Annotated in this window: 104 protein-coding genes, 1 tRNA gene and 4 pseudogenes (2 of these 109 cut by a window edge); 54 read left to right on the plus strand and 55 right to left on the minus strand. The window is 61.3% G+C overall.

Going from position 1 to position 112,631, the window contains the following annotated elements; all coding sequences use genetic code 11:
- Positions 1 to 994 carry the 3' portion of an MFS transporter gene (locus AArcSl_RS12080; RefSeq protein ID WP_119819558.1) on the plus strand. It extends 293 nt beyond the left edge of the window, so the window shows 994 of its 1,287 coding nt (coding positions 294-1,287); the start codon falls outside the window, past its left edge; the stop codon is at positions 992 to 994.
- A gap of 50 nt (positions 995 to 1,044) precedes the next feature.
- Here AArcSl_RS12080 and AArcSl_RS12085 read toward each other — a convergent pair whose 3' ends face one another.
- Entirely contained in the window at positions 1,045 to 2,844 is a 1,800-nt protein-coding gene (locus tag AArcSl_RS12085) for an AMP-binding protein (protein ID WP_119819561.1), read from the minus strand.
- Between the two features lie 126 nt (positions 2,845 to 2,970).
- Entirely contained in the window at positions 2,971 to 3,402 is a 432-nt protein-coding gene (locus AArcSl_RS12090; RefSeq protein ID WP_119819564.1) for a universal stress protein, read from the minus strand.
- 107 nt (positions 3,403 to 3,509) lie between these two features.
- On the opposite strand from AArcSl_RS12090, the gene AArcSl_RS12095 reads away from it, so the two are divergent.
- Positions 3,510 to 5,144 carry a flippase activity-associated protein Agl23 gene (locus AArcSl_RS12095; RefSeq protein ID WP_161945956.1) on the plus strand — a complete coding sequence of 545 codons (1,635 nt, stop codon included), beginning with the start codon at positions 3,510 to 3,512 and terminating at the stop codon, positions 5,142 to 5,144.
- A gap of 18 nt (positions 5,145 to 5,162) precedes the next feature.
- Here AArcSl_RS12095 and AArcSl_RS12100 read toward each other — a convergent pair whose 3' ends face one another.
- Positions 5,163 to 6,116, minus strand: coding sequence for a transcription initiation factor IIB (locus AArcSl_RS12100; RefSeq protein ID WP_119819569.1), 954 nt, complete (start codon positions 6,114 to 6,116; stop codon positions 5,163 to 5,165).
- A 173-nt stretch (positions 6,117 to 6,289) separates the two neighbouring features.
- A complete protein-coding gene (locus AArcSl_RS12105; protein ID WP_119819571.1) occupies positions 6,290 to 6,739 on the minus strand; it encodes an NYN domain-containing protein in 450 nt (149 codons plus the stop codon).
- Between the two features lie 354 nt (positions 6,740 to 7,093).
- On the opposite strand from AArcSl_RS12105, the gene gcvT reads away from it, so the two are divergent.
- The 4 genes from gcvT (at position 7,094) to gcvPB (ending at position 11,512) form a co-directional block, all read left to right on the plus strand.
- On the plus strand, positions 7,094 to 8,218 hold the full coding sequence (gcvT, locus tag AArcSl_RS12110) for a glycine cleavage system aminomethyltransferase GcvT (protein WP_119819573.1): 1,125 nt from the start codon (positions 7,094 to 7,096) through the stop codon (positions 8,216 to 8,218).
- Between the two features lie 124 nt (positions 8,219 to 8,342).
- The gene (gene gcvH / locus AArcSl_RS12115) at positions 8,343 to 8,723 is read left to right on the plus strand and encodes a glycine cleavage system protein GcvH (RefSeq protein WP_119819575.1); all 381 of its coding nucleotides are present in this window, start codon (positions 8,343 to 8,345) and stop codon (positions 8,721 to 8,723) included.
- Positions 8,724 to 8,765: 42 nt separating this feature from the next.
- Positions 8,766 to 10,094, plus strand: coding sequence for an aminomethyl-transferring glycine dehydrogenase subunit GcvPA (gene gcvPA / locus AArcSl_RS12120; protein WP_119819577.1), 1,329 nt, complete (start codon positions 8,766 to 8,768; stop codon positions 10,092 to 10,094).
- Complete coding sequence (gcvPB, locus tag AArcSl_RS12125) at positions 10,091 to 11,512, plus strand: aminomethyl-transferring glycine dehydrogenase subunit GcvPB (RefSeq protein WP_119819579.1); 1,422 nt, start codon at positions 10,091 to 10,093, stop codon at positions 11,510 to 11,512. Before gcvPA ends, gcvPB begins: the two co-directional genes overlap by 4 nt.
- A gap of 3 nt (positions 11,513 to 11,515) precedes the next feature.
- Here gcvPB and gatB read toward each other — a convergent pair whose 3' ends face one another.
- Positions 11,516 to 13,003: an Asp-tRNA(Asn)/Glu-tRNA(Gln) amidotransferase subunit GatB gene (gene gatB, locus AArcSl_RS12130; protein WP_119819581.1), complete on the minus strand. Its 1,488-nt coding sequence runs from the start codon at positions 13,001 to 13,003 to the stop codon at positions 11,516 to 11,518.
- A gap of 162 nt (positions 13,004 to 13,165) precedes the next feature.
- Between gatB and AArcSl_RS12135 the strand changes: the two genes are divergently transcribed.
- The 5 genes and pseudogenes from AArcSl_RS12135 to AArcSl_RS12155 all read left to right on the plus strand — a co-directional run bounded on the left by AArcSl_RS12135 (position 13,166) and on the right by AArcSl_RS12155 (position 16,624).
- The gene (locus tag AArcSl_RS12135) at positions 13,166 to 13,984 is read left to right on the plus strand and encodes a DUF1028 domain-containing protein (protein WP_119819584.1); all 819 of its coding nucleotides are present in this window, start codon (positions 13,166 to 13,168) and stop codon (positions 13,982 to 13,984) included.
- A 47-nt stretch (positions 13,985 to 14,031) separates the two neighbouring features.
- Positions 14,032 to 14,478: pseudogene (locus AArcSl_RS12140) on the plus strand (Lrp/AsnC family transcriptional regulator); the annotation flags it as partial.
- Between the two features lie 110 nt (positions 14,479 to 14,588).
- Complete coding sequence (locus AArcSl_RS12145) at positions 14,589 to 15,746, plus strand: DUF63 family protein (protein ID WP_119819590.1); 1,158 nt, start codon at positions 14,589 to 14,591, stop codon at positions 15,744 to 15,746.
- Positions 15,747 to 15,749: 3 nt separating this feature from the next.
- Complete coding sequence (locus AArcSl_RS12150) at positions 15,750 to 16,052, plus strand: hypothetical protein (RefSeq protein WP_119819592.1); 303 nt, start codon at positions 15,750 to 15,752, stop codon at positions 16,050 to 16,052.
- Positions 16,053 to 16,111: 59 nt separating this feature from the next.
- Entirely contained in the window at positions 16,112 to 16,624 is a 513-nt protein-coding gene (locus AArcSl_RS12155; protein WP_119819595.1) for a hypothetical protein, read from the plus strand.
- Here AArcSl_RS12155 and AArcSl_RS12160 read toward each other — a convergent pair.
- The 5 genes from AArcSl_RS12160 to AArcSl_RS12180 form a co-directional block, all read right to left on the minus strand.
- Positions 16,608 to 17,009 (minus strand): universal stress protein, encoded by a 402-nt coding sequence (locus tag AArcSl_RS12160; protein WP_119819598.1) that lies wholly within the window; start codon positions 17,007 to 17,009, stop codon positions 16,608 to 16,610. The genes AArcSl_RS12155 and AArcSl_RS12160 overlap by 17 nt on opposite strands.
- 68 nt (positions 17,010 to 17,077) lie before the next feature.
- Entirely contained in the window at positions 17,078 to 18,454 is a 1,377-nt protein-coding gene (locus AArcSl_RS12165) for a bifunctional metallophosphatase/5'-nucleotidase (RefSeq protein ID WP_119819601.1), read from the minus strand.
- Positions 18,455 to 18,543: 89 nt separating this feature from the next.
- Positions 18,544 to 20,256 carry a hydantoinase B/oxoprolinase family protein gene (locus AArcSl_RS12170; RefSeq protein WP_245883234.1) on the minus strand — a complete coding sequence of 571 codons (1,713 nt, stop codon included), beginning with the start codon at positions 20,254 to 20,256 and terminating at the stop codon, positions 18,544 to 18,546.
- The gene (locus AArcSl_RS12175; protein WP_119819604.1) at positions 20,253 to 22,307 is read right to left on the minus strand and encodes a hydantoinase/oxoprolinase family protein; all 2,055 of its coding nucleotides are present in this window, start codon (positions 22,305 to 22,307) and stop codon (positions 20,253 to 20,255) included. Before AArcSl_RS12175 ends, AArcSl_RS12170 begins: the two co-directional genes overlap by 4 nt.
- A 90-nt stretch (positions 22,308 to 22,397) precedes the next feature.
- The gene (locus AArcSl_RS12180; RefSeq protein WP_119819607.1) at positions 22,398 to 22,808 is read right to left on the minus strand and encodes an ArsR/SmtB family transcription factor; all 411 of its coding nucleotides are present in this window, start codon (positions 22,806 to 22,808) and stop codon (positions 22,398 to 22,400) included.
- 98 nt (positions 22,809 to 22,906) lie between these two features.
- Here AArcSl_RS12180 and AArcSl_RS12185 point away from each other — a divergent pair, with 98 nt between their 5' ends.
- Positions 22,907 to 23,527 carry a DUF7509 family protein gene (locus AArcSl_RS12185; protein ID WP_119819611.1) on the plus strand — a complete coding sequence of 207 codons (621 nt, stop codon included), beginning with the start codon at positions 22,907 to 22,909 and terminating at the stop codon, positions 23,525 to 23,527.
- A gap of 358 nt (positions 23,528 to 23,885) precedes the next feature.
- Positions 23,886 to 25,043: a methionine adenosyltransferase gene (locus tag AArcSl_RS12190; RefSeq protein WP_119819614.1), complete on the plus strand. Its 1,158-nt coding sequence runs from the start codon at positions 23,886 to 23,888 to the stop codon at positions 25,041 to 25,043.
- 32 nt (positions 25,044 to 25,075) lie between these two features.
- Here the strand turns inward: AArcSl_RS12190 and AArcSl_RS12195 are convergent, their stop codons facing one another.
- Positions 25,076 to 25,324, minus strand: a complete 249-nt coding sequence (locus AArcSl_RS12195; RefSeq protein WP_119819619.1) for a bacteriophage holin — start codon at positions 25,322 to 25,324, stop codon at positions 25,076 to 25,078.
- A gap of 275 nt (positions 25,325 to 25,599) precedes the next feature.
- Between AArcSl_RS12195 and AArcSl_RS12200 the strand changes: the two genes are divergently transcribed.
- From AArcSl_RS12200 to AArcSl_RS12220, 5 genes are read left to right on the plus strand one after another with little or no spacing between them, the layout of a single operon-like run.
- Positions 25,600 to 26,649 carry a 4Fe-4S dicluster domain-containing protein gene (locus tag AArcSl_RS12200; RefSeq protein ID WP_119819622.1) on the plus strand — a complete coding sequence of 350 codons (1,050 nt, stop codon included), beginning with the start codon at positions 25,600 to 25,602 and terminating at the stop codon, positions 26,647 to 26,649.
- Positions 26,639 to 27,499, plus strand: a complete 861-nt coding sequence (locus AArcSl_RS12205; RefSeq protein WP_119819624.1) for an FAD/NAD(P)-binding protein — start codon at positions 26,639 to 26,641, stop codon at positions 27,497 to 27,499. Before AArcSl_RS12200 ends, AArcSl_RS12205 begins: the two co-directional genes overlap by 11 nt.
- The gene (locus AArcSl_RS12210; RefSeq protein WP_119819627.1) at positions 27,496 to 28,299 is read left to right on the plus strand and encodes an NADH-quinone oxidoreductase subunit B family protein; all 804 of its coding nucleotides are present in this window, start codon (positions 27,496 to 27,498) and stop codon (positions 28,297 to 28,299) included. The genes AArcSl_RS12205 and AArcSl_RS12210 overlap by 4 nt, the downstream gene beginning before the upstream one ends.
- Positions 28,296 to 29,624 carry a Ni/Fe hydrogenase subunit alpha gene (locus tag AArcSl_RS12215; RefSeq protein WP_119819630.1) on the plus strand — a complete coding sequence of 443 codons (1,329 nt, stop codon included), beginning with the start codon at positions 28,296 to 28,298 and terminating at the stop codon, positions 29,622 to 29,624. Before AArcSl_RS12210 ends, AArcSl_RS12215 begins: the two co-directional genes overlap by 4 nt.
- A complete protein-coding gene (locus tag AArcSl_RS12220) occupies positions 29,624 to 30,088 on the plus strand; it encodes a hydrogenase maturation protease (RefSeq protein ID WP_119819633.1) in 465 nt (154 codons plus the stop codon). The genes AArcSl_RS12215 and AArcSl_RS12220 overlap by 1 nt, the downstream gene beginning before the upstream one ends.
- Before the next feature lie 201 nt (positions 30,089 to 30,289).
- On the opposite strand, the gene AArcSl_RS12225 is transcribed toward AArcSl_RS12220, so the two are convergent.
- Positions 30,290 to 30,736, minus strand: a complete 447-nt coding sequence (locus AArcSl_RS12225) for a hypothetical protein (RefSeq protein ID WP_119819636.1) — start codon at positions 30,734 to 30,736, stop codon at positions 30,290 to 30,292.
- A gap of 350 nt (positions 30,737 to 31,086) precedes the next feature.
- Here AArcSl_RS12225 and AArcSl_RS12230 point away from each other — a divergent pair, with 350 nt between their 5' ends.
- Complete coding sequence (locus AArcSl_RS12230) at positions 31,087 to 32,028, plus strand: ketopantoate reductase family protein (RefSeq protein ID WP_119819639.1); 942 nt, start codon at positions 31,087 to 31,089, stop codon at positions 32,026 to 32,028.
- A gap of 109 nt (positions 32,029 to 32,137) precedes the next feature.
- On the opposite strand, the gene AArcSl_RS12235 is transcribed toward AArcSl_RS12230, so the two are convergent.
- Genes AArcSl_RS12235 through AArcSl_RS12245 form a run of 3 tightly spaced genes read right to left on the minus strand, consistent with a single transcriptional unit; the run spans position 32,138 to position 34,876 of the window.
- Positions 32,138 to 33,514, minus strand: coding sequence for a thiamine pyrophosphate-dependent enzyme (locus AArcSl_RS12235; RefSeq protein ID WP_217563449.1), 1,377 nt, complete (start codon positions 33,512 to 33,514; stop codon positions 32,138 to 32,140).
- Positions 33,511 to 34,659, minus strand: coding sequence for a 2-oxoacid:acceptor oxidoreductase subunit alpha (locus AArcSl_RS12240; RefSeq protein ID WP_119819645.1), 1,149 nt, complete (start codon positions 34,657 to 34,659; stop codon positions 33,511 to 33,513). The genes AArcSl_RS12235 and AArcSl_RS12240 overlap by 4 nt, the downstream gene beginning before the upstream one ends.
- Positions 34,649 to 34,876: a 4Fe-4S dicluster domain-containing protein gene (locus AArcSl_RS12245; RefSeq protein ID WP_119819648.1), complete on the minus strand. Its 228-nt coding sequence runs from the start codon at positions 34,874 to 34,876 to the stop codon at positions 34,649 to 34,651. The genes AArcSl_RS12240 and AArcSl_RS12245 overlap by 11 nt, the downstream gene beginning before the upstream one ends.
- A 113-nt stretch (positions 34,877 to 34,989) precedes the next feature.
- Here AArcSl_RS12245 and AArcSl_RS17430 point away from each other — a divergent pair.
- Positions 34,990 to 35,189 (plus strand): annotated as a pseudogene (locus AArcSl_RS17430) (IS1595 family transposase); the annotation flags it as partial.
- Between the two features lie 134 nt (positions 35,190 to 35,323).
- The gene (locus AArcSl_RS12250) at positions 35,324 to 36,631 is read left to right on the plus strand and encodes an MFS transporter (protein WP_119819651.1); all 1,308 of its coding nucleotides are present in this window, start codon (positions 35,324 to 35,326) and stop codon (positions 36,629 to 36,631) included.
- A 366-nt stretch (positions 36,632 to 36,997) separates the two neighbouring features.
- On the opposite strand, the gene AArcSl_RS12255 is transcribed toward AArcSl_RS12250, so the two are convergent.
- Positions 36,998 to 38,233, minus strand: a complete 1,236-nt coding sequence (locus AArcSl_RS12255) for a hypothetical protein (RefSeq protein ID WP_119819654.1) — start codon at positions 38,231 to 38,233, stop codon at positions 36,998 to 37,000.
- An 87-nt stretch (positions 38,234 to 38,320) separates the two neighbouring features.
- Between AArcSl_RS12255 and AArcSl_RS16925 the strand changes: the two genes are divergently transcribed.
- Positions 38,321 to 38,581 carry a hypothetical protein gene (locus AArcSl_RS16925; RefSeq protein WP_133412165.1) on the plus strand — a complete coding sequence of 87 codons (261 nt, stop codon included), beginning with the start codon at positions 38,321 to 38,323 and terminating at the stop codon, positions 38,579 to 38,581.
- A gap of 32 nt (positions 38,582 to 38,613) precedes the next feature.
- On the opposite strand, the gene AArcSl_RS12260 is transcribed toward AArcSl_RS16925, so the two are convergent.
- On the minus strand, positions 38,614 to 40,071 hold the full coding sequence (locus AArcSl_RS12260; protein ID WP_245883236.1) for an SLC13 family permease: 1,458 nt from the start codon (positions 40,069 to 40,071) through the stop codon (positions 38,614 to 38,616).
- A gap of 377 nt (positions 40,072 to 40,448) precedes the next feature.
- Between AArcSl_RS12260 and AArcSl_RS12265 the strand changes: the two genes are divergently transcribed.
- Positions 40,449 to 41,726: an MFS transporter gene (locus tag AArcSl_RS12265; protein WP_119819661.1), complete on the plus strand. Its 1,278-nt coding sequence runs from the start codon at positions 40,449 to 40,451 to the stop codon at positions 41,724 to 41,726.
- 38 nt (positions 41,727 to 41,764) lie between these two features.
- Here AArcSl_RS12265 and AArcSl_RS12270 read toward each other — a convergent pair whose 3' ends face one another.
- On the minus strand, positions 41,765 to 42,229 hold the full coding sequence (locus tag AArcSl_RS12270; protein WP_119819664.1) for an FKBP-type peptidyl-prolyl cis-trans isomerase: 465 nt from the start codon (positions 42,227 to 42,229) through the stop codon (positions 41,765 to 41,767).
- A gap of 239 nt (positions 42,230 to 42,468) precedes the next feature.
- Between AArcSl_RS12270 and AArcSl_RS12275 the strand changes: the two genes are divergently transcribed.
- Both AArcSl_RS12275 and cutA read left to right on the plus strand, forming a co-directional pair.
- The gene (locus tag AArcSl_RS12275) at positions 42,469 to 44,754 is read left to right on the plus strand and encodes an APC family permease (RefSeq protein WP_119819666.1); all 2,286 of its coding nucleotides are present in this window, start codon (positions 42,469 to 42,471) and stop codon (positions 44,752 to 44,754) included.
- Positions 44,755 to 44,792: 38 nt separating this feature from the next.
- Positions 44,793 to 45,098 carry a divalent-cation tolerance protein CutA gene (gene cutA, locus AArcSl_RS12280; protein WP_119819669.1) on the plus strand — a complete coding sequence of 102 codons (306 nt, stop codon included), beginning with the start codon at positions 44,793 to 44,795 and terminating at the stop codon, positions 45,096 to 45,098.
- Between the two features lie 65 nt (positions 45,099 to 45,163).
- On the opposite strand, the gene AArcSl_RS12285 is transcribed toward cutA, so the two are convergent.
- The 4 genes from AArcSl_RS12285 to AArcSl_RS12300 form a co-directional block, all read right to left on the minus strand.
- Positions 45,164 to 45,928, minus strand: a complete 765-nt coding sequence (locus AArcSl_RS12285; RefSeq protein ID WP_119819672.1) for an SDR family oxidoreductase — start codon at positions 45,926 to 45,928, stop codon at positions 45,164 to 45,166.
- Between the two features lie 137 nt (positions 45,929 to 46,065).
- Positions 46,066 to 46,854 carry a SagB/ThcOx family dehydrogenase gene (locus AArcSl_RS12290; RefSeq protein ID WP_119819675.1) on the minus strand — a complete coding sequence of 263 codons (789 nt, stop codon included), beginning with the start codon at positions 46,852 to 46,854 and terminating at the stop codon, positions 46,066 to 46,068.
- A 138-nt stretch (positions 46,855 to 46,992) separates the two neighbouring features.
- Complete coding sequence (gene fni / locus AArcSl_RS12295; RefSeq protein ID WP_119819678.1) at positions 46,993 to 48,048, minus strand: type 2 isopentenyl-diphosphate Delta-isomerase; 1,056 nt, start codon at positions 48,046 to 48,048, stop codon at positions 46,993 to 46,995.
- A gap of 72 nt (positions 48,049 to 48,120) precedes the next feature.
- Positions 48,121 to 49,053, minus strand: coding sequence for a DUF6159 family protein (locus AArcSl_RS12300; RefSeq protein ID WP_245883238.1), 933 nt, complete (start codon positions 49,051 to 49,053; stop codon positions 48,121 to 48,123).
- A 62-nt stretch (positions 49,054 to 49,115) separates the two neighbouring features.
- On the opposite strand from AArcSl_RS12300, the gene AArcSl_RS12305 reads away from it, so the two are divergent.
- On the plus strand, positions 49,116 to 50,399 hold the full coding sequence (locus AArcSl_RS12305; protein WP_119819681.1) for an AGE family epimerase/isomerase: 1,284 nt from the start codon (positions 49,116 to 49,118) through the stop codon (positions 50,397 to 50,399).
- 75 nt (positions 50,400 to 50,474) lie between these two features.
- Positions 50,475 to 50,858, plus strand: coding sequence for a DUF5811 family protein (locus AArcSl_RS12310; protein WP_119819684.1), 384 nt, complete (start codon positions 50,475 to 50,477; stop codon positions 50,856 to 50,858).
- A gap of 43 nt (positions 50,859 to 50,901) precedes the next feature.
- On the opposite strand, the gene AArcSl_RS12315 is transcribed toward AArcSl_RS12310, so the two are convergent.
- Both AArcSl_RS12315 and AArcSl_RS12320 read right to left on the minus strand, forming a co-directional pair.
- The gene (locus AArcSl_RS12315) at positions 50,902 to 51,363 is read right to left on the minus strand and encodes a hypothetical protein (protein WP_119819687.1); all 462 of its coding nucleotides are present in this window, start codon (positions 51,361 to 51,363) and stop codon (positions 50,902 to 50,904) included.
- A gap of 103 nt (positions 51,364 to 51,466) precedes the next feature.
- Complete coding sequence (locus AArcSl_RS12320) at positions 51,467 to 51,910, minus strand: hypothetical protein (protein ID WP_119819690.1); 444 nt, start codon at positions 51,908 to 51,910, stop codon at positions 51,467 to 51,469.
- 124 nt (positions 51,911 to 52,034) lie between these two features.
- On the opposite strand from AArcSl_RS12320, the gene AArcSl_RS12325 reads away from it, so the two are divergent.
- On the plus strand, positions 52,035 to 52,382 hold the full coding sequence (locus AArcSl_RS12325) for a hypothetical protein (protein WP_119819693.1): 348 nt from the start codon (positions 52,035 to 52,037) through the stop codon (positions 52,380 to 52,382).
- Between the two features lie 276 nt (positions 52,383 to 52,658).
- Here the strand turns inward: AArcSl_RS12325 and AArcSl_RS12330 are convergent, their stop codons facing one another.
- Complete coding sequence (locus tag AArcSl_RS12330; RefSeq protein WP_119819696.1) at positions 52,659 to 52,973, minus strand: ASCH domain-containing protein; 315 nt, start codon at positions 52,971 to 52,973, stop codon at positions 52,659 to 52,661.
- A gap of 177 nt (positions 52,974 to 53,150) precedes the next feature.
- Between AArcSl_RS12330 and AArcSl_RS12335 the strand changes: the two genes are divergently transcribed.
- A tRNA-Ala gene (locus tag AArcSl_RS12335) sits at positions 53,151 to 53,222 on the plus strand.
- A 283-nt stretch (positions 53,223 to 53,505) separates the two neighbouring features.
- Here AArcSl_RS12335 and AArcSl_RS12340 read toward each other — a convergent pair.
- Positions 53,506 to 54,474 carry a DUF2800 domain-containing protein gene (locus AArcSl_RS12340; RefSeq protein ID WP_119819699.1) on the minus strand — a complete coding sequence of 323 codons (969 nt, stop codon included), beginning with the start codon at positions 54,472 to 54,474 and terminating at the stop codon, positions 53,506 to 53,508.
- A 202-nt stretch (positions 54,475 to 54,676) separates the two neighbouring features.
- On the opposite strand from AArcSl_RS12340, the gene AArcSl_RS12345 reads away from it, so the two are divergent.
- The 4 genes and pseudogenes from AArcSl_RS12345 (at position 54,677) to AArcSl_RS16670 (ending at position 58,348) form a co-directional block, all read left to right on the plus strand.
- A complete protein-coding gene (locus tag AArcSl_RS12345) occupies positions 54,677 to 55,849 on the plus strand; it encodes an RNA-binding domain-containing protein (RefSeq protein WP_119819702.1) in 1,173 nt (390 codons plus the stop codon).
- Between the two features lie 58 nt (positions 55,850 to 55,907).
- Positions 55,908 to 56,333, plus strand: a complete 426-nt coding sequence (locus AArcSl_RS12350) for a DUF6884 domain-containing protein (protein WP_119819705.1) — start codon at positions 55,908 to 55,910, stop codon at positions 56,331 to 56,333.
- A gap of 42 nt (positions 56,334 to 56,375) precedes the next feature.
- Positions 56,376 to 57,086: pseudogene (locus AArcSl_RS17800) on the plus strand (hypothetical protein).
- Between the two features lie 398 nt (positions 57,087 to 57,484).
- Positions 57,485 to 58,348 (plus strand): hypothetical protein, encoded by an 864-nt coding sequence (locus AArcSl_RS16670; RefSeq protein ID WP_161945958.1) that lies wholly within the window; start codon positions 57,485 to 57,487, stop codon positions 58,346 to 58,348.
- Positions 58,349 to 58,483: 135 nt separating this feature from the next.
- Here the strand turns inward: AArcSl_RS16670 and AArcSl_RS12360 are convergent, their stop codons facing one another.
- The 6 genes from AArcSl_RS12360 to AArcSl_RS12385 all read right to left on the minus strand — a co-directional run bounded on the left by AArcSl_RS12360 (position 58,484) and on the right by AArcSl_RS12385 (position 67,187).
- Positions 58,484 to 59,227 carry a M48 family metallopeptidase gene (locus AArcSl_RS12360; protein ID WP_119819708.1) on the minus strand — a complete coding sequence of 248 codons (744 nt, stop codon included), beginning with the start codon at positions 59,225 to 59,227 and terminating at the stop codon, positions 58,484 to 58,486.
- Complete coding sequence (locus tag AArcSl_RS12365) at positions 59,224 to 62,184, minus strand: type I restriction endonuclease subunit R (RefSeq protein ID WP_119819711.1); 2,961 nt, start codon at positions 62,182 to 62,184, stop codon at positions 59,224 to 59,226. The genes AArcSl_RS12360 and AArcSl_RS12365 overlap by 4 nt, the downstream gene beginning before the upstream one ends.
- Complete coding sequence (locus AArcSl_RS12370) at positions 62,177 to 63,469, minus strand: restriction endonuclease subunit S (protein WP_119819714.1); 1,293 nt, start codon at positions 63,467 to 63,469, stop codon at positions 62,177 to 62,179. Before AArcSl_RS12370 ends, AArcSl_RS12365 begins: the two co-directional genes overlap by 8 nt.
- Positions 63,462 to 65,033, minus strand: a complete 1,572-nt coding sequence (locus tag AArcSl_RS12375) for a type I restriction-modification system subunit M (RefSeq protein WP_119819717.1) — start codon at positions 65,031 to 65,033, stop codon at positions 63,462 to 63,464. The genes AArcSl_RS12370 and AArcSl_RS12375 overlap by 8 nt, the downstream gene beginning before the upstream one ends.
- A gap of 93 nt (positions 65,034 to 65,126) precedes the next feature.
- On the minus strand, positions 65,127 to 65,675 hold the full coding sequence (locus tag AArcSl_RS12380) for a TATA-box-binding protein (RefSeq protein ID WP_119819720.1): 549 nt from the start codon (positions 65,673 to 65,675) through the stop codon (positions 65,127 to 65,129).
- A 408-nt stretch (positions 65,676 to 66,083) separates the two neighbouring features.
- Positions 66,084 to 67,187: an endonuclease NucS domain-containing protein gene (locus tag AArcSl_RS12385; protein ID WP_119819722.1), complete on the minus strand. Its 1,104-nt coding sequence runs from the start codon at positions 67,185 to 67,187 to the stop codon at positions 66,084 to 66,086.
- Positions 67,188 to 67,299: 112 nt separating this feature from the next.
- Between AArcSl_RS12385 and AArcSl_RS17805 the strand changes: the two genes are divergently transcribed.
- A complete protein-coding gene (locus AArcSl_RS17805; RefSeq protein WP_394337302.1) occupies positions 67,300 to 67,506 on the plus strand; it encodes a hypothetical protein in 207 nt (68 codons plus the stop codon).
- Here the strand turns inward: AArcSl_RS17805 and AArcSl_RS12390 are convergent.
- A complete protein-coding gene (locus AArcSl_RS12390) occupies positions 67,422 to 68,318 on the minus strand; it encodes a tyrosine-type recombinase/integrase (protein ID WP_161945960.1) in 897 nt (298 codons plus the stop codon). The genes AArcSl_RS17805 and AArcSl_RS12390 overlap by 85 nt on opposite strands.
- Positions 68,319 to 68,829: 511 nt before the next feature.
- Between AArcSl_RS12390 and AArcSl_RS12395 the strand changes: the two genes are divergently transcribed.
- Positions 68,830 to 69,402, plus strand: coding sequence for a diadenylate cyclase (locus AArcSl_RS12395; protein ID WP_119819728.1), 573 nt, complete (start codon positions 68,830 to 68,832; stop codon positions 69,400 to 69,402).
- 134 nt (positions 69,403 to 69,536) lie between these two features.
- Here AArcSl_RS12395 and AArcSl_RS12400 read toward each other — a convergent pair whose 3' ends face one another.
- Together AArcSl_RS12400 and AArcSl_RS12405 are read right to left on the minus strand one after the other, a co-directional pair.
- A complete protein-coding gene (locus tag AArcSl_RS12400) occupies positions 69,537 to 71,729 on the minus strand; it encodes a hypothetical protein (RefSeq protein ID WP_394337303.1) in 2,193 nt (730 codons plus the stop codon).
- Positions 71,730 to 71,832: 103 nt separating this feature from the next.
- Entirely contained in the window at positions 71,833 to 73,944 is a 2,112-nt protein-coding gene (locus AArcSl_RS12405) for an ABC transporter ATP-binding protein (protein WP_119819731.1), read from the minus strand.
- A 208-nt stretch (positions 73,945 to 74,152) separates the two neighbouring features.
- Between AArcSl_RS12405 and AArcSl_RS12410 the strand changes: the two genes are divergently transcribed.
- From AArcSl_RS12410 to AArcSl_RS12445, 7 genes and pseudogenes are all read left to right on the plus strand, one after another.
- Entirely contained in the window at positions 74,153 to 75,007 is an 855-nt protein-coding gene (locus AArcSl_RS12410; protein WP_119819734.1) for a coenzyme F420-0:L-glutamate ligase, read from the plus strand.
- 508 nt (positions 75,008 to 75,515) lie between these two features.
- Positions 75,516 to 76,478, plus strand: coding sequence for a DUF7351 domain-containing protein (locus AArcSl_RS12420; RefSeq protein ID WP_119819742.1), 963 nt, complete (start codon positions 75,516 to 75,518; stop codon positions 76,476 to 76,478).
- A 116-nt stretch (positions 76,479 to 76,594) separates the two neighbouring features.
- Positions 76,595 to 77,182 carry a DUF7344 domain-containing protein gene (locus tag AArcSl_RS12425; protein WP_119819745.1) on the plus strand — a complete coding sequence of 196 codons (588 nt, stop codon included), beginning with the start codon at positions 76,595 to 76,597 and terminating at the stop codon, positions 77,180 to 77,182.
- 63 nt (positions 77,183 to 77,245) lie between these two features.
- A complete protein-coding gene (locus tag AArcSl_RS12430; RefSeq protein ID WP_119819748.1) occupies positions 77,246 to 78,349 on the plus strand; it encodes a cis-3-hydroxy-L-proline dehydratase in 1,104 nt (367 codons plus the stop codon).
- 47 nt (positions 78,350 to 78,396) lie between these two features.
- Positions 78,397 to 78,555: pseudogene (locus AArcSl_RS12435) on the plus strand (VOC family protein); the annotation flags it as partial.
- Between the two features lie 154 nt (positions 78,556 to 78,709).
- On the plus strand, positions 78,710 to 79,381 hold the full coding sequence (locus AArcSl_RS12440; protein WP_119819754.1) for a cobalamin B12-binding domain-containing protein: 672 nt from the start codon (positions 78,710 to 78,712) through the stop codon (positions 79,379 to 79,381).
- A complete protein-coding gene (locus AArcSl_RS12445) occupies positions 79,378 to 80,670 on the plus strand; it encodes a uroporphyrinogen decarboxylase family protein (protein ID WP_119819757.1) in 1,293 nt (430 codons plus the stop codon). Before AArcSl_RS12440 ends, AArcSl_RS12445 begins: the two co-directional genes overlap by 4 nt.
- Positions 80,671 to 80,705: 35 nt before the next feature.
- Here the strand turns inward: AArcSl_RS12445 and AArcSl_RS12450 are convergent, their stop codons facing one another.
- Both AArcSl_RS12450 and AArcSl_RS12455 read right to left on the minus strand, forming a co-directional pair.
- Positions 80,706 to 81,623 carry a glycosyltransferase gene (locus AArcSl_RS12450; protein WP_119819760.1) on the minus strand — a complete coding sequence of 306 codons (918 nt, stop codon included), beginning with the start codon at positions 81,621 to 81,623 and terminating at the stop codon, positions 80,706 to 80,708.
- Between the two features lie 63 nt (positions 81,624 to 81,686).
- Complete coding sequence (locus AArcSl_RS12455) at positions 81,687 to 82,157, minus strand: archease (RefSeq protein ID WP_119819762.1); 471 nt, start codon at positions 82,155 to 82,157, stop codon at positions 81,687 to 81,689.
- Between the two features lie 78 nt (positions 82,158 to 82,235).
- Here AArcSl_RS12455 and AArcSl_RS12460 point away from each other — a divergent pair, with 78 nt between their 5' ends.
- The gene (locus tag AArcSl_RS12460) at positions 82,236 to 82,709 is read left to right on the plus strand and encodes a GNAT family N-acetyltransferase (protein WP_119819765.1); all 474 of its coding nucleotides are present in this window, start codon (positions 82,236 to 82,238) and stop codon (positions 82,707 to 82,709) included.
- 41 nt (positions 82,710 to 82,750) lie between these two features.
- Here AArcSl_RS12460 and AArcSl_RS12465 read toward each other — a convergent pair whose 3' ends face one another.
- A complete protein-coding gene (locus AArcSl_RS12465) occupies positions 82,751 to 83,701 on the minus strand; it encodes an NAD-dependent epimerase/dehydratase family protein (protein ID WP_119819768.1) in 951 nt (316 codons plus the stop codon).
- Between AArcSl_RS12465 and AArcSl_RS16855 the strand changes: the two genes are divergently transcribed.
- Genes AArcSl_RS16855 through AArcSl_RS12475 form a run of 3 tightly spaced genes read left to right on the plus strand, consistent with a single transcriptional unit; the run spans position 83,700 to position 85,370 of the window.
- Complete coding sequence (locus tag AArcSl_RS16855) at positions 83,700 to 83,843, plus strand: hypothetical protein (RefSeq protein ID WP_154670819.1); 144 nt, start codon at positions 83,700 to 83,702, stop codon at positions 83,841 to 83,843. The genes AArcSl_RS12465 and AArcSl_RS16855 overlap by 2 nt on opposite strands.
- A complete protein-coding gene (locus AArcSl_RS12470) occupies positions 83,831 to 84,988 on the plus strand; it encodes a thiolase family protein (RefSeq protein WP_119819773.1) in 1,158 nt (385 codons plus the stop codon). Before AArcSl_RS16855 ends, AArcSl_RS12470 begins: the two co-directional genes overlap by 13 nt.
- The gene (locus tag AArcSl_RS12475) at positions 84,981 to 85,370 is read left to right on the plus strand and encodes a Zn-ribbon domain-containing OB-fold protein (RefSeq protein WP_119819776.1); all 390 of its coding nucleotides are present in this window, start codon (positions 84,981 to 84,983) and stop codon (positions 85,368 to 85,370) included. Before AArcSl_RS12470 ends, AArcSl_RS12475 begins: the two co-directional genes overlap by 8 nt.
- Positions 85,371 to 85,382: 12 nt before the next feature.
- Here AArcSl_RS12475 and AArcSl_RS12480 read toward each other — a convergent pair whose 3' ends face one another.
- Both AArcSl_RS12480 and gatE read right to left on the minus strand, forming a co-directional pair.
- Positions 85,383 to 88,094: a PAS domain S-box protein gene (locus AArcSl_RS12480; RefSeq protein ID WP_119819779.1), complete on the minus strand. Its 2,712-nt coding sequence runs from the start codon at positions 88,092 to 88,094 to the stop codon at positions 85,383 to 85,385.
- Positions 88,095 to 88,252: 158 nt separating this feature from the next.
- Positions 88,253 to 90,133, minus strand: a complete 1,881-nt coding sequence (gene gatE / locus AArcSl_RS12485) for a Glu-tRNA(Gln) amidotransferase subunit GatE (RefSeq protein ID WP_119819782.1) — start codon at positions 90,131 to 90,133, stop codon at positions 88,253 to 88,255.
- Between the two features lie 177 nt (positions 90,134 to 90,310).
- Between gatE and AArcSl_RS12490 the strand changes: the two genes are divergently transcribed.
- On the plus strand, positions 90,311 to 90,754 hold the full coding sequence (locus AArcSl_RS12490) for a universal stress protein (RefSeq protein WP_119819785.1): 444 nt from the start codon (positions 90,311 to 90,313) through the stop codon (positions 90,752 to 90,754).
- A 52-nt stretch (positions 90,755 to 90,806) separates the two neighbouring features.
- On the plus strand, positions 90,807 to 92,258 hold the full coding sequence (locus AArcSl_RS12495) for a YhjD/YihY/BrkB family envelope integrity protein (RefSeq protein ID WP_394337304.1): 1,452 nt from the start codon (positions 90,807 to 90,809) through the stop codon (positions 92,256 to 92,258).
- A gap of 48 nt (positions 92,259 to 92,306) precedes the next feature.
- Here the strand turns inward: AArcSl_RS12495 and AArcSl_RS17120 are convergent, their stop codons facing one another.
- From AArcSl_RS17120 to glpK, 5 genes are all read right to left on the minus strand, one after another.
- On the minus strand, positions 92,307 to 92,453 hold the full coding sequence (locus tag AArcSl_RS17120; protein WP_193588467.1) for a DUF7557 family protein: 147 nt from the start codon (positions 92,451 to 92,453) through the stop codon (positions 92,307 to 92,309).
- A gap of 61 nt (positions 92,454 to 92,514) precedes the next feature.
- Positions 92,515 to 93,018: a DUF6691 family protein gene (locus AArcSl_RS12500; RefSeq protein ID WP_119819788.1), complete on the minus strand. Its 504-nt coding sequence runs from the start codon at positions 93,016 to 93,018 to the stop codon at positions 92,515 to 92,517.
- Positions 93,015 to 93,530 (minus strand): YeeE/YedE family protein, encoded by a 516-nt coding sequence (locus AArcSl_RS12505; RefSeq protein WP_119819791.1) that lies wholly within the window; start codon positions 93,528 to 93,530, stop codon positions 93,015 to 93,017. Before AArcSl_RS12505 ends, AArcSl_RS12500 begins: the two co-directional genes overlap by 4 nt.
- A gap of 78 nt (positions 93,531 to 93,608) precedes the next feature.
- Positions 93,609 to 94,781: a Cdc6/Cdc18 family protein gene (locus tag AArcSl_RS12510; RefSeq protein ID WP_119819794.1), complete on the minus strand. Its 1,173-nt coding sequence runs from the start codon at positions 94,779 to 94,781 to the stop codon at positions 93,609 to 93,611.
- A 37-nt stretch (positions 94,782 to 94,818) separates the two neighbouring features.
- Entirely contained in the window at positions 94,819 to 96,354 is a 1,536-nt protein-coding gene (glpK, locus tag AArcSl_RS12515) for a glycerol kinase GlpK (RefSeq protein WP_119819797.1), read from the minus strand.
- A 181-nt stretch (positions 96,355 to 96,535) separates the two neighbouring features.
- On the opposite strand from glpK, the gene glpA reads away from it, so the two are divergent.
- The 4 genes from glpA to AArcSl_RS12535 all read left to right on the plus strand — a co-directional run bounded on the left by glpA (position 96,536) and on the right by AArcSl_RS12535 (position 102,448).
- Complete coding sequence (gene glpA, locus AArcSl_RS12520) at positions 96,536 to 98,254, plus strand: anaerobic glycerol-3-phosphate dehydrogenase subunit GlpA (protein ID WP_119819800.1); 1,719 nt, start codon at positions 96,536 to 96,538, stop codon at positions 98,252 to 98,254.
- Complete coding sequence (glpB, locus tag AArcSl_RS12525) at positions 98,244 to 99,635, plus strand: glycerol-3-phosphate dehydrogenase subunit GlpB (protein ID WP_119821975.1); 1,392 nt, start codon at positions 98,244 to 98,246, stop codon at positions 99,633 to 99,635. The genes glpA and glpB overlap by 11 nt, the downstream gene beginning before the upstream one ends.
- Positions 99,632 to 100,921: an anaerobic glycerol-3-phosphate dehydrogenase subunit C gene (locus AArcSl_RS12530; RefSeq protein ID WP_119819803.1), complete on the plus strand. Its 1,290-nt coding sequence runs from the start codon at positions 99,632 to 99,634 to the stop codon at positions 100,919 to 100,921. Before glpB ends, AArcSl_RS12530 begins: the two co-directional genes overlap by 4 nt.
- A gap of 105 nt (positions 100,922 to 101,026) precedes the next feature.
- Positions 101,027 to 102,448, plus strand: coding sequence for a CRTAC1 family protein (locus AArcSl_RS12535; protein WP_119819806.1), 1,422 nt, complete (start codon positions 101,027 to 101,029; stop codon positions 102,446 to 102,448).
- Between the two features lie 594 nt (positions 102,449 to 103,042).
- Here the strand turns inward: AArcSl_RS12535 and AArcSl_RS12540 are convergent.
- The 5 genes from AArcSl_RS12540 to yqeC form a co-directional block, all read right to left on the minus strand.
- On the minus strand, positions 103,043 to 103,240 hold the full coding sequence (locus AArcSl_RS12540; protein ID WP_119819809.1) for a 30S ribosomal protein S17e: 198 nt from the start codon (positions 103,238 to 103,240) through the stop codon (positions 103,043 to 103,045).
- A 234-nt stretch (positions 103,241 to 103,474) separates the two neighbouring features.
- A complete protein-coding gene (locus AArcSl_RS12545) occupies positions 103,475 to 104,074 on the minus strand; it encodes a nucleotidyltransferase family protein (protein WP_119819812.1) in 600 nt (199 codons plus the stop codon).
- Positions 104,071 to 105,291, minus strand: a complete 1,221-nt coding sequence (locus AArcSl_RS12550) for a molybdopterin molybdotransferase MoeA (RefSeq protein ID WP_119819815.1) — start codon at positions 105,289 to 105,291, stop codon at positions 104,071 to 104,073. The genes AArcSl_RS12545 and AArcSl_RS12550 overlap by 4 nt, the downstream gene beginning before the upstream one ends.
- Before the next feature lie 96 nt (positions 105,292 to 105,387).
- Entirely contained in the window at positions 105,388 to 106,434 is a 1,047-nt protein-coding gene (locus tag AArcSl_RS12555) for a PLP-dependent cysteine synthase family protein (protein WP_119819818.1), read from the minus strand.
- Between the two features lie 36 nt (positions 106,435 to 106,470).
- Complete coding sequence (gene yqeC / locus AArcSl_RS12560) at positions 106,471 to 107,229, minus strand: selenium cofactor biosynthesis protein YqeC (protein WP_119819821.1); 759 nt, start codon at positions 107,227 to 107,229, stop codon at positions 106,471 to 106,473.
- Between the two features lie 101 nt (positions 107,230 to 107,330).
- Here yqeC and AArcSl_RS12565 point away from each other — a divergent pair, with 101 nt between their 5' ends.
- Together AArcSl_RS12565 and selD are read left to right on the plus strand one after the other, a co-directional pair.
- Positions 107,331 to 107,573: a sulfurtransferase TusA family protein gene (locus tag AArcSl_RS12565; protein ID WP_119819824.1), complete on the plus strand. Its 243-nt coding sequence runs from the start codon at positions 107,331 to 107,333 to the stop codon at positions 107,571 to 107,573.
- Between the two features lie 3 nt (positions 107,574 to 107,576).
- The gene (gene selD, locus AArcSl_RS12570) at positions 107,577 to 108,632 is read left to right on the plus strand and encodes a selenide, water dikinase SelD (protein ID WP_119819826.1); all 1,056 of its coding nucleotides are present in this window, start codon (positions 107,577 to 107,579) and stop codon (positions 108,630 to 108,632) included.
- Between the two features lie 35 nt (positions 108,633 to 108,667).
- Here selD and yqeB read toward each other — a convergent pair whose 3' ends face one another.
- The 5 genes in view from yqeB to AArcSl_RS12595 are tightly spaced (at most 53 nt apart) and all read right to left on the minus strand, a layout consistent with a single transcriptional unit that may run on beyond the window.
- Positions 108,668 to 110,248, minus strand: coding sequence for a selenium-dependent molybdenum cofactor biosynthesis protein YqeB (yqeB, locus tag AArcSl_RS12575; RefSeq protein WP_119819829.1), 1,581 nt, complete (start codon positions 110,246 to 110,248; stop codon positions 108,668 to 108,670).
- Complete coding sequence (locus AArcSl_RS12580) at positions 110,245 to 110,505, minus strand: DsrH/TusB family sulfur metabolism protein (protein WP_119819832.1); 261 nt, start codon at positions 110,503 to 110,505, stop codon at positions 110,245 to 110,247. Before AArcSl_RS12580 ends, yqeB begins: the two co-directional genes overlap by 4 nt.
- An 8-nt stretch (positions 110,506 to 110,513) precedes the next feature.
- On the minus strand, positions 110,514 to 110,867 hold the full coding sequence (locus AArcSl_RS12585) for a DsrE family protein (RefSeq protein ID WP_119819835.1): 354 nt from the start codon (positions 110,865 to 110,867) through the stop codon (positions 110,514 to 110,516).
- On the minus strand, positions 110,864 to 111,235 hold the full coding sequence (locus tag AArcSl_RS12590; protein WP_119819838.1) for a DsrE/DsrF/TusD sulfur relay family protein: 372 nt from the start codon (positions 111,233 to 111,235) through the stop codon (positions 110,864 to 110,866). The genes AArcSl_RS12585 and AArcSl_RS12590 overlap by 4 nt, the downstream gene beginning before the upstream one ends.
- Before the next feature lie 53 nt (positions 111,236 to 111,288).
- A protein-coding gene (locus tag AArcSl_RS12595) for a xanthine dehydrogenase family protein molybdopterin-binding subunit (RefSeq protein ID WP_119819840.1) crosses the window boundary here: on the minus strand, positions 111,289 to 112,631 show its 3' portion. It continues 1,087 nt past the right edge of the window; only the last 1,343 of its 2,430 coding nucleotides appear in the window; its start codon lies off the right edge, out of view; it ends in the stop codon at positions 111,289 to 111,291.

Genomic DNA, 112,631 nt, shown 5'->3' on the forward strand with positions numbered 1-112,631 from the left:
CGTCGGATTCCATCCGGACGGTCTCGGTCGACGGTCGTACCCGCTCGTATTCCTGTTCGGTGCCCTGGCCGGTTGCGGAGTCGGCGTGTTCCCGATCGGCAGCGCCCAGGCATCGTACTGGTATCCGATAGAGAAGCAGGGGACCGCCCTCGCCGTCTACGGCGGCCTCGGCAACAGCGCACCCGGCGTGTTCACCGTTCTCGTTCCGATTTCGCTGGCCGCAGTTGGCCTCACGACTACGTATCTCCTCTGGCTCGGTGTACTGACCGCGGGAACGTTCCTGTACGCTCTCCTCGCGGTCGATCCGTACTACTACCAGCTCCTGAAGCGAGGTGTCGCCCCCGAGCACGCGAGAGTTCGTGCCGAGGAACTCGGACAGGACCTGTTCCCCGGCGGCGACACTTTCGACTCGATCAGGGAGGCGGCGCGGCTTCCCCGCTCGTGGGCGCTTGTGGCGCTGTATTTCATCTCCTTCGGCGGGTTCCTCGCGCTTACTGTCTGGTTGCCGACCTACTGGACGGGGCTTCACGGGGTTGAGCCCCGGACGGCCGGGATCGTGACGGCTGTCGGCTTCGTCTTTCTCGCGACCGGTGTCAGGATCCTCGGCGGCGTGCTCAGCGACCGACTCGGCGGCGAGCGGACCTCGGTACTGGGGTTCGGAACCGTGGCTCTGGGCGCGCTCGTAATGACGGGGACACAGGAACTCGCTGTCGCTGCCGTCGGTATGGTCGTTCTGGCGGCCGGGATCGGGCTCGGAAACGCTGCCGTCTTCCAGTTGGTTCCCCATTATGTCCCCGAGGCCGTCGGCGGCGCCGCCGGCCTCGTCGGCGGGGTCGGTGCCTTCGGGGGGTTCGTTGTCCCCCCCGTGCTGGGGCTCTTCGTCGACGTACAGGGGCTCGCCGGCTACGCGAACGGCTTTGTCGTCTACGTCGTACTGGGCCTCACCGGTGTGGCTATCGCGCTGTCGCTCAAATCACTCGTCGACCGTGGGTGACCGCGACACGTCGAAACAGTCGCCACGACGGAACCCCCCAGAACGGCCGATCACTCCGAGCTGTCCCGGAACTCGACATCCGACGGTTCGGCGTACTCGAACACCTCATCGGAGTCGGGCGCGTCCGATTCATCTCCCCTGTCGTCGGCCGTCCGTTCTTCGAGACGTTCCCGGACGGCGTCCCGATCGACAGTCCCAGAGACGGTTCGCGGAAGCGACTCGGCGAACGCGATTACTCGCGGACGTTTGAAATCGGCGAGCCGTTCCTCGCAGAACTCGGTCACGTCTTCCCGCGTCGGTCGTCCCTCGTGATCGGAAGAAGGCGACTCCGTGCTGTCCTCACCATTGGTGGACGACTCCGCACCATCCTCATCGGTCGGCTCGGAGTCGGGGGCGTCCGTTTCGTCGTCTTCCGGTGGCTCGGTGGCTTCGACGGCCGGCTCCGGACGCTCCGTGGGGACCAGCAGCGCGCCCACGAGTTCTCCCCAGGTGTCGTCGGGAACACCGACCACCGCTGCGTCGGCGATATCCGGATGCTGTCGCAGGACCTCGACTACCTCGCCCGGGTCGACATTCTCGCCGCCGGTGACGATCCTGTCGTCCAGCCGATTCGTCACGTACAACAGTCCGTCTTCGTCAACGTAGCCGACGTCACCGGTGTGGAAGCCGCGGTCGCCGAACGTCGCGTCGGTCTCTTCGGCCATCCCGTAGTAGCCGGGAACGACGGTCGGCCCCGAAACGACGAACTCGCCTTGTTTGCCCTGTTCGACCGGCGTGCCCTCGTCGTCGACGACCTCCACGTCGGTCCACAGCAATGGCCGGCCGACGGTGCCACGGTTGTCGAACGTCTCGTCGGGGTAGGCAGTGGCGACTTGCGAGGCGGTTTCGGTCATGCCATAGGTCGGATATATCGGGATCGAAAAGCCCTGGCACCGGTCGATGAGTTCCGCCGTGGCCGGCGCGCCACCCAGAAGTACCACCCGAAGCGAGTCAGAAAGCGTCCCTCTGACGTCCAACATCTGCTCGAGCATCGTGGGAACCAGCGAGACGCCGGTGACGTCGTACCGATCGATGTCGTCGGCGGCCGGACCGGGGTCGAACCCCTCACGGAGAACTATCGTCGTACCGTACAGCGTCGCCCGGTACAGCGGCGCGATCCCGCCGGTGTGATGCAGTGAAAGCGTGACGAGCCACCGATCGTCCGGGTGGGTACCCAGCCTGAACGCCGAGGCGACAGCACTCGAGAGCACGTTCCCCATCCGGACGTCGACCGGTTTCGGCGTCCCGGTCGTTCCCGACGTGAAAAGCAACAGGAGCGGATCCACGCGCTCCCAGGATGCGGCGACTACTTCGCCGGGGTCGACGTTCGGAAGCACCGTGACCGTCTCTGATGTTCCCTCGCCGGAGGGGCGCTCGTCGGAATCATCACCGTCCTGTGTGTTCTCGTCCGAGGTATCCCCGAGGAGGGGATCGACGCTGACGACGGGAATCTCCGTCCCGTCGACGGCGGCGACCGCCCGCTCCAGCGTCTCCTCCCCACAGACGAGCGCGGTCAGGTCCGCGCGTCCCGCTCGATCGGCGAGTTCGGGTTCCGTCAGATCGTGTCCGAGCGGAACCAAAACGAGTCCCATTCGCATGGCTGCGTGGACGAGTTGCACGTACCTCACGCGGGGCGGCAAAACGACGCCGAGGTGATCTCCAGGTTTGAGCCCGAGCGTGGCGAGACGACCGGCGTGGTTGTCGACCTCGCGGTCGAGTTGGGCGTACGTCCACGTCTCCCCGTCGCGTGCGCGGACGAGCGCCCGGCGATCCGGCGTCGCCGCCACCCTATGTGACAGCCAATCGCGCATAGTAGGCGATCCAATCCCTCCCACTACTGTGTTGCGGTCGATTGCGATCGGTTGCGATCGGTTGTGATCGGTTGCGATCGGTTGCGATCGGTTGAAATCCACCGCCTCAACTCCCGATCGGCGCGCTCACTCGGCCGGCTTCCGGACGGTCAAGACGGGCACGTCGGATGTCCGAACGACCCGTTCGGTGACCGAACCGAGCAGATACCGATCGATTCCTTGGCGGCCGTGTGTCCCCATTACCACGAGATCCATGTCGTGATCCTCGATGTACTCCCGGATGCTCCGATAGGCTGTCCCCGACACGACACTTTTCTCGCAGTCGATTCCGGCGTCGGCTGCGATCTCGCCGATACGTTCGACTGCTCGTTCCCCCTCCGTCTCCAGTGCCTCCATCACGATCTCTGCGCCCGCCTCGAGTGTCGAGTAGGCGGCGCCGTCCACGACGAACAGCGCGTGAACCGTCGCGTCGTACTTGGTCGCGATGTCGATCGCGTGTTCGATTGCTGCCTCGGCCGCCGGGCTCCCGTCCGTCGGGATTAGGATTCGGTCGTACATCGATCGAAGCTACGACCCCTGTCGTTAAAAACCATGATAAAGACGGGGGGACAGAAACGTCGGCGGAAACCCGAAAACCTTCTTGGGACGGGATGAAACGGAGGGGTATGCGCCGGTTCGACCGCGTCGCCGCTGCCGTCGTCGTCGTGGCAGTTTTCGGGGTCCTCGCCCGGTTCGTCCGGTTGGGCGCCAGGCCGTTCCACTGGGAGGAGGCCCGCGTCGGCTACTGGACGCTCCGGTACGCGGAAACGGGGAGTTACGCCTACCGCCCGGTCGGCGGCGGTCCCCTCCTGTATCACCTCAACGAGGCGCTGTTTGCGGTGGCTCCGGCGACGGACGCGAGCGCTCGTGCCGTTGTCGCCCTCCTTGGAGGGGTGCTCGTGCTTTCCGCGTTGCTGTTCCGGAGTCGCCTCCGGGACGACGAGACCGTCGCGCTCGCGGTGGTTTTCGCGTTCGCGCCCCTTCTGCTCTACTACGGCCGCTTTCTCCGCGGCGATCTCCCGGTCGCCGCGTTCGCCCTGATCGCGGTCGGGTTGACAGTTCGCTCGGTCGACGCGGACGACGCCCGCTTCATGTACGCGGCCGGCGTCGCCGCCGGCCTCGCCGTCGCCGCCTCGATGCAGGCACTCGGGTATTTCGTCACGTTCGCGGTCGCGTTCCTCGTTGCGATCGATCACCGTCGCGTGCGCGACGCTGAACCGATCTCGGGGGCTCGGACTGCGGAGCTCCGGCGGTTCGCGGACCGCTGGCTCGGTCCCGCCGCAGGGGCCGTTCTGGCGTTCGCGGCGACGCTTTTCGTCGCGTACGTCCCGCGCGGCAGCGACATGGGTCTGTTCGCGCTGTTCGAGGCCGCGCTCGTGGAACCGTTCGACGCCGCAACCGGCGTGTACGTCGCCGGCCGGGAGGGAACGCAGTTCCTCGACGCGGTGACGTTCGCCGCCGAATCCCTGGCGGTCCTGAGTTTCCCCGTCCTCGTTGCCGCCGCGATCGGCTTTTTCGCCGAACGATACGGGATCCGGACGGTCGAAGACGACGGCAGGGCAGGGCTGTTGGTCCGATGGGCCGGGCTTGCTGCAGGGTTCGGATTTCTGGTCTTCCCGCTCGGAAACGAGGTGCTCGCCTCCTGGGTACTCGTCCACGTCACGGTCCTGCTTTCGATTCCGGCGGCGGTCGGGATCGCCCTCCTGTTCCGGTCGGCGAGAAACGCCCTCGCGGCGGACGACGCCGCCCGTCTGACCGCGGTTGTTCTCGTGTTGCTCGCACTCGGCGTTCCGACGGTCGCACTGGCGGCGGACGTGTACGCGTCGCCGGCGGATCCGACGGTCGACGGCGAAGACGAGTATCACGACCGGTTCGCTCACTTCGCCCAGCCCGTCGACGACCTCGAACCGCTCGTCGGGGAGATCAGCGCCGACGCCGTCTACGTCGGCGACCGGTTCGTCGTGGCCGACGAGCGGGCCTTCGACGCGCCGCCGCTGTCACAGGGAGAGGCAGCCGCCTTTGGTGAACGTCTGCCGCTGCCGTGGTATCTCGAACGCGCCGGAGCGCAGACGAGTAGCGTCGCTTCACCGGACGGGCTCGTTCAGTTCCTCGAGGGAGATGCCGCCGAGGAACCGCCCGCGGTCGTGTTGACGACGCCGGAGCACCGGGACGGCGTGGCCGAGCGCCTCGACGGCTACGAGGAGCGCAGCTATCGGACGGCACTTGAAGACAGGGAAGTCGTCGTCTTCCTCCGCGAGTGAGGAGGAACGCTCCGAGGACTATCGAAAGCCCATCGCTTCGATCTGTTCCTGGTAGCGGTTGCGGATGGTGACTTCGGTGACCTGGGCGACGTCGGCGACTTCGCGCTGAGTTTTCTTCTCGTTGCACAGAAGCGAGGCGGCGTAAATCGCGGCCGCGGCGAACCCGGTTGGGGATTTCCCGGAGAGAAGGCCCTGTTCGGCCGAGACGTCGATGATCTCGGTCGCCTTTGCTTGCACCTCCTCGGAGAGTTCCAGTGCCGACGCAAACCGGGGGACGAACTGCTTGGGATCGACCGGCTTCAACTCGAGGCCGAGTTCCTGGGAAATGTATCGATACGTCCGACCGATCTCTTTTTGAGGCACCCGCGAGACCTCTGCGACCTCGTCGAGCGACCGGGGAATCCCCTCCTGCCGGCAGGCGGCGTACAGTGCGGCGGTGGCGACGCCCTCGATCGAACGGCCGCGGATGAGGTCTTCATCGAGCGCGCGCCGGTAGATGACCGAGGCGACCTCCCGGACGGAGCGGGGGACGCCCAGCGCGGAGGCCATGCGGTCGATCTCCGAGAGGGCGAACTGGAGGTTGCGCTCGCCGGCGTCTTTGGTGCGGATGCGTTCCTGCCATTTTCGCAACCGGTGCATCTGTGAGCGCTTCTTCGAGGAAATGGACCGCCCGTACGCGTCCTTGTCCTTCCAGTCGATCGTGGTTGTCAGCCCCTTGTCATGCATCGTCTCCGTGATCGGGGCGCCGACGCGCGACTTGGACTGTCGCTCGGAGTGGTTGAACGCCCGCCATTCCGGTCCGCGGTCGATCTGGCGCTCGTCGATGACGAGTCCACAGTCGTCACAAACGAGTTCCCCCTGGTCTGCGTCGGCGACGACCTCCTCGGATCCACACTCCGGGCAGTTGACAGATTCGTCCGATTCCTGTTCGGCTTCTCGCTGCTGTTGGCGCTGCCTGTTCGGACGTTCCATTATAAGATTTGTGGTGGGGTTCATATATAAAGATTCTTGCTGAGGAATGAACGCCACGGTCTCGCTGCCCGGGTCACTGGGTTATCTGACCGAGCAGACAGGTCAATTTTGCCATGTTATGGGGGAGGGGTAGGTATGAAGAGTCGGTTTGGCGATCGAAAAGAGAGCAAGAACTACTCCCCGAGGGTGACACTGTCGGTCGCGGCGTTCCTGAGCGCGTCAGATCGACCGTGCGTGCCGGGCGCGATCGCGAACGTCCGACGGCCGTGGCGGTTGGCCGCCTCGAGGACCGGTTTGAAGTCGGTGTCCCTGGAGGCGATGGCGATGGTTTCCGCGCGCCCCTCGATGGCGAAAGCGGTCGCATCGACGGCGAGTTTCACGTCGACGTCGCCGCTCGTGACAATCACCTCGAACCCCCGAGTCTCCGCCGCCTGGATCAGTCCCGGCGTGGCGTGTTCGTCCAGGTACAACCGCGTGGTGACCAGTGGTCCCCGTCGTTCCGCTGCCTCCCGAACGTCGTCGAGGTCGACGTCGAACTCCTCCCGGAGGACGTTCGGACCGTCGACGAACAGCGCGACGCCCTCGGGTTGCGTCGACGAACGGAGCCTGTCCACGATGTCCATATCTTCCGTACCGGGGCGGCGGGGAAATACTCCGCGTTCGCGGTGTGGTGCTCCCGTAAGAAGCTCAGAGATTGACAATTGTGTCCAAAAATCGGCCGACAAACTGCATTCATCGTGATTGACTCATAGCGAAACTGTGAAACCGTTTGTTTGACACCGTCATGTCTTAAAAATCTATCAGTGAGATCAAGCATACGCCGAGCGAAGCGAGGCGTTTCACCGCTGGCGAGGACCGAAGGGACGAGCCAGCGGTTTTTTTGGTCCAGATTTTTTGGCGGGGGTCGAGCGAAGCGAGGCCCCCGTGAAAAAAGGTGGATGACAAGAACAATTACCGGTGACAGTCGTACATCCAGTATGGCATCACGCGAAACGCCGCTGCACGGAACACACGACGACCTGGGCGCGAAGTTCACCGACTTCGGCGGGTGGCAGATGCCCGTCGAGTTCGAATCGATCCGGGTCGAACACGAGGCCGTCCGGGAGGAGGCCGGCATCTTCGATGTCTCCCACATGGGACAGATCGAGGTGTCGGGCCCGGACGCGACGACGTTGATGCAGCGACTGACGACAAACGACGTGACCGCCCTCGATCCCGGCGAGTCGCAGTACTCCGCGATCACCCGGGAGGACGGCGTCATCATCGACGACACGATCGTCTATCGATATCCCGACGGGGAGGCCGCCGGCGCCACGGGTGAGGAGACGTCGTTCCTGTTCATCCCGAACGCAGGACACGACGAACAGATGTACGACCGGTGGGTCGACTATCGCGATGAGGCGGGACTGGAGGCGACGGTCGAAAACACCACCGAGACGTGGGGGATGATCGCAGTGCAGGGCCCCGACGCTCCCGGACTCGTCACGGATGCCGTCACGGAACTTGAGGGTTCAGCGCCCGCCGACACCGTGTCGGCGTTCTCCCGGAACGAGGCCGGATTCGGGACCATTGCGGGCGCGCGATGTTTCATCGCCAAGACCGGCTACACCGGCGAGCCCGGGTTCGAGGTGATGTGTCCGACCGACGACGCAGTCGACGTGTGGGAGGCGTTCGACTGTGAGCCCTGTGGGCTCGGGGCCCGCGACACTCTCCGGATCGAGAAGGGGTTCCTCCTGTCGGGCGAAGATTTCCATCCCGAAGAGGAGCCGCGCACGCCGTTCGAAGCCGGCATCGGCTTTGCGGTCAAACTCGACACCGAGTTCGTCGGGCGCGACGCCCTCGAGGCACAGAACGAGGAGGGAATCGACGAGCGATTTACGGGCGTCAAGTTGCTGGACCGCGGCGTCCCGCGTGGCGGCTACGAACTCCGCGCCGACGGTGAACCGGTCGGTCATCTCACGTCCGGGACGATGAGCCCGACGCTTTCCGAACCGATCGCACTGGGCTATCTTTCGACTGACTGCGAAGAGGGCGACCGGATCTCGGTCGTCGTCCGCGGCGACGAAAAGCGCGCGAAGGTCGTCACACCGCCGTTCGTCTGATCTCTGTTCGCCTCGATAACTGCAGCCCATACTGTTCGTAGTTCGGGGATTTGGGCCTGTCGATCCGGAACGGTCGGACGAAGTCCACGTCGTATAAATACCTGATTCCCCAAGTTCAAACAGGATGAGCTTCGAAATACCCGACGACCTGCGGTACAGGGAGACACACGAGTGGACGACGACCGGCGATACGGTTCGGTTCGGAATCAGCGACTTCGCCCAGGACGAACTGGGCGACATCGTCTTCGTGGAACTGCCGGACGTCGGCGACACCGTCGAGCAGACCGGGGAGTTCGGCGTGGTCGAATCGATCAAGGCAGTCTCGGACATCTATGCGCCCGTCTCGGGTGAGGTGACGGCCGTAAACGACGCCGTCTTCGATAAGCCCGAACTGGTCAACGAGGATCCGTACGGCGACGGCTGGCTCATCGAGATCGAAGTCAGCGACGAGGGAGAGTTCGACGATCTTCTCGACGCCGACGAGTACGAAGCACAGATAGAGTGATCGAGCCATGATTCAACCAGCATTCGGACGGAGAGGTGGACGATGACGACGGGTGGAACGCCGTTCGCTCCACACACGGACGCCGACGTGGAGGCGATGCTCGAGGAGATCGGTGCCGGCGACGAGTCGGAGCTGTTCGACATTCCCGAGGAGGTCGCATTCGAGGGGAAACTCGACATCGAGGCCCGCGATGAGCCCGCGGTCAAGTCGGATGTCAGTCGAATGTTCGCCCGGAACGACGACCTGACGGAGTTCCTGGGTCGGGGACACTACTCGCATTACGTCCCCTCGCTCGTGGACCACCTCTCGATGCGGGCGGAGTTTTTGACGAGCTACACCCAGTACCAGCCGGAGATCACGCAGGGGTTCCTGCAGGTGCTGTTCGAGTACCAGTCGATGATCGTCGAGTTGACCGGGCTCGAGGTCGCCAACTGCTCGATGTACGACGGGGCGAGTGCGCTGGGCGAGGCGGCGACGCTCGCCAGTCGGCTGCGGCGCGTCTCCGGGGACACGATGCTTGTACCGACACACCTCCGGGACGGAAAGCAGTCGGTGCTCGAAAACTACTGTGACGGGGCGGGTCTCGTCGTCGAAACGTACTCGATGGACGACGGCGCGGTGGACGTCGGTGCGCTCGAAGACCGGATGGACGACGACGTCGTCGCCGTGTACGTCGAAAACCCGACCGTCCGCGGCGTCATTCAGGAGGAACTCGGCGCAGTCGGCAATCTCGCGGACGAACACGACGCGCTGTTCGTCTACGGAACCGATCCGGTCGCGCTAGCGCTGCTCGAACAGCCGGCCGAACTCGGAGTCGACGTCGTCGTCGGCGAGGCGGACACCCTGGGGCTCCCGACGAGTTTCGGCATGGGTCTCGGCCTGTTTGCGACCAAAGAGGAGTACCTCCGGCAGGTTCCCGGCCGACTCGTCGGCGCGAGCGACGACGATGCCGGAAACCGGGCGTACACCCTGACACTCCAGACTCGCGAGCAGCACATCCGCAAGGAGCGGGCGACCTCGAACATCTGTACCAACCAGGCGTGGGTCGCGCTCCGGACTGCGATGCACGCCGCGCTGCTCGGACCGACCGGGCTGGTCGATCTCGCGACCGACGCCGTCGAGAACGCGAGTGAACTGTCCGGGCGAATCGACGAACTCTCCGGATTCCGGGCACCGGTCCACGACCGGCACCACTTCCGTGAGTTCCTCGTCCGATCCGATCAGCCGGCGGCTGCCATCGCAGGCGACCTCGAAACCGAGGGGTACGCCGTCCACGTCGTCGACGATCACCTGTTGCAGGTGTGCGTCACGGACACGAACGAAGCCGCCATGGACGACCTCGTGGCGGCGTTCGAGGAGGTGGCACGATGAGACACGATCAGGCCCGCTACTCGCGAGAAGACAAACACGAACCGCTGCTGTCCGAGAAGAACGAAACCACTCTCGAGATCGGAGACGACTCGCCGCTTCCCGACGAGTTGACCCGCGATTCGCTGACGCTCCCGGAGGTGTCCGAGCCGGAAGTGGCCCGCCACTACACCCGGCTTTCGCAGATGAACTGGAGCATCGACTCCGGGCCGTATCCCCTCGGGTCGTGTACGATGAAGTACAACCCACGGTTCACCGAGGACCTCGCGGCCGATCCGAACGCGGCGGTTCATCCGGACCGATCGTCCGAGTCCGTCCAGGGGACCCTGGAGCTGTATCACGACCTCCAGGAGTATCTGGCCGAGATCGGCGGGATGGACGCCGTCACGCTCCAGCCGCCCGCCGGTGCGGCCGGCGAGTTCACGGGGATCCTCATCGCGAAGGCGTACCACGAACACCACGGCAACGACAAAAGCGAGGTCATCATCCCCGCATCGGCACACGGGACGAACTTCGCGACCGCGGCGCTTGCGGGCTACGACGTGGTCGAGCTCCCCTCCAACGAGGAGGGTCGCGTCGACGTCGAGGCGCTCGAGGCCGCGGTGTCCGACGACACCGCCGCGCTGATGCTCACCAACCCGAACACGGTCGGACTGTTCGAGCGCGACATCGTCGAGATCGCCGAGATCGTCCACGACTCCGGCGGCGTGCTGTACTACGACGGCGCGAACCTGAATGCGCTGCTGGGTCGGGCCCGGCCGGGAGACATGGGCTTTGACATCATGCACTACAACGTGCACAAGACGTTCGCGACTCCCCACGGCGGCGGCGGTCCGGGCGCGGGCCCTGTCGGCGTCGTCGAGGAACTCGAGCAGTACCTCCCGAAACCCCAGGTCCGCGAGCGCGACGGCCAGTATGTACTCGAGGATCCGGAAGAGAGCATCGGTAAGGTCCACGGGTTCCTGGGCAACTGGCTGGTGTTGATCAAAGCCCACGCCTACATCAGCCGCCTCGGCCACGAGGGGCTCGTCGACACCAGCGCGAAGGCCGTGCTCAACGCGAATTACCTCGCGTCCCAGATCGACCTGGAGGTGCCGTACGGACCGTTCCACCACGAGTTCGCGGCCACCTCGGGCGACCGCGACGCCGCCGACGTCGCAAAGCGGATGCTGGATTACGGCGTCCACCCGCCGACGACGAAGTGGCCGGAGATGGTTCCGGAAGCAATGCTCACCGAGCCGACCGAAATCGAGAGCAAAGAGTCCGTCGAGGACCTCGCGGAGGCGTTCAACCGAGCGTACGCCGACTCCGACGAGACGCTGGAGTCCGCGCCGAACCGCACGACCGCCGCCAGGATCGATCAGGCGACGGCCGCCAGGAACCCGGTCCTCTCCTGGCACACGCTGGACGACGAAGCGTAACGCTCACCCGTCCAGTCGATCGCGCAACAGCTGATTGACGTCTCCTGGATCGGCGCTGCCGCCCGTTTTCTGCATCACCTGTCCGACGAGGAAATTGATCGCCCCGCCCTCGCCGGCGTGGTAATCCTCGACAGCCTCGGGGTGCTCTTCGATCGCCTCGGTCACGGCGGCGGCGACTGCCTCGCCCTCCGTTTTTCCGAGTTCCTCGCGATCGACGATTTCGTCGGGCGCGAGTCCCTCGTCGAGCATCGTCCGGAGGAGAACCTCCTCGGCGTTCTTGACTGTCACCTCCTCGGCGTCGACGAGTTCGATCAGGCGAGTGAACTCCTCGAGCCGATCGGTCACGTCCGTGATCTCCATATCGCGGTAGTGGAGTTCCCCCAGCAGGTTGTCGGCCACCCAGGTGGCCGCGAGGTCGGGGTCGAACTCCGCTGCGACGTCCTCGAAGAAGTCGGCGACCTCCTTGGTGGATGTGAGCTTCGAGGCGGATTCGGCGTCGAGACCGTACTCCTCGCGGAACCGTTCGCGGCGGGCGTCCGGCAGCTCCGGGATCGGGATCCGGTCGCGCCATCCGGAGACTGCAAGCGGCGGCAGGTCGGCCTCCCTGAAGTACCGGTAGTCCTTCTCTGCCTCCTTGGTCCGCATCGAGACGGTGATCCCCCGCGCCTCGTCCCAGTGGCGGGTCTCCTGTTCGATCTCCCGTCCGCGACGGATGGCGTTTCGCTGACGGGTCACCTCGTAGGCGAGCGCCTTCTCGGCACCCTTGTGACTGGAGATGTTCTTCACTTCGGTGCGGTTGGCAGCCGAGAGAGCGCGCTCGTCGATCCGGCCGTCCTCGGCGACTGCGTCGCCGGACACCATCGAGATGTTGGCGTCGACCCGGAGGCTCCCGTCCCGTTCGGGATCGAACACGCCGAGATATTCCAGCACCTCCTCGAGCTTCGCGAGGAACGCCCGGGTTTCGGCGGGCGACCGGAAGTCCGGCTCCGTGACGATCTCGACGAGGGGGGTTCCCGCGCGGTTGTAGTCGACGAGCGTGTAGTCGGCGGTGTCGATCCCGCCGCCCACGTGTTCGAGGCTGCCGGGGTCTTCCTCGAGGTGTGCCCGCGTGATCCCGATCGTCCGACGCATTCCCTCGACACTGATCTCCAGCTCCCCGTCGGCACAGATCGGCGCGTCGTACTGGGTGAGCTGGAAGTTCTTCGGCAGGTCGGGGTAGTAGTAGTTCTTGCGGTGGAACGTGGTCCGTTCGGGGATCTCGGCGTCGAGTGCTTTCGCGATCTTGACGGCGGCTTCGACTGCGGCCTCGTTGAGAACCGGCAGCGATCCCGGGAGCCCGAGACAGGTCGGGCACGTTCGACTGTTCGGTTCCTCGCCGTCGGCGGCGTCCGTAGAACAGCCACAGAAGATCTTCGTAGCCGTCTCCAACTGGACGTGGACCTCGAGACCGATGACGACCGCGAGGTCTTTCTCGGCGGCCTGCGCGCTCATTGGGCGGGGTTCGTGGCCGGGCGAGTAAAACGTGACGGGACGCGTTCGAACGTGACGGGACGCGTTCGAACGTGACGGGACGGCTCCGAGTTTGTCCCGGACAACGCCTCCGGCCACACCGCTTCACTAATCGCTATAGGGGTCCGCACGAAACAGCCGAGCATGACGTTTTCCATCGTCGCAGGCGATCAGGACGCCGACGCCGTCGGCGTCGCAGTCCAGTCGAAGTTCATAAGCGTCGGCTCGGTCGTCCCGTTCGCGAGCGTCGACGCCGGCGCGATAGCGACACAGAGCTTCGCGAACGTCGCCTACGGCCCCGACGGACTGTCGATGCTTCGGGACGGGGCCACCGCCGAGGAGTGTCTCGACGTCGCGGGCGATCGCCAGGGAGAGACGTACACCGTCCAGGGAAACATCCTCGAAAACGGGACGACGCTCGAAGCGATGGCGGACGCCTACGAAACCACCGACGGCGGGCTTCCCGAGCGTCTCATCGCCGCATTGCACGCAGGCGAGGCTGCCGGCGGCGACTCCCGTGGAAAGCAGTCGGCGGCGCTGTACGTCGTCAAGCCCGAGGGAGGATACGACGGCGGCAACGACCGCTGGATCGACGTGCGCGTCGACGATCACGAGACCCCGATCTCCGAACTGGAACGGGTGTTCAAACTGTACGACGTCACCCTGTTACCGCGGGAGGAGCCCGACGAGTTTCGGGAACTCGAGGGCGAGAGCGCAGCAGCGGTGACGGAAACGCTCGCGGAACTCGGCTTCTACGACGGCACACCGACGGAAACGTTCGGGGAGGACGAACGCGACGCGCTGGAGGCGTTTCGCGGCGTCAACAACTTCGAGAATCACTCGGTTGCCGCCCTGGAGGACGCACTCGTCCGGGGCTGGGGAGACGCCACCGATCAGGCCGGTAACGAAGCGAAACTGGTGGACGCAATCTGGCACGGACTCGACAGGCTCGACCGACAGTAAGTTGTCGCATTCGCAACCTCAAAGGCCGCGCAGACCCTGGGTAGACCATGGAACTCGATGACACGGACCGTGCCATACTGCGGCTTCTCCAGGAGGACGCACGGACGCCATTCAGCGAAATCGCTCGCCGGATCGACATGTCCAGCGCGACAGTCCACGACCGCGTCGGACGACTGGAGGAGGCCGGCGTCATCGAAGGCTACCACGCCCGGGTCGATCCCAAAGCGCTGGGATACGACGTGTCGGCGTTCGTCGGCCTCAGGGTCGAACAGGGGAGAGAAGAGGACGCTCTCGAGCGCCTGCGGGAGATCGACGGCATCACCGAAGTTCACCTCACAACCGGCGAGTACGACGTGGTGATGCGAGTACACGCCCCCGACATCGACGACCTCCGCGAGATCATGTTCGACAACGTCGCCCAGATGGGCGGGTTCGCACGCTCCCAGACGATGATCATTCTCGGCACGGATTACGACGCAGTCGGCGTTCCGATTCCCGAAGGAGATGATTCCATGAAGGAGTCCCCCGGTGAGTTCGGGGAAGGAACGCGTTCCGATAGCGGATCGGAACGCTGAAACGGGTTCTCGCCCGTGTGAATGGTGTGATGGATACGAGTACGCTTGGCGACCGCCTCTACCGAGATCCCGAACGGATCTGGGCAGCCACAGTCGCCGGAATCGTGGCGGTGCTCGGCGTCGGGTATCTGCTGTTTCCACGACTCGTGTACGACCGGTTCATCTGGCAGTACTTCTGGGGACCGGTCGCCGCCGACGGCCAGGGAGCCGCCTGTGCGGCACGATCGGACGGGACCATCGAGTACCTCCAGGGAACCCAGGCCTGCGCCGAGGCCGACGCGGCGAGTCAGATCGTCGCCTACCCCGGATACACGCCGGTGTCGTCGATCGGATACATCAGTATACTCCTGATAGCGCTCGCAGGCGTCTACTTGCTTCTCAAGCGGCTCGACATCGGGACCGACCGGCGGTTCTTTTACGCGCTGTTCCCGTTCGTGCTGTTCGGGGGGGCGCTTCGCACCGTCGAGGACGCTGGCGTCTCCGCCGTCCGGGCTGGCGCCGAACCGCTCGTGGCGTTTCCGTACAGCGCACTGATCATCAGCCCGTTCATCTACGTCCTGGTGTTCCTTCTCACGCTCGCGTGCGTGCTCGCCGCGTACGCTGCGGCGGAACGCGGCCTGGTCGAGCGGTACGACTACGCGCTGTTCGGACTCGGAAGTGTCATCGTGGTCCTCACGGTCGGGTATCTCGGGTTCCTCGCAGTGACGACGGAATTCACCGAGTTCCACGTCCAGGTGCTCGTCGTAACGCTGGGTATCGCAACGGCCGCAGCGGGGGGGACGTGGTGGCTGATCGAACGGTACGCGCCCGGAATCAACGCCGGTACTGGATGGATGGGGTTCGTGATCATCTGGGGGCACGCGGTCGACGGCGTCGCGAACGTGATCGGCCTCAACTGGATGCCGGCACTCGGCGCGGGCGCCAACCTCGTCCCGAAACACCCCATAAACGCCGCGATCGTCGAGTACACGGGGCGATACCTCCCGGAGGCGATCGTCGCGGTAACCGGCGACGCGTGGCCGTTCCTCTTCGTCAAGCTGGCGGCGGCGACGTTCGTCGTCTGGATCTTCGAGCCCGAGGTCATGGAGGAGTCACCGCGGTTCTCGATCCTGCTGCTCGTGACGGTGCTGGCGGTCGGGCTCGGGCCCGGTACGCGAGACATGCTGCGGGCGACGTTCGGGGTGTAACGCGTGGCTGATTTCGATCCGGACTCCCGGGACCGCCTGCTCGACCTCCACGAGCGGCTCCGGAGCGTTCTGGAGTTGCCAATCGAACGGGACGCGAGCAACTGGGTCGCCGAGGCGGACGCGCTCGTCGGTGATCTGGTCGACCGGGAGGCGTCGCCAACGGTTCGACGAAAGCGGCTGACACAGGTTCGGGAGTTACTCGAGGAAGTCGAAGGGACCGGCCACGAGCGTGCCGACGAGCACGTCGACGCCGCGAAGCGATTGACTGTGGAACTGCTCGGCGAACTCGAGGAGTCCGACCAGTAACGTTCTCGCACGGAGAGAACCGCGGGAACGGTTATCGGTTGTTGGTCCCTATACGGATCATGAACACTGCCTCCGCCCGGCTTCGGCACCTGAAACCGGGATCGTTTCGAGCGGCACTACAGCTGACCATCGCCGGGCTCGGTGGGTTGTCGATAGTGGGGAGTATCCTCTGGTTCGTCGTCGTGTTCGTGACGATGACTCCCGGCGAGAGCGGATTCGCGGAAGGACTGGCCATACTGGTGTTCGGTCTGTACGCGCTCGCAGGATTCGTCGTTCTCGCCGCCGGGCTGTGGATCCCCCAGCGCGAGGGGGAGGGGATACAGTTCTCGACGCGTCAGCGAAAACTCCTGGCAGTTGGAGTCGTGGCACCAATTGTGGGCGTTCTCGCCATCCCGATCGGGGCGACGATCGCACCACCGCTGTCCCAACCCGTGATTTCGGTGCTGGTGGCTGCACTCGCGGTGCTGATTTCGAGTGGACCGATCGCCACCCTCCTGGCCGTCGGATCGAAGCTCCGATCGTCACGAAATGGAAACAAACCCGGTGACGACGGCGCTAGAAGTCCACCGTGACCACGGTCGCATCGAGCTGTTCGCGGAGGTACTCGTCGATGTCGGGATCCGACAGAAGCGAGCGGAACATCCGTCGCCAGCGGCCCGCCTGTTTCGCGCCGATCACAACGATGTCGGCACCCTCGGCGGCGACCTCCTCGAGGATCGTCTCCTCGAGGAGGAACCCACCGCGGACGACGTATCTCGCGTTCGGCAGCCATCCGAACTCCCGTTCGACGGCGCGTTTGAGGTCGGTTCGGGTCACTTTGCGCGATTCCTGAAACAGGTTGACATGGAGGACGGTCAGCGTGGCGTCGTGCTCGTCTGCGACGTCGATCGCGTGTTCCAGCGTGACCCTCGAGTGTTCAGAAAGCGGATATCTGACAGGGACCACGACCAGCGTCATTGCACGAGATAGGTTCGCCTCAGGGCAAGAGAGTGTCGTTTTCGCTCGAAATCGATCCGGAAAAACGGCTATCGCTGTCGGATTCGGCCGTCGAGACCGACGTCGATGCCGCGATCCCGTGCGTACGCCGCCAGAACCTCGTGTTGGATGCCGTGTTCTCCCGCGCGGTGCCGCTGCCCGATCGCCGGAAACTCCTGGTCGGAGTGAAGCACGTACTCGGTCGTCGCGAGAGTGTAGGTCGCAGACTCCTCGAGCGGTTCCCCACCGACGCGCGCCTCGAGCAGCCGCTTTCGGCCGGCGTCGAAGACGACTGACGCCCCCGAGAGGTGGCCGTGCCACCAGTGGTCCTCGCCGAAGTTCACCTCCGTGGCGCTCAACTGCCGGAACGTCTCGCGCAGTTCCGCCCCGGTGAGCCGAACCGTGACGACCGGCTCCTCGAACGGAACGAGGCTTATCAGGTCCGCGATGGTGACAGCTCCCTCGATCGGCTCTCCCGGACGGATCCCGCCGCTGTTCTGGAGACCGACGTCGGCGCCGCTTGCCGCCCGGTAGGCGTCCGCGATGAAATTCCCGATCGCACACTCGCCGCCGTGAACCGTCTCGGCGTCGCGGGGGAGCTGTTCGTCGACACGCGTCACCACCTCGCCGAGGTCGGCGACGCTTCGGCGGCGTTCCAGCGCGTCCACGAGTCCCTCGTCCAGCGGCGCCGGGACCGGATTCCCGTTCTCGACGGCGTGTCGAGTCACCGCCGGGTCGGTGCCATCGCGGGAGAGTTCGACTTCCAGAACGACGTGACCGTTGACGCCGGGACGCGTCAGTACGGCCCCGTTCAGTCGGTCGATCCGTTCCGAGTGGACGTGCCCCCCGAGCACTGCGTCGACCTCGAGTTCGGCGAGCGCTCTGTCCCCCGAACCGAGATGTGACACCGCGAGGACGTGATCGACCCCTCGATCCCGGAGCGCGTCGATCGCCTGCCGCGCTTCGGGGATCGGATCCGTGAAATCCAGCGACGACGCCTCCGGGTTCAAGGACGCCGTCGCCGGATCGGTCACGCCGAAGACGCCGACCCGTCGGCCGTCGACCTCGAAGACGGCGTGGGGAACTGCCCCCTCCTCGCGGGCGAACCGTTCGCCATCGCCGTCATACACGTTGGCACCCACCCACGTCACCGACGAGTCGGCGACGATCTGTCGCGTCGCGTCCGGTCCGTAATCGAAATCGTGATTGCCAAACGTTTCCACGTCGACGCCGGCAGCGCGGAAGAAGTCCAACGCCTGGCGCCCCCGGGAAACCAGCGGCAACACTCCCGGGGAGGTGTTGTCGCCGGAGCCGACGACCAGCGCGTCCGGGCCGTCGAGTTCCGACAGAAGCCCCGCGAGCCTCCCGGCCCGTTCGGGCGTGTCGTAGACGTTTTCGATGTCCGAATAGTGAATCAGCCGCACCATTCCCGTCGGATGCGTCGGGACGTGTTCGCTTCAACGTATCGGCTCCGTTCGGAACCCCACGTGTACTGTCGATGTCTGTCGACGGGTGGCTACGGATCCCTCGTGGAGTTCGATTCGACTCCCTCGAGATCGACATCGTACAGTTCGCGTGCTCGCTTCGGGGAGAGCTTCCCCGATTTGACGTCCCGGCGAATTGCCTCGGGATCCCGTTCTGCTGGATCACCGTACCCGCCGGCCCCGGGTGTCCGGAGGCTCACGACGTCGCCCGGCTCGAGGTCTCGCGTACACTTCGCCGGGAGCGCTTCCGTCTCACCGTCCCGGATGAGTTTGTCGTCCCCGACGCCACCCGCCTTGCCGCCGTTGATTCCGTACGGCGGGTGGATTCGCCGCTCCGCGAGGAGGCTGAACGCCGCATCGTGGTCGCACACCCGGTAGTCGCGGCGCAGGCCCAGTCCGCCACGGAACTTCCCGGCCCCACCAGTGTCGGGACGATACTCGTACCGTTCGACTGCGAGCGGATAGGCTGTCTGGAGCACCTCCGCTGGCGTGTTCATCGTGTTCGACATGTGGACGTGAACGCCGTCCATCCCGTCGCCGCTGGCGCGACCGCCGAAGCCGCCGCCACCGGTTTCGTAGAAGGCGTACGGTTCCCCGGTCCGGGGATCGACCCCACCGAAGGTGACGTTGTTCATCGTCCCCTGACAGGCTCCGATCGCACGCTCCGGTGCCGCCTCGGCCAGCGTCCCGAGCACGACGTCGGTTATCCGCTGTGAGGTCTCCAGGTTTCCCCCGACCACTGCAGCCGGAGGGTCGGCGTTCACAACCGTCCCCGATGGGGCGTCGATATCGATTGGCCGATAACAGCCCTCGTTGGGTGGAATGTCCGGGTCGGTCACGCACCGCACAGCGTAGTACGTTGCCGAGGCGGTCACCGCGAACACCGCGTTGATCGGGCCTTCCGTTTGTGGATCCGTTCCGGTAAAGTCGACGGTGATCGAATCGCCGTCGATCGTCGTGGCGGCTTCGATTCGGATGTCTTCGGTTCCACGACCGTCGTCGTCGAGCACGTCCGCGAACTCGTAGGTTCCGTCGGGAAGTTCCGCGAGCGCAGCCTGCATCCGGCGTTCGGAGTAATCCTGAATCTCTGCGATCGCGTTCCGGAGCGTGTCGACCCCGTATTTTTTCGCAAGGTCCTGTAACCGTTCGCGAGCGGTTTCGTTTGCCGCTTGCTGGGCCCGGAGGTCCCCGCGTCGCTCGTCGGGCGTGCGGACGTTTGCGAGAATCAGCTCCATTGCGTCCACCACGAGGTCACCGCCATCATATAGCTTCACAGGCGGGATGCGGATTCCCTCCTGGTAGATCTCGGTCGCATCGGCGGAAACGCTTCCGGCCCGGGATCCACCGACGTCGGCATGATGGGCTCGGTTGGCCGCGAACGCGATCAGTTCGCCGTCGGCGTAGACGGGGCTTACGAGCGTGAGGTCCGGGAGGTGGGCGCCGCCGCGGAACGGGTCGTTCAAAAGCACTGCGTCGCCGGGCGAGAGCGACTCCGGCGGATACCGCTCGAGCGCGGCGGCAACCGAGAACGGCATCGCACCGAGGTGGACCGGCATGTTCTCCGCCTGACTGATCATCCCACCGTCCGCGTCGAAGACCGCACACGAGCAGTCGCGGCGCTCCTTGATGTTCGGCGAGTAGCCCGTCCGGATCAGGTTGGCGTTCATCTCCTCGCTTATTGCCGTCGCCGCGTTCCGGATCACCTCCAGTGTCACGGGATCGACGGCCATGTCGTCGGTGGTCATGACTCCACCTCCAGGATGATGGTTCCGTACTCATCGACTGTTGCTGTCTGCTCGGGCCGGACGACGACTGTGCTCTCTGACCCCTCAACGATCGCAGGTCCCTTGAACTCCGCTTCTGGGGGGAACCGCGAGCGGTCGTAAATCCGCGTCTCGTGGGGGTCACTGTCGAACGTGACCGACCGCTCCTCGCGAATCGCGTCGTCCACGCGACCGCCGGCCGTCGAGGGAGCGATCTCCGGGGGTTCGATCAGTCCTCGCGCGCGTGACCGAACAGTGACGAGTTCGACTGGTTCCTCCGGGGACGCGTGACCGTATCGGCGGCCGTGCGTCTCGTGGAACTGTTCTTCGACTGTCGCCAGCGTGTCCGCTGTGAGGTCGCCGTCGGGGAGTGGGACAGTTAGTTCGAAGGACTGGCCGACGTACCGGAGATCCAGCGACCGCTCGATGGCGATTTTATCGTCGGGGACTGCCCCGGAGAGCCGCTCGCGTCCCTCGCGTTCGAACTCCTGCAGCACGGCCTCAATGGCTGACGGGTCGGCTTCGGGGAGCCGCCGGACCATCGAGGTGCTGAAGTCCTGCAGCAGATCCGTCACCAGCAGCCCCAGCGCCGAGAGGACGCCCGCAGTACGTGGAACGATCACCCGGGGAACGTCCAGTTCCGCGGCAAGCGACGCCGCGTGCAGGGGGCCGGCGCCGCCGAACGCGACGAGTCCGAAGTCCCGCGGATCGTGGCCCCGCTCGACAGAGACCACCCTGAGCGCCCGCTCCATGTTCGCGTTCGCGACGTCGAGGATCCCCTGTGCGGCCTCCCGCGTCGAGAGCCCGAGCGGCTCCGCGACGTGCTCGTCGACTGCCCCCCGAACCCGATCGACGTCCGCCTCGAGTTCATCCGAGAGAAACCGGTCGGGGTCCAACCGCCCGAGCAGGAGGTGAGCGTCCGTCACCGTCGGCTCCTCGCCACCGCGACCGTAACAGATCGGTCCGGGATCGGCACCCGCGGACCGGGGACCCACGCGCAACGCGTCGCCGGCGTCGATCCAGGCGATCGAACCGCCGCCGGCGCCGATGGTGTGAATCTCGATCATGGGGACTCGGAGGGGGTAGTCGCCCACCTCGAGTTCAGTCGAAACCACCGGATCGCCACCACGGACCAGCGAAACGTCACAGGATGTGCCGCCCATGTCCATCGTGATGACGTCCTCCAGATTTCGGAGGCCAGCGACGTGGGCAGCGCCCTGGACGCCCGCCGCCGGCCCCGACAGCAGCGTGTCCACCGGCCGTGTGCGGGCGCGGTCGGCGTCGATCGTCCCGCCGTTCGACTGCATGATCCGCAGCGTCGACGGAATCTTTCGTTCGCGGATCGATTCCTCCAGGCGTCCGACGTACGCGTCCATCACCGGTTTGAGCGCGGCGTTGAGCGCCGTCGCGAGCGTCCGCTCGTACTCGCGGATTTCCGGCAACACGTCACTCGAACACGAGATGGTTGCTGCAGCCTCTTCCTCTCGGAGAATGTCGGCAACTCGACGCTCGTGTGTATCGTTCTCGAACGCGAACAGCAGCGAAACGGCGACACTTTCGACGTCTGACTCGTGGATCTCCGCGGCAACCTTTCGGACCTCCGCCTCTGTTAGTTCACGTTCGACCCGGCCGCGCTCATCCAATCGCTCGGGAACTTCGTACCGGCGATCCCGTTCGACAATGGGTTCCGGTTTCGTTACGTCGAAGTCGTAGATGTCCGGGCGGGCCTGTCGCCCGATTTCGATAGCGTCGCGGAATCCCTCGGTGGTCAAAAGCGCCGTCTCCGCCCAGTCGCGCTCGAGCACTGCGTTCGTCGTTACCGTCGTCCCGTGCGCGAAAAACCCGACTTCGCCATACGCGTAGCCGACATCCTCGCGGCTGCTGTCCAACCCATCGAGAACCCCTCGATCCGGAGCCGCCGGCGTCGATGGTGTCTTCGCGACATGGAGAGAACCGTCTCGAACTGTCACCACGTCCGTGAACGTCCCCCCGACATCGACACCAATACGGACATCCGTCGCTGTCTGCTCCATGGTAACACTTCCTTGGAATATGCCTTTAATCGAACGCACCAGGAGCGAGAGTTCGCCAGGACAAACCGTACAAGCGCATCGGCAACTGGCTCAATCCGTCGAACTGTCGTACATCTCTTCGAACGCCCGTTCGCCACGGATCAATTCGTCGACGCCGTCGGTGAGCGTCACCTCGCCGAAGACGGTCGCCCGATAATACGTGTACAGTCCGTCCTGTCCCCGCTCCGTGCGCTGGCGCTTCTCGACGAGGCCGACGTCGACGAGTTTATTGAGGTGGTAGTGGAGCGTGCTGTCGTCGATGTCGAGTGGCTCCTCGAGTTCTTTCGGACTCATCTCGCCGCTGTGGACGAGTCGATAGAGGATTTCATAGCGGGTGCGGTGGCCGACAGCCGCGTGCATATCGAGATACTCCTCGAGACTGAGGACACTCTCCTCGGGCAGCAGATCTGCCGGATCGTCCGGGGCGTCGCCGCTGACCGTCCGCGTTTGATCCGTGGCCATCGTACGTCGCGATACGAGCCGGAGACGCTTAGTCGTTGTCAAGCCAGGGTTTCTCAAAAAAACCTTTATTTAAATATCCTCGCCGAAAAGGAGCGGTAATGACTGTCGAGATTACGCGTGAGTTGATCGCCGAACGGCTCGGGAGTGTGACATACGACCGGTTTCTGTTCTACCTGATGGGGCCGTACAAGTCGTTCAACCTCAACTACGTCCTCAGCGAGGAGGAACGTCGTGAGATCGACATCGAGGATCTTCCCGGACCGTTACGCCGACTCTTTCGGAACAAAGACGACATCAACGAGGCACAGGCACTCTTGCGACGCGTCCAGGGGAAACTTCGAACCGATCCGGGAGTGAATGCGTTTCTCGCGCTCGACCTCGACATCGATACTGATTCGGTGGATGCGGTTACGCAGAGCATCGAATACGCCCGATGTAGCAACGCAACCGCGTTCGTGGTGCCGTTCCTCGGTCACAATTTTGGCGTCGGGGAAGAGGCGGGCAGTATCCTGGAAAACCTCGCGGACACTCGCGGTGAACGATTGATTTTCGTCCACGAGGATGACGTGACGAGTGCGATGATTCGGTCGGCGTCCGTCCGGTGGGATTTGGGCGTCGAAACCTACGAGACTGAGGACGAACTCGTGGCCAAACTACGTCGGTTCGCCGGCGGAATCATGCATCGCGAACGACGGGGAGAATTCGGTCGGTTGGACTGAAAACTAATGGATCCCATCTCGACTATCGTGGCACCGTCGGGTTATGATATCGGTCCGTACGATGCCGTGAGGTCGCAGACTAGATCCGCTGGATCGACCCCCCGGGACTGGTCTGGGAAAGGACGGAAGGTATGGCTTCCGTCCTGTTGACGTCCGCTTCTCGATTCAACGGATTCGAATACGCACGCCGTTGTGGGTTATCTTACCAAATAGTATGTCCAATTGAACAGTATTGGGTCCTAAGAATACGCCTCGACGGGAGGATGCGCTGCCAGTCATCATTGACGTTTCGACCACCGAACTGTGGAACGGCAACATGTATATGATCTCGTACCAGAAATCGATGGTGTGATTATCAATGAGTTCTCTCCCTATAACCGTCTCGTCGATCGATGGCGACCCAATTGAGGATCGTCAGGCGGAATTCGTCGAGCGAAAGGGCTTCGGCCATCCCGATACCATCTGTGACGGGATCGCCGAAGCTGTATCGCGGGCACTCTGTCGAGAATACCAGGCAGAATTTGGTCGCGTCCTTCACCACAACACGGATAGCGTCCTGTTGATTGCGGGTGACTCGACGCCTGAGTTCGGCGGCGGATCACTCAATTCGCCCATCAGGATCGTTCTCGGCGGGCAGGCGACGGCGGAGGTCGAAGACACGACAATTCCGATCAACGAGATCGCCGAACAGGCGGCCCATGGGTATCTGGAGACGCATTTCGAGCACTTACCAAGCGGCTACGTCGATATCTGGCCGCATCTGGGCCCAACCTCCGTGGATCTCCAGGATCTGTTCGATCGAGGTGACGTGCTGGCGAACGACACGAGTATCGCTATCGGATATGCGCCGCTCTCGGGGACCGAAGAAATTGTCAAAACGCTGGAGCCGAGAATCTGGCAGGAGGTCGACGCTGCAGGCAAAGATGTCAAAGTAATGGCAGCTCGGTCGAATGGCCATCTCCACCTCGTCATTGCGACCGCGATTATTTCCTCACAGGTTTCTTCGGTAGAGGAGTACTTGGACGTGAAAGGGAAGGTCCGGGACCTTGCACTTGCGCATGCGCGAGCCCGAACGGACCGAGAGGTCCGTGTCGACGTGAATACTGCCGATAATCCGGACAACGAAATCGTGTACATCACCGAAACGGGACTGTCCGCCGAAGACGGTGACGACGGTGGAGTCGGACGTGGAAATCGGGTTACTGGATTGATCACGCCCCATCGCCACATGAGTATGGAGGCGACAGCCGGAAAGAATCCGATTTCACACGTCGGGAAACTCTACAACGTCCTCGCAAAACGGACGGCAGAGCGAATCGCCACCGAAACTGATGCGACCTTCGCAAACGTGCACATGGTCTCCGAGATTGGGATGCCGATCGCAGAACCTGACGCTGTCGATGTCGAAGCGGCAACGACGAATCACAGCGAGATAGCGGACATCGTCCGGAGCGAAGCAAGGAAGTTAGACGAGATCACGACGGATATCATCGCGGGCGACGTTGAACTGTTTTGACGCGTCTTCGACGGTCTACTTCGCTCTTGGCATCACTCCGCCAGTCGGTTGTAGAGTCGCCCGAACAGGTATCCAAGGATGTATGCATCGGTAAATCCTAGAACCGTTCCCCAGACGAGATCCCCTGGCTTGGGACTGTACCCCGGATAAAGGTCTGCCAGCAAGCGTCGCCACCGCTCTCCATACTCCGTGCCAGCCATGAGTTCCAAGAAGGCGACCGCTGTACCCCATATGATACCGGCTGTGAGGCCGAGTGCACGTGCATCGACTTTCGCTGCCATAGCTGGGATTTCGCTCGGATCACGTAAAAATCAGTTCATGATTCCGGTAGTCTGAGATGTTTCCACAGGTTTAGTATAATTCCAAAAGATCAGCCAGTGTACTAAGGCTAACCAGAACACGTGAGAGTAAATTGTGGCCTGTGTTAACGGACCTGTATATTAATTTCTCATCAGTTGAGAAAATTACACTGGTTTTACGCAGGAGTACGTCTCTTGTCCAAATGGGATGAGTATAGTTATAAACACAGCAGTGAAGTGTAAGGAATGCTTTAGATATGAAAATTATAGACAAACCTGAGTTTACCACATTAATCGATGAGAAGATCTCGTCTGAGCCACGAGATGTGGTTGGTGTACAGGACGATGGTGAAAAGTACGTTTTCGATGAACTCGAGACAGCAGATGATCTCGCGCTGGATTACGACGTGACGATGCTCTCCCCGAAGAAATATATTATGCCCCAACGCGAGACATATCTGGAGTATCAAAAAAGTAATGGTGACTACGAGTGGCGGGCCAAGACAAATCCAGAGGGAAAGGTCATTGTCGGGATCCATCCCTACGACCTAGTTGCAATCGAACAACTCGATAAAATATTTATTGACACGTTTAAGGACGAACCTTACCGAGCAAAGCGCGAGAATTCGCTTCTCATCGGCGTGAACATGCAGAAGGCCAGTGAGACGGCATTCGCCGGCAGCATGGGCACGGCGACAACCGATTCGGGATACGATCTCTTATTGACCGAACTCGGGGATCGATATGCCATCGAAATCGGCACCCTCGAGGGAAAAGAGTTCCTCGCACCCGCCGAGACCAGAACGGCAAGATCCGAAGAGATTGAGGAAGTCAACCGGATCGAAGAAGAAGATATCCCAGATCTGTTTGAAAACGAACTTGAATTTTCACCCGATGAGTTACCAACAGTGCTTGAAGAAAACTACGACAATATGGAATTTTGGGAAGATTACTCCGAGAATTGTGTCTCCTGTGGGACGTGCAACCTGGTCTGTCCAACGTGTTGTTGTTTCAGCGTTGAGATGACCCGAGACCTCGATGGAAAGGGCGGCAAACAGACCCGCCGTTGGGACGGCTGTTTGCTCGAAGACTTTGCCGCAGTCGCGGGAGACGAGAACTTCCGTGAAGAAAAAGCCGAACGACATAGGCATCGGTTAATGCGGAAAGGAAGGTACATCTACGAACGATATGGCGATATCGCATGCATCGGGTGTGGCCGATGTACGTCAGAATGTGTTCCCAACGTTGCAGATCCCTGCGATATATACAACAAACTCAAAAAGGAGATGACTGCCAATGCGCAGTAGTACATCCGAAAAATTCGACATCAAAGAAAACGAGTACCAACCAGTTAACGGAACCATCACTCGAACTCATAATTTCACTGAGGACGATAAACTATTCGAGATTCAACTGCTAGAAGGTAAAGACCTCGGCCATCAGCCCGGGCAGTTCGTCATGTTGCTCGTTCCCAATGTGGGCGAGGTACCAATTTCGGTCACGTCCTCGCCGACAAAACCAGGCCCATTTGAGTTGACGATCCGCGCGGTCGGTAACGTCACAAACGCGATTCACAAAATGGGGCCGGGCGACTCCGTCGGGATTCGGGGACCATATGGCACTGGATTCAAACCAGAAATTTTCGAAGGCGAGGACATGCTCTATATCGCCGGGGGGATCGGTCTCGCCCCACTGCGGTCGATGATAAACTATTCGCTGGACAATCGAGAGAAATTCGGAGATTTGACGACAGTATATGGAGCTAAAGAGCCGGCAGAGCAACTGTATACTGATGAACTCCAGGATTGGAAGGAACGCGACGACATGGAATATCTGGAAACGGTTGATCAGTGTCCTACAGATCAGGAATGGGAAGGGCGGATAGGAGTTATCACGACATGTATTCCTGATGTCAATATCGACCCTGACACGACGAAGGTGCTTGTTTGTGGACCGCCAGTAATGTACCAATTTGTCCTCGAAGAATTGGACGATTTGGCTGTTCCTGATGAGAATATCTACCTCTCACTGGAACGGAACATGCACTGTGGTCGCGGACTCTGCGGCCACTGTCAAATGAATGAATTATACGTCTGTACGGACGGCCCGGTATTCAATTATCCTGAGGTGCGAGATAAAGAGGAGGCTGAAGTATGAGCGCGAAACCAAAAGTTGCATTTTTTGACTTTGCTGGATGTGAAGGCGATCAGCTCGAAATCATCAATCTCGAAGACCGCCTGCTTGACCTTGTGGAAGTCGTCGATATCGTCAGTTTTCGGGAAGCTATGTCCGAACATAGCGACGATTATGAGATTGCATTTGTTGAGGGGTCGATAACGACACAGCACGATCTCGAACGACTTGAAAAAGTACGGTCGAATGCTGACATCCTCATCGCGATTGGCGCTTGTGCGACTATCGCCGGTGTCAATGCCATCCGGAATGACCAAGATTTCGAGAAGGTCAAAGAAAGAGTCTACGGTGAAGATGCAGAACTTTTCGACGATCCTGATGCCGAATTATTTGAGGCGTTTGAAAAGGCATATCCGGCACAGGCATTTGTTGATGTCGAATACCAAGTTCCAGGATGTCCAATTGATGGAGACGAATTCATCCAAATGATCACTCTGCTTTTGGAGGGTGGTGACCCTTCCTTGCCAAATCATGCAGTCTGTGTGGACTGCAAAATCGAAGAAAACACATGCACATTTGAGCGAGGCGAAACGTGTCTCGGGCCAATAACACGCGGTGGTGGATGCGATGCGACCTGCGTCACTCAAGGAGCTCGATGCTGGGGATGTCGCGGTATGGTCGATAATCCAGATGACGACGTATATGAAGAAGTGCTCCAGGAATACGACGTGACGACCGAACAATTGGTAAATGAATTTACGCTATACTGGAGCTGGGAGCGTAATCCAGAATATCCAGCCGAACCCCCGGAGGTGCAACAATGAGCCAGGATATTAGTATCGAGGGTGACCTTGTCACTCGCGTCGAAGGACACGGAGAAGTTCTTGTCAACGCTACGAATGGTGAGCTCGAAGAATGCGAGTGGCAAGTTGTCGAATCTCCAAGGTTTTTCGAGTCGATGGTCGTCGGTCGAAGCTGGGATGAAACTCATCATATAGTCTCGAGAATTTGTGCCATCTGTTCAGCCACCCATACAATGACCGCATTAAAAGCCATCGAGGATGGCTTAAATATCGACGTCTCTCGGCAAGATCGGAAACTCCGGAAACTTGTTCTCGCCGGCGAAACGATCCAAAGTCACGTCCTGCACTTGGGCTATCTCGCACTGCCGGATCTCGCTGGAAAGAAATCTGTCATCCCGATGGCCGATACTCATGAGGAAGAGGTAAAAACGGTCATCCGACTCCACGAGTTGGGTAATGACATGCTCAGAACCTTCGAGGGTCGAGCCTCACATGGACAGCGAACAATTCCGGGAGGATTCACACAAATTCCTGACGAGTCCGAGCTCAAAGAGATTGAAACGGCTCTCGAAAACTCTTGGGACGATGTCGAAGCCGTTGTGGATCTGATCCTCTCACTCGCCGAGCAACTCCCTGATTTCACCAGAGAGACAGAGTTTATCTCGCTAACCCATCCCGACGAATACGCCCTCTATGATGGGGTACCATATTCGTCTGACACAGGGGAACTCGATCTCGATAACTACGAGGATATCGTCAATGAGCATGTGGTCGAGCAATCGACGGCGAAGTTCACCAAACACAACCGCAAATCCTACATGGTAGGTGCACTGGCTCGGGTCAATAACAACTACGACCAACTCTCGCCAAAAGCCAAAGAGGTTGCCGAGTCGTTTGGACTCGAGCCAGTCTGTCACCAACCGTTCATGAACAACGTCGCGCAACTCGTGGAAACCGCCCATCTTATCGAGAACTCGCTCGATTTGATCGATGAACTGCTCGAGGCTGGCCTAGAAGAACAATCGGACTACCACAAACCTGATGTGGACGTCACGGCCGGCCGAGGAATCGGTGCAACTGAAGCTCCTCGGGGCATTCTTTTCCACGATTACACCTTCGACGAGGATGGTATTGCCGAGCGTGGCAATTGCGTGATCCCCACTAACCAGAATCACGCGAATATCCAACATGACATGGAGAAAATGGTGCCGACGATGATCGATCAACCCCAAGATCAGATCCAACACACACTCGAGATGTTAGTCAGGGCGTACGATCCCTGTATTTCTTGCTCGACACACTACCTTGACATCGAATTCGTCGAGAACGAAAACGAGGGTGAATAATGATCGGGTTTGACGCCGTTATCGGCCTTGGTAACCCCTTCCGTAGGGACGACGGCGTTGGACCAGAACTTATCGAGCGGCTACAGAACCGAAACCTCCCAAATACTGATGTGATCGATATCGGTGACCACCCATTTCAACTGATACACGTGGTAAAAGACTATGAAGCAGTCCTCATCGTTGATGCCGTCGATTTTGGTGGAAAACCAGGTTCATTCAAAGTGTTCGATCCTGCAAAAACCGACACGAATCAGCAACTACGAAGTTCGCACAAAACCGATGTATTCGAATTGCTCGAGGTGTCGGACACTATTGGCGAACCGACCAAAGTCAGGATCTTCGGAATCCAACCTAAATCATTTGAACTGAGTGAAGAATTCAGTCCAGAAATCCAAGAGACAATCCCTGAATTAACGGAGGAACTTCTCGACACAGTTCGCTCGAGGGGTTGCGTGACGACGTAACTAGTCAACGAGGTGGTTGCACTCCGCTGGAGAGGGGGATAGTCGCTCCTAACGGTGGGAACATCCGAGGCTGTGTAGTTTGTCAACCATGAACTTGTACGTCCCAATTTTCAACTAAACTGTCTGATATTGAATTATTTCCTTTGTGGGTGCAAGATGGACGGCGCGTCTGTAGCACACTTTCTTGCAAATTATTTTCGGTTATGAGTCGGCAATCATCTTCTCCCAGCGTTTTGGCGATATCGTACCAAAGCCCGGGTATTCGTTTGTGTGAAAACGCACATAAAGGTGATTACACGTCACCCGCCACGAATACGTGAACGTCTCGCCATTGTAGTCGATTACCGCGGTCAACGAACGCAGGTTGGGAAGGATATCCTTTCGATAAACGACTTCCGGATGATACCTCGATCCGGGAGCATCCTCAGCTGCCGTAACGTGAAGCTCACTCGAGAACACATCTTGTTCAAACATCCGCGTCTTGATGGATATCTTCAGGGATTGTGGAGTGGTGAGGTGGTTCTCGATGAGCACCCCGAATCGAGAAGAGGGCGAATACTCTACCGCTTCGCTTGCTCGGGAGAGACAACCGCTACTCAGGGCGATCCCGCCCACAGAGAGTGTCCCAAGTAACTCCCGGCGTTTCATGCTCTATCGAATACGACGGTCTAATATATAGGTTCGTCATGAACAAACTGTTCCTTGAGCTTACGCCGGTGGCTCCCTCATTATCCTGGGGACTATATGTGATTCATTCCGGTTATATGCTCTCTGTCTTGCATGCCTTACTGTCAATTCACTTTTAAAACCGCTGGCGCAGGATGGACACCGTGGGATTCGCGAATAGGTTGGAAATATCGTGTCACACGAGGACTGTCCTTGCTATCGGTTGGAAGGCTTCCCACTAGAGACCGAATAGACCGATTACGTACGACCATTTGAAAACAGCTCTTTCGCCGGGGCGAATGGTTTTCGTACTGGCGCTTGAGTTGTAACCCATGCGCATTGCAGTTTACGGAGCGGGAGGCGTGGGTGGTTATTACGGAGGCCGTCTCGCCCAGCAAGGGCACGAAGTTTCACTCATCGCCCGGGGAGAACATCTCCAGGCTCTCACAGAGGATGGCCTCACTGTCGAATCCGTGCACGGGGATTTTTACGTCCATCCGTTTGCTACCGACGATCCCTCCGAGATCGATCCCGTCGACGTCGTCCTCTTTTGTGTGAAGTCGTTCGACACCGAGTCAGCCGCCGTGGGACTCGATGAACTCCTCGACGATGGAGGTGCTGTGTTGAGCCTCCAGAACGGGGTGGACAACGAGGAGATGCTCGCTGATATCGTCGGAACGGATCGGGTCTGGGGTGGCGTCACCTACATCTTTTCGACGATCAAGGAATCCGGGGTTATCGAACACACCGGTGGACCGGCGAAAATTCTCTTTGGCCACTATCACGATCTCGGGGATGAACCCCCCGAGCGGTCGACATTGGCTGAGACGTTCCTCGAAGCGTGTGAGGCTGCCGATGGAATGACCGCCGACTATACACCCGCCGTTCACGCGACCCTGTGGGACAAATTCGCCCTCATCTGTGCTCAAGCCGGGCTGACAGCGAGCACGCGTCAACCGCTCGGCCGTGTGCGGGAAACCGACGAGTCGTGGGGGTTGTACCGACAGGTGATGGAAGAGGTCGTCGCTGTCGCCCACGCCGAGGGTGTTCGCTTCGACTGGGATCCAGTCGGGAAGTGGATGGACGCAATGGGTGAGGGAAGTGGTGGTCAGTACTCCAGTCTCCACTACGATCTCACGCACGGCAAGCGTATGGAACTCGAGGCGCTACACGGCAGCGTGGTTCGACGGGCTCGGGAAGTGAACGTCCCCGTGCCGGCGAATCGGGCGATCTACGCGATGTTATTGCCACAGCAGGCAGATTCCTCTTTTTAGGGAGCGTTGCTTCGTCGATTCAGCAACTCGAAAATTTGTCGACAGCGATCCGATTCGCGTTCTGTGCGTTGCCATGGGTTACCCTGGGAGCCAATAGACACTCCTCTGATCAGGAAGTCACAGCTGCGTCAACGCCTCGTTTGTAGGCCGCGATGTTGATATCGAGGAGTCGGTCGACGTTACGTCGAATGGCGTTTTCGAGATAGTCGTGGGAGACGATCTCGTGTCGCTCGTTGAGATATCCGAGGAGAGCCATGTTCGTTGCCTGCTCGTTGCCTGCCTCTCGAGCAAATTCGCTAAAGGGGACGGGAGTCACGTCGTCGGGAATATCCGAGACGGCACTATCGACATACAGCGTGCCATCGGCGGAGAGGACGTTCCGGTGGCCAGCAACGGCATCCTCAGAGAGGGCGACGAGAATGTCCCCGGCACCATCCGGAATTTTCGCTTCGGAGATACCGTCGTCCTGAATAATCAGGTCTGCACTCGCCGGCCCGCCGCGGGCCCGGGAGGAGTACTCGTCCGTTTTGAATACGTTTCGGCCGGCCCACGCCGTCGCCTCCCCGAGAATCGTCCCGGCAACGACGACCCCCTGTCCACCCACGCCGGCAATGCGGAGCCGGAGTGACTGGGACTGTCCCTTTGACTTTCCCTCCGTGATTTCTGATGCGCCCTCGGGAACGTTCCGCGATCGGTGGCTTTGGACTGCAGTCTCGGAGATGTCGTCGAACGAGGCGACGAACTCGGACCGCTCCCCACGTCGATCCACGACCGTTCCGACCTCGAGTTCGCCGTTTTCGATCTGTTCGTCCATCCACTCGAGCATCTCGGGGGCGCTGGCCATCTCGTTTCGACGTCCGTAGACGGTCGGACACTGGGAGATCACCTCGACGAGTGAGAACCCGTCAGTTTCGATCGCTGTCTGTAGTTCCGAGACGAGTTGGTGCGGTCTCGAAGTCGGCTGACGGCCGACGTAGACTGCGCCAGCCTCGGCAGCGATCGCAGAGATGTCGATCGCATCTTCAGGATTGCCGTAGGGTGATGTCGTCGTTTTCGCACCGCGTTGTGTCGTCGGCGCAACTTGACCGCCGGTCATCCCGTACGTGAAGTTGTTGACGAGCACGACCGTAATGTCGACATTTCGGCGTGCAGCGTGCAATAGGTGGTTCCCGCCGATCCCTGCGAGGTCGCCGTCTCCAGATATCACGACCGTCTCCTGATCTGGGTTCGTTGCTTTGGCCCCCGTCGCGAAGGCGATGGCCCGGCCGTGAGTGGTATGGAGCGTGTCAGCGTCGAAATTGGGACTGGGAATCCACGCCGAACAACCGATACCCGAAACTAGGAGGAGATCTTCGCGGTTCAACGGCAGGTTATCGACTGCTGCGGCGAAGGTGTTGAGTACTGTCCCACCCCCACAACCGGGACACATCGTGTGAGGGAGTTGCTCCTCTCGGAGATACGACCGGAGCTCGTAAGTCGAGTTCACGTCGCAACACCTCCGATCTCCTGGACGAGGGCATCCACGCTGTAGGGCTCCCCGCCGATCCGGTCGAGCGTTTCGACGGGAGCGTTTGAGACCCATTCGACCTCTCTGGCAAGTTGACCGAGGCTCAACTCCGGCACAAACACACGGTCGACATCGCTGGTCAGGTCACCAATCGTCTCTTCGGGGAACGGCCACACGGTCTTGAGTCTGAGCGACCCCACCCGGTGTCCTTCCTCACGCATCCGGTCGACGGCGCCCTCCGCGGTCCGGCCGGTGATTCCGTAGGAGACGACCAAAGCGTCCATCTCGTCTGTATGAGCCGTTTCGTATTCGATAATCCGATCCCGATTCGACTCGATCTTTCGGTGGATACCGCGCACGAGCGAGTCGTGGACGGACTGGGTCTTCACGTCCCGCATCCCGTCGGGCTCGTGGGTCGATCCAGTCACGTGTGCGGAGAGGTCGTTTCCAAACAGTGGCATCGGTGCGACATCCGGGTCGCCAAAGTAGGTGTCATCTCCTTCCGTCGCCACCGTTCGGTCGACTGTCTCGACCTGTTGGGGGACCTGCAGTCGTTCGCTCGCGTGACCGATGATCCCGTCCGCGAGCACGAGTACGGGGGTTCGATATCGATCGGCCAGGTTGAACGCACGGACGGTCAACTCGAAGGCTTCCTGCACTGATGCAGGCGTCAGTGCGATTATCGGGTGATCGCCATGGGTTCCCCACCGGGCCTGCTGGAGGTCACCCTGTGCTGGCAACGTGGCCTGTCCGGTCGAGGGGCCGCTGCGCTGGATGTCGACGACGACGAGTGGTGTCTCGGTCATCACTGCGTATCCGAGGTTCTCCTGCATGAGCGAGAACCCGGGCCCGGACGTCGACGTCATCGCCTTCGATCCCTGCCAGGACGAACCGATCGCTGCGGCGATCGAGCCGAGTTCGTCCTCCATCTGGACGTACCGTCCGCCGAGTTTGGGGAGTTCCTCGGAAAGCGTCTCGGCGATTTCACTCGCTGGTGTGATCGGATACCCCGCGAAGAACCGACAGCCGGCATACAGCGCACCGTAGGCAATAGCTTCATCGCCCGTCACGAAGTGGTTCCCCGGTTCTACTACCTGCTGTGGGGTAAGTGTCTCAGGCGGCATTGGCCGACACCTCCAGTGCGAAATCCGGGCAGAGTAGCTCACAGATCTCGCAGTGAACACAGTCCTCGACGTTGGCCAGTGTCGGAACGTCCTCGAGAGACGCCGCCTCGAAGACGTCAGTCGGACACCGGGCGACACAGATGCCGCAGGCTTTACACTGGCGTGTATCGAGGGAGATGGAAACGGACTCTCCTGTCGCTGTAATCGTCTCTCCCATACGAAACGCAGAGCGGTAAAAGCAGAATAGTAGTGTCACTAATTCTCACGCTATGGGAATAGCCTCGAGAAACACACCGGTTGCAGAGCGTTCGAAACAGCCTTTGGTCGAGATTTCCGACTATCTGTGACCGCAGCTCCCAGACAGTCGGCGGCCCAGCACAAATCGATAATACCAGCAGGTGCCTTCGGGATTCAAAGGCCAAGAACCACTGAGGAAAGGGTTCGACCGCGGTAGCTCGCTGGAGAACGGATGCACACGCTGGACTGGACATGAGGGAAACGAACCGACGCTCGTCGAGGCGTGCCGCGACATGTTCGTGTAGTGTCAACACGGGGTGGAAGCGATTACAGCTTGTGGTCTGACTTTGGGGCTGTAGACGCACAACCCGCACCGGATTGCAGTCTTCGATGCCTCTTTTGTCTCGCCCCCTGTACCGGGGAAGCAGTGACCGGAATCGGAATCGAGCGCCTGTTCGGCCGGAACGCGGGGATGATCCGCGAAACTGACTTCCGGTTGCTCCTTGCGGCCAACGCCATCGGCGCGCTCGGAACTGCACTCGTCTCCCCCCTGCTCGACACGCTGACCGGTCCCTTCGGTGTCTCGGCGGCCCGGATCGGGCTCATAGTGACGGCGTTCGCGGCCCCGGCGGTCGTGATGGTTCCGCTTGGCGGCGTCCTCGTCGATCGCGTTGGCCGGAAGCCGATACTCGTCACCGGGCTTCTCTGTTTCGCCGTTGGTGGGACCGCAATCGCCTTCACCACGGACTTCCGGATCGTCTTGACGCTGCGCGTTCTGCAGGGGATCGGGTTTGCAGGTGTTATCCCGGTCATCATCACTTGCCTCGGTGACCTCTACGAGGATGACGCCGAGGCGACCGCCCAGGGACTCCGATTCGGTGTGTCCGGGCTCTCGCAGGCGGTCTTTCCCGCAACCGCCGGTGTACTCGTCGTCCTCGCCTGGCAATACCCGTTCTTCATCTACGGGCTCGGGATTCCCGTCGCGGCCGCAATCTGGCTTAGATTCGAGGAGCCGACGGACGTGGTTCGTGAGTCGGGGACCAGAGCCAAGAACAGCGGAGAGAAACGGGATGTCACTCCAGATTCGCCGCCGGATCGTCCGACCGGGTACGTCCGTCGGCTTCTCCACCTCGCATCCCGAAGGCGGGTCTACTCGTACCTGCTCGCTAGGGCGATCATCATGGTCCCGTTCATAGGCTTTCTCACCTACAACTCCCTGGTCGTGGTCCAACTTCTCGACGGTTCGCCTCGGGAGGCCGGGATCATCGTGGCGCTCTTCAGCCTCGTGTACGCCGCGACTGCGACGCAGGCGGGACGGATCACAGCGTTATTCGAGCGTCGGACCATACCTCTACTCGCGGCGAACGTCCTGCTCGGCGGTGGACTCGTCGGATTCGGGATCGCGCCGTCGATGTCGGTCGCGATCCTGGCCGCCTGTGTCCTTGGCGTGGGCGTCGGGATCACCTTCTCACTGTACAGAAGCATCATCACGGGGCTCGCCCCGGACGCGTTTCGCGGCGGGTTGGTAAGCCTCGGCGAGTCCGGCGGGCGTCTCGTTTCTACGCTCACACCAATCGGGATGGGGGGTGCGATCGCGCTCGGCGACCCCATGCTCGGCGCGGCAGCAGCGCTCCAGTGGACGGTCGTCGGGGCTGGCGTTCTGGCGGGCGCGATCGGCGTCGCGAGCGTCGTGTCCGCCCGAACCGCCCCGCCCGTCTCCGATGCGATCGAATGACCGCCGTTGGCAGCACGGCATTCTCCGCCGGCGGTCTCTGTCGGCGGCGGTGTTTAAATAGAAGTGGTAAAGTTCGAGCCGTCAGATACCCGTACTTGGACTCGAATTCAGCTCGTAGTTCGTAGATATCGAGATTGAACATTTTCAGAACGGAACGGAATCGGCGTTCGAGATCCGGCTCAATTGCCAGTTCCCGAGCGAGAAACCCACGACAGAGAACCCAGTAAGCAAGTTGTTGAAGAAGCGGACTCACGAGCAAAACGTGCCCAGGAGAAAGCCGAGAAGACCGGGTTAGCGGGTGGGACAGAAGAGGTATTGACGAAAGAAGCGATAATCGAGAGTGCCGGATTTGATGGGTGGGAACCCTTATACTGCGACGCCCTCCCGGTCGATTGTGCCATCGGCCCGAATTATGACTTCCAAACTCAAGTAGTCGTAGACGTCTATCTCGTGTGTCCGTCCGTCGGGAAAGACAAATCGGAGGTGGCATTTCTCACCATCAGTCTCTCGTTCGATGATGCGCGTTTCTCCCGGTTCGAGGCTGGTATCGATGTCACGGCAATCCGCAGTGAATCCGACCTCCCCGTCGAATCTGGAACTCAAATACACTTCGACGAGCAGCGATCCCTCCGGCATCACACTGCTGGGCGTTTCTTCAGGGGGCGTTCCAGTCGGCGTCTCCGTCCCTTCGTCGTAGGTTTCGAGCGCTTCGACGAGTTCGGTTGTTCGGAGCGTATCGAGTTCGGTCCAGTACAACTCGCTTTCGTACTCGACGAGCCATTCGCCAACTCGATCGGAAACGTATATCGGCTCGTGTTCGAGCAACCGCTCTCCGACGGCGATAAACGCATCGTCGCCAGTTCCGACGACTGTGCGACCGTCCGAAATCGCTTCCTCGACGAGGTCGCGTTCCCCATCGCTCAGCGACTCCAGGACGATCCGGTGCTGTACCCGCAGTTCAGCTCCGTACGCCGCTGGCGTCGGAGCGCGCTCAAAAAGGTCGTACTGAAAAGTGTAGACGGTTGTTTCGGATTTGTCACTCTCGATTGCGAGTACGTGATCGTCGATACTCACGAACTCGTACTCCGTGTCTGGGACCAGAACGGATGCCTCGATTTCGCTGTCGTCCGTGTACTCGAGCCGGGTTCCGATACGCTGCTCGTCATCATTCTGCGCGAGATTCTTCCGGACATCGGTGAGTTGCGCTCGATCGACATCGGGGAGGTCGTCATAGTCGATCTGTGATCCAGTTGGGTCTTCGTCGGTCTGTTCTGCCGTGACAATGTAGTCGGTCCGCGTTCGCTCGTCCCTCTTCTCCCAGTCCACCTCGTAGACGGTATTCCGCAAGCGAATTGGCCGATCCGGGTCAAATGGAGGGCGTTCCCTTTCGACCTCGACCTGACCGTCTTCCAGCGTCTCATCGAGCAGTGCAGCGGTCTCCGGATCACAGTCGGGATCGACCGATTCCGTGGCCAGTTTGCCGATTTCGGCGTCTGATTCGACCGCCGTCATTTGGAGTGCGCCACCGGGCGAGACACACCCGGCAAGCGCTCCGAGGGATCCCGTCGCTACGAGACCGAGCACCTGTCGCCTGGAGGGCATGTACGCAGTTTTGGGAGAGCCAGATAATGAGTTTTCGGTGCTGCCGATTCATTATCCGGCGGCTATTCAGCGGTGTTGTTCGGTGAAGTGGATGACGAAGACGTCGCTTGCTCACAACAGTTTATTTGCGGCCCTTCGAGGGAGATTTGCATCCCAGTTGTAATCCCGGATCCCGGCAGACGATCGGACCGAAAAGACCCACCAAAAAAAGAGCGCGAGGTAATCGTCGATCCGGACGGAGACGAAGTTGGCCGATTCGAGATAGCTGTCGAGTGGGCGCGTTCGTATGTGACCGGCGAAATCTCCAGAGGAGAGTATTTCGAGCGTGTGCTCGAAACGGTCGAATGACTATCCCCTCCCCTCACGCCATACACTTCGACTCACCCGAACGGCGTCACGGGCAACCAGAGATACGAGAGGAACGCGACCAGGGGAATACAGATCAGGTTGATCACGATCCCGACGCGCACCATCTGTCGCATGTCGAGTTGACCGCTTCCGTAGGCGATCGCGTTCGGGGGCGTCCCGACGGGCAACACGAACACGAACGACGCCGCCAGGGCTGCGGGCGCCATCAGGTACAGCGGCGGCGAGGACGCCAGCGGCGCGAACGCGACGAGGATCGGCAGAAACACCGTCGCAGTCGCGGTGTTCGACATGAGATTCGAGAGGGCCATGACGGCAGTCACGACCACTGCGATCAAAAGCAGAATTGACATCCACTCCAGACCGGAAAGCGACTGGGCAACCACCTCGTCCAGTCCGCCGGCCTGGAACGCGTGGGCGACTGCAAAACTCCCGCCGATCAAAAGGAGCACGTCCCAGGGAAGCTCTGCGGCGTCCTCCCACGACAGGAGGCGATCGTCACCGTCCGGACCGCCCGGGACGAGGAACAGCCCGATCCCGCCGATCACCGCGATAACGGGGTCGGTGAGCGCGGGAAGGATCGGTTCGATCACCGCAGGACGGAGGAGCCAGGCGAGGATAACGAGCCCGAAGACGAGGGTTACTCTCCGTTCGTCGCTCTCCATGGCGGACATCCCCGCGTAGTACTTTCTGGCGAACTCCTCGTCGATAGCCGACGACGGGTCGGTCAACCAGATGATACACCCCCAGGCGACCAGCAGCGTCACGACCACCAGCGGGACGGCGTAGATCATCCAGTCGACGAATCCGACGTCCACCCCGAGCTGTGATCCGGCAATCCCGGCGAAGATCGCACTCGGCGGGCTGCCGATGAGTGTGGCGGCCCCGCCGATGTTGGCGCCGAATGCGACTCCCAGAAGGAGTGCGAGACCGAACCCCTTCGACAATGTCTCGTCGGGGGCGTCGATGTCTTCGGCCGATTCCCCGGGGGAAATCGACGGCGCGTCGTCGATGTCGTCGGCCCCCGCTAGCGCGATTGCGACTGCGATCGGGAGCATCAACATCGCCGTGGCGGTGTTGGAGATCCACATCGACAGGAACGCCGTGACCGCCATTATCCCGAGGAGAAGACGCGCCGGCGCGCCACCGATGTTGGCCATGAAGACGATGGCCAGCCGTCGGTGGAGGTGAGACCGCTCGACAGCGAGGGCAAGCATGAACCCGCCGAGAAGGAGAAACACGATCGGATGGGCGTACTGGGCCGTGACCGCGTCGACCTCGACGACGCCAGTCTGTGAGAACACCGGGATCGGAACGAGACTCGTCACCGCGAGATGTACCGGTTCGGTGACCCACCAGATCACGACCCAGAGTGTGCCGGCAAGAACCGCGTTGGCAGCCGGCGGAATTCCGAACGGGTTCCCCAGGTAGACGAGTATGAACAAAAGCGGACCGAGAACTGCGCCGACCACTTCGACGCACAATACCCCCCGACAACGCTGAACGAGTGGATCTATCATCTGGCGTGTTTCAGGTCCGGGGCCGATCCGAATTCGTCGATGGTCGACTGGGGTTGCCCATATTCACCCCGCTTTTCGCCACGGAGGGTTCCCCCACGTGTTGCTGCGCTGCAACCGAACTTCGGTATGTCGCTATATTTTGTATCTATTTATGAATGACTGCATGCAGCGTTATGAAGGACTGCATGCAGCGGTATCGCGGATTCCCTGGAACTCCCGAGCATCTTTGGGGAGCGTTGCTTGCAGCAAGGGACGAACGGAACTCGTGTACTGAAGTGGAACGATTGCGAACGGGAGACTCATGAGGATCGAAAGGTGAGCAGCTACTAATGGGGAATCTCTTCGGCGTGAACCCACAGGTGCTGGCGCTCGCGCTCGCCCGGATGTCCGAATCCGTCGGCAACTCGTTTCTGATCGTCGTATTGCCGCTTTTCATCGCGAGCGATTTCGTCACTGGGGGCACGTTCGGGCTGACCGAAGTGGCGATCACGGGGATCGTCCTCTCGCTTTTCGGCTTCGTCAACAGCCCGTTGCAGCCGTTCACCGGCAGACTCTCCGACCGCACCGGCCGACGGAAAATCTACGTGCTGTTCGGTCTGGCCGTCCTCGCCGCCGCGAGCTTCTCGTACTCGTTCGTATCCGAGTACTGGCACCTGCTCGGCCTTCGGGTTCTCCAGGGTGTCGCCGGCGCGTTCATCATTCCGACGACGGTCGCACTCGTCAACGACCTCGCAGCCGAGACGAACCGCGGCGGGAACATGGGTACGTACAACACGTTCCGGCTGGTGGGGTTCGGAGTCGGGCCGGTAGCGGCCGGAGCTGTCGTCGCCGCCGGACCGTACACCCTCCAGTTCGGTTCGGTGAACGCACAGATCTCCGGGTTCGACGCCACGTTCTACTTCGCCGCCTTCACCGCGATCCTGGCGCTGTTTCTCGTGCTCGTTCTCATCGACGACCCCGACATCGAACCGGCCGATCCGGACGACGACGACGCGAGTCTGGCGATATTCGATCCAGCGGGGAAACACACGCTCGATCCGGTGTTCACGCTGAGCGTGATCTCCTTTTTCATGGCCATCGGCATCGCCGTCTTCGCGACTCTGGGGGACCTCATCAACACCAGGCTCGACCAGGGGCCGACGATGTTCGGGCTCCAGTTCGCGGCGTTCGTGCTGGCCCAGATCTTCCTGCAGATGCCCATCGGTCGCGCCACGGACTTCTACGGCCGCAAGCGGTTCATCGTCCTCGGGATGGCACTTTTGGTCCCGACGACGGCCGCCCAGGGGTTCGTCCTCGACTCATGGATCATGTTCGGGGCGCGGTTCGCCCAGGGGGTCGCCGGGGCGATGGTGTTCGCGCCTGCGCTGGCGCTGGCCGGCGATCTGGCGAGCGAGACCACATCGGGAACCACGCTGTCGGCGCTGACGATGGCGTTCGGGTTCGGCGTCGCCGCGGGACCGCTCCTTTCCGGGTTCCTCGTGGAATTCGGGTTCCACGTTCCGTTTACGCTGGCGGCGCTTCTGGCCGGAATCGGGATGGTGCTCGTCTACTCCCAGGTCGAGGAGGTTCGAACGCCAAACCGCCGTGCTGCCCCGGCTGACGCGTAGCTGCCGACATTCTGGAGAAATCGAGCGGGATGAGAATCTTAACTGACGTCGACGACTTCGAACTCGAACTCGATAGTCTCGCCCGCAAGCTCGTGGTTGAAGTCGATTTCGACGCGTTCCTCGTCGACGCTTGTTATCTCGCCGACTCCGCCGTTTTTACTCCGGATGTAGGCACCCTCTTCCGGCTCCTGCCCGATAGTCTGGACGAACTGCGCCCTCGGGAACCTTCGGATGTTGTCCTCGCTCCACTGGTAGGCCTTCTCCGGTGGGAGCTCGACGGTTGCTGTCTCGCCTTCGTCCATGCCGATGAGCGCTTCCTCGAGGCCTTCGATGATCTCCCCAGCGCCGATTTCGACGGTGAGTGGGCTGTACTCCCGGTCGGATCCGTCCTCGTCGAGTCCGGCGTCGACGGCGACGGATTCGTGGGTCGTGTCGAACACGGAGCCGTCGTCCATACGGCCGGTGTACTCGATGGTAACCGAGTCGCCAGTTTCGATAGTCACACGCGAAAGTGTCGCCACCGCAGTATAAGCCTTGAGATCCGTTCGGCCGGCCCGGAAACGACGACCCGCACGACCCGACATAGTTAGGAGTAGCTAGTTTTCCGGGATCCCTCGTAGATCGTTCCGGAACGGATGACTGTCTGCGAGAACACTCGATTCGGCCTCGGCTGCATACACGACGCGTTTCGAACGCGGCGAACTGGACCATCGAACAGAGCCACGCGAGCGGAGGACCTGCGGTGCCGACTGGACTGAAACGGGATCTCGGACTGGGAGAAACGTTTGCGATCGCGGTGGGTGCGATGATCGGTTCCGGGATCTTCATCCTTCCCGGGATCGCGTGGGTGTTCGCGGACGCAGCGGCGGTGCTCGCGTTCGTCCTCGCCGCGGTGCTCGTGATGCCTGCGGCGCTGGCTGTCGCGGAGATGTCGACGGCGATCCCCGAAGACGGGGGGCCGTATCTCTACGTGGAGCGCAGCATGGGGCCGCTCCTGGGAACGATCGCGGGCGCCGGAACCTGGCTCATGCTCTCGTTGAAGAGTGCGCTCGCGCTCGTCGGTGGCGTCCCGTATCTCGTCTACGCCTCCCCGACTCTCGGGGAGTTCGTGATCCATCTCGCGGTCGGTCTCGCGATCGTCTTCACCGTCGTCAACCTGGTGAGCGCAGAAGGATCCGGAAAATTGCAGTTCGTAATCGTCGTGGTATTGCTTGCGATCCTCGGCTGGCTGATCTTCGGAAGCCTCCCGGAGATAGATCCCGGCCGAACCGTCGGGGCGTTCGATCCGACGACCGCCGGAATCCTCCCGGCGACCGCGATCGTATTTATTTCGTATGCCGGACTGACGAAGATCGGAGCGGTCGCCGAGGAGGTCAAGGAGCCGGGACGGAACTTGCCGCTCGCGATCGTCGGTGCGCTCGTGTTCGTCACGATCGCCTACGCGACTATTGTGTACGTGACGATCGGGGTGCTCGACGTGTCGGCTGCGATCGCCGCGGAGGGGCCGGCGTCGCTGTCGGCCGACGGAGAAGGACCCATCATCGCGCTGGCCGCCGAGGCGGCGATCGGCGACGTCGCTGCACTCGCGATCGTCGTCGCCGCGATCATGGCCCTCGCGTCGACGGCAAACGCCGGCCTGCTCGCCGCCTCGCGGTTCCCCCTGGCGATGGCTCGGGACGGGATCGCGCCGCCGTCGCTCGAGACTGTGAGCGAACAGTTCGCCACCCCGATCAACGCTGTGGCGCTCACTGGGGGAGTGCTCCTCGTGATGGTGACGGTGTTCCCGATCCAGCGGGTCGCCGAGTTCGGGAGCGCCTTCCAGATCCTCGTGTTCGTGCTGTTGAACGTCGCGCTGGTCGGATTCAGGGAGGGCGCAGCCGGTCCCGGGTACGATCCGGCGTTCGAGACGCCGATGTATCCGTGGATGCCGATCTTCGGAATACTCGGCGGGGTACTGGTGCTTTCGTATATGTCTCCCGTGGCCATCCTCGGTGCAGTAGGGATCGCGGCACTCTCCGGTCTCTGGTACGTGGGCTACGTGCGGTATTATCGTGGGGGGCTCGACCGGGAAAGCGCCGCTCGGGCCGGCGTGCGCGAAGGTGTAAGCGAGCGAGCCGTCGCCCGGACCCGGGAGCTTTTCGAGGCGACCGAGCAGTACGACGTGCTCGTTGGAATCACCGAACAGACCTCGAACCGAGCCAAGCGTGACATGGTCGGGATCGCGTCGGATCTCGGCCGGATACGGTCGACGACAGTTTCAGTCGTGGAGTTCGTCGACGTACCACACCACGTTTTTCCGACCCACCACTCCGACGTGGTGAGCGGAGAGCGGCCTGACTGGCTCGACGACGTGGGAGGAACGGATCGAAAGTGGGCCCTGAACGGTTCCACGAACACCGGACTCGAATACCGGAAAGTCGACACCGAAGACCACAAAGAAGCAATCGTCGATTACGTCAAATTCACTGGAACTGATCTTCTGTTCATCGAACGGCGGGCCGAAGAGGGGTTCCGGTGGCTGTTCGGCGATCGCGAGACGGAGTGGATTCTCAAGAACACACCGTCCGCCGTGGCTGTCGTCGAGGACAGGGGATTCGACAGTATCGAGGAGATCTCGGTCGTTACGACACGGGGGACGTATGACCCGTTCAAGCTGTTGATTGCCGACGCGATCGCCGAGGAAACCGGCGCCGAAATAGATCTCCTTCGGGCGTTGCCAGCGGACGTGGCCGAATCGAGACGAGAGCGCGTCGAGCAGTATCACAGTGAACTGCTTCGGATCTGTACCGTTCCGGGCCGCTCGACAGTTCTCGAGACAGACGACACGATCGGAGATCTCGCACGGTTCATCGGGGACGCGGATCTGCTCGTCACCACTGCCGGCCGGACGGGGAGCGCTGCCCGACTGTTCGGACAGCCCGAGAGTCAACTGATCGAAGCCGTCGACTGCTCCGCGATCGGTGTCCAGGCCGACGAGGCGCGCCACAGGGGACTCGTCGAACGGATCGTCATGGAGCATCTTTTTTAGCTAAACCTTTTAAGTAAACGCCGGTTCCGATCTCGCATATGCCGACAGCGTACGTCACAGCCCCGCCGGAGTCTGCCGAGGAACTGGCTTCGTTTCTGGTGGAGGAACGCCTGGCCGCCTGCGTCAATGTGGTCGACTGTCGATCGACCTACAGGTGGGAGGGCGATCTGTACGATGGTGACGAAGAGGTGATCCTGTTTGTAAAAACCACTGCCGAACGGTACCCGGAACTGAAAGAGCGCCTCGTGGAGCGACACCCGAACGAGGTACCGTGCATCGAGCGATTCGACGAGACGGACGTGTTCGAGCCGTTCGCCGAGTGGATCGAAACCGAGGTAAAGTAGCTCGAAACCGATGTGGAGGAGGCCAGAGAACCGAGCCGGAGTAGCTCAGATCCTCTCCGGCGGCGTCAGGCTCCAGCAGTGAGCCCGCCGTCGACGACGAGGTTGTGTCCCGTGACGTAGGCGGCCTCGTCGCTCGCCAGGAACAGCGCGACGTCGGCGACGTCCTCCGGCGTTCCGTCCCGTTGGAGCGGGATCGTCTCCGTCATCGTTCCGGCGACCTCCTCGTCTTCGGTGGTCATCGCAGTCTCGATAATGCCGGGGTTGATCGCGTTGACTCTGATCCCGTCGGGGCCCAGTTCCATCGCGAGCTCCCGTGTCACGTTGGCGACGCCCCCCTTCGAGGCGCAGTACAGCGACGAATCGTCGAACCCGTTGAGTCCGGCGATCGACGACAGGTTGACGATCGCTCCGCCGTCGTCCTGTTCGCGCATCACTTCGGCGGCGAGTTTGCTCCCGAAGATGACGCCTTTGAGGTTGATATCCATCAACCAGTCGTAATCCTCCTCGTCGACCTCCGAGATCGACTGCATTCCCGGGAACACACCCGCGTTGTTCACCATCACGTCGAGCGATCCGAACGCCTCGACGGTCTCGTCGACCGCCCGTTGCAGGTCGTCGACGCTGCTCACGTCCGTCTCGACGAACTGTGCCTCACCGCCGCGTTCTTCGATGAGTTCGTGTGTGGGCGTTCCACCCTCCCGCGGTTCTTCGCGGATGTCTGCAACCGTGACGCTTGCACCCTCGTTTGCGAACGTGAGTGCGATCTCGCGGCCGTTCCCGGACGATGCTCCAGTTATCAATGTGGCTTGTCCTGAAAGTCGTTCTGTCATGGCACACCTCACTGAATAATGGTACCGTAACACAATCAGCAGTTTCCCTTCCTATTCGGGATATTGACTAGTCGAGAACTGAATCCCGGTTTCCGTTGAACTAGCTCCTCCGGGTCGGGATGTTGTCTGTGAACGCCTCACACACGCATTCCGATCGGGAACACGTACAGGGGACGTTCGTCCTCGGATGCACCGATCACCTCCCGGACGGCGCCGTCGCTGAAGGCGCCGATCGCGACGGTCGCCAGATCGAGCGTCTCGGTCTGGAGGTAGAGGTTCTGACCGACGTGACCGGCCTCCATTGGTACGTACCGTTGCTTTCCTCGTTGGCCGTACCGGTCGGTGGTTCGCTCGTCGACCGCACAGATGACGACGTCGATCGCTGCCGTTTCGACGGGCCGTTGATCTGCGGCAGCAGACCGAAGCTCCGCCTGGACACTGCCAGGTTTATGGAACTCCAGCCGATGCTCATCCGGGAGATATCGGTACACTCCTGGATCGAGTCCCTCGACGCCGGGCTGTCCGATGACCACGTACAGTTCCAGCGGGTACTGTGCACCTGCGCTGGGAGCTGTTCGGTACCCTCTAGCGTCGGTGATCCCCTGTGCCGCCCAGAGCAACTGGGACAGTTGTTCGGTCTCGAGCGGTTCGTCGCCGAACTCCCGACGGGATCTTCGGTTCTCCAGGGCCCGCTCGACGGAGACGTCACCGTCGGTCACGGTTCCGGGCAACGAAACCGTCTCCCCGGGAGCGAGTTCGGCAACGCCGACGGGATCGTCGGATCGGTCGTCGTCCGTATCGGTCGGAGCAGTCTGGTCCCTGTGGAGCACACCGAACCCACTGTGTGCCAGATCGGCGACCACCACCGCGCCGACGAGTCCGATCACACCGACGACTGCTCGACGCGGAAGGGATTTCGGCTCCATGGCTGACCCATGGGATGGGTTCGCAAAAAATCGTGACACGGATTTTCGCTGCGCTGGAAGCCCAACCGGATTCGTCGGCGCTGCGACGCTCTCTCCCAGAAACGATGCCGATGGGAGATTGTCGACAGGTACGGAGCCTTATCCCTTTAAAAACTGTCGCGTTCGACCGAGCAGGGCATACTCCGCTTCCTGGAGATCCGCAACCGACGACGATCCGGTGGCAAACATCGCCGTCTGCAGTTCCGCCTCGAGATCCTCGATCAGTTCGACGACCGCGTCGGTCCCGTCCCGGGCCGGTCCCAGGAACGGCTTCGCCAGCCCGCCGGCACGGGCACCCAGCGCGATCGCCTTGGCGATGTCGAGTCCCGACCTGACTCCGCCGCTGGCGACGACACACGAATGTTCGCGAGCCACCTCCAACGTGGATACCGCGGTCGGGATGCCCCACTCCCGAAATCGGGTACCCACGCGAGCCCGCCGGCGATCGCCGACGGCTGCCGCACGATAGGCCTCGACGCCGGACCACGTTGTTCCGCCCTTCCCGGCCACGTCAATCGCGTCGACCCCCGCGTCGGAGAGTTTCCGGGCCGTCCCGCGAGAAATCCCGCTTCCCGTCTCCTTGACGATCACGGGGACGCTCAATCCGTCCGCTACCGCCTCGATCGCCGACAGACAGCCCCGAGCGTCGACGTCTCCCTCCGGCTGGGCGGCCTCCTGCAGGAAGTTGAGATGGATCGCCATCGCGTCGGCGTCGATCATCTCGACGGCGCGTTCGACCCCCTCGACGCCGTATTCGGACAGCTGCGCCGCGCCGATGTTTCCATAGATAAACGCGTCCGGGGCGGCTTCCCTGACGACGGTAAACGACTCCAGGAGTTCCTCGTCGTCGGATTCGAGACCGGCGCGTTGGCTGCCGACACCCATCGCGATCCCCGTCCGTTCGGCCGCCGCCGATAGCGACCGGTTGATCTCGGTGGTGTTCGGGTGGCCGCCGGTCATGCTCTCGATCACGATCGGACTCGAGAGCTCCCTGCCGCAGAGCTCGACGCAGGTGTCGATCCCCTCCCGGTGTAGTTCCGGCAGCGCCTCGTGAATCAGCTGTACGTCATCGAAACCGCTACGGGCCGTCTCGACGTCCTCTTCGAGAATGATCTCGATGTGGTCGTCCTTGCGATCGGAAGTTTCGGGGGACATTCTCTACAGTGGTGATCAGGAGTCTCCGGCTTCAACTGATCGGTTCGCGCCGGCATCCGACCGTCCGGAGAGTCACGAGTGGAGGTGAGTGGGCGGATCCCGGACCCGACCCGGAGTGGCCCGACGCTCGGACCGGCCGTCGAGCGTCTCGAAGTCGAAGTCGGCGAACTGCTCGGGGACCCGCTCTTCGGCCGCGTAGACGTACAGTGCGGTTTTCGTGATCGCCCAGATCGTCTGGCCGAGCAGATACGTTCCGACGAGCACGCCCCCGACCAGGAAGATCCCGAGCAGTATCCCGGCGGCGGGGAACAGCACGCCGAGACCGATCGCGAGCAGGATCGCGACGACGAGACCGACGATCCCGATCACGACCTGGATGAGTGTCACACCCAGTCCGATGCCGATGCTTTCACCCCACGTGTCCCTGAACGTCTCCGCGCTCCGGGTGAACATTGACTTCACGGTGACTTCCTCGAACACGATCACCGGGACGATGAAGAATGTCGTGATCGTCCATCCGAACGCGAAGATCGACGAGAGAAGGCGGGCGAGTGCACTGTCCGACTCCTCGAGCTTTTTGAGGATGACGCTGACTATCGCGGCGATCGCCGACCACACCAGGATCGGCCCTTTCCGGCGCCAGGCTGCACGCATGCTCTCGCCCAGCTGCGGCTCCTCCCCGTGGAACGTCTGATTGACGGCAAACACCAGCGACGCCGTAAAAAACGTCGCGAAGAACGTCGTCAGGAAGTACAGAAGAAACAGCACCACGATCTCCGCGCCGGACCCGAACAGGTTTGCGATCCACAGCGGAAGGAGAAACGCGATCCAGAACGCGAGCGTAGACAGCGCCCCCAACAGCGGAAAAACCAGCAGTTTCGGGTGATCCCTGACGACGCCGAGGCTGTCGCGCGACAGCTTGAGCCCCGTTTTGAACTTGCCGACGATTCCGGCGTTCCCACCGCCTCCCTTGCCCCCCGGTACGATCGACTGGTTGCGTGCCATGTGCGGTGACTCTCCGGTAAAGAGTATAAGCCTTAAGTGTATTCGCGGATACTGCTCTGGCGATGACGCCCCCGACCTTCGCCGACCCCGAGAGCCTCCGACGGGAGTTCCTGGCGCTTCTGGAGGCCAGGTATCCGGACTGTCTCGCCGACCGCGGATTCGTCACGGGGTTCGATCCCGAAACCGGCGAGGTGACCGACCGGGACTCCCGTCACCTCGTGGCGACCTGTCGGTACGTCTCGAACTTCTCGCTGGCGGTGACACACGACGCTCGGGATCCGTGGCTCGAGACCGCGGTCCACGGACTCGAATTCCTGGAACGGGCCCACCGCGATTCGGACGTGGACGGGAATCCGACATATCGATGGCTGTTTTCGGCAGCCGGCATCGACGACCCCGATGGATCCGTTCAGGTCGTGGACGACCGCCTCTCTACGTACGGTCACGCGTTCGTCGTGCTGGCGCACGCTCGGGCGGCTGACGCGGGACTAAGTCCGGACGCAACCGCCCCGTCCGACGCAGTCGCCGATCTGGAGGTGGTCGCCGACCCGGCCGCAATCGCCGACGCGTTCCTCGATCGGTTTTACGAGCCCGAACACGGCCTCTGTCGGAGCGACCTCGACGCCGACGGGGAGCCGATCGAACCGTACCGCGGGCAGAACGCCAACATGCACGCCTGCGAGGCGCTGCTGGCTGCAGCCCGATTCACCGGCGATGCTGCGCTTCTCGAACGGGCCGAAACGATCGCGCGTCGGATAACCGTCGACCTGACTGCCGAAACCGACGGCCTGGTGTGGGAACACTACACGCCGGACTGGAACCACGACTTCGAGTACAACGAGGACACCCCCCGAGACCAGTTTCGACCGTGGGGCTACCAGCCGGGACATCACGCCGAGTGGGCGAAACTGCTCGGGGAGCTCGATCGCGAGGGGATCACCTGGGCCCTCGATCGGGGGATCGAACTGTTCGACGCTGCCGTCGACCTCGGCTGGGACGACGATCGTGGCGGCTTCTACTACGCGGTGGAGGCAGACGGCACGCCAGTCGCCGCAGAGAAGTACGGCTGGGCGGTTGCGGAGGCGATCGGCGCGGCGGCCGTGCTGTTCGAGCGCACCGGCGACGAGCGGTTCCGCCGGTGGCACGACCGTCTGTGGAACTACGCCGCAGGAACGCTTCGCGCGCCGACCGGGATGTGGCGGGAACGCGTCTCTGCAGACAACGAGCCGATCCCGCCGACCGACGCTCCGCCCGTCGAGCCCGATTATCATCCGATCGGGGCGTGTCACACCGGACTCGAAAGCTCGATGGCGATCCGGGAAAATCGCGACGGGAGCAACAAATAGCCGCGTCGGGATCCCAAAAAATTGTGAACGGCCGACGGTTTTATCAGTCGTCTTCGCCTATCTCGTTCGACTTCGATGAATGGAAACAACCCCTATGCAGGGGCTCCGGGCGTCGTCGAGGCGGGACAGCCGTCCGCGGACGTCAGCCTCTCGGACGAACAGGAACGCGCTCTCAGGCGGGCGGTCGCCGGGATCGTAACACGGACCGAGTCGTATCTCCCGGAAGGGTACGTCGTCGGCTCGGAACTCAACCGCGGACAGAACGGCGTCGAGGCGACTGTCGCCGTCAATCCGCCGGCGGGACACCCCGTCAGCGCGGGGTTCGCGCCGGATCCCGACGAGCTCGAGACCGGCCTCGACGACACCGAACGCGACGAGGTCGCCCGCGGACTCGCCGCCAGCGCGGCGGTACAGGTGATGAACGCCGTCGGCGACGACCTCACTCCGACCGGTCGCTAGATCGGCTTCTTCACGACCGTCGATCAGTCGACTGCTCGTTCGATCAGGGACCGTCCGTCCTCGTCTCGGTCGACTCCTCGTCTTCGACTGTCCACTCCACGATGCGTGCCTCGACAAGATCCCGAGGCTCGACCATGTCGTCGCCGGCCTCGTAGCGGGCCACCGTCTCGCGAGCCTCCTCGAGCATCCGTCTCTCGAGAGGTGCGTGATCGGGCTGGTCCCGGGTCGCGTTCAGGTACGCCTCGTAGTCCTCCCTGAGGGAAAACGACGCCCTGGCGGCGTTACACCGCGAGAGCGGATTCAGTCCCGTTTCCAACACGAGATCCCGGACCAGCCCCCAGTCGTTTTCACAGAAGAACAGCGACACCTCGCCTTCGACGTCCTGCCAGGCAATCGGGCCGGCGTTTTTCATCGACGTCAGCGCGCGCGGCGGGACGTCGATTCGGTGGGGGGTGTCGCTGCGATCGCACAGACAGCACGGCTTTTCGGGCCGCCCGGTGTACATGGGTGGAGATTGGCCGACGTCGGCCTTGTGTGTGTCGTCCGCGATTCACTCACCCCGTCGCCCGTCGATGTCGGTGAAAGACCGGCGACGTCGGTGAACATCGTCAGCGCCTGAAGTCGAACCGCGGACGGTCGTACTCGGGCTGGCGGTGTGAAACCTCCCTCCCGTTCTCGTATTTCACGTAGTTCAGGTAAAACGTCCGTCCGCAGCCGTCGCGGTCGACTGCGGGACCGTCGATGTCGCGGTCGGCTGTAGGGTCGTCGACGGCCGAGTGATCAACAGCGGACCGATCGGCTGCGGACCGATCGACGGCGGACCGATCGGCTGCAGGCCCCTCCTCGTCATGGTGGCCATCGTCACCTTCGGTACTGCCGGTTCCCAGACAGACGAACTCGATGCCGTCGGCGTCCTCGACGTTGCCGGTCGTGTCGGCGTACTCCCACCCTTCCAGGGGTTCCCGAGTCACACACTTGTCCTGCAGGTAGCCGTCGCGCTCGATACCGGTGACGGCCCCGCAGTACGGACAGTGGTACGTGACCTCGACCATGCGATGGATAGGGGTTCGAGGAACAAATCTTTCTCGCCCCCGTACTCTTCCGTTCAGGTTGCACTCCGGCGCGTTCAGTAGTGGCCGGGAGAAAACACTTACCGGACGACGAATACGTCCGTGTGTGCGTCGCCGGACGGTCCTCGCTGGGGCGTTCAGCATCGTTGCCGGTCTTACTCCCACCGGCTGTCTCGGGTCTCGACCCCTGGAGGAGTCCCTCTCCGCGCCGACGGAGCCGTTCGAGTTCTCGTATTATCCGTGTATCGACGGTGAGCCCCTCGAATATGCGGATCACGCTCCCGAATGGGACGGTCCGCCGCTGGACAGCAGCGACGAGCCGTCGCGTCCGCCCGCACGTGGCCCCGACGTCGGGCAAGGGGTGCCAGTTGCGATTCCGGTTCCGATCGGCGAGCACGACGACGTCGGCGTGGTCGTCGCCGACGCGGAGGATCCAGACGACAGCGCGTACTAGGAACTCCCCGACGTCACCGACGACATCGCCCTCGAACCGGACTATCGCGTCCACGAGGAAGACCTTCCCGAGGTGAAGTACCTCGGGGACAAACTCCGAGGCTTCACCGTCTTGGCCGCACGTCCCAACCGGGGCGTGCCGCCGCAGGTGAATTTACTTCCCCTCGGCCTCCCCGAGCTGGGTCGGCTGGAAGTCACACCCGAACACACTGCATGTCCGTGAGGGTCGGGGCCTCCACCAGCCCCCGATAACTCCCGTCTCACGCCCAATGGACGGTTATTCTCGGCGTTCGAACCGGTGACGGACGATTTCGGAGTCGTCGTCCCACTCGAACCCCTCGTGGGCGCGTTCGAGCGTCTGCCGGTAGTGCTCCAGATCGCGGTGCCCCTCGGCGCGGGCGTCCTCGTCGGTGAGGTCACCGAGCGTGCGCTCCTCGACGTCGACCACCTCGAATGTGACGTCCTCGATGCTGAAGGTGTCGCCCTCCTCGGCGTACTGCTGGCCGCGGTGGATCTGGGTGATCTCGCCGTCGAGAGTCTGCTGGACCATTCGATCGCTCGGCAACAGCGTGTCGGGCGCTATCTGGGCCATACCCTACAGTAGGGAGCGATGGTCAAAACAGTTGGCCGGATGTCTGGTAGCTTCCCCTCGGGTGGGAGACACCTCAGGTCGAGACGGGTCGTCGAAGCCGGCGTGACAGCGATTGACGCGACAGGGGCGGAGTCGAAGCCCTTATTATTCGAAGCCGGGAATTGGGTACTGCGTTGCGGGCTCGTAGATCAGTGGTAGATCACTCCCTTGGCATGGGAGAGGCCCCGGGTTCAAATCCCGGCGAGTCCATGACGGGAGCGCCTGAGGCACATTCCCCAGACGGCGCAGGTTCTTTATACCGTATCACCCACTCTGGAGAGGCGAGTTGGTGCGTTTTACCGGCAACCGCTTCCGGCCAGAGTTGGAGTGTTTTCATGGTACCGTCCGCTCCTGCTTGCGGTTACAACATGGGAGTCGAAGCCCCGAATCATAGTATTACCGGAACAGAGCACTGACGAGCCGCTTTTCCCATGTTCAGTACCCCCTCAGCATGAGCCCGACGGCGACCTAAAACAGCCGGCCGAGGGGCCATCTATTCGTGGACTTCAGCCCCCGTTCGGAAGCTGGTGAGTTCGTCGATACGGCCCTCCAGGTCCTCGATCTCCTGGCGTAGCTCCTCAGCTTCTTCACCTTCTGTCGCCGCGAGTTGCTCCTTGAGGCCTTGGAGACGCGTTTCCTTGACCTCCTCGTCGACGTCGGCCTTGCGGACGTACTCACTCTCCTCGATGTCGTAGACGTCGCTCTCGGCCAGCTCAGTGACCTCCAAGGCGTCGTCGACCTTGCTCCGGTCGATACCCGTCACTCGGTCTCGGTCGATTCCTTCGGCCTCCAACTTCGCCAGTACCTCATCCTCGTCTTTCAGCGAGCGATTCCGACGCGTCGTACGCTGGACAGACCCGAAGGGGCCGCTCACGGGCCGGTCGTGGTGAAGGCGGTTCAGTAGCACGTCAGCTACGTCCTGACGGAGGTCGTTGGCGTTGCGCTGGACATCCGAGAGCAGGGTGTAGAGGTTCACGAGCGCGTCCGTCTCCATCTCCGACAGTGTGGCCACGTCGTGGCGCTCAAGAGCGTCTACGAGCAACAGCGCGTCCGCATACACGTCCAAGTCCGGCTCTGACCGCTCGTCGGTTTCACTGGCGGGTTCGGCATTGAGAAGCTGGCTGGTGGTCGGCCCATCCTTCTCGATGATCACTCCCTCATCCTCGTCGATCTCGAACCGTGGGTGAAGGCTCAGAACCGCCGGGTACGGATCCGCGTCAGGTGGGAGTCGATCAAGCTCGAAGCCGCCAGGCTCGTCACTGATACGCCGGTACAACGTCTCGAACTGGTCGCGCTGAAGCGGTCGTTTCTCGTCCCTATCCTCGAAGTCGATGATGACACGTTGCTCCTGCACGTCGGTGACCCGAAATCGCTTGTGCGAGAGTGGGGTGATCAGCGTCGCTCCCTCGGGGAGATCGTCGAGTTCGTCGAGGAGCGTGTGCCACGAGACGCTGAACGTCATATCCGCGAAGAGGTGGCCGGAGGCTAAAACCGTGAGGGACGCTTCTCCGGCCGATCGGAGCCGTGGCCCTGGTGGCTGTTGGCACGATCTCATCAGAATTCTGTCATAGGTTTGCTATCGGGATCTCTCGGATACTGAGCCCTGTAACGGATTTCGGGGTGTGCGAACGTATATGTAGCAAGGTTGGAAAATAAACTGTAAAATGGCGATCTTCGACAAACCAGTCGATGAGATCGAACTTGATGATGTGGAACAACTGGTTTCCGAGGGTATTCAGGAGGGTAAGCAAATCGAGTACAAAGAGTACCTCAACCTTGATGACGACTCAGCAGACCACAAAACCACCTTGCTGGCGGAGGCAACATCTTTCGCTAACAGTAATGGTGGCCATCTAATCGTTGGTATCCCAGACGAAGAGGGTCGACCTGAACATGCTGCAGGTTTTCCCGTCGACGACGTTGATCATACTATCGAACAATGGGCTAATGTGCTCCGCCGGAGTACTGATCCACCTCTCCCGACCAGCAGTTTTGACATTAGTGCCATCCCAACGGAGCATGACCGCTCTCTCGTAATAGTTGGTGTTAACCGGAGTTGGCGCTCACCACACCGAGTCTCGACGAATGATCGATTTTACGCACGGAGTCCAAGTGGTCGGTTCCCCTTAGATGTCGATGAAATCAGACGGCGTATCCTACAAACGGAACAACAAGGCGCAGAGATTAACGAGTTCAGAAACGACCGTATTGCTACTATAACCGGAGATGCAGAACGGTTTGAAATCACGTCCACCCCGAAGTTTGTGCTCCACCTATTTTCTGGGGACTCATTCGCACCGGGGAAGCAAGTCGATCTTTCCACCGCTGAACTTCGAACTGATTCGCGACTTCCATTCCTTGAGTCGAGAGCTGGTGCAGGAGGGCTCGACGAACTCTACTCGGTTGATAGCGTTACTGTTCTCCGAGGTTCAACTGACCAAGAAGTGAGTAAGTACGTTCGTACGTTTCGTGGGGGTGTGATCGAAGCGTTGACCAAGTATGTATTCGCTACAAATCCGAAGCACAGCTCACCCTATCTGATGAGCGACAATCTAAGACAAGCATTAGAAAACTCCCTACCCGACTATATCCAGTACCTGCAAGAACAAGACCTCCGCCCTCCAATATATCTTCTCGCAAGCATTATCGATGCATCAGAGTTCCTGATCAAACGAAACTCACGCGGGGACGAGTTTGACCGCGTTCCATTCGGCAACCCCGTTGTCACTTTGCCGGAGGTTGTGATCGAATCATACTCTACTAACCCAGATTCTGCTATTGATGAACTCATGGATTTAGTTTGGAACGCTGGCGGAAAATCGGGAGAACCACGTTAGCTGACTTCCACCGACCTTTGACCAGAGACTTCATTCCGTCACCACGAGAAATCTCGTTATGGAGATCGGATTGGTAAGCTGTACGAAGAGCAAGCGCAAACAGGCGGCAAACCCCGCCGACCTCTACATGCCGTCGGCGTTCTTCAGCAAGGCGCGTGAGTACGTCGAAGCCAATCACGACCGCTGGTACATCCTTTCGGCGAAACTCCACCTGCTCGATCCCTCCGGCCCGCCTATCGAGCCCTATGACGACACCCTGTCCGGTGCGCCGATCGCGCGGAAGCGTGAGTGGGCTAAAACCGTGTACGGTCAGCTCGAAGACGAGGGTCTACTCGACGATGGCAATCGACTCGTGTTTCACGCAGGACGCGACTACTACTCCGAACTAATCCCGCTACTGGACGATACGCCGGTTGACGTCGAAACCCCGACTGATGGTCTCCAGTTCGGTGAGACCCTTGCGTGGTACAACGAACGGGTCTGAGAATCCCAGGCGATTTTGTGCCCCAGCTTCGAACCGGGTAGTATGTCGCGTCGTTCGGATCTCGACAGACTATACAATCTTCTCGACCGGCTCGAAGCGAACGTCGGTAGCAAGCAACGGTTCAAGGACTGTACGGGCTACATGGACTGGCCGGAGCGGGGCGTGTATTTCTTCTTTGCCGAGGATGAGACGCGGAACTCGACCGACCAGCTCCGGCTCACTCGGATCGGTCCACACGCTGTGTCGTCGGGCTCAGGTACATCGTTGTAGAACCGACTGCGGACACACCGTGGAGCATATAGCGGGACGTATGAAGGCGGCGGAAACCACCGTGGCTCGGTGTTCCGCAAGCGTGTCGGGGAGGCGATGATCGAACGAGACGGTCTTCACGACGAGTACCCGCACTGGGGCGATGGCTCCAGCGCGGGCCGAGAACGCCGACTCGCGGAGTTGGAACACGAACGTCGCGTAAGCGAGTACATCCGAGATCTTCCCTTCCTGTGGGTCGACGTCGACGACGAGCCAAGCCCGGAGAGTGACCGAGCCTACATCGAGCGGAACGCAATCGCTCTTGTCAGCAACTACCGGAAGGATTCACTCGATCCACGGGATGATGGTTGGCTGGGACGTGACAGTCCCCGTAACGAGATTAGCGGCTCAGGCCTGTGGAACATCAACCACGTCGGTGAGCAGTACGACACGGCGTTTCTGAACCGGTTGGCCGACGGTGTAGAGGAGACATCGGAGCTCTGATCCAACGGCACTCTGGCCGCCGTGGCGTTCTCCCAGGAGGCTGTTGGCAGGGTCTCTGCGGTGTTGGAATCATCACTCTCTCATCGAAGCTCGACGCAAGAAGTGTGTTCTATCCGACAGCTAAGCCGCGAGCTGCTCGGTAATGAACCCCGGCGGCCCCGACTACCGGTTCATTATCTCTCTCGACAGTTACAAACCCCGAAATAAGATAACTCAAGATAATGACTGAGATATGTCTCTCAGCTATACCGGACTATTAAATCCCCTCACAAGTTCAGCTATATATGGCCATATTACGCGAGTACGTGTCTGAATCAACAAAGTCTGGATATTATATTCGTGGGTTCGATTCTGGTACAAATACAACACTGCAAGTTGGCCGCTTAGCGAGGCAAATTATGGACTGGATCGGCGTCTCTCCTGGTGACAGAGTGCCAGATGATCTCCTCTGGAGATTTTATGATTTGGAGCTTGTATACACAAAAACTAAAAAAAGAGACATCTCGGAGCCGGAGTTTGGGTCGACATTCGTCAGTTCTGAAGGATCTGGTGGTTTAACAGAGACTCAAAGGGTTCGACTGCGTCAATTCATAGATGATTACGATAGCTCAAGGGCACGGACCGTGCAACAGTTAGAAAATCTCGTTGAAGGGGTTGACTACGAGGAACATGATAGTGGCTCTGTTCATTTTGGAGATCAAAATCCTTTATCAGAAATTGCTAAAAGAACCCATGCTCGTGAACTGCAAATGGAGGAAGCAAAAGAAGTCTTGGAAGAGTATAACGACAATAATATAGACCGAGAAGAACTCAAAGATCTACCTGATGTTGTCTTGTCGTCTATACCAAAATTCACTGATGGTTATTTTCAGCTAACTCAACTGAGCCTCTCTGATTCGATTCCTGTATATACGTTTGAAGATGATGAGATGTGGACAGGTGGGGAGATGGTCTCTACTTTATGGACACTAACTGATGAGCGTAGAACACCAACCTCTCCGGACTTTGAGGCGGAGTTTAATGTAGATGGAAATGCATCAGAAGCGAGTGGAATAGCTAAAGTTACTATTGAAAATGAAACCATGGTCCCGTTCGAAATAGATACCAATTGGGAAGATGAAACCGACGATTATCAGAATAACCCATGGGTGGATTCACGTCGTGAAGGATTTTATAAACATATCTGTGATTGTCTAATTCGTCAATTTCGGGTACTTCCAGAGTATGATTATACTGGGCCTGGGCTGTTCTTCGAACCGTAGTTCGATTAGTAGTTAGGATTTCGAAAATAACCTCCGATAAAACCCCTGTAATTAAAATCTAATGCAGCTGTTATCATGGATCCGCGCAGTGTCGGAATCATCGCTCTTTCGTCGGAATTTGCGTCTGACAAGTACTCAGATGGTCAGAGAGTTCCCGTTCACCCGGAGCCATTCGCGGCGATCCTCGTAGTCCGGGATGAGAGCACCAACCGTGTTCCAGAACGCTCCAGAGTGCTCATTATGTACTGTATGGGCCAATTCATGAGCGATGACGTAATCTTGGATTCGAACTGGTGCCCGGATCAACCGCCAATTGAGACGAACGGTTCCGTCGTCGTACTCACCCCACCGACCGTCGATTTCTCCGACCCATACCGGCACGTCGTCAAGTCCCAACCGCGAGTCAAAACGCGACACCCGAGCCGGGAGCTCTTCCTCTGCACGCTGAATAAACCAGTCGACGACTGCTTGGTGCTTTCGACGAACGCTCACGTCGTCCACGTCTCCGTCGAACCGGTGAACCTGGAGGGTGAACGTCTGCTCGTCAAACGATAATTTCGGTTCGGGGACGTCCGCCTCAACCACCTCCAGCGGATACTGTCGGCCCCGGTACTGAAGCTTCTCCCCGCTCATGTACTCCTTCGGGTACGGTGGTCCTTCTTGCTCTTTGAGCCCGTAGAGCTTCTCAAGGAGCCACTCCTGGCGAGACTCAAGTACCTCCTCCACCTCGGCCACCGTCGCAGTCATCGGGGCCTTGACAGTCAGCTCCAACGACGCATCGATCGACAGCCCCATAGTCTCCCGATCTTCGGACCAATCGATGGAGTATGGGACGACCGTCTGGCCGATATGATGTCGGCGCTGTAGGCGTTCACTCATTGGTAGTGATTCCGGGCAAGTTCGATAACGCGGTTGGTTAGCTCTTTGCGCTCATCAGCCGAGATGTCGATCTCGGACCGATACAAGTCACCCGTCACTTCTTTCCGCATCCGGTTCTGCAGCTGCGTCTTCTCCTTCCATTCCACCTTCGTCACGAACCCCTCAACGGTTCCAACCAAATCAGCGGTGAGCTCAATGAGCTCTTCCTCGCCAGCATCGTGCTCACTCAGTACATCTTCAACGGCGTGGTAGAACGAGAGATCGGTCTCGTCACGGAGCCCTTTGTTCCGTGCCTGCTTGTCGCGGGAGCGAATCTCGTCCATTAGTTCTCGAAGCTCCTCGATAGTCTCGCGCTCGTCGTATCGCCCTTCCCGGTACTTTTCGATGAGTTCTTCGAGCCGGTCTCTGAGAGAGCCGTACTGTACCGGGTCCTCGTCGAACCGAACGTTGATCTCGTGCTTGATGGCATTTTGCATCTCACTCGCCCGAGCTTCGTCGCTTTCTAAGCCTTCAAGTTTCGCGTCGTACTCGACCTCATCCATGATCGAGACTGGCTCGTCATTCAGGACCTCGATGCCCCGCGACGTGATGTGATCCTGGATCAACTTGCGGACCTTTGCCCCAGCCCCTTCGAGGTTCATCGTCTCATCGCGGTACCGTTCCTTCGACTTCCCGTAGATCGTGCTGAGTCGCTCAAGATCCTCCAGATAGGGGTTCGCCATCGGATCCGGAAGGACGACGTCCATTAGCTTCGAGAAACGTTTGAACGCGTTCTTGAACTCGATCCGACGGTCGTCCGGTTCGAGCGACTGGACACACTGCTCGACCTCGTCGAGATCATCGAAGAACGAGATCGCCTTGCTGTGAGCCGCCTCAAGATCGGGCTGTTTGTCCTCGACCGGCACCATCGCCCGATCGACATCCTTTGAGCTGAACATCGCGAGCGCCTCCTTCAGCTCGTCGGAGACGCCGTAGTAGTCGATAATGAGCCCGTGGGTTTTCTCCTCGAAAGGCCGGTTTACGCGAGCGATCGCCTGCAACAGGCTGTGCTCTCGGAGTGGCTTGTCGAGATACATCACTTGGGCCACAGGTGCGTCGAAGCCCGTCAGAAGCATATCGCAGACGATGAGCAGATCAACCTCGCCGTTCGGGTCGACGAACGACTCCTTGTATTGGCTCTTTTCGGAATCGCTCGGCGTCCACTTCTTGATGTGCTCTGGATCGTTGTGGCCCTCGGAGACGATGACACGCGACTCAGGGCCGTTCAGGTTGTCGAGAGTCTCCTTATACCGGATCGCCGCCTCCTTGCTGGTGGTAACGACCATCCCCTTGAACGGCTCAGGCACGTCGTTCTCGAAGTGCTCGATGATGTCCAGTGCGACCCGATCGATTCTGGGCTGGGCCTCGGCGAGGTCCTGCGTGCGAGCATACCGCTTCTGGATCTCCGCCTTCTCCTCGTCCGTCTTGTCCGAGAAGATCCGGTCGAACAGGCGGTCGAGCGTCTCACCTTCGAGGTGGATGTCCGCAAGACGGCCCTGATACAGAATCTCGACCGTCGTCCCGTCTGCGAGCGACTGGTCGATAGTGTACGTGTCGATGTAGTTCCCGAACGTCCGGCGGGTGTTCCGCTCGTCCTTCTCGATGGGAGTGCCGGTAAACCCGACGTAGAAGGCGTTCGGAATCGCCGTCCGCATGTTGTTCGCAAGTTCCTTATCCTGCGTCCGATGGGCTTCGTCAGCCATCACGTAGATGTTCTCGTTGCGAGAGAGCACCGGGAAGTCTTCCTCGTCGTCTGTCGTCTGGAACTTGTGGATTAACGTCGTAATCGTCTCACCCGCATCGTACGAGAGTCGGTCGCGGAGGTCATCGATGCTCTCGGCCTTCTTTGGGTTCGGGAAGCCACAGCGTTCGAACGTCGCGTGTATCTGGTCGTTCAGCGCCCGGCGGTCCGTGACCAACAGGAGCGTGGGATCATCTTGGAGTCGGCGTAGCTTCAGCGCGAGGAACAGCATCGTGAGCGACTTTCCCGACCCCTGAGTGTGCCAGACGACGCCCCCGTTGGCCTCGCGCTGTCCACGCTTGTCGATCCGTTCAAGCGCCTTCCGGACCGCACGATACTGCTGGTAGCGGGCGACCATCTTGGTCGCGCCACTCTGCTTGTTCTCGAACACCGTGAAGTGCCGCAACTGGTCGAGCATGCGCTCGGGCTCGAAGAGCGCGTACAGCATCCGGTACTGATCCGGGAGGTAGCCGTCGAGATCGAACAGGTCAATCAGCTCGTCGTCCTCAAGCGGGTAGGCCTCCCGCCAGGGCTTATACTGGTCCTTCGGCGTTCCATAGGTGCCCATGACCGCGCCCTCCATCCACGCTGCGACCGAGAACTGGTTGTACCGGAACAGTTCCTCGGCTCCCTCTGAGTCACCGTCACGTTCGTTCTGGTAGCGAGTGAGTTGGTCGAGCGCCTCCGAGCGCGGTTCCGGGATCTGCGGACTTTTACACTCGACGACGGCGAGCGGGACGCCGTTGACGAACAGCACGATGTCGGGCTTAATGACCTCAACTGGCCCCGCAACGCGGAACTGATTGAGTGCGAAGAAGTCGTTATTCTCGGGGTTCTCGAAGTCGATATACTGGACTGTCTGGTGTTGCTTCCCGTGACCGCAATCCTGCTCAACAGAGGTATGTTGGACGAGTTTCTCGTGGATCTGTTCGTTCTCGTCCATCGTGCTCGTCCCTGCTACCTGCTGGATTTCGTTGACAACCTTGTTCAGGTTGTTCTCGTTGAGCCAGGGGTTCAGGCGCTTGACAGCGTTGCGTAGTCGCGGTTCGAGCACGGCCGAGGACTCGCTTTCCCGTGGATCATTCCAAGTGGTCTGTTCCTGATCAACAATCTTCCATCCGAGTTCTTCCAGTGCTGTTAGCGCGGGAAGCTCTGATTCCAGATACTCATTACTCATAATCTGTGCTTACGCGCTCTTCACCAGTGAGATAGCGCTGTATAAGCGTTTGGCGGACATCCTTGCGGATGCGAATTGTGTCTTCTCCAACTTCCGAAAGTTGTTTACAAATATTCAACACGCTTGTTATTTGTTCTTGCTCTTCAATAGGCGGAACAGGAACGACTATCGATTCGATGATTCCATTATTTAAATTGGCTCTTGTACCCCCATGAGTCATCGACACAATTTGAAACTGAGCTATACCTGAATTTGATATAAATGCTGACAGATATTCGGGGAGACAAGAGCTACTATCAACACGGACGCGAATGAGATTAGAGTCAAGTATCCCCTTCTTAGCATGCTGCGGGAAGATGTCAGCCTCGCCGACTGTTCCGGCTCTGGTGATTAGTATATCTCCCGGCTTGATTTCGGCCGTCTTCAATTCCTCAAATTTCTCTTCAGTTATCTGTTCTGATCCAAATGAATAATCCCTTTTTATCACATTCTCTTGTGTGTAAATTCGGGGGCCGGTATTACTCCTGTCCTCTTTCTTTACTCTACTCCCTGGGGGCCCTCCCCGGATTGGTCGATTCACTGATGAGTCAAGTACTTCCTGAACCTCTTTTAATTCCCAATGTTTTGGGATATGTATTTCCCGTGGCCCGACTTGGACCTCGATTAGCTCATTATTCCCCACTCCGGTCGTGAACACTGTTTGAGCTAAGCCATCCTTAGCCCGAGATAATTCCTCGATTATCTCTTCTTCAACGTGTATTAAATCCGATACTGAATTCAGTGTTGAAACAATGGCCTCTTGTTCTTCTTTCGTCGGTAGAGGGACTGACAAATCAGCGATATCTTTCCATCGAGTTCTGGGTAAGTTTGTCCCTTCCATGGTCGATATAGCTCGCTTCAGGAAGAATTCCGTATGTAGTAGGTACGAAAGGTACTCTTCGGATGACGCATCGGAAGCGTACATAGGGATTATATCTGAAGAGCAAATCCCATCGAATTTGACAATAGCTGCTTTTTCTAAGTCTGGAGCTAATTTTCCGAAGAGAACGTCGCCTGAGCGGAAGACGCGATTGCTACTACGTTCATCGGCTTTATTTATAAACGAGACACTCTTCGGCTCCCTTTTTTCAATATTTTCCAATCCAACGTACCGATTATTTTCTACATCTACGCTGTTGGTAGTCTCACTACGACGATGGAAGATATCGCCGAACCGCTTTACCGTCCATGAGGACGGGATCTGATACTCTTTTCCTTCGATTTTAACGGCTTTCGTTTCACTCATGGTGATTAGTATTCATGCTTGAGACAGCGTCCTGAAAGCTGGTCAGTAGCTCCTGACGCTTTTTTTCCAACTGGGAGAGATTGTTCATAGACTCCTCAATGTCAACCGGCTCAATGGGGTCTACCGTATCAACATAACGGGGAACGCTAAGATTCCAGTCGTTCTGCTGAATTTCCTCAAGAGAAACAATTCGGGAGTGGTGCGGCTCTTCTCTGGCCGACAGATATGTTTCAGCGATATGACTGACTCCCTCGTCGGTCAGAGTGTTTTGTTTTGAACCCTCTGTGTAGATCTGTACACCAGATTCCCGAAGGTATTCGTCTTCAGCATAAATAAATTGGATTGAGTCCTTGAGTTTCTCAGGCTTGTCTTTATTTATTATCAGGATGCAGCCCGGTGAGTTCGTATTATAAAATAACTTTTCAGGTAAAGCGATCACAGCCTCAACCAAATCGTCCTTGATCATCGATTCTCGGAGATTCCCCTCAGATCGAGACCTAAACAAGACACCGTTATCCATCACAACCCCCATCTTTCCGGTCTCATTAAGCGACGCAAGCATAAGCTGAATCCACGCCCAGTCGCCACGGTTTGACGGTGGGAGCCCGTACGGGAAGCGGTTGTACGGCTCGTTGTCCTCTACCCAATCCTTGTTCCACTCCTTCTGGTTCCACATCGGGTTCGCGATGACCCGATCGAATACCTCCAGTTCGTCGTGCTTGGTGACGCGCTTGGGGTCGGTGATGGTATCGCCCTTTTCGATCTTGGCGTCGTAGAGCTCGTGGAGCAGGACGTTCATCTGGCCGATAGCCCACGTGTTCAGGTTCTTCTCCTGACCGTACAGCGAGATGTCCGTCATGTCGCCGCCTTGCTCACGGATGTGCTCGGCGGAGTAGATGAGCATCCCACCGGAGCCACAGCAGGGGTCATAGACGCGGTGGCCCGGCTGCGGATTCACGCACTTGACGATGAGGCGGACGACCTCCCGCGGTGTGTAGAACTCGCCGCCTTTCTTCCCGGCGTCGTCGGCAAATTCGCGGATGAGATACTCGTATGCCCGTCCGAAGATGTCGGGGTCTTCGAGGTCCTCGTTCCGGTACCGGTGCTTCGAGAAGTGTGAGACAAGATCGGAGAGTAATGAGTCGGGTAACCGCTCCTTGTCGTTGAAGTCGACCGTGGTAAGCACGCGGTCGGCGATGGGGTCGTTCTCGTCTTCGATCGCTGCAAGCGCCTTGTTCAGCGCCGCGCCGACGTCTGTCTCCTGGGCCTTGATGTGATCCCACCGAGCCCGCTCGGGTATCCAGAACTCCTCGTGGAGGTCACGGTCGTCTCTTGCGGTCTCGATCGGGATGCCGAGTTCTTCGGCGACCTCCTCTGTCTCCTCCTCGAAGCGATCGTTGGCCCGCTTGAGGAACAGCAACCCGAAGATGTAGTTCTTGTAGTCTGCTGAATCGATGCTTCCACGGAGTTTGTCCGCGGCCGCCCACAGATGTTTTTCGAGGGTAGGAAGTGTAAGTAAATCTGGTTCGGTACCAGGTAGCGTTGCCTGGTCGTTTTCAGCCATAACTCAAGGATTACATCCGCACCTAATAATAGCAGCGTCACAAGAGTTGAGCACGCGCAGCAGTCGGAGACTTTTCCCGAGGTCAATCTGTAATCACAAGACAGCCCGGATCCGGGAAGCCATGGTTTCGATCGCCTCTGAGACAGCCTGACGGTCTGTAAGCCCGGTGCACAGGAGCTTGCCGCTGGAAAAGACGAGCATGACGTACTCGGAATCGCGATACATCAGAGCGGGGAACTGTTCTGGTTCGTACTCTGTCCGTTCCATGCCGAGTTCAATCGTCAGCGCCTCCAGCGAGATGTTAGAGCCAAGATCGGCTGTCGCTACGATGTTGCTTACTTCGACCGCAGGCTCATATTCGAACCCCAGCAAGTCACGCATCACTCCGTTTACTTGTTCGACAACCGTCTCGAAGTGCTCAACGGACTCACAGCCAGCAATCGAACATCGTCCACTTCGGTAGAACGCCACGTAGGTATCGTCTGGTGCGAATCGAGTCTGGAGCCAGTGGTTCTCCGCCGGTTCGTACGTGACGCTCGTGGTCTCCTCGCGGTCTTCGAACGTCTCCGCCAGTGCCGCCATATCCAGCTCTTGTTGGTAGGTAATCATCCCGACGACGTTGGCGACCTCAAGCTCCGTCACTGCTCACAACCAGATGAGGACAGGTGATAAATCCGTTCTATTGATCGGCACCTATCAGACGTTTTGTCGAATCGTTGCCCGACAGGTTCGCTACCGAGGCCGACGGATCTGTTGGCATGGTGTCGACAGAATCAAAATCCGGTTCCGGGCCTCGTGGGTGTAGGAGCATGCACATACATATGGGGGCACACATACATACACATCCGATATTGGAAAGGCGGTTACGGCCAACCGCTGGCCGGCACACGGCCTCTGATCCGACTGACGCGGTTGCCCTAACGCCGAACAGCCCGACCGTGCGCGAACCCACCTGGAGCGCACCGTGGCGACGTAACGCCGCTCGATGCCTTTCTACGCCGTCCATACGCCCAACCAACCACCCCGACCGTTGGAACAGGCCGTCGTCGCCTACCCGAACAGCTCGTGGTCTGCGTACTCCTCGATGGCTCTCGGGTGGAGGTACTCAATCAGATCAACCAACTCCTGGGCCATCTCACTCACCTCGATCTCGTCACCGTCGACTTCGACATCCTTGGTCAGAATGCCCATCGACTGTGTGTCGTCTTCAGCTAAGGTGTACCCATCGAGTGACTCGGCGTGCGAGGCAAGGAATTGTCGAAGCTCTTCATGCTGCGCTGGCTCTGCGTTCCAGAGGTTCACACGAAATCGAACCAAACCCTCTTCCTCAATGCGCGGTTGCATCCCGTATTTCAGCGGTCCAGGATGCTCCGGATGGTCGGATCCAAATCCGATAGAACGCTTATGCGTCGGCGGTGCGATCCGTTCAGCGTCCTCGAAGTGTAGTTCGTCTTTAATCTGGGGGAAAACATGATCTCTAACGGCGATAATGAGCTCCGAATAGTCCTCGGAATCTGACGTGCTCGTGACGGTCCCGGTCGGTTCCTCACTCAACGGACGGCGGACACCATCGGTCGTGAGCAGTTCGATACCTTTGTTCTCATCCCGATAGGTCGAGTACTCGACGGCCACGACATCGACGCCGTGTTCCCGCAGAAAGTCGGCCATATTGAGTGATACGTCCTGAAAGTCAGTTCCGACGACTACGAGCCGCTGTTCGTTGTTGAACTCCCGTTTGGAGAGCACATCATCGAGGTCGAAATACTCGCAGTGCGCCTCGCGAAGGCTCAGGATGTCGTTCGGCTCGGTGTGGCCCTGCTCCTCGCGGAGAAATTGGCGGTACTGATCGTCGAGATACTCGTAGTCGACGTTCCTAATTTCAGAGGCGTATTCGAGCGCCTGTGCAACGATGTCCCGCGGGGCGCGATCACGCTTGAGTTCCACGATTACGGTATCTCCCCGCTCGTCAACGCCGAGGATGTCGAAGATGCCGCCTTCCCCGGGACTCCCCTGACGGCCAACGTAGAGAACTTCGACTTCGCCGATTTTGGCTCCATCCGTCCGTACCAGTCGTTGTTCGAGGTTCGCTTCCGTGTCAAGTTCGGATTCAGGTACTCGTTTCATGTCATCTTGCTCCACGAGATACACTTCCATGCACCGCCCATCCAACGCGACCAATATCAAACTACTGAACAAGTCTAACTTTTAGACCGGTCTATCAATATGCTTACATCGGCTTTCCAGACCCCTCTGTAATCGTGAAGTGATGGCACTCGTCGACGAGCGGAAGGTCCAAGTTCTTGACTACATCCACGATAACGAACCAATCACGGGTTACGACATTGCGAGCGACAAAGACAACGACATCGACTACACCCAGAGCTACATCTACGACGTACTCGGCAAGTTAGAAGACGAGGGGATGATCGAGCCACGACGGACTGCGTGCGGGCTCACCGAGCTTGGACACTGACTTGCGCCGTTGTGACTGTTCGCCTCGCACTCGTTGGGATCTCGGTCGTGCGGACACTCATTCGCATAGTGACAGGGACGGGGGAGGGTGTAGATCTTGTACTGGATAGTCGTCTTGTGGGGTCGGCCGTGAGTCGTTCCCAACAATGGCATACGGTCGTATTCATCCTCTTCCATCGGATGGTGCATATCGAGGTAGTCATCGAGCACCTCACAGAGTCCGCTTTTCAGGGTGATCTGGCGCTCACCACGTTCTTTGTTCTTGAGCGGAGTGCCCTGTTCCGGTTGGTACGAGACGTCAAGGTACTGTTCGGCCGAGTTGTAGTCTCTGACGTCAAGAGCCCTGGCGGTCCCTGATTGAATCCCTGTATGCCACAGGAGATAGAACGTGACGTGCCTGGGGGTTGCGTACTCGTACTTCTCGCAGTATTCAAGGATCCGTTCCGCCTCCTTGGAAGTGACAAGGTCGTCCCGCGTGTCTTCACCGACGTCTATGTCTGGCATCCTCACCCTCTCGTTGACACGCTTCGGGGCGGCTTCGATGCTTTCGCAGAACTGGAGGGAGACGCGCAGTGTCCAGAGCTGGTTCTTGAGGGTCACGTTGGCCAGCCCGTCGTCCTTGCGCCACTGTTTGTACTCCATCAGCTTCTTGCCGGAGATATCGTTCATGTTCTCGAATCCGGTCTCGTCACACCATTCAAGGAATCGCTTGAGCCGCTCGCGATGGCGGTTGTGGGTCGAGTGGGCGACATCGTCTTTCCGGTCTTTCAGGTACAGTTCAACTGCTTCTTCTGGGGTTGTTGGTTCCAGCATGCGTTGTCTCCTTGTAACCGGAACCAGGAAACGGAGGTACGAGCAACGGTGGCTGAGCTGCGCGGTCTGCGAGCGCCGAAGGCGCGAGCGAATGGACGAGCCGCGGTACGTTTGAGCCACGGCGGCCTGACCACGCCGAGGTCTTGTGAGGCCGAAGGCCGAACGACCGAGGCTGGGAGATGGGCCCATGGTGAAAATCCCGGCGAGTCCATCCCACCGTTTTCTGCGTCGGATGACCTCGCTCCGCTCGGTCACCACTCCTCGAAAAAGCTGGACCAAAAAGCCGGACCCTCGACCTCCGGTCTCGCGTCCGGTGAACCCCGCTCGCTTCGCTCGCGCGGATAGTACATGTCACTGCGAACATACAGTCATCATTCGATCAGAAGTTGGAGGATACGGATTGTCGAGATGAGCGTAATCCGTTATGACTACTTGAACTTGAAAATCAGTCAATGGACTCCGATCGGAATAGAGTTTAACCACGTCCGGCGACTAGTGTAAGGAGACTCCAATGGAAGAACTCGACCGGGTTTTGAACAAGTACGCGACCAGCCAGAATCTCATGGATCGGATCAGATATGTTGCCGAGACATTGAGTCTGGAATTCGACAAGTGGGACGAACAGTACGTGAGTGGCCCCAGCCTCTACTTTCTCGTCGTAGCCGAAACCGATTTCGAGGCCTATACCGACCCACTGGGAGAGAATACGTGGCCGACTGATCGATGTAATGTCGTTTTCGACTCCTCGGAGACGTTCACACGAGTCGCTCGGGATGTCGCATTCAGCCGGGATGGCGCTGTCATCGTGACCGGGGACGGAACGATTCAAAAGCAAATGGTCCGGGTTCGGAGCCCCAGCCGGGAAGAGATCCCAGCTGTTGCGGAGATCGAATACCCAGACTGGATGGGGACCAAACACATGAGCGCACTGGAGACGTCGCTTCGCAAGAACGTCCTGTGGGCAATCACACTCAGCGAAGAAGATGGCCGTGTCACGACGTTCGTCAATGGCACATATCAGGACTATCCGCGTGACGATATCGGTGGCCGGTGGCGGCCCGATCGTGAGCCCTCCTCGCCGTGAACGGGGAGGTGACAACCGTCTCGCTGCTATCGTCGAACTGAAAGTCGAAACGTATCGGGAGTAGTTCGTTCCCTGGCGAAGACTGTGGTGGCCATTCCATCGGAACCAGACAGGAGAGTTCGATACTCCAGCTACTACTGGGAGAACAGTTCCTGAATCGTCCAGTATGATTCTTTTCGTCGTTCCTCGTAAGTCGGTTGGGTCCAGGGCTCCCACGTGTATGCTTCCGTTATGAGCTCGCCATCCGTTACGGCCGGGACCGCGTGGGAAAGATTCGTTTGGCCCGGGATCGATCGAGCCTGCCTGTCAGTATTCGGGGCATACGTTCCTGCGGCGACCGAAATCGATTCGAACGGCTCGTACTGGTCTACCGACCCATCCCAGAGGTTTGCCAACGCAAGGCGGCTCGACGGATCGGCAATGTTCAACAGCAGCCACGGCAACCGGATCTCGATTGCATCAGCCTCGGTCGCCACGTACACGTCAGCAAGCGAATCGTATGTGGCTGCATCCGGGTTTCCATTCCCGAAGCGTAATTGACCCGTTTCGACCGCTTCGAAGGGAACTTCCTCCCCAGTGGGCGGGACAGTGTAGCCTCGGTTAATGGTCATTCTACATGGTGTAAATCGTCCTGAATCAGGTTCGCGATACTCTGAAAGGTCGAGTCCTGCTTGCTCACCGTACTCTCTGGCGAACTTGTCGTAATACGCGTCCACACGGACACGGGAACCCTCCGGACCGTTGAGACGGACGAGAAAGTCCGTCGGTGAGACCGTGGTACTCGTGGCAAACGGCAGTCGAGTACTCCCACGTCCAGTATGTCCGAGCGCAATAATCGCATTCATTCGAGACCAATCGACCGGTTCCGGGAGCGACTCGAATTCGAGCCGGAGCGACAGGTACGCCGCATCGTGAGTGATTGCCAACCCAGTCAGTGTTCGCTGGGCATCTGCGCCGTCTTCGAGTCTGGTCGGTTGTGACCTCGGCTCGATTCGATCTGCATCGGTCCAATCTCCCTGTGATCCGTCGAGACGGATCCGATCGGCGGAATCGAACGACAACAGTCCGAATCGCTGTTCGGGGGTCTGTGCGTTCGACCAGTAGGGTCGTCGTGAGGGGTTAGAAAACGGAGCCAGATTCCAGGTACGCTTGAACCACTCGTCTTGCCACGCGAACACGAGGCCGCCTGCCGTATCGGCCGCGATGATGTCTTCGTACATCTCGGCGACGATTTGCCCCTGTTCACGCTCAGTATGACGACCCTGGTCGCGTCCGTGTACGTGTTTGTGCGCGATCCCTCGCGATGCGGGGACGCCGAACTCTGCGACGAGTAGCGGATGGTCGGTAGCCTCACTCAGATCATTGAGGTATCCGGCATAGCTGTTGGGCTCGCCACGATGATCGATGTAGTTGACGTACTCCGGCGTATGATTCAGGAAATCCGGATAGTACGGATACACGTGATAGGCGGCGAATACCCCGGCGTCGAAAGCGTCCGTCGAAACGACGACATCCGGGTCGAGCGAGACTGCATCCTCGTACCTGAACGGCTCGTACGGATGGTCGAGCGGATCCGTCGTGACCCAATTCGTGAACGCGACTGGCCGCTGTGTACCGTATTCAGTCTGGCTGTGCTCGACGACGCTATCGAGACTTTCAGCGAGCCACCGTTCGAACGGTGACCCGCCCTCCGAGCTGACGTATTGGCCGCTGTATTCGCCGGCAGGGGCACGCTCGTTTGTTTCGATCACGACTCTCGGTGGCCACTCGATCCCGATGATGTATCCGAGGAGATAGTCGCTGACGTCGGACGTGAACTCGCCACTCGCATGGCCGGGGCGTTCCGGAAGCGTCGTCTGGCCGTGTATCACATCGACGGTTCGTTCGAGTTCCCGATGGAACGGCCCCGTAAGCTTCGTAACATCGCCGGCCTCGATGAGCTGTTCTTCACCGATCCATGTCCCTTGAAAGAGGTATATCGGCGTATCTGCAGTGCGATTGTAGGCGGCAAGTGCGTCGTAGAAAGCAGGTGGGTGGATGGTGTAGATTCTGATGGCGTTTGCATTCATCTCGCCGATTGCGGCGATCCAGCGGTCGTACTCTTCGCGTGATATCGCAGCATGACCGGGGAACGAACCGGGTTTCGCCATCCCCATGTTGACACCTCGAATACGGAACTCCTCGAACTGGTTGCTGACCTGTCGTTCGAAGGTGTTCTCTCCGAGCCGAAATGGGAGACGCTGTCTGTCGTCAGTACGTTCGAGGCAGCCAGTGGCCCCTGTAATGCCTACGAGACTAGTCGTTCTCAGAAATTTCCGACGGTGCATTGGTCAATTTTGCGGGTGAGCGTAATGGAATCGTTGTAGTCGAAAAACGGTTGCGGTAAATCCAGTGTCATCGATGACATCGACCAGTTCCGAGACGATCTGCTCAGTCGTCGATGAACTCCGGTTCGATGCCCCGTTCGTTCGCGCGTTCGCGTGCGGCCTCGATGAACTCCTCGGGAAGCGACTCGATTTCGCCGGCCTGGACGCCCCACAGCTTCGCGTACAGTCCATCGCGGGCGAGCAACTCCCCGTGAGTGCCCCGCTCGACGACCGCGCCGCCCTCCAGCACCAGGATCCGGTCGGCGTCTTTGATCGTCGAGAGCCGGTGGGCGATGGCGAACGTCGTCCGATCCGCCGCGAGACGGTTCAGCGACCGTTGGATCAGCATCTCCGTCTCCGTGTCGACGGCGGACGTTGCCTCGTCGAGGATCAGGATCTCGGGATCCTGGAGCACTGTCCGGGCGATGGCGATGCGCTGTCGCTGGCCACCCGAGAGCTTCACGCCCCGCTCGCCAACGCGGGTATCGTACCCCTCCGGCAGCGAGGCGATGAACTCGTGGGCCTCGGCGGCCTTCGCGGCCTCGGTCACCTGATCGCGAACCGCCTCCGGGTCCGGAACCACCCGATCTCGATCGATCCGGCGCTTCACGCCGCCGGCGTCCACGTCGCCCCCACTGTCGCCGCCGGCGTCGACGAGCCGACGGCGGAGTCCGCCTTCGGTTTCCTCGGGATCGGCGCCGACCTCGATCGATCCCTCGTAGCGACCGTAGCGGATGTTCTCGGCGATCGTCCCGTCGAAGAGGGTCGTGTCCTGTGAGACGTACCCGATCGCGTTTCGGAGGCTCTCGACTTCCACGTCGCGGATGTCGTGGCCGTCGACGCGGATCGATCCTTCGGTGGGTTCGTACAGCCGGAGGAGGAGTTTCAGGAGCGTGGACTTGCCGGCGCCGGTCGGACCGACGAACGCCACCGTCTCGCCGGGTTCTGCCTCGAAGGAAACGTCCGAAAGCACGTACTCGCCGGCGTCGGCTGGGTCTTGAAGCGCGTTTTCGACGTAGGCGAAGGAGACGCCCTCGTATGCGACCCGGCCCTGCACGTCGAGGGTGATTGCGTTCGGGGCGTCGGTGATCCGAATCGGGACGTCCTGGAGGCCGAACACGCGCTCTGCGGACGCCTTCGCGTTCTCGTACTGGTCGACGATGTTCGAGACCTCCGCGAGCGGGGCGACGAACTGCTGGGTGAGAAAGACGAACGTGACGAACGCCCCGACCGAAAGCGGAAGCGTGAACGGTCCGGGCGGACCGGCGAACAGCCAGATACCGCCGACGAGGAACGTCGCCGCGAACGCCACCCCCGCGAGCAGTTCCATTCCGGGGCGGTAGAGGTAGTTGAGCTTGAGAATCGAGATCGTTCGCCGGAAGTACTCGAAAGAGGCCCGACGCACGCGCTCCGTCTCGTACGCCTCCGTGTTGCTCGTTTTGACGAGTTCGACGCCCGACAGGGCGTTTTCGAGCACAGTGTTCAGATCGCCCACCGCGGCGCGTTGTTTCACATACCGCGGCTCGATCGCGCGGATGAACCAAACGGTGAACAGAACCATGAGCGGGATCGCGATCAGCGTGACGATCGCGAGCTGCCAGTTCAAATAAAAGAGCACGGCGGCGATCCCGAGCACCATCACGCCGAGGCGGGCGGAGTTTTGTAGCGCGTTGTCGAGGAACCGCTCGAGGTTGGTGGCGTCGTTGTTGAGGACGCTCATTACCTCACCCGTCTGCTTGTCGTCGAAGAACGTCATATCGAGTTGCTGCATCTTCGCGAACGAGTCCGTCCGGACGGCGTGCATCACCCGGTGGGCGAAGTAGTTTGCTGCGACCCCGTAGATCCAGGTGAACACCGCCGTGACGAGGAAGCCGCCGACGATGAGCCCGACCGAGAGCCAGAACTGGCCGGCCTGATCCGCCGGAAGCCACGCGTCCGGGACGATCGGGAGCGAGAACTCGCCCTCGCCGGTGAAGACCGCGTCGATCGCCACGCCCAGCACCAGCGGCGGCACCAGGCTCGCCAGTCGGGCGATCACGTTTGCGGTCATCCCGACCGCGAGGTACGGCCACTCGGCGGTACCGTACTCGCGGAACAGCCGGGTAATCGGACGGTCGACCCGATCCCGGTACACCTCGAAGACGTTCCGGTCGTCCGCGTCCGCGTTCGTCGACACATCCGTCGCTGGCTCTCGGGAGCCAAGTATCCGACGACTCCGGACAACGCGGCCCCATGTCCCCTGTTCCGTCTGGTCTGGCGGGGAGGGTGCGACAGTGGACCGGTTTTTGAGCGGTCCCGATCGGTTCGTATCGAAGTGACGAACTCTTAAAAACACGCGATTGTAGGTGTCAACTTGATCAGAACACGAACGTAAAGTCACCTGTATGTCGGAACTCACGTTTCGGGGGCTCGATATCGGGAGGATCGAACCGGGTGAAGACCTCGTGGAAGCGATCCTCGAGACGACCGGCGATGAGTACCCCTTGCAGGACGGGGACGTGGTCGCGATCACGTCGAAGGTCGTCTCGACCGCCGAAAACCGGCTGGTGGACGCCGACGAGGTGGCGGTGACCGACCGCGACGAGCGGGTCGGCGACGTCACCGGTCTCGATCCCAGGGAGGTCGCCGTCATCTACGAGGAAAGCGAGGTTCTCGGGGCTATTCCGGTGGCGGACATCGGCGAGGAGCTGATCCTCGAACGTGCCGTCGATCGGGAGGCGGCCGAGGAGGCAATCGAGAAGATGCCCTCCGTGCTCGTGACCGATCGTAACGGCCGGATCTGTACGAACGCGGGTGTCGACTGGTCGAACTCCCCGGAGGGGATGATGACGGTGCTTCCCGAGGACCCGGACGAAAGCGCGAGGCGGATCAGGGAAGAACTCGAAACACAGACCGGGGTCGACCTGGCCGTCCTGCTTGCGGATTCGGAGATCATGGGCGCGGGAACGATGGATCTCGCCGTGGGCTGTTCCGGTATCGATGCGGTCGACAGTAACTTCGGTCGGACGGACCTGTACGGCGAACCCAAGATCGGTGGACTCGATCTCATCGCGGACGAGCTCACTGCGGGTTCTGCACTCTTGTTCGGCCAGGCCGACGAGCGCATCCCCGTGGTCGTGATCCGGGGTCTCGATTACGACGACGGCGAGGGGATACCCAACTCCGGCGGGTTGATCCGTCGAGGGCTGCGCAAAACGATCCAGCTGACGGCCCGCCTGAAGGCCCGAGAGTGGATCTGACTCTCGAAGCACTGTCAATCGAGATCGGTCACTCCCGCACGAAAAACGCCGAGAAATCGCACGTCGGCCCGAGCAAGCTCCTTGTGCCCCTTCCAGTCAGCCACGCGAGGCCGTTGAACAGGTGGAGCCCGGCGAGAGATCCCGGGATCCAAGACGGAGACGAAAAACGTCCCCAGAAGCGTCGAGAGCTGGTCGGCGACGAACACGAACCCGTCTCGAAGCCGTCGAGCAGTGGAGCGCATCCGAAGTACAGCGCGGGATGCAGCTCCTTCGGTTGGTCGGTGACAACGCCGACGTACAGCCCGGGGCATTCGTAGTAAATTCCACTGAACCGTCATATCCACCGAGAACGGATTCATGAGTACGCTCCGACAGTAGCAGTGAGTGATGCACCGACGATCCGTGCTCGCCGGGACGGGACTCTCCTTCAGCGCGACGCTTGGCGGCTATTCTCGGTTGAGTGTCGTGTAAACCAAAAAGAATTTATTGTATGAATCTATTACTCGGTATGGTCTCCACGGAATCCGAGGCGTCAAAGGAACTGACGCCGGAGGAGGCGTTCGCGATCCTTGGGGACGAAACCAGAATCGCGATATTGCAGACGCTCTGGAGGACGTGTGACACGCCGATCCGGTTCGGGGCACTTCGACAGGAAGTCGGCCACGACGATCCCGGGAACTTCAACTACCACCTCTCGAAGCTCACCGGACAGTTCGTGCGGAAGACCGAGCAGGGGTACGAACTCCGGGAAGCGGGAAAACAGGTGATTCGGGCCGTCCTTGCGGGAACCATCAACCGAAAGCCGCGGATCGACTCCGACGTCTGTGATTCCAAGTGTCCGTACTGCGGGGCACCCGTCGAACTGCAGTACGTGGACGAGCGGGTTCTGGTTCGCTGTACGGAGTGTCCGGGGATCGGTGGCGAGGAGTACCCGGAGGGGACGTATATGCGGTTCGCGTTCCCGCCAGCGGGGATCCAGGATCGGACCCCCGAGGAGATTATCGAGGCCGCACACGCGTTTTACGACGCCAAGGTAACGCCCATGATGAGCGGGGTCTGTCCGGAGTGTGCAGGCCGGGTCGAGACGACGATCGACATCTGCCACGATCACGATTCCGGCGATCGGGGCGTCTGTGGCGCATGCGGCTTTCGCAACCCCATCTGGGCCGACTATTCGTGTGGACACTGCGAGTACACCCGCCGGTGCATGATCTGGTTCGAGATACTGAACCACCCGGGGGTGGTCGCGTTCTACTACGAACACGGTCTCGAGGAGACGGTGCCGTTCAGTAAACTGACCTGGCGAAACGCACCGTTCATCAGCAACGTGGAGTGTGAACTGCTCGAGACAGAGCCCTTGCGGATCCGCATCAAAATCCCGGTCGACTCCGAAGAACTCCGGGTCACGGTGAACGAGGCAGTCGAGGTCGTTACCCTGACAAGGCAGTCGATCAGTGAGCGATCGCAGTAAACGATCGCAGAGTAACTGTGCGAAAACAGTACGACACTACTGTCTTTTTGGTTACAGTAATGCGCTGCTGCAAACCATTATGTCGACTGCTTCGTTCCGTTTGACAGGGATAATTAATGGGTAAATTACTCGCTACGGGAGCCCTCTCGCGATCGTCGACTGAGCAGAACGACAACCGACCTACGGACACAAACGCGAACGATGAGGAAACTCTCACACCGGACGCCGTCCACCAACTACTGAGCAACCGTCGACGACGTGACGTCCTTCAGTATCTGGAGGACATCGATTCGACGACGACTATTGGCGATCTCGCAGTCCAGATCGCGGCATGGGAACACGACGTTTCGGTTACCGAGGTTACCTCGGAGCAGCGCAAACGAGTTTACATCTCGCTGTATCAGACACATCTGCCGAAACTTGCCGCATCGGGCGTCATCGACTACGATCGAGATCGCGGCCGGATCGCACTGAATGGAGAAGCCGAGGAACTCGCCGTCTATCTCGAGGATGGCGGCCAGGTCGTTCGGAACTGGAGTAGATACTACCTGACACTGGCCTGTCTATCGCTTGGAGTGATCGGACTGGCGTGGCTGGGGGTATCGCCGTTTTCGACGTTATCTGGAATGGGGTACGCTGGGGGGGTCGCAATCGCACTGCTGGGACTGTCCGTGATGCACCGATACCGGACTCGCCGATACTAAAACGCTGCAAACGAACCTCGTGCCCCCAATCTTATAGTCGAACGGCGGGTTGGTAGCTGGTAGATGAACGTCACAGAAATTCGTGTCTATCAGGTGGACCTTCCGATCGCCGAGGGGAGTTACGACTGGGCGGGCGGAAACTCCTACGAGGCGTTCGATTCGACGATCGTCCGTCTCGACACCGACGAGGGGGTCGTCGGCTGGGGGGAGCTGTCGACTCTCGGCACCGCCTACCTGCCCGCGTTTCCACGCGGCGCGCGAGCGGGAATCGAAGAGCTTGCAGACACCGTCCTCGGTGCCGATCCCACTCGGAGAGCGGTCCTTGCCGAACGAATGGATCGTCGCCTCCGTGGTCACCCGTACGTGAAGTCGGCGATCGACATGGCCTGCTGGGACATCTCTGGGAAGGTGGCCGGAGCGCCCGTTGCAGAACTCTTGGGCGGGCGATTCGGGGATGGTGCGCCACTGTATCGCGCGATCTCGCAGGGCACGCCGTCGGAGATGGCCCAACGCGTCGCGAAATATCGCGACGAGGGATACGGGAAGTTCCAGCTCAAAGTCGGCGAGGACCCGGTGATCGACGCCGAACGGATCCGGGCAGCACGGGCGGAACTCGACGACGAACACGTCCTGGACGCCGACTGCAACACGGGACTGACCCGCCACGAGGCGGTCCGACTGGTCGAACTCGTCGAAGACGTCGACGTGTACATCGAGCAGCCGTGTCCGACCTACGAAGAGTGTCGAGCTGTCCGGAAGCGGACGAACCACCCGTTCGTACTCGACGAGATCATCGACGGGGTCCAGCCCGTCATCAGGGGCCATCAGGAGGACGCGATGGACGTGATCAACCTCAAAATCTCGAAGGTCGGCGGGCTGACGCGGGCGAAAACCGTTCGTGATCTCTGTAGCGAACTCGGTATCGCGATGATCGTCGAGGACACCTGGGGCAGCGAGATCGCAACGACCGCCATCGCCCATCTCGCACACAGCACCCCGCCGGACGTCTGTTTCGCCGCCACCGACTTCCACAACTACAACGACGTGACCACCGCCGACGGCGCCCCCTCCGGAGACGATGGCACGCTCGTGGCACCGACGGATCCCGGTCTCGGCGTGGAACCCCGCGAGGACGTGCTCGGGGAGCCGATTGCGACGTACAGTTGATCGTTCGCACTCGCGAGGATTTATCAGGAGACCGCGTCACCTCGAGTCATATCGCAGTGAAAGTCGACGACGTCGACGCCGCGTTCGGACGGATCGACCACCACGGGATTATAAAAGAGCCGGGATACCAGCCCACCGCGGGCGCCCGTACCGCGTTCCTCGAGGATCCCGACGGCTCCGTCGTCGAATTGATCGAACCGCTCTGAGGAACAAGTGGATGCGAATCTGAATCCATCCGATTATAAAATCTCGTATAGTTAAACTCCAGTTGGACAATGGCAAGTCTATTACCTGTATTTCTATATCGTGAGATCGTTCTTCGGTGTTTATATGATGATCGTTGGTCATATAAATTGCATTATGTCAATGGACGATTTGGTACACGCCTTAGCAGAACTCGAGGAGGAGCGTGCCGTACAGATAGCCGAGGAACGGCTGGACGCCGGCGAGGATCCCCTCGACATCCTCGACGACCTCAAGAAGGGAATGAGGATCGTCGGAGACCGGTATGAAGCGGAGGACTACTTTATCCCAGATCTGATGTATGCCGGAGATATCATCGAGCAGATCTCGGGACTCATCCAGGAAGAGCTTCCCGAACAGGAGGAAGATACAGTCGGGACGGTAGTTCTCGGGACCGTAAAAGACGACATCCACGACATCGGGAAGGACCTGGTGTACTTCATGTTCGACCTGAACGGGTTCGACGTGATCGACCTCGGAATCGACGTCCCGGTCGAGACGTTCGTTGACGCCGTCGAGGAACACGACCCGGATATCGTCGCCCTGAGCGGATTCCTGACCGCAGCGTTCGACTCGATGAAAGAAACCGTCGAGGCACTCGAGGAGACGGGACTCATCGAGGAGTTCGAAGAGGACGGCCTCCGCGAGGGACGTAAAGTGATGATCGGCGGCGGACAGATCACCGACGACGTTCGGGAGTACGTCCGCGCGGACGGGTTCGAAACTGACGCCCCCGGCGGGGTCAAACTCGCGAAAGAGTGGCTGCAGGCCGAAGCGGAGGTGGTATGATGTCGCTTCCCGAACCCACTCTCGAGTCGTGGATCGGGGGCGAGGGAATCGACTTCGAGGACGAGGCGGCCAGGGAGCAGTACCGAACCCGTGCCCAGCGGTACGCCGACGCGATCCTTCGTGAGGAGCCGGATCGCGTTCCGGTGGCCGTACTGAGCACGTTCTACCCGGCGTTTCACCACGGAATCACACCGGAGACGGCGATGAACGACGGTGAACAGCTCAGCGCCGCCCTGCTGCACTTCGTCGAAGATCTCGATCTCGACGTTCTCGCGTGGTCGACACCGCTGGTCCCGTCGGCCCGATCTCTCGAAGCGGTCGACTATCGTGGATTCGACTGGCCGGGAGACGGCTCCTCACCGGAGACGGTCTATCAGGCGAAAGAACCCGACAGCATGACTGCAGAGGATTACGACGCGTTCATCAGGGATCCGACCGATTACCTCATCCGAAACTACCTGCCGGCAACGTTCGGTGAACTGGAGGGAATGGCGCAGTTCCCGCAGTTGATCTCGCTCAGCCTGGGGATCGCCAGTGTCCACCCGTTCGTACTCCCGTTCGGACTCCCCGAGGTCCAGGAGGCGCTGGACGCGCTCGAGGAGGCCGGCGAGGCGGCCCTGGAGTGGGAAGGCATCGTCGGTGCCACCGTCGAAGAAATCGTTGCGTCCGGACATCCCCAGAGTGTCGGGGGTATCACGCTTGCACCCTACGACATGCTGGGGGACATGTTCCGCGGGACGCGGGGGATCATGATGGACCTGAAGCGTCAGCCTGACACCCTGCTTGAAGCGGTCGAGCGTCTCACACCGTGGGCGATCGAGCTCGGGATCACTACCGCGCGTGTGAACAACAACCCGCATGTGTTTATTCCACTGCACAAGGGCGCAGACCGCTTCATGTCCCAAGACGAGTTCGAGGAGTTCTACTGGCCGCAGCTCCGGGAGGTGATCGAGGCGCTCCTCGAGGAAGGGCTCGTTCCCTGGCTGTTCGCCGAAGGCAGCTACGAGAACCGCCTCGAGAGCCTCACTGACCTTCCGAACGGGCCGATGGTCTGGCACTTCCAGAACACTGACATGAGCATGGCGGCGGAAGCGATCGGCGACCAGGCCTGTATCGCGGGGAACGTTCCCACCTCACTGCTTTACACGTCCGACCCGGAGGCAGTCCGGGACTACTCGCGGAACCTCGTGGAGACAGTCGGGGAAAACGGCTTCATCCTGGCACCGGGCGTCGGCCTCGACGAGGCGAAACCGGAGAACGTGCGGGCGATGGTGAACTCCGTGCGGTAGCCGGTTACACACCCGGCAACCCTCGATCGCCCCCGTCACTCCAGTACCTCGACGTCGAACAGGCTCCACCACCGGTATCGTCGCCCGCCCCAGACGAACGTGCGGCGGAGCAGGGCGTACGCCAGGAACGGAACCATCACCATCACGGACGGATACGCGAGCAGGACCGTCCACCGTCGAACGCCGAAGGTGTGGTAAACGACCGCGATCAGTGCCGTCACTGCGAAAAGCGTCGGGAGGGGAAAAAACACTCCGGCGACGGTTGCGGCCCCTGCCAGGGCGCCGGTGATGGCGAATCCGGCGGGTTCGTGACGGCGGACGATCTGGGCGAACCGCACGTGGCGCTCGAGTGTTTCCCGGATGGTGCCGCCGACCGCAACCCGCCGCACCCGTTTTACCGGCGTGATGTCGACCCGATCAGTCAACAGTCCGTCGTCGCTCACCGTCGTCCGGAGGTCGCTGAGAAACGCCGCTTCGTCCGGGAGGTCGCTCCGCTCGAACACGACAGCCCCGGCCCAGGCGACGTCGCCGAAGTACACCCCTGCGGTCCCGCCCAGGACGTACTGGGGTTCAAACAGCGTGGAAAGCGGGTCCCCTCCGACGAAAAACGGCACCTCGGTTGTCGGTCCGTGGCGGTCGTAGTCGGTCGACAGCGTCTCGAGCCAGTCGTCCGGGTGGTGGAAGTCGTCGTCTGTCCAGACGATCCGCTCGTGTCTCGCGACCTCCATCCCGGCGGCGATGGCGTTCGCCTTCCCCGAACAGCCCGTCGGCTCCCCCGCGATCACGAGCCGGATCGCGTCCTCGTCGGGAACGTCTTCTGCGATCGGATCGGACGCCGAATCACAGATCACGAGTAGCTCGTCCGACGGACCGAGCTGATCTGCGACTTCGCCGATCGCGGGCGTCCACGCGGTCGTCGGAAGGAGCACGCTCGCCGGAGGGTCGCTGGGCATGGGAACGTTTCGGGAGACGACACTGATAAACGATACGTACGAGAGCCCCGCCGGTTCAGGGAGTCATACGTCGAACACGACGTAGGCGTACCACTCGCCGTCGCGTTCCTCGAGAACCATCTCGGAGTAGGTGACTGCTTTGACGTCGCGAGCGGTCACTTCCGAGAGGGGTACTCCACGTGCGCTTGCGGTGGCGACCCACTCCTCGTCGGTTTCGCCTTCCGCGTCGGTTTCGCCTTCCGCGTCGGTTTCGCCTTCCGCGTTCGTCTCTTCGACGGTGACGGTGCAGTCGTGATCCACCGGCAGCACCCCGCGGACGTCGCGTTCGTAGATGAGCCGGTCGAGATAGTCGAACAGCAGCGCTTCCCGTCCCTCGGCCCGCTCCTCGAGGGTGAACCGCTCGCCGCTGGCGGGGTGCGTTTCACACATCGCCTCGGTGAGCCCTTCCGCGACGGCCGCGAACGCATCCCCGAGCGTCGCGCCGGTCGCCTCGACGGCGACGTCGGCCGTGTGATCACGCAGCGTGTATTCCATGTGTGCGGTTTCGACGGGGGAGGTAGTATTCGCTTCGGCCCGCTGGAGTTAACTGCTATCACACAGTAGCAACGAATAGTGAGCGTCAGGGTGGAGAAACGGATCGACGAACCCGGAGATAGCGAGCATCTGGAGCTCGCCTGGGAGCTCAAAGAGCGGATCCGCCGGGAGGAGAACGTCCTGAAACAGCGGAAGGGCTTTTTCAGGAACGCCTATCGCCGCGCCACCACCCATCTCTACTTCGAAGACGACGAACTGGCGGGGTTCGCCTCGGTCCGCCGGGACGGCTACATCCTGTTTCTCGCTGTCGCTCCCGAATTCCGTGGGCGAGGCTACGGCGAACGACTCGTCGCTGACGTGGCGGAGAATCACCGAACGGTGACGTGCCACGCCCGGACCACGAACGAAAACGCCATCGAGTTCTATCGCCACCTGGGGTTCGACGTCGATCGACACATCCACAACTACTACGAGGACGGCGGGGACGCCTACTACCTCAAGCTCGGAGAGGGTGGGCTCACGGAGAAACTGTCGAACCTCATCCGGCGGTGACGTCGGGGCTGCCCACCCGACAGGTCGCCAGTACTCGTTTGTCAGCGCGACGCGTTCTCTTCTCGGAGTTCCGCGTACAGCTGCTCTGCTGCACGGCGGACGGCCTCGTCGCTCGACAGCTCCGGTTCGTAGCCGAGCGACGAGAGCCGTTCGACCGCCAGGCGCATCTTCGGAACGTCGCCCTCCCAGCCGCGGTCCCCGCCGGTGTACTCGTAGTCGGGATCGACTTCCATCACGTCAGCCACGACGTCGGCGATTCGGGTGACCGACGTTGTCGTTTCCGTCCCGAGATTGTACACGTTGTACTGGTCGTCGGCGTGTTCGACGACGTGACGGATCGCGTCGACGCAGTCGGTGACGTGCATGTACGACTTCTCCTGGCGGCCGTCGCCGAGGATTTCCAGGCTTTCCGGGTCCGCGAGCAGTTTTTCGATGAAGTCCGGCACCACCGTGCCCCGCTGGTTCGGGCCGACGATGTTGGCGAACCGGAACACCCACGACTGGATCCCGTAGGTGTGAGCGTACGTCGACGTGAGCGCCTCGTCTGCGAGTTTGGCGGAGCCGTAGACGCTGATCGGCTCGAGGGGTGCGTGGTCTTCAGGCGTGGGCCGGGGCGCCTCCCCGTAGACGGTCGAAGAGGAGGTAAAGGCGAACGCGTCGACGCCGACCTCGTCCATCCGTTCGAGCACGTTGTACGTCATCGTGGTGTTCTCCTCGAACAGCCGTCGGCCGTCCTCGAAGTTCGTGTCCGTGTACGCCGCGAGATGGAAGACGATGTCGAGATCGGACGTCACGACGTCGGCGACGTCGCCCCGGTCGCACATGTCGGCGTCGACGAACTCCACTCCCTCGGGGAGCCGGTCGGGATCGCCCTTCGAGCAGTCGTCGGCGACGCGGACGTGGTCTGTGTCCGCGAGAAGCGCCGCCGCGAGGTGCGATCCGACCAGCCCCGCACCGCCGGTCACCAGCACGCGGGCGTCGGTGAGATCCATGTCCGGGCGATCCGTGCCGGGCGACAAGTGTATTCCGATCGACGATCCAGTCGGCGACAGGCTCCTGCGGGAGACCCAGGGACCGCCACGTGCCGAAAGCTATACCGGCCTGCCCAACGGCCTCCGCGTATGGATCGCGTAGCGATAATCGGCGCGTCGATGACGCGGTTCGGCGACCGCGAGGCGTGGATCAGGGAACTGCTCGCGGAGGCGGGCGCGGCGTGTCTCGAGGACGCCGGCGTCTCCCCCGACGAACTCGAGCATCTGTACGTCTCGAACATGGCGAGCGGCGAGTTCGAGGGACAGACAGGGGTGGTGAACGCGCTGGCTCACGACCTCTCGGCGCTGCCGGCGTACACCCAGCGCATCGACCAGACGTCCTCCTCCGGGGGTGCCGGCGTGTACGCCGCCTGGCAGTCCGTCGCCTCTGGCGCCTCCGAGATGACGCTTCTCGTGGGCGGCGAGAAGATGACACACCGATCGACCGCGGAGGCGACCGACGTGATCGCGTCGCTCACCCACCCGGTCGAGTACAAACACGGCGTCACACTCCCCTCGTTTGCGGGCCTTACCGCACGGCTGTATCTCCACGAGTACGACGCCCCGCGGGAGAGCCTTGGCAAGGTGGCAGTGAAAAACCACCGCAACGGCGTCGACAACCCGCACGCGCAGTTCCGCAAGGAGGTGGACCTGGAGACCGTACTCGAGTCGCCGATCGTCGCCGATCCCCTCCGCTTGTACGACTTCTGTCCGATCACGGACGGCTCTGCGGCGCTTTTGTTCTGTCCGGAATCGATCGCCCGAGAGCGCGGACTCGATCACGTCGTCGTCTCGGGGATCGGCGGGGCGACGGACACCCACGTCGTCCACGAACGGGACGACCCGACAACGATGCGCGGGGTCGTCGAATCGTCGGAGATTGCCTACCAGATGGCAGATCGAACTCCCGACGACGTCGACGTGGCCGAACTCCACGACATGTTCACGATCCTCGAGTTCCTCCAGAGTGAGGATCTCGGGTTCTTCCAGAAGGGCAAGGGGTGGAGAGCTGTCGAGGAAGGCGTCACCGACCGCGGCGGGGAGATCCCGATCAATACCTCCGGGGGCCTCAAATCCAAGGGACACCCCCTCGGGGCGTCCGGCGTCGCACAGGTGTACGAGATATACACACAGCTGCTCGGTGAGGCTGGCAACCGACAGGTCGATGCTGACGTCGGACTCGCCTGTAACGTCGGCGGGTTCGGAAACTGTGTGACGACCACGATCATGGAGGCCGGCGATGTCTGAGCAAGAGCGAACGACGTTGACGGCGATTCGGTACGACGACGGTACGATCACCTATCCGGGTCATCCGGTCGGACCAGACGGCGGCGAACCCGTCGAGGAAATCGATCTGAGCGATTGCACTGCGACGGTCGTAACCTGGACCACCTCGACGGCGACCCCGCCCGGCGTCCCCGAGCCGAACCACCTCGCGATCGTCGAATTCGACATCGACGGTGAGCCGGTTCGGGCGATCGGCCAGCTCACATCCGGCGACGTCGAGATCGGCGACCGGGTCGAGCCGGTCTACTGCGAGCAGCTTCGCGATCCCGAGGCGGGCATCCGGGAGGCCGACAGTCAGGAGTGGGACGGCTTCAGGTTCGAACCCGTGGCGGACGACTCCTAGCTCTGGTTGCGGCTACGTCGACGCGAACTCGACGCCTGTGATCTCGAAGCGCGCACCCCCATCCGTGCTCTCGGTGACGCGGATCCCCCACTCGTGGGCCTCGACGATCTCCTTGACGATGCTCAGTCCGAATCCGGTTCCGTTGCGGCTCGACGAATATCCCGCTTCGAACACCTGCTCGCGTTCGTCTTCCGGGATCCCGGGGCCGTCGTCCTCGAGATAAAAGCCGTCGTCCAATTCGCCGACGGTCACGACAACGTCTTCACCCCCGTGCTCGACTGCGTTGCGGAACAGGTTCTCGAACACCTGCTTGAGTCTGCTCTCGTCGGCCAGAACCCTCCTGTCGAGGTCTGTCACGACTGTCGCATCCGCGGTTTCGACAGTCCCGAAACAGTTTTCGACGATCGCCACGAGATCGACCGGGTCGGGGTCGGTTACAGTTTTGCCTTCACGCGCCAGCGTGAGGAGATCCTCGATCAGGCTCTCGATACGATCGTGCATTCGATGGACGTGATCGATGTGTTCGTTGTCACACTCCTCTCGGGCGAGTTCGAGCCGGCCCTGGGCAACGCTCAACGGGTTGCGGAGGTCGTGTGACACGATCGACGTGAACGCGTCGAGCCGTTCGTTCTGTCGTTCGAGTTCCTGCTCGCGTCGTTTCCTGTCGTCGATGTCGAGATGGATTCCGACTGCCCGTTTCGGCTCCCCGTCTTCGTCCCAGTCGACGACTCTGCCGATGTCGCGGATCCATTTCCAGTCGCCGTCGGCTGTTCCCAGCCGATGCTCACAATCGTAGTAGTCGGTCCGCCCTTCGATATGGTCACTGAGGGCCGCGTCGACATCCCCTTCGTCCGCTGGATGGACACGCCGTTCCCATTCACTGAGGTGTGGCTCGATCTCCTCGGGCGAGTGGCCGATCATCGTGGCCCACTGCTCGTTGAACTCCACCTCGTCGGTTTGCATGTTCCAGTCCCAGACGCCGAGGTTCGCTCCGTCGACGGCGAGTTCGAACCGGTTTTTCAGGTTCCGGAGTTCCGTTTCCCGCTCGGTTCGCTCGGTCACGTCCCGATACACCCACAGATTGGCGTCGCTTTCCGGGAGTTCGATCGGACGGTAGCTCCGTTCTACCGTTCGGCCATCGGCAAGGGTGAACTCCTCGTTGTCGACAGCCTCGCGCGTCGCAACCAGTCTGTCGGTTCGGTCGAGGAACCGTTCGGAGTTCTCGAACTGCTCGCTTACCTCCTCGGCCAAGCGGCCACAGTCCGCGCCGACGATGTCTTCGGGCGATCCCGGGAACGCAAATAGGTCGAACATCCGCTGGTTGGTCGTCAGCACCTCGCGCGAGTCGTCCTCGACGATGATCCCCACCGGGAGCGCATCGAACAGGGTCGACAGCAGGGCGTTCGTCCATTCGAGCTCCTGTACCTGCTTTTCCTCCGTGATGTCGAGATAAATCCCTTGAGTTCCGATGATCTCGCCATCCGGGTCCCGGCGGGGAACCGCCCGCAGTACGGTGAGTACTTCCTCCCCCTCGCGCGTCACAAGCGTCCGCTGTTCGCGAACGAATTCCCCGGTTAACGCCCGTTGGTACCCGTTCTCGCCGAGAAGTTCATCGGCGGATTCCTCGGAATAATACTCTGCCAGCGGAGTTCCTTGAAGCTCCGACTGCGAGTAGCCGAGCCGGTCGGCGAACGCCTGGTTGCAGTCGTCGATGATCGGTTCGCCGTCGACCACCTCCGTGAACGCGACCATCACCGGAGCCTCGTCAAACAGGACTCGGTACTGCTCTGTGTACTGGTGCTGGAGTTCGATCCGGTGATACGAGTGGGCGATCGTGTCGCCGAGGTTCGAAAGCAGTTCCCGCTCGCGTTCGTCGAACGCCCGAATTCGGTCTGAATACACGTTCAAAACACCATACAGGGTGTCCTCGTAGACGATGGGAACCGCCGCACTGGATCGATAGCCGCGTTCGAGCGCCTCCTCACGCCAGGGCTCGTACTCCGGATCCTCGGGGATGTTCTGCATCACGGCCACCTCGCGATTTTTCACCGCACGGCCGGTTGGTCCGCGTCCGGTCGGACTCTCGTCGGTGGTTATCTCGACGTTCTCGAGATACTCATCGCCGATCCCCGCCGCGAATCGGGGTTCGATGATGCGGGATTCTGCGTCGTGTTCCCCGATCCAGGCGAACCGATACGGCTCCGCGTCGGCGATGATCTGACAGACGTGCTCGTCAATCTCCGATCGGGTTGTGGCGCGTGCGAGGGCATCGTTTATTTCCCGGACGACCGTATGTGCAAGGTTATGTCCCGTCGTTTTGAACTCGGCTCGAGCCGCGGTGACGGCGTCACGAATCCGGTCTGCGAGTTTCGACTGATGATCGGTTCGTGAGTCCTTCGGGAGGTAGTCGGTCACCCCGTTCGAGATCGCTTCGCTTGCTACCTCCTCCGACCCGTTGTCTGTATAGAGGATGAACGGCAGGTCCGGATACGTCCCCCTGACTGATTCCAGGAACTCGATCCCGTCTTGCGTGGGCATCTCATATGCCGACACAATGCAGTCGACGCGCTCGTTCGAAAGCGTATCGAGCGCATCGTCGACAGTGGATTCAGTCAGTACTGAAAGACGCTCATCCTTGCGTTCGAGATTGCTCGCACTCGTCTCAGCGATATCTCCCCCATCATCGACGTAAAGCACGTGGATCGTATCGGGTATTGATGGCATGAATTAGATCGCCTGGGGATTGCTGCAGCGACAGTACACATAACCTGTCGCTGCGTTTATCTATTTTGTAAACGTTGATCGCCTGTTATCAATCTACCCTTTTTGTCCCTGCCGACCGAGGGGTTTCCTTGAGCTATCGGATCACCGATTGAGAGGGTTCAGCTCCGCCGTTGGATCTCCTCTCGCAACACGTCACTCACGAGTTCGCCGTCAGCTTTCCCCCGAAGCGCGCCCATACACTCCCCCATCAGGCCGGAGAACGCACCCATCCCCTCAGACTCGACCTGCTCTGCGTTCCGCTCGACGACCTCGACGACCGCTTCCCTGACTTCGGCCTCGTCGACGCCGGCGACGCCCGCCTCTTCGATGGCAGTCTCGATGGAAAGCGCCGGATCGTCCGCGAGCACACGGAGCACGTCCTCGACGCCCTCTTTTGCGATATCGCCGTCCTCGACGCGTTGCAGTACCTCCAGGTAGTGATCGTCTTCGAGGTTCTCGACGGGGACACCGTCGCGGCGGAGTTCGGTCGTGGTACTCTCGAGAACCGACGCCGCAAACGTCGGATCGACGCCCGCCTCGATCGCCGACTCGAAAAGCGGCATCCGACGACCGTACGCCACCTGCCGGGCCAGCCCCGCGTCGAGACCCAGTTCGTCCCGATAGCGCTCGAGTTTCTCCGTGAGCAGTTCGGGCGTTTCGACGTCGGAGGGATCCGGCTCGACCGGCGGCACGTCGGTCTCCGGGTACATTCGGGCCGCCCCGGGGAGCGGCCGGAGGTAGCGTGTCGTCCCGTCGTCGTTGGCTCCCCGGGTTTCCTCGGGGACGCCCCCGACGGCTGTTTCCGCCCGATCGGCGACCGCATCGATCGCCAGCTCCGCGGTCTCGGTTTCGTCGGCGACGATCGCGACCGCGTCGTCCGGTTCGGCGTCGACGGCCCCCCGGAGCGTCTCGACTTCGGATTCGGTCACCCCGTAGGCGGGCAACTCGTCGGTGTGGAAGATTCCGCCGGCGCCGTGGCGCTTCGCGTGATCGGAAAGTTCCGTGCCCAGCCGGCGATCCGGCTGGATCTCCCTGCCGACGAGCCCGTCGAACCCCTCCAGGCGGACCGCGTACACGCTCCCGCCGCCCTCGATGGCTCCACGAATGACCCCCGAGTCGGTGTCGACGAACGCGTCCGTCACGTCGACGGGATCGGCGATGCTCGCGTCCCGTTCGGCCAGTTTGTCGGCGATCTCCAGCAGCTCGACCTGTCGCTTCACTTCCAGTTCGACGATGTCGGCGATCCCGCCGAGCTCCTGGACGCCCTTGATTTCCACGCGAGCACCCCTCGCGATCGACACGTTGACGTCCTGTCGGATGGTTCCGAGCCCCCGCTTTACGCGGCCGGTCGATCGGAGCAACATCCCGATCCGCTCTGCGGCCTCCTGGGCCTGTTCCGGCGACCGGATGTCGGGGGCGGTCCCGATCTCCACGAGCGGGATTCCGAGTCTGTCGAGACTGTAGACGACCCCGCGGTCCGTCTCTTCGACGCGCTGTGCCGACTCCTCTTCGAGCAGGAGATCCTCGACCGAGACCGATCCCTCGCTCGTCTCGATTTCGCCGCTCTGTCCGAGCAGCATCGATCGCTGGAACCCGGAGGTGTTCGACCCGTCGATGACGAGTTTGCGCATCACGTGCGCCTGGTCGACAACCGCCACGTCCAGCAGGTCGGCGATCTGCAGCGCGACCTCGAGCGCCTCCTCGTCGACCCGCCGGGGCGGCTCGTCGTCCTCCTCGACGAGGCAGGTGGTGTCGTACGCGAGGTACTCGAACTCCCTGTCGACGCGGCTCTCCTCGAGTGCCGCCTCGTCGAGCTCGCCGAGTTCGCTTTTCGTCGGATGGAGATACCGCGTGATCGTCCGCTCGGCCTCCTCGGGTTCGCGAAGCTCCGTCGGCGATTCACAGAAGAGCTTCGTCTCGGTGTCGAGCTGCTGGTGGATCTCGAGTCCGGCCACGAGCCCGAGATCCCCGTAGTCGTACGCGGAGTCGGTGTCGGTCATTATCGGACGTGTACAGTCGGACAGTAAAAAGGTGCCTCGTTACGCTCCCCGAAAACACACTACATCGTTGGCGGTACGTCTCGGTCGATTCCGTCCTGCCCAACGTAAACTCGTTTATAACTCACACAAAGAATTTTATAAGCGGTGTCAGTTGTTTCACCTGTACGTGTAACCCCTATGTACCGAAAGATTCTGATCCCGACGGACGGGAGCGACGAAGCCGAAGCTGCTGCCGAAAAGGGTGTCGAACTGGCCGCCGAGCTCGGCGCACAGGTTCACGCCCTGTACGTGATCGATCCGGAAGTCGGCGGGCAACCGTTCAAGTTGCAGCGCAAGGAGGAGGGAATAGAGGAGCTTCGCGAACGTGGATTGGAGCTAACCGGCCGGGTCGCCGACATCGCAGCGGAGGCGGGCGTCGACTGCGAGCAGGCAGTCGAACAGGGCAAGCCCTACGACGCGATCGTCGACTACACCGAGGAGAACGATCTCGACGCGATCGTCATTGGAACGCGGGGCCGCGGAAACATCGAAAGCTTCCTCGTCGGCAACGTCACGGAGAAAGTCATGCGGACCGCCGACGTGCCGGTGATGACGGTTCGAACGTCCGAAAAACCGGTGTGACATCCGGGAACTTCTCCCGTCGACTTATGTAGGAAAGCGTCGAAATCCCCACGTGAATAGCACTCGGTCATCCCCCGCCGGTGGCGGAACGAATTCGGGTCGATCCGATTCGCGTCTCTCGCGGTCTGTTGGCCTGATACGTGACGTCGCAACCGTCGTGCAAAACGAGCAGGTTACGTTTCTCGCCGCCAGCGTCGCCTACTACGCGTTCGTTTCGCTTTTTCCGGCTCTTCTGCTGCTTTTCGCGCTCTCTACGACGTTCTTCGGCGAACAGATCGCAGCGACGTTCGTGGGTCTCGTCGCCGGAATACTCACGCCGGAAGGCGAGCAGATAATCCTGGAAGCGATCGCCGGCGCGGAAGGCCGAGTCGGGGCGACGGTCGTCGGAGTCGTCGTGCTGGTCTGGTCGACACTGAAGGTGTTTCGCGGGCTCGACGCCGCCTTCGTGCGCGTCTACGGCGCCGAGAAGACGATCGGCATCCTCGATGAACTCCTGGATGCAGTTCTCGTCGCCACAAGCATCGGTCTGGGCGCGGCGCTCATGATCGTCACGGCGGGCGTGATCGCCGCCCTGGATCCCGGTCCGCTGTACGGGATCACGAGCGTGCTCGCGCTGCCGGTCGTACTCGCGGTCGTCTTCTTCCCGCTTTATTATCTGCTACCGTATGCGGAAGTGACCGTGCGTGAAGTGCTTCCCGGAACGGCATTCGCCGCGGTCGGCTGGACGTTGCTGCAGGCCGGGTTCCAGGTGTACGCCGCCGCAGCCGGCCAGTATCAGGTGTACGGGTTCGTCGGCGGGATCCTGTTGATCGTCACCTGGCTGTACTTTGCGGCGATCGTGCTCCTTGTGGGGGCAGCTATCAACGCCGTTCTCGACGGCGATAGCGACCACAAGGGGGACGGCGAACAGCCGGATGGGGAGTCTTCGCCGTCACGAGGGGTCAGTCGGTTGCGCGATACGTTCTTCCGCCGCGGTGGCGCTCGCCGACGGCCCAACGGGACGACGGACCGGCAACTACAACAGTCCCCCGTTCGTGAGGGGGCACGTATGGCGGACGACGACCGCGACGACGGCGAACCGACGGGGGCGTCCGACGACCCCACGTCCGCGGACTCCCGCGACGGCGTTCAGGGTGCCCCGGACGTGGCGGCGATGCAGGCGGAACTGGAGGAACTACGCGCACGGCTCGAGGAGTTCGAAGGCGACGTCGAACGGCGGACCGTCGAGAAGCCGGAGCTCGAGGCGGAACTGAAACGGTACGTTCGTTCGCGTCTCCGGCGCGGACACGCCCGTGGGTGGGGGCCGTATCTCGTGTTGCTGTACGGGGTGATACTCACGCTCGGGGCGTTTTACTACCTGTCGGGCGGGTGGGCGATCGCCGCGATGATCGTGCTGTTCCTCTCGACGCTGGGGCTGTACGTGCTGTTCGTCCTTGCCGGTATTGGACTGAACGCGCTCGACACGCCCGGGAAAGCGATCGATTACGTTCGCGACAGGCGGTGAGCCGATCGAGCGAAAACTCGTCCGTTTGCAGGCGTGAGCGGAGGGGGCTTACTCCCCGCCGCTACGGTAAAGCGTCAACTCCTCGACCTCGTAGATGTTGATCAGTTCGTTGATTATCTCGTCGTACTCCTCGTCCTCCTGTCGGAGCGAGTCGAGACGCTCGATCGTTTCTTCGTCGAGGTGTACCTGTGGCATCTTGTCTGCGGAAACGGTGCCCGACGATAAAAGGCTGCGGGTGAAGGTCGCTTTCGACGGATCAGTCGGCAACGGCAGGCTCGAGCGTCTCTGCGGTCAGTTCGCGGAGATATCCCTGCAGATACGCGCCGAGGAACATTCCGGCGATCCCGTACAGGATGATCACGTTCCCGATTCCCAGGCTGGCGTACGCAGCCCCCGGACAGATCCCGGACAGCCCCCAGCCGACGCCGAAGATTCCGCCACCCACCAGGACGTTTCTGTCCATCGACTTCAACCGCCGCCGGTACGGGTCGCCGGTAAGCGGCGCGCGCCGTCCGGAGTTGACCAATCCGAAGACGGTGATCCCGACGACGACCGCCGCCCCGCCCATGACGAAAACCAAGCCGAGATCCCGGAACTGCAGGAACTCGAGGACGATCTCCGGGCGCGCCATCTGACTCACTGCCAGGCCGGCTCCGAAGACGACCCCGCCGAGGAAGACGACCGGGAGAAACAGCGGGTGCTGGTCGGATCCCCGATCGTCCGTTTCCTCGAGAGCACCGTCGCCTGTGGGATCACTCATGGCCGCACCCCCATCGCGAACAGCAGTTGTGCCACGCCGATCGCGACGAGCATGAACACCGCGACGTTGAGGATCGAGGTCCGTGACCCGGACCCGACCCCACAGACGCCGTGTCCCGACGTACAACCCTTCCCGATGCGGGTTCCGACCCCGATGAGGATTCCGCCGACGAACAGCCGCCAGGGCTGCACGTCGGTCAACCAGACGAATTCCCCGGCGACAACGGAGTATCCCGCGGCGCCCGCGACGATCCCCACCGTGAACACGACTCGCCAGTCCCGGGAACTGACGAATCGGGGCTGCTGGAAACGCCGGAGCCGGGAGGCGTACGACAGCGTCGATTCCAGAAACGTGCTCGCGCCGGCCGGGATCGCCGTCGCCGCGTAGATGATCGCGGTCCCCAGCCCGATGAACAGCCCGCCGAGGAGGTAGTGTTCCCACCCGCGGGGAAACAGCTCCGAACCCAGGAGGGCGATCACCGTCTCCCCCAGTTGTACGGTCGCGTCGATCATGGTCTCTCGTCAGTACCCGAGGGAGCGACAGGCAAAAATCACACGTCAGGTGCGCCGGTTGCCGCCGTCGATGACGAACTACTCGTCGGGTCGTTCCCGCGACAGCTCCCGAAACAAAAGCGTCGGAAACAGGGGTTCGATCCGGCTTGGCGGTCGCCCCCGACTCCCGGCCCCGTCTACCGGCTGCCGGTCCAGAATTCCCTCCTCGGCGAGTTCGTACAGCATCCGCCGTATGGTTCCCTCCGAGAGATCGATCCCGGAAGTCGTGGCGATCGCTGCCGTCGCCGATGTCACCGACATCCGGTCGTCAGGCGACAGCTCGACGAGCCCGGCGAGCACGTGTTGCCAGTTCGTCGGCAACGCGAGCACCCGCCCGAGGGCGACACACGGACGGGGTACCGCCCCGATGCCGGCGTCGAGGTCCGACGGGAGTATCGTGTCGTGACCGTTCTGTTCGGCGACGACCGCCCCACCGAACACAGCCGCCAGCGCGTCGTGTGCGTCGCCGTCGGCCCAGACGGCGAGTTCCCGGAGTTGTTCGTGTGTCAACGCGTCGCGGGAAAGCCCCACTGACGTTCTCTCGGAGAGGATATCGACCAACGCGTGTCGACGGTACGCCGACATCTCCACGACCTGATCCGGGTCGATCGAATGCGATCCAGGGGGGTCCCGACCGACGCCGACCCAGACGAACGTTCCCTCCAGGCTCGACAGCGTTTCCGCGACCGACGAGAGTTCGTGTGTGCGCGGCTCTCCGAGGTGGTCGACGGCGACGACGACGCCATCGCGCCCGTCGATCACCTGGGAGATCTGTTCCCGGATCCGCCCGGTGCTCACTCCCTGCGTGGGTGCGGGACGCTCGAGCAGTCCGTTCAGTACCGCCGCGAGCAGTGAGAACTCGCTGTCGGCCTCGCGTGCGTCGACGTAGACGAACGGGGGCGTTTGCGGCCGCTCCGTTCTCGTCGTCGTGTGGATTCCCCTGTGTTGTTCCCGCGAAACGCCGGCGAGAACGTCGAACGTGGCTTTCACCAGGGCGGTTTTTCCTGCACCTTTCGGCCCCCAGACGTACGCCGACGGCGGAAGTTCCCCGGAGAACGCCGGCTGCAGGGTGTCCAGCAACCGCTCGAGTGCCGCCTCCCGTGAGACCGGCTCCGACGGATGAGAGACCGGACTGAACGCGGCGTAATCCCGGACGAGCTGTCGGCTCCGGTTCCGGCGTAGCCGTCGGATGATGCGTTCCTCGAAGTTCATGTGTCGGGTGGGAACCGGCGTGCTGCTCGTTTCGAACTCACTCGTCGGGGTCGACCGCCCAGCCTTTCGCGCGGTCGACTGCTTCCTGCCATCGGTCGTATCGCCGTTCGATCTCGCGTCTGTCCCCTCCCGGTTCGAAGGTCCTGTCGATCCGCCAGTTCTCCCGGAGTTCCTCGAGATCCTCCCAGTAACCGACTGCGAGACCGGCTGCGTACGCAGCACCCAGTGCGGTCGTCTCGTCGACCTCCGGCCTGACGATCTCCATGTCGACGATGTCGGCCTGGATCCCGCACAGGAAGTTGTTCTTTACCGCGCCGCCGTCGACGCGTAGCTGTTCCGGTTCGACGTCGGCGTCGGCAGCCATCGCCTCGGCGACGTCCCGCGTCTGGTAGGCGATCGACTCGATGGTTGCCCGAACGAGATGTTCTTTTCGGGTACCGCGTGTCATGCCGACGATCGTCCCCCGCGCCCGCTGGTCCCAGTGGGGCGCACCCAGGCCCGTAAACGCCGGCACCAGATACACCCCGTCGGTCGATTCGACCGACCGTGCGAGTTCCTCCGACTGGGCGGGACTCTCGATCAGGTCGACGTCCTCCAGCCACTCGATCGCCGCGCCCGTGATGAAGATCGACCCCTCGAGTGCGTACTGGATCGGCTCGCCCGAACGCTGGAACGCCACGGTCGTGAGCAGGCCGTGTTCGGAGTCGACTGCCTCCTCGCCGGTGTTCATGAGGAAGAAACTCCCCGTACCGTAGGTGTTTTTTGCCTCGCCGGGGGTGAAACACGTCTGCCCGAACAGCGCCGCCTGCTGGTCACCAAGGGCGCCGGCGACGGGCACTTCCGCACCGAGGAAGCCGTCCGGGTCCGTCGTACCGTACGTCTCCTCGTCGGAGGAGGGCCGCACCTCCGGGAGTATCTCGCGGGGCAGCGAAAACTCCGCGAGGAGTTCCTCGTCCCATTCGCCCGCCCGGATGTCGTACAGCATCGTCCGGGAGGCGTTCGTCACGTCGGTCACGTGCTCCTCCGTGAGGTTCCAGATCAGCCACGTGTCGATGGTTCCAAACAGGATCTCGCCCTTCTCGGCCCGTTCGCGAACGTCCTCGTGGCGGGGGGGCTCAACCTCGATCGGGTCGGCGTTCTCCAGTAGCCATTCCGCTTTCGTCGCCGAAAAGTACGCGTCGGGCTCCAGCCCCGTCTTCTTTCGTATTTTCTCCTCCCAGCCGTTTTCGCGCAGTTGTTCGATCCGTTCTGTCGTTCGTCGATCCTGCCAGACGATAGCGTTCTGGATCGGCCGTCCGGAGTCTTGCTCCCACAGAAGCGTCGTCTCCCGCTGGTTCGTCACGCCGATCGCAGCCAACTCCTCCGGTTGCACGCCCGCTCTCGAGAGCGCACGCTCGATGACGGCCTTCGTTTTCTCCCAGATCTCCGCTGGATCGTGTTCGACCCAGCCCGGGGAGGGGTACAGCTGCTCGTGTTTCCGGTACGCGTTTCCGACAACCACCCCGTCGTGGTCGAACAGCATGAACCGCGTCCCGGTCGTCCCCTGGTCGATCGCTCCGACGTATCGTGGCATGGTTCGTTACGCTCGATGAAGCGTTACCGATAACTGTCGTGGAATGGGGGCATAATCTTTCCCCTGTCCGGCGGCAAAACGGGGGCGACCGCGCGGAAGTTCCGGTGAAACTGAAAACGTTATCGACGCTCCGGAATCGGAGATAACATAAAGTGCGTGCGCACGAACCCTCGAAACAGAAATGACCCAATCAGCCGACGTGATCGTCGTCGGCGGCGGATCGACCGGCTGCGGTATCGTCAGGGATCTGGCGATGCGCGGGCTGGACGCCGCCCTCGTCGAGAAGGGGAACCTGACTCACGGGACGACCGGGCGAATGCACGGGCTGCTCCACAGCGGGGGACGCTACGCGGTGTCGGACCGGAAGAGCGCCCGGGAATGTATGGCGGAAAACCGGGTTCTGCGGGAGATCGCCGGCCACTGCATCGAGGAGACAGGCGGGCTGTTCGTGAAACGCCCCGAGGACAGCGAGGAGTACTTCGAACAGAAGCTCGAGGGATGCAGGGAGTGTGACATTCCGGCGGAGGTTATCTCCGGCGAGGAGGCCCGACGGCGGGAGCCGTATCTCGCGGCGGACGTCGACAAAGCCATCACCGTTCCCGACGCGGCGATCGACCCCTTCCGGCTGTGTGTTGCCAACGCTGCCGACGCACAGGACCACGGGGCCCGGATCGAAACCCACGCCGAAGTCGTCGACGTGCTCGTCGAAGACGGGGAAGTCGTCGGCGTGGAGGTCGAACACGACTCGGGACCGGGGAAACGAGTCCATCGGACGCCGGGCACGACCGAGCGCATCTATGCCGACCACGTGGTGAACGCGACCGGCGCGTGGGCCGGCCGGATCGGCGAGCACGCGGGCGTCGACATCGAGGTCAGACCGTCGAAGGGCGTGATGACGGTGATGAACGTCCGGCAGGTCGACACCGTCATCAACCGGTGTCGTCCCAAGGGCGACGCCGACATCGTCGTCCCCCACGAGACGGCGTGCATCCTCGGCACCACCGACGAGGAAGTCGACGACCCCGAGGAGTATCCGGAAGAGCAGTGGGAAGTCGACCTGATGATCGACACGCTTGCAGAGCTGCTTCCGGTGCTCCGGGAGTCGCGAACACTGCGGTCGTTCTGGGGCGTCCGGCCGCTTTATGAACCCCCGGGAACGGGGACCGACGACCCGACCGATATTACCAGGGACTACTTCCTTTTGGATCACGACGAGCGGGACGACCTCCCCGGATTGACGACTGTCGTCGGCGGAAAGCTCACCACCTACCGCCTGATGGCCGAGGACGTCACAGACCACGTCTGCGATCGCCTGGGGATCGACGCCGACTGTGAAACTGCGGATCGGCCGCTCCCCGGTTCCGAGGACCCCATGGCGCTCGAGAAGTATATGAATCAGTTCGGCCTGCGTTCGCCGGTGAGTCGGCGGAGCGTCCAGCGGCTCGGATCGCGGTCGCCCGACGTGCTCGACACCGACGACCCGAACCCGGTCGTCTGCGAGTGCGAGGCGGTCACCCGCGCGGAACTCCAGGACGCGATAACGCAGGCGGGATCTGACCTCAACGCGGTTCGTCTCCGTACCCGGGCCTCGATGGGGAACTGTCAGGGCGGCTTCTGTAGCCATCGGATGGCGGCAGAACTGTATCCGGAGTACGGGGAGGCTGTCGCCCGTGAGGCGCGCGAGGAGCTGTATCGGGAGCGGTTTAAAGGCGTCAGACACTCGCTTTGGGGCGAACAACTCTCGCAGGCGATGCTCACGCACATGCTCCATGCGACGACGATGAATCACGACTGTGATCCTGCCGGCCGGCGGGAAGAAGCGGGTGGATCGGGGATCGACTTCGGCGAGTTCGACCATGGAGCCGAACGCGACGCGTCGGGAGGGAGCCATGGCGCTTGAAAGCGACGTACTAGTGATCGGGGGTGGGCTCGCGGGAACGACAGCCGCAATCGCGGCCACACGAGAGGGTGCAGACGTCAGACTCGTCTCGTACAAGAAAAGCACCCTCCGACAGTCGTCCGGACTCATTGATGCGCTCGGGTACGTTCCCGAACGCGATGGCGACAGTGTCGACTCCGAACGCGATGGCGACAGTGTCGATTCCGGTTCAGGCACCGCGCTCCGCGGTCCGATCGTCGATCCGTTCGGCGCGATCGACGATCTTCCCGAGGAGCACCCCTACTCGGTCGTCGGCGCAGACGCCGTCGAAGCTGGGTTCGCGCTGTTCGACGACCTCGTCGGCGACGCTTACCGGGGGGGACACACCGATACCAACGCGCTCTTCCCGACGTTCGGCGGGACCATCAAACCGACCGCCCGGTATCCGGCGGCGACGGCGGCCGGGGTGGCGAGCGACGATCGCCCGATGTTCGTCGTCGGGTTCCGGTCGCTCACGGCGTACGACGCGGGCGCCCTCGCTGACGGACTGTCGTCGTCGGGTGTCCCGTTCCCGGTGTCGGGCGCGGAGGTCGAGTTCGCCGCGGCGTTCCGGGACGACGCGAAGATCACCCGATTCGCCAGGGCGCTCGACGACGACGAGCCGATCGAGGGGGTTCCCGCCCGAAAAGCGCTGGCGGCGGCGGTCGAACCGCACCTCTCGGAGTTCACCGATTCGGTTGCCGACACCGCCGAAATCCGGGTCGGATTCCCCGCGTTCCTCGGCGAGGACAGGGCTGCCGACGTCCGGGAGGAACTCGGGGATCGACTCGGGGCAGCCGTGTTCGAGATCCCGATGGGACCGCCGAACCTCCCGGGACTCCGACTCGAAGCCCTGTTGCTCGAGGAACTGGACGCGGCGGGAGTCAGCTTCGAGACGGGCGTGAAAGCCGTCGATCGAACGGTCGGAGCAGACGGCGCCGTCGAGGCGGTCCTCGTCGATCGGAACGGAACCCGGGTCCCCTACGCCGCCGACGCCGTCGTTCTCGCGACGGGTGGGCTGATCGGCAAGGGGCTCCAATCGGATCGCAAACGGGTGACCGAACCCGTCTTCGACTGTCCGGTCTCCCACCCGGCCGACCGGTACGATTGGTTCGTCGACGACGCGTTCGGCGGCCATCCGTTCGCCCGGTTCGGCCTCGCGACGGACGACCGGCTCCGCCCCGTCGATCCGACCGGAAACGGCGACCCGGAGTATCCGAACCTGTTTGCCGCCGGCGCAGTGCTCGGCGGTGCCGACGTCGCCCGGGAGAAGTCGGCAAGCGGTGTCTCCCTGGCCACCGGCGTCGTCGCCGGGAGGGGTGCAGCCGCTGTCGCGAACGACACACTGGAGGCAAACCGATGAGCAAACACCAGCCACCATGCGACGACGAGGCGACCGAACCGATCGAGGTGTTCCCCGAGGGGGCACTGGATCTCCGGGCGGGCGCGGACGCCTGCTACAAGTGTACGACCTGCGAGACGTCGTGTCCGGTCGCGGAGGTAGACGACGAGTTCCCCGGGCCGAAGTTCCAGGGGCCCGAACAGTGGCGGCTCAAGCGGAAGGAGGATCAAGACATCGACGATTCGATCCTCTCGTGCTCGAACTGCCTCCGCTGTGATAACGCCTGTCCCTCGGAGGTGCCACTGTCTCAGATGCACAACGAGGCCCGGGGCGAGTACGTCGACGAACAGATGACCAAACTCTCCCGGGAGTACGTCCGGAACCGGATCCTGGCGAACTACGGGTTGCTTGCAGGTATCGGAAGCAAGGTCCCGCGGTTGGTCAACTTCGTCATGGGATTGGGCGTGACCCGAAAGCTCAACGAGAAACTGCTCGGCCTCCCGAGCGAGCGGGAGTTCCCGGCGTTCGCGACACAGACGTTCCGGGAGTGGTGGCGCAAGCGTGGCGGCGCGCAGGTCGAAAGCGACGACAAGCGGGTGGCGTACTTCCACGGCTGTTATTCCAACTACAACACCCCCGAAGTCGGCAAGGCGATGGTTCGGGTGTTCGAGGCGTTCGGGTACGAGGTACTCGTTCCCGAACAGCGGTGTTCGGGGACGCCGATGTTCGCAAATGGGATGCTTTCGGACGCACGGCGGGCCGCCGAAACGAACGTCGAGTCGCTCGCGGCGGCGATCGACGACGGGGCCGACGTCGTCGCCTCCTGTACCTCGTGTTCGCTCTCCCTGCGCACGGAGTATCCCGAACTGTTCGACATCGACCGGATCGACGACGTCTCCGAGCACACCTACGAGGCGCTCGAGTATCTCCGGATCCACGAGGACCTCGAATCGGCTGTCGCGGACGCCGAGGTCGACCATCCTGCGCTGGCGTATCACGCGCCCTGTCACGCGCGAAACCAGGGGCTCGACCGACAGGCTGTCGAACTGTTCCGCGAGGTCGACGGCGTCTCGATCGAGGACGTCGGCGACTCCTGTTCGGGGATCTCGGGAACGTACGGCTGGAAGGCCGAGAAGTACGAGGCGTCGATGGCGATCGGCGAGGAGATGTTCCACCACATGGAAGCGGCCGACGGCGAGGTCGGCATGACCGAATGTCCGACCTGCGCGATGCAGATGGAACACGGAACCGGCTACGAGATCAAACATCCGTTGCAGGTGCTCGAGGCGGCGCTGGTCCCGGAGTGACCTCGGATTGGTCGGTCTCTCGACCGTCGCTTGCGGTTCGATACATGGTTCATATCTGTGAGGTTAACCCGTGTGTTCTTATCCGGTGACCTGTGAGGGCGGGGTATGTTCCGAGACGTCTCCGACCGCCTGGTCGACGACGGGGCGATGCGCGGCTACGGTGCTGCGGTGACCCCGGGGCGGCGGGGACCGATCGCATTCGTCTGCGGGTACGATGGAGCCAATCGGTTGTACCAGCCCGCAGACGGTTCCGACACCGGCGGAAACCTGGTCGATGTCGCCTGTGGGATCGTCGCCGATTCGGGGCGACACGCCATCGGCGTCGCCGCCGCGGATCTCGACGCCGACGGCTGTGAGGAGCTGTACGTCCACAACACCGACACGTTCGACGGAGTGACCGCCGACGGTGACTTACTTCTGGATCGGGCCTCGGCCGACCGCGACGTCTGGCGGGACGTGTTCGCACTCGACGTAAACGAGGGCCGGGAGAACTTCCGATCCGGGCGCTCCGTCGCCGCAGTCGACCGGTTCGGAACCGGGCAGTACGGCGTGGCGATCGCCTCCCACGGCAGCGAACTCCGTTACTACGAACTCGGCGAGGACGGGGAGCTGACCGACATGGCACCGGCGCTCGGCGTCGATGTCGTCTGTGAGGGACGATCGGTGTGTGCGGGACCGGTCGTCTCGGAGGGAATGGACCTCTATCTCGGGGTCGAGGGGGGCCCCAACCGCCTCTTCGAAAACGGCGGCGGGAGCTTCACGGAAATCGACGCCGGAGTCGGCCTCGCGGATCCGAGCGAGAACGCCAGGGGCCTCGCGCTCGTCGGGACCACGGATTCGGTCGACGCCGGAGAGACCACGCAGCCGCCTCGGCGTGCAGACGCGGGTGCGTTCGAACTCGCGGTCGGTAACTGGGAGGGTCCGGGCCGAATCTTTCGAGCGTCCGATTCGGGATTCGAGGACGTTGCGCCGTCGGGGTTTTCCCGCCCTGCCTCCACCCGGACGTTGATCGCTGCCGACTTCGACAACGACGGGCACGTGGAACTGTTCCGGAACTGCCTGGGCGAACCGAACGGGCTGTTCCGCCGGAGACCCGACGGCTGGACGGAACTCGATACGGGCGACGCACTGGAGCCTGACGGGTTCGGGACGGGGGCGGTCGTCGCGGATTTCGACCGCGACGGGACGCTGGAACTGCTCGTCGTCCACGGAGAGGTTACTGCACAGCCACCCAGTCTCTATGACGTCCCAAACGAAAACGACTGGCTCCGGGTGGCGCCCAAAACAGTTCACGGGGCGCCCGCACGGGGTGCGGTCGTCGAACTCGAGACGGACGATGTCCGGACGCGACGACTCGTTGCGGCCGGCTCCAACTACCTCTGCCAGTCTGAACCGGTTGCACACTTCGGCCTGGGGAAGGCGGCCCCGCGACGTGTACGTGTGTGGTGGCCCGGCGGATACGAGACGACGATCGACTCGCCCGAGACCTGTCGGGAACTCGTCGTCGACCATCCACGAGATCGATAGCGGTTCGACCACCGAAAACAGGGCCACCGCACAGTTGACCCCAACTTTCGCGAGCGTGACGGGTCCGAAATCTCACCGTAGGCGGCACGTCTGGTTCAAGGTAAATAATTTGATTATACGACCTTATTATAACTTTTCATAGTATAGTTTGCGGACGTATGATACCGCTCATTCTTCGGACAGATCAGACACCTCAAAAGAGGGAGTCGGGTTATACACGAGGATTTCGAAAGATCCTCAATAGCGATGTGTTCGTTGGAAGTAATCCCACTAATTAACCTAAAACATCGGCTTAAAGGCAACAATTTTTCAGTTTTTAATATTTTAGTGGAGAATGTGGCTGTTGTTCCTGGCGCATATGGCCGATCAAAAGCCCAGTAGACGTCGTTCGCTGCTGTCGAATGAGCCAGTAGACGTCGTTCGCTGCTGTCGAACCAGTCGACGACGATCGTGGCTGTCGAATGAGACAACACACGGAGTGCACTGTGTCATTATTATAAATACACATAGTATTATTTTATTCTGATAGTATTGGAAATACAGCGAGAACACATACGTTCGACAGGCTTCGCTATGCGCAGGATGCAGTGCCGACTACCGCGAGGGCTGCGTCTGCCGTTGTTTTTTTCTCGTAATGTAGCCAGCTACTCGATTTCGCACCCGCTTTGACCCGATATCAGTCAGACGCTCTACATGAGTCTTGTTCTCGCCGAAATCCTCGTCGAACGTGTCCGGATTGTTCCGCAGCAGTTCGTCACCGATCGTTATCACGTCGGTTGGATCGATAGACATGTAATTTGTAGGGGCTTTCTCGGATCCAGCTATTGAATCTTCCGCTGCTCCGACGTTCGAGGGCATGCTGTGAATCTGATCCCTTTTATCGCACCCGGGTTATGAAGAGTTCGATCCGGTCTGCTGGCTTCATAATGATTATTCTAGGCCGTAACCGGACGATCGGCCACCCGATGGGCCGATCGACCGGTAAATCGCTACAATAATCATGACCAGTCGACGCGTGGGCCACCGTCAGTCGAGATCCGTTTCACGATCGACGTCCCGTATGACGCCGGGGTCGTCGACGGGCACGGGCGTCGATCCGGGGTGTGTCTCCACCAGCCGTCGCCCGCCGCGGTCGCCGGTAACGGATCGCAGGGCGTCGAAATGTTCACCGGAAAACAGCACCGGATTCCCTCTCTCCCCCTCGAAGCTCGGCCACAGTATCGATCCCTCACTGTTCTCGTGGGCTTCGATCAGGGAGTCGACGGTGGTGGGGTCCACGAACGGCATGTCCCCGAGCCCGAAGACGGCGGCGGACCAGCCGCGATCGACAGCGTGATCCACGCCCGTTCGAACCGACGTGCTCTGACCCTCGCTGAACCGTTCGTTTCGTCTCACCGCCACTGGAAGGTCCTCGACGAGCGCCGCGATCCGATCCGCCTCGAATCCCACGATGACGACCACTTCCTCGAGTCGGGATCGGAGGAGGCAACGCGTCGCACGGCGGACGATCGGTTCTCCGTCGAGTTCCACTGCGAGTTTGTTTCCTCCCTCGAATCGGGATGACGTTCCGGCGGCAAGCACGACACCACCCACCTCCACTGTGTCGCTGCCGCTGTTTCGGGTCATGGCTCCAGAACGGTGTGCGGTGTCACATCAACGGTCGATCCCTGCTCGAAGCCGTCTTCCGTCAGGACGAATCCGTCGGCCCGCGTCGCACGTGTACTCGAGGAGAGAACGCTCGGATCGAACGTGTCCCCGTACACGTCCAGTTCCGACGTGGCGTGTCCCAACGGGATTGCGTCGCCGTCGCGCAACCGCACGGGAATCGCGTACTCGAATCCCGGGACGGACACGGTCACGTCGGCGGCGGCGGTCGCCGGTATCGTCGCGATGTCGTCGGTTTCCGTGAAGAACGGCCGCACGACCAGCGACGCCACCGTGTGTGCACCGACAGGTTTTCCCGGAATCGCGAACGCGACCGCGTCGTGGTCGGGGAGCCGAGCCGCAGCGAGCGGCTTCCCGGGTCGAATACGCACCCGGTGAAAGATGACTTCGCCGAGGGAATCCAGGGCGCGAATCACGTGGTCCTTCTTGCCCACGCTCGTTCCGCCGGTCGTCATGACGACGTCGTGGGACGCAGCCGTCTCCTCGATCGCACGGACGACGCGATCGTATTCGTCGGGAGCTGAGCCTTCGACAGTCGGGACGTGTCCCCACGATCGAACGAGCGCTGCGAGCATGGGGCTATCGAGATCTCGCGATCGCCCCTCGTGGATCTCCGTGCCCGTCGCGACGAGTCCGACATCGAAGGGATCGCAGGTACTGACGGACTCGATTCCGAGATCATGGAGGAGTATGGCGTCCCGTGGGGCCAGTTGCTCTCCCGGTTCGAACAGTTGTTCGCCCGCCGAGACGTTGCTTCCCTGCTCGTAGACGTAGGTGCCAGGTTCGATCTCCGGACCGGAGAGTGTCCCGTTCTCGACGGTCGCTTCCTCCTTTTTGAGTACGGCGTTCGCACGCTCGGGGATCGGCGCCCCGGTGGCGACCCGAACAGCCTGGTCGACCTCGATCGTCGGCGGGTCGTCCTCCGGGAACACCGCAAACTCGACGACCTCGAACGGGTACGCCTCGGTCGCGTCGAACGCGTACCCGTCCATGGTGGCTGTGGACCGCGTCGGATCGTCGCGCTGTGCTCGAACGGACTCTGCGAGCACGCGGCCGGAGCACGCCTCGGTGACGGACACCCGCCTCGCTTTTCGCCCCTCGAGGGATTCCTCCCGGAGGGTCTCCACGAGGGACACAGCCTCCCGTCGGGTCACCATCTCATCGTGACTGTGAGTCATACTTGCACATTATACAGCAGGAATAAATCGATTCCGGCTCCCCGATCGCCGCAGATCGGCGTCTCGGTGCTTACTGGTGCTGCTTGTGCCGGCCGATCACTCGATGATGTCCCAGCCGCTCTGGTACTCCTCGAGCACGGATTTCGAGTAGTCGTCGAGGGGGTGTTCCCGGTCGGGAACCTCTACCTCGTAGTCGGGTTCGAAGAGCTTCGTGGTAAAGTAGCGGTGACCGGTGTCACAGATGATGGTGACGACCTCGTCGATCTCCTCCCGCTCGTTTGCGAGTCGGATCGCGCCCTCGATGTTCGCACCGCTGGAGATTCCACAGAAGACACCCTCCTCTTCGGCGAGGGTGCGGGAACGGTCGATCGCGGCCTGGCTCTCTACTGTAACGACGCCGTCCATGATCTCGGGATCCAGGTTCTCCGGGACGAACCCGTCGCCGATGCCTTCGATCTCGTGGGATCCCCACTCGCGACAGCGCAACAGGGGGGCCTCCTTCGGCTCGAGCGCGTAGATGGCCGCGTCGGGGTCCTCTTCCTGGAGCACTCGACCGACACCGGTCATCGTTCCGCCGGTACCCTGCCCGGCAACGAACGCGTCGGGGGCGTGTCCCAGCTGATCGAGGATCTCCGGACCGGTCGTTTTCTCGTGTGCAAGGGGGTTGTCCTCGTTCGTGAACTGGTTCGGGAACCAGTAGCGATCCGGCTCCTCCTCGAGCATTTCTTCGACCTTCTCGAGGGAGAGGTCGACGTCGCTTTCTGCGCCCGGGGTCTCGACGAGCTCCCCGCCGAACGCCCGGATCACCTTCTTTCGTTCCTCACTCATCCCTTCCGGCATCACGACGGTAACGTCGTATCCCAGTCGGGTTCCGACGAACGTACACGCGATACCGGCGTTGCCGGTCGACGTCTCCAGGATCTCCATCCCGGGTTCGAGGTCGCCCCGCTCCTGTGCGGCGGTGATCATCTCCCGGTAGATCCGGTCTTTGATGCTCGAGGACGGGTTGAAGTACTCGAGCTTCCCGTAAATCCGTCCGTCCGCCTCTTGGCTTGCGCTCTCGATTTCGATCAGCGGCGTGTTTCCGATCGTGGAGAAAATGTCAGGCTGACTATCGTCAGTGTCACTACTGGTTTCGCTCATACCCAGTCGAATCGACGGTGTGGCGGTACTTATAGGTTAGTTCTCCGGGACTGGTTCGAGCCAATCCTCGACGAACGAGGAGACGAACCCGGCAGAGAAGGCGTCCGTGCGCCGAAACGTCTCCCGAACGAGACTGCGGGCGAGGTGTCGCTGCTCCGTCGTATCTGCCTTGTTCACGAGGAGAACGGCCCTCGCGCGCTCCGGGATGTCTTTGGCGCCGCCGCGTTCGCTCGCGAGTACCGCTGCCATCGACTCCGGCGAGAGTGGATCGCCTCTCTCGATCCCCGCGATCTCGGCGACGCGTTCGGGGCGGTGCACACAGCCCGTATCGTTGGGTCGACCGGCGGCTGTAACCGAGGCAACCACCACAACGACCGTACTTCGGGTCGGAATAACCGGCTCCCCCGGACCGGGAGCTTTGAATTCGCGGCGGCGCGCCCCGTCGGCTTTGACGAGCACCCAGTCCAGCGCGTTGCTGTCGTACAGGTCGTCGATCGACTCGGGATCGAAGCCTCGAACCTTCTTATCTGCTCGATCGGGGTCGAAAACCCATTCGCTCGCGACCGCGATCGGCGCAGTTCGTCCGGAAACCGCGGAGGACACCGTTTCCGGCGGGACACAAACGAGAGGAATCTCCGGTGGCGGCGGCATGTGTGTCGTCGTCGTGTATCCGGGAACCAGCCCCCGTGAATCCGCTTCCCGGGCGAGTTTCCCCATCGCGGTCTTCTTGCCCCCCGCCCCGACGAAGGAGACGAGTTCCCGGTCGCCGAGTTCGAGGGCGTCGGAGAGGTTCATACGTCCGGGTTCGGGTGTTCGGGGATTAATCTTACGCGGGGGCATACCCAGGGATCGATCGGGACAACAGCATTATAGTTCCGCTCGGCCTACCTCGGGACATGAAACGCGTGGACGTAACGGGAGAGATCTGTCCGAGGCCGGCGCTCATCGTTCGGGAGGAGTTGGCCTCGATGGAGACCGGCGACGAGCTGCTCGTCGAAGGTGATTACCCGCCCGCCGAGGACAACCTGCGCCGAGCCTGCACGAGACACGGCTTCGAGGTCGAATCCGCTGACGGTTCCGACGACACGTTCGAACTCAAGATCAGGGCGACCGACGACGCGTCGATCCCGGAGGCGTGACTGATGCAATCAGAAAAGAGAGATGACGGCTCCGACGACAACGACCGTGACGGTTCCCCCCGACTGACCCAGTACGCCGAACTACACGGCTGTTCCTGTAAGGTCGGTCAGGACGATCTCGACGCACTGCTGGCGGAGACGGGGCCGTTCGACCCGAACGACGATCTTCTGTTCGGGGTCGGCGAAGACGCCGCGGCGCGGCAGCTAACTGAGGACCTGGCCATGGTAACGACGATCGACTTCTTCACGCCGATCGTCGACGACCCGTACGACTTCGGACGCGTGGCGGCGTGCAACGCCGCGAGCGACGCGTTCGCCACGGGGGCGGTCGACAACCTCACCGGTCTGGTAGCGATGGGGCTGCCCCGCGAACTGACCGACACCGCAGCGGAGATCCTCGCCGGGATCGTCGACGCGTTCGAAGCGATGGACGGCGTCGTCGCCGGGGGTCACACGACCCTGAACCCGTGGCCGTTTGCGGGCGCGGCAGTGACGGCGACGGCGTCGCCGGACGACCTTCTCACCGCATCCGGTGCCTCGCCCGGCGAGAGGCTCTATCTCACCAAACCGCTGGGGACCCAGCCGGCGATGGGGAGTCTCCGCGTCCGGGATGAGGAGTTCGAAGCGACCGTCAAGAACGCCTGTCCGCGGCCGGTCGAGGACGTCGGCCGGGAGGCGATAGAGTGGATGACGTCGCCGAACCGGGAGGGGGCCCGGATCGTTCGCGAGTACGCAACGACGGCGACCGACGTCACGGGGTTCGGTCTGCTCGGTCAGGCGCGAATCATCGCGGAGCGATCCGGGGTCGGCATCGAGATCACCGAGTTCCCGGTCATCGAGGGAACCCTGGAACTCTCCCGGCTCTTCGGCTACGGCCTCGAATCGGGCGAAAGCGCGGAAACCAGCGGGGGGCTCCTCGTTTCAGTCCCGGCCGACCGGGCTGAACAACTGGAGGCCTCCCTCTCCCGTGCGGACGTGTTCTTCCATCCGATCGGGCGCGTGACCGACGGGGAGAACGCCTCCATCGCAGATCCGTCGATTTCCGAAGTCACCCGATAGCGTTCACTCGGTCACTCGGTCACTCGGTCACCCGTTCATCCGAGCCGAAGCGCGGCCTCGAGCGCTCCGCCACCCAGACACAGCGCCTTGTCGGAGATTTTCTCTGGATCGACGTCCTCGCCGCGCGGATCGACGTCCCCTGCCTTCTCCCCGTCTTCGAGGACGACCCCGTCGTGGACCAGTCCGCGAATCAGTCCGTCGATCTCCGTTCGTACGGGTTCGTCCCCGACGGTGCCGACGACGTCGTCCGCCTCGACGAGGTCGCCGATTTCGGCGTCCGATTCGAAGCGCCCGTCGGTGGGTGCACGGAGCACGCGTTCGTGGGTGTATCCTCGTCGCTCGCCCGGTTCCCCGTCGTAGGGGCTGGCGGTCCCCTCGTAGATGACCCGACCGAGTTCGTGTCCCCTGTCCGTCTCGACGACGGCGTCGACGTCATCCCCCGCCTCGAACCCGGGGCCGAGTCCGATCACGACGTCTGCGTCCCCGCGTCGCGTTCCAGTGTCGTACTTCCCCTTCGCCATGATCGCGTCGACGAGGACCTTCGCGTCGAACTCCTCGAGCAGTTTCGCGTCGGGATCCTCCAGGACGGGGACGTCCCCCTCTTCCAGCACGGCGAGGGCTTCCTCGACGTCGCCGGCCCGCCGGGCAGCCACCCCTTCGATTTCGACGTCCGCTTCGTACATCGCGGAGGCGAACGCGACGGCGCGGCGAACCACGGTCGGCTTCGCAACTTCCGTGACCACGACCGGATACCCCGCCTGGTGGAACCGGTAGGCAACGCCGCTGCCGAGGTCCCCGCCGCCACGAATCACGACCAGGTCGTCGATGTTCAGCCGAGTGGTGGGTTCCGCCGATGCGTCGTGACGGACTACGTTTATCTCTGCGAGAATCGAAAGCGCGATGTCCTCGGGCGTGCCGCCACCCAGATCCAGGCCGATCGGTGAGCGGACGCGAACGAGGTCGGATCGATCGTACCCCTCGTCGTGGAGGGAGTCCATAATCCGTTCGGCCTTCCGGTCGCTGGCAACGATTCCGACGTAGCCGGCGCCCCCATCGATGGCGGCGGCGGCTGCTCTCCCGTCGAAGGTGCCGCTCCGCGTGGCGACGGCCACCGAGGCGTCAGCTCCCATCGGCTGTTCCCGCAAAACCTCGCCGTAGTTCCCCCGAATGACGTCGACGCTGTCGGGGAAGTCTGCTGGGTCCGAATACTCCTCGCGATCGTCGACGACCGTTACGTCGTATCCGAGCTGCTCACCCATCGTCGCCAACTCCTGGCCGATGTGGCCGCCGCCAGCGACGTAAAGCCGCGATGGGCCCTGGATCCGGTCGATGAACACGTCCATCGTACCGCCACAGACCATGCCCGTGTTGCCGCCGGGGTCGAGTTCGTACTCCCGAACGCCCGGCTCCTCCCTGCCGGTCAGCACGTCCCGCGCGGCCTCGATCGCCAGCGCTTCGACGGTGCCTCCCCCGATCGTCCCGTACTCGTCTTCGGGTGTGACGACCATCCTGGCACCGACATCACGGGGGGCGCTCCCCTCTTTCCCGACGACAGTGATCATCGCCGCTTGCTCGCCGTTCTCCAGGAGGTCGACGGTGTCGTTGAAAACCTTCATACGAAACTTTTCACCCCATCTTCGATAACGAGGCGCATCAATCTGTCGTACGTGATCGGTTCGATCTCGGGCGGGAGGTCGACGCCGCGAACTTCGACGTCCCGTTCGACGGCGTACACCGGAACATCAACTGCCGGAACGGATTCACCCGGTTCCAGCAACACGCCGTCCTGTATCAAGACGAGTGTGACCTCCTGGTTCCCCTGGGCGGTTCTGAACGCAACCTCCGCAGACGGCTTGTCGACGAGGTAAATCATTGGTTGAATCAAAACGTGAGCACGTGGTCCGCTTTTTCGAACAGTTCGGCAACCCGATCCTCCGTGAGAACGTCGATGTCGTCGTCGACGTCCTCGGCGTCGATCCCCCTGCTGTCGAGCGCCCCGGCATCCACCGCAAGGTTGCCGTCCTGTTCGACGAGTCCGGCGACATGGCCGTCCATGTCCAGCGCGTCCCTGTCGGCGGCTTCTCTTGCGGCGTAGACGCTGTCCTCGGTGAACAGGACGGTCACGTCGTGCCGGTCGAATCCGGAAGCGACGCCGTAGGCTGCCCGGATCCCCTCCGGCACGTGAACGCGCCCGTACGGTGCCCGCGTCAACGCGACGACAACCGTGCGCTTCAAAGCGAGATCACCCTGTCTGCCTCCCCGAGCAGATCGGCCAGATCCGACAGCAGTCCGACCTCGATCCCTTCGGGATAGGCCGTGTCGGGATCGATACCACGGGCGTCGATACAGAGCCCACAGCAGATCACCTCGGCGCCGGCCTCGATCAGTTCCTGGAACTTCTCCGTCGGCATGTCGCCGTAGAGCCCCTCCGTCGAGCCGTCCGGAAACTCCTGGCCGTCGATCGGGACGTAGATCCCGTCGAGGTAGTGAAAAAAAGTCACGTCGTGATCGTCCGAAAGCGCCGCCCGGCCCAGTTCGTAGGCCGTTCTCCACCGCTGGCTGTCGAACGGTCCCCCTGTAAGCACGATACCTACGTGTGACATAACGGGATATTAGTTGCCCCGGTTAAGAATCGTTCGCCGAACCGCCGGCAGTATCAGTCGTCGCGCTCCTCGAGGGCCGCTTTCACGTCTTCGGGTTCGATCGGAAGCGACGTGAGACGCACGCCGACGGCGTCACGGATGGCGTTCGACAGCGCCGGCGCGACCCCGTTGGTCGGTATCTCGCCGATCGATTTGGCGCCGAACGGGCCGGTCGGCTCGTGAGTCTCGACCAGGATCGTCTCCATCGGCGGGTGGTCGGTGGTCCGGGGCATCCCGTACTGGCGGAACCCCAGCGTCTGGGGGTTTCCATCCTCGTCGAACTCCAGCGTACCACTTGTTGCGAACTCCAGGCTCATGTGCTCGCCACCTTCGACCTGCCCTTCCGCCAGTGGCGGGTTGATGGCGACACCACAGTCGACCGCACACACCAGCTTGTTGATCTCGTACTCGCCAGTTCGCTCGTCGACGGTGACATCGACGAACTGCGCGGCGAACGGCGGCGGGCTTTCGTCGGTCGAGTGATGTCCCTTTCCGAGGATCTGTTCGCGCTCGTCGTCGCCGTAGGTCGCCTCGTAGCCTATTTCCTCCAGCGTGACCGACTCCCCGGTTTCCTCGCTGTACACCTCGCCGTCGGCGGTTTCGAGGTTCTCCGGCGACTCGTCGAGCAGCTTTGCTCCCCAGTACAGTAGCCGTTCTCTGGCGTCCTCGGCGGCCTCCTTGACCGCGCGGCCGCTGATGTAGGTCGTCGAGGAGGCGTACGACCCGTAGTCGAACGGCGTGAGGTCGGTGTCAGAAGAGGTGACCACGACGTCCTCGGGGGGACAGCCGAGCACCTCTGACGTAATCTGGGCGAACATGGTGTCGTTCCCCTGGCCGAGGTCGACACCGCCGACCTCCAAGTGGAACGACCCGTCCTCGTTCATCCGGATCTGCGCTGCGCCGAGTTCTTTGCCCGCGACCCCACTGCCCTGTGCGGCAAGGGCGACCCCGACACCGCGGTGGCGGTGCTCGGCCGCAGGCTGTTCGATGTCCTCCCAGCCGATCGCTTCCATCCCCCGGTCGATGCACTCCCGGATCCCACAGGAGCGAATGCGCCTGGCGAAGCGGTCGTTGTCATCGAGTATCGCTGCTATTTTGTCGAGATCGCCCTCGCGGACCGCGTTCCGCTTCCGGAACGCGATCGGGTCATCGCCGATCTCTCGCGCGAGTTCGTCGATGTGTGTCTCCAGCGCGAAGTGACCCTGGGGCGCACCGTAGCCACGCATCGCAGCTCCCATCGGCAGGTTCGTGTGGACCACGTCACCGACGAACCGAACGTTCGGCGTTCCGGCGTACACGGGCATCGACTTCGTCCCCGCGACGCCGGCGACTGTCATCCCGTGGGTGCCGTACGCGC

Origin of the sequence: Halalkaliarchaeum desulfuricum (assembly GCF_002952775.1) — an archaeon.
Classification (GTDB): domain Archaea; phylum Halobacteriota; class Halobacteria; order Halobacteriales; family Haloferacaceae; genus Halalkaliarchaeum; species Halalkaliarchaeum desulfuricum.

Excerpts from the sequence above, each read along its gene's own strand:
- AArcSl_RS12085 (WP_119819561.1), bottom strand. The coding sequence starts at position 2,844 with ATGCGCGATTGGCTGTCACATAGGGTGGCGGCGACGCCGGATCGCCGG.
- AArcSl_RS12090 (WP_119819564.1), bottom strand. The coding sequence starts at position 3,402 with ATGTACGACCGAATCCTAATCCCGACGGACGGGAGCCCGGCGGCCGAG.
- AArcSl_RS12095 (WP_161945956.1), top strand. The coding sequence starts at position 3,510 with ATGCGCCGGTTCGACCGCGTCGCCGCTGCCGTCGTCGTCGTGGCAGTT.
- AArcSl_RS12100 (WP_119819569.1), bottom strand. The coding sequence starts at position 6,116 with ATGGAACGTCCGAACAGGCAGCGCCAACAGCAGCGAGAAGCCGAACAG.
- AArcSl_RS12105 (WP_119819571.1), bottom strand. The coding sequence starts at position 6,739 with ATGGACATCGTGGACAGGCTCCGTTCGTCGACGCAACCCGAGGGCGTC.
- gcvT (WP_119819573.1), top strand. The coding sequence starts at position 7,094 with ATGGCATCACGCGAAACGCCGCTGCACGGAACACACGACGACCTGGGC.
- gcvH (WP_119819575.1), top strand. The coding sequence starts at position 8,343 with ATGAGCTTCGAAATACCCGACGACCTGCGGTACAGGGAGACACACGAG.
- gcvPA (WP_119819577.1), top strand. The coding sequence starts at position 8,766 with ATGACGACGGGTGGAACGCCGTTCGCTCCACACACGGACGCCGACGTG.
- gcvPB (WP_119819579.1), top strand. The coding sequence starts at position 10,091 with ATGAGACACGATCAGGCCCGCTACTCGCGAGAAGACAAACACGAACCG.
- gatB (WP_119819581.1), bottom strand. The coding sequence starts at position 13,003 with ATGAGCGCGCAGGCCGCCGAGAAAGACCTCGCGGTCGTCATCGGTCTC.
- AArcSl_RS12135 (WP_119819584.1), top strand. The coding sequence starts at position 13,166 with ATGACGTTTTCCATCGTCGCAGGCGATCAGGACGCCGACGCCGTCGGC.
- AArcSl_RS12145 (WP_119819590.1), top strand. The coding sequence starts at position 14,589 with ATGGATACGAGTACGCTTGGCGACCGCCTCTACCGAGATCCCGAACGG.
- AArcSl_RS12155 (WP_119819595.1), top strand. The coding sequence starts at position 16,112 with ATGAACACTGCCTCCGCCCGGCTTCGGCACCTGAAACCGGGATCGTTT.
- AArcSl_RS12160 (WP_119819598.1), bottom strand. The coding sequence starts at position 17,009 with ATGACGCTGGTCGTGGTCCCTGTCAGATATCCGCTTTCTGAACACTCG.
- AArcSl_RS12165 (WP_119819601.1), bottom strand. The coding sequence starts at position 18,454 with ATGGTGCGGCTGATTCACTATTCGGACATCGAAAACGTCTACGACACG.
- AArcSl_RS12170 (WP_245883234.1), bottom strand. The coding sequence starts at position 20,256 with ATGACCACCGACGACATGGCCGTCGATCCCGTGACACTGGAGGTGATC.
- AArcSl_RS12175 (WP_119819604.1), bottom strand. The coding sequence starts at position 22,307 with ATGGAGCAGACAGCGACGGATGTCCGTATTGGTGTCGATGTCGGGGGG.
- AArcSl_RS12180 (WP_119819607.1), bottom strand. The coding sequence starts at position 22,808 with ATGGCCACGGATCAAACGCGGACGGTCAGCGGCGACGCCCCGGACGAT.
- AArcSl_RS12185 (WP_119819611.1), top strand. The coding sequence starts at position 22,907 with ATGACTGTCGAGATTACGCGTGAGTTGATCGCCGAACGGCTCGGGAGT.
- AArcSl_RS12190 (WP_119819614.1), top strand. The coding sequence starts at position 23,886 with ATGAGTTCTCTCCCTATAACCGTCTCGTCGATCGATGGCGACCCAATT.
- AArcSl_RS12195 (WP_119819619.1), bottom strand. The coding sequence starts at position 25,324 with ATGGCAGCGAAAGTCGATGCACGTGCACTCGGCCTCACAGCCGGTATC.
- AArcSl_RS12200 (WP_119819622.1), top strand. The coding sequence starts at position 25,600 with ATGAAAATTATAGACAAACCTGAGTTTACCACATTAATCGATGAGAAG.
- AArcSl_RS12205 (WP_119819624.1), top strand. The coding sequence starts at position 26,639 with ATGCGCAGTAGTACATCCGAAAAATTCGACATCAAAGAAAACGAGTAC.
- AArcSl_RS12210 (WP_119819627.1), top strand. The coding sequence starts at position 27,496 with ATGAGCGCGAAACCAAAAGTTGCATTTTTTGACTTTGCTGGATGTGAA.
- AArcSl_RS12215 (WP_119819630.1), top strand. The coding sequence starts at position 28,296 with ATGAGCCAGGATATTAGTATCGAGGGTGACCTTGTCACTCGCGTCGAA.
- AArcSl_RS12220 (WP_119819633.1), top strand. The coding sequence starts at position 29,624 with ATGATCGGGTTTGACGCCGTTATCGGCCTTGGTAACCCCTTCCGTAGG.
- AArcSl_RS12225 (WP_119819636.1), bottom strand. The coding sequence starts at position 30,736 with ATGAAACGCCGGGAGTTACTTGGGACACTCTCTGTGGGCGGGATCGCC.
- AArcSl_RS12230 (WP_119819639.1), top strand. The coding sequence starts at position 31,087 with ATGCGCATTGCAGTTTACGGAGCGGGAGGCGTGGGTGGTTATTACGGA.
- AArcSl_RS12240 (WP_119819645.1), bottom strand. The coding sequence starts at position 34,659 with ATGCCGCCTGAGACACTTACCCCACAGCAGGTAGTAGAACCGGGGAAC.
- AArcSl_RS12245 (WP_119819648.1), bottom strand. The coding sequence starts at position 34,876 with ATGGGAGAGACGATTACAGCGACAGGAGAGTCCGTTTCCATCTCCCTC.
- AArcSl_RS12255 (WP_119819654.1), bottom strand. The coding sequence starts at position 38,233 with ATGCCCTCCAGGCGACAGGTGCTCGGTCTCGTAGCGACGGGATCCCTC.
- AArcSl_RS12265 (WP_119819661.1), top strand. The coding sequence starts at position 40,449 with ATGGGGAATCTCTTCGGCGTGAACCCACAGGTGCTGGCGCTCGCGCTC.
- cutA (WP_119819669.1), top strand. The coding sequence starts at position 44,793 with ATGCCGACAGCGTACGTCACAGCCCCGCCGGAGTCTGCCGAGGAACTG.
- AArcSl_RS12285 (WP_119819672.1), bottom strand. The coding sequence starts at position 45,928 with ATGACAGAACGACTTTCAGGACAAGCCACATTGATAACTGGAGCATCG.
- AArcSl_RS12290 (WP_119819675.1), bottom strand. The coding sequence starts at position 46,854 with ATGGAGCCGAAATCCCTTCCGCGTCGAGCAGTCGTCGGTGTGATCGGA.
- fni (WP_119819678.1), bottom strand. The coding sequence starts at position 48,048 with ATGTCCCCCGAAACTTCCGATCGCAAGGACGACCACATCGAGATCATT.
- AArcSl_RS12300 (WP_245883238.1), bottom strand. The coding sequence starts at position 49,053 with ATGGCACGCAACCAGTCGATCGTACCGGGGGGCAAGGGAGGCGGTGGG.
- AArcSl_RS12305 (WP_119819681.1), top strand. The coding sequence starts at position 49,116 with ATGACGCCCCCGACCTTCGCCGACCCCGAGAGCCTCCGACGGGAGTTC.
- AArcSl_RS12310 (WP_119819684.1), top strand. The coding sequence starts at position 50,475 with ATGAATGGAAACAACCCCTATGCAGGGGCTCCGGGCGTCGTCGAGGCG.
- AArcSl_RS12315 (WP_119819687.1), bottom strand. The coding sequence starts at position 51,363 with ATGTACACCGGGCGGCCCGAAAAGCCGTGCTGTCTGTGCGATCGCAGC.
- AArcSl_RS12320 (WP_119819690.1), bottom strand. The coding sequence starts at position 51,910 with ATGGTCGAGGTCACGTACCACTGTCCGTACTGCGGGGCCGTCACCGGT.
- AArcSl_RS12330 (WP_119819696.1), bottom strand. The coding sequence starts at position 52,973 with ATGGCCCAGATAGCGCCCGACACGCTGTTGCCGAGCGATCGAATGGTC.
- AArcSl_RS12340 (WP_119819699.1), bottom strand. The coding sequence starts at position 54,474 with ATGACGTTCAGCGTCTCGTGGCACACGCTCCTCGACGAACTCGACGAT.
- AArcSl_RS12345 (WP_119819702.1), top strand. The coding sequence starts at position 54,677 with ATGGCGATCTTCGACAAACCAGTCGATGAGATCGAACTTGATGATGTG.
- AArcSl_RS12350 (WP_119819705.1), top strand. The coding sequence starts at position 55,908 with ATGGAGATCGGATTGGTAAGCTGTACGAAGAGCAAGCGCAAACAGGCG.
- AArcSl_RS16670 (WP_161945958.1), top strand. The coding sequence starts at position 57,485 with ATGGACTGGATCGGCGTCTCTCCTGGTGACAGAGTGCCAGATGATCTC.
- AArcSl_RS12360 (WP_119819708.1), bottom strand. The coding sequence starts at position 59,227 with ATGAGTGAACGCCTACAGCGCCGACATCATATCGGCCAGACGGTCGTC.
- AArcSl_RS12365 (WP_119819711.1), bottom strand. The coding sequence starts at position 62,184 with ATGAGTAATGAGTATCTGGAATCAGAGCTTCCCGCGCTAACAGCACTG.
- AArcSl_RS12370 (WP_119819714.1), bottom strand. The coding sequence starts at position 63,469 with ATGAGTGAAACGAAAGCCGTTAAAATCGAAGGAAAAGAGTATCAGATC.
- AArcSl_RS12375 (WP_119819717.1), bottom strand. The coding sequence starts at position 65,033 with ATGGCTGAAAACGACCAGGCAACGCTACCTGGTACCGAACCAGATTTA.
- AArcSl_RS12385 (WP_119819722.1), bottom strand. The coding sequence starts at position 67,187 with ATGGAAGTGTATCTCGTGGAGCAAGATGACATGAAACGAGTACCTGAA.
- AArcSl_RS17805 (WP_394337302.1), top strand. The coding sequence starts at position 67,300 with ATGGCACTCGTCGACGAGCGGAAGGTCCAAGTTCTTGACTACATCCAC.
- AArcSl_RS12390 (WP_161945960.1), bottom strand. The coding sequence starts at position 68,318 with ATGCTGGAACCAACAACCCCAGAAGAAGCAGTTGAACTGTACCTGAAA.
- AArcSl_RS12395 (WP_119819728.1), top strand. The coding sequence starts at position 68,830 with ATGGAAGAACTCGACCGGGTTTTGAACAAGTACGCGACCAGCCAGAAT.
- AArcSl_RS12400 (WP_394337303.1), bottom strand. The coding sequence starts at position 71,729 with ATGCACCGTCGGAAATTTCTGAGAACGACTAGTCTCGTAGGCATTACA.
- AArcSl_RS12410 (WP_119819734.1), top strand. The coding sequence starts at position 74,153 with ATGTCGGAACTCACGTTTCGGGGGCTCGATATCGGGAGGATCGAACCG.
- AArcSl_RS12420 (WP_119819742.1), top strand. The coding sequence starts at position 75,516 with ATGGTCTCCACGGAATCCGAGGCGTCAAAGGAACTGACGCCGGAGGAG.
- AArcSl_RS12425 (WP_119819745.1), top strand. The coding sequence starts at position 76,595 with ATGGGTAAATTACTCGCTACGGGAGCCCTCTCGCGATCGTCGACTGAG.
- AArcSl_RS12430 (WP_119819748.1), top strand. The coding sequence starts at position 77,246 with ATGAACGTCACAGAAATTCGTGTCTATCAGGTGGACCTTCCGATCGCC.
- AArcSl_RS12440 (WP_119819754.1), top strand. The coding sequence starts at position 78,710 with ATGTCAATGGACGATTTGGTACACGCCTTAGCAGAACTCGAGGAGGAG.
- AArcSl_RS12445 (WP_119819757.1), top strand. The coding sequence starts at position 79,378 with ATGATGTCGCTTCCCGAACCCACTCTCGAGTCGTGGATCGGGGGCGAG.
- AArcSl_RS12450 (WP_119819760.1), bottom strand. The coding sequence starts at position 81,623 with ATGCCCAGCGACCCTCCGGCGAGCGTGCTCCTTCCGACGACCGCGTGG.
- AArcSl_RS12455 (WP_119819762.1), bottom strand. The coding sequence starts at position 82,157 with ATGGAATACACGCTGCGTGATCACACGGCCGACGTCGCCGTCGAGGCG.
- AArcSl_RS16855 (WP_154670819.1), top strand. The coding sequence starts at position 83,700 with ATGTCCGGGCGATCCGTGCCGGGCGACAAGTGTATTCCGATCGACGAT.
- AArcSl_RS12465 (WP_119819768.1), bottom strand. The coding sequence starts at position 83,701 with ATGGATCTCACCGACGCCCGCGTGCTGGTGACCGGCGGTGCGGGGCTG.
- AArcSl_RS12470 (WP_119819773.1), top strand. The coding sequence starts at position 83,831 with ATGGATCGCGTAGCGATAATCGGCGCGTCGATGACGCGGTTCGGCGAC.
- AArcSl_RS12475 (WP_119819776.1), top strand. The coding sequence starts at position 84,981 with ATGTCTGAGCAAGAGCGAACGACGTTGACGGCGATTCGGTACGACGAC.
- AArcSl_RS12480 (WP_119819779.1), bottom strand. The coding sequence starts at position 88,094 with ATGCCATCAATACCCGATACGATCCACGTGCTTTACGTCGATGATGGG.
- gatE (WP_119819782.1), bottom strand. The coding sequence starts at position 90,133 with ATGACCGACACCGACTCCGCGTACGACTACGGGGATCTCGGGCTCGTG.
- AArcSl_RS12490 (WP_119819785.1), top strand. The coding sequence starts at position 90,311 with ATGTACCGAAAGATTCTGATCCCGACGGACGGGAGCGACGAAGCCGAA.
- AArcSl_RS17120 (WP_193588467.1), bottom strand. The coding sequence starts at position 92,453 with ATGCCACAGGTACACCTCGACGAAGAAACGATCGAGCGTCTCGACTCG.
- AArcSl_RS12500 (WP_119819788.1), bottom strand. The coding sequence starts at position 93,018 with ATGAGTGATCCCACAGGCGACGGTGCTCTCGAGGAAACGGACGATCGG.
- AArcSl_RS12505 (WP_119819791.1), bottom strand. The coding sequence starts at position 93,530 with ATGATCGACGCGACCGTACAACTGGGGGAGACGGTGATCGCCCTCCTG.
- AArcSl_RS12510 (WP_119819794.1), bottom strand. The coding sequence starts at position 94,781 with ATGAACTTCGAGGAACGCATCATCCGACGGCTACGCCGGAACCGGAGC.
- glpK (WP_119819797.1), bottom strand. The coding sequence starts at position 96,354 with ATGCCACGATACGTCGGAGCGATCGACCAGGGGACGACCGGGACGCGG.
- glpA (WP_119819800.1), top strand. The coding sequence starts at position 96,536 with ATGACCCAATCAGCCGACGTGATCGTCGTCGGCGGCGGATCGACCGGC.
- glpB (WP_119821975.1), top strand. The coding sequence starts at position 98,244 with ATGGCGCTTGAAAGCGACGTACTAGTGATCGGGGGTGGGCTCGCGGGA.
- AArcSl_RS12530 (WP_119819803.1), top strand. The coding sequence starts at position 99,632 with ATGAGCAAACACCAGCCACCATGCGACGACGAGGCGACCGAACCGATC.
- AArcSl_RS12535 (WP_119819806.1), top strand. The coding sequence starts at position 101,027 with ATGTTCCGAGACGTCTCCGACCGCCTGGTCGACGACGGGGCGATGCGC.
- AArcSl_RS12540 (WP_119819809.1), bottom strand. The coding sequence starts at position 103,240 with ATGTCTATCGATCCAACCGACGTGATAACGATCGGTGACGAACTGCTG.
- AArcSl_RS12545 (WP_119819812.1), bottom strand. The coding sequence starts at position 104,074 with ATGACCCGAAACAGCGGCAGCGACACAGTGGAGGTGGGTGGTGTCGTG.
- AArcSl_RS12550 (WP_119819815.1), bottom strand. The coding sequence starts at position 105,291 with ATGACTCACAGTCACGATGAGATGGTGACCCGACGGGAGGCTGTGTCC.
- AArcSl_RS12555 (WP_119819818.1), bottom strand. The coding sequence starts at position 106,434 with ATGAGCGAAACCAGTAGTGACACTGACGATAGTCAGCCTGACATTTTC.
- yqeC (WP_119819821.1), bottom strand. The coding sequence starts at position 107,229 with ATGAACCTCTCCGACGCCCTCGAACTCGGCGACCGGGAACTCGTCTCC.
- AArcSl_RS12565 (WP_119819824.1), top strand. The coding sequence starts at position 107,331 with ATGAAACGCGTGGACGTAACGGGAGAGATCTGTCCGAGGCCGGCGCTC.
- selD (WP_119819826.1), top strand. The coding sequence starts at position 107,577 with ATGCAATCAGAAAAGAGAGATGACGGCTCCGACGACAACGACCGTGAC.
- yqeB (WP_119819829.1), bottom strand. The coding sequence starts at position 110,248 with ATGAAGGTTTTCAACGACACCGTCGACCTCCTGGAGAACGGCGAGCAA.
- AArcSl_RS12580 (WP_119819832.1), bottom strand. The coding sequence starts at position 110,505 with ATGATTTACCTCGTCGACAAGCCGTCTGCGGAGGTTGCGTTCAGAACC.
- AArcSl_RS12590 (WP_119819838.1), bottom strand. The coding sequence starts at position 111,235 with ATGTCACACGTAGGTATCGTGCTTACAGGGGGACCGTTCGACAGCCAG.